The sequence below is a fragment of the Pantoea brenneri genome (genome assembly GCF_038594305.1).
GTDB classification, from domain to species: domain Bacteria; phylum Pseudomonadota; class Gammaproteobacteria; order Enterobacterales; family Enterobacteriaceae; genus Pantoea; species Pantoea brenneri.
In genome coordinates this window covers 2,125,884-2,240,207 of the sequence record NZ_JBCGBG010000001.1, presented here as the reverse complement: position 1 = coordinate 2,240,207, position 114,324 = coordinate 2,125,884, and the positions used below count along the sequence as shown (strand labels likewise).

The following is a 114,324-nucleotide window of genomic DNA, read 5'->3' as shown; positions in this document are numbered from 1 at the left end:
AAAGGCGATGAGCTGGCCGACCAGGCCCAGACGCTGGCTAACCGTGCCTACGAAGAGGCGACGCAGCGGCTGCCGGGTGAGCTGAAGCCGCTGACTTTCGCCATCAGCGGCGGCAGTCCGGTGAGCGGTTTCCTGCATATGCCGTCAGGCGTCGATGCCCCTTATCCGACCGTCCTGTTTTGTGGCGCACTCGACTCGTTACAAAGCGATCATTACCGGCTGTTCCATGACTATCTTGCGCCGCGCGGCATTGCGATGCTGACCATTGATGTACCGTCGGTCGGCAACTCGGTGAAGTGGACGCTGAATCAGGACACCAGCTTTTTACATCAGCAGGTGCTGCGTCAGCTGGAAACGGTGCCGTGGATCGATCACACCCGCGTGGCGGCGTTTGGCTATCGCTTTGGTGCCAACGTGGCGGTACGGCTGGCTTACCTTGAGTCGTCACGGCTGCGGGCGGTCGCCTGTCTCGGCCCGATTGTGCATGCGCTGCTGACCCAGACTGCGTTGCAGGATGAGATCCCGGATATGTACATGGATATGCTGGCAAGCCGGCTCGGCATGGCGTCCTCGTCTGACAGCGCGTTACGTACCGAGCTCAACCGCTATTCGCTGAAAACCCAGGGGCTGCTGGGCCGGCGTACCCCGACGCCGATGCTGTCAGGCTACTGGCAGAACGATCTGTTCAGCCCGGAAGAGGAGAGCAAACTGATCGCCAACTCCTCGGCGGAGGGCAAAGCGCTGCTGATTCCGGTGAAGCCGATGATGGCCAGTTTTGATCGGGCGCTAAATGAAATTTGCGACTGGCTGGAGAAGCGTTTAAAAAGGTAACTGGCAAAATTTACAGTATTTGCTACAACTACTACCTGAATTATTGCGGGCTGCTGCAGCGCGCTTCGCTGCCCCCTGGCGATTGATGCCAGTGACGTGGCGTGAAGCGGGCGCGACAGTCCGGATGATTGAGGATCGATATCGGTCAAAACCTATGGAGAATTAGCATGACGTTACCGAGTGGTCACCCCCGCAGTCGCCTGCTTAAGCGCTTCACTGAGCTGGGACCGTATATCCGCGATGGGAAATGTGGTGAAACCCGTTTCTTTTTCGACTGCCTGGCTGCCTGCGTCAATGTGAAACCGGCACCGGAACTGCGTGAATTCTGGGGCTGGTGGATGGAGCTGGAAGCACAGGCCGATCACTTTACCTATGTCTACCATATCGGTCTGTTCGATAAAGAGGGCGACTGGTCTGTGGCGACGGTTAAAGGCAAAGAAAATACGGCGCGGGTGGAAGAGACCTTACGTAACTTTCATACCCGTCTGAAAGCGATGCTGCACGAATTTGAGCTTGATCTGATTCCGGCCAGCGATTTCGATGAGAAACCGGTGAAACTGAGTGCCTGATGACAGCGTTCAGCAATAAGAAAGGGCGAGTTGAAAAACTCGCCCTTTTTTTATCAGACACACTTCACATTGAGGGTAACGCACTGCGGGCCCGCCGCCGCCACAGCAATCAACAGGGACGGAGCCGGCCCGACAGATATCAGAACTGGTAGATCATGCCCACGGCAACCACGTCATCATTGTTGATTGACAGCGCGTTATCGTCATCCAGCTGGTTAATTTTGTAATCAACAAAGGCGGACATGTTTTTGTTGAAGTAATAGGTGGCGCCCACGTCGATATATTTCACCAGATCCGCATCGCCGATACCGTTTTCGATATCTTTGCCTTTGGTCTGCACGTAACCGATAGAAGGACGCAGGCCGAAATCAAACTGATACTGCGCCACCAGCTCGATGTTCTGCGCTTTGTTGGCGGCACCGGCCACTGCGGCACCGGTGTTGCGGTTGGTACCACTGATTGGCGTCATGTTACGGGTGTCGGTATAGATAGCGGCCAGGTAAATGCTGTTTGCATCATATTTGACGCCTGCACCCCAGGAATCCGCACGGTCACCGCCGCCGTAAGCACGTGCCTGCTGCTGGTTGGTGCGGTCAGATGAGGTGATGGCACTCATCAGGCTCACGCCGCTATCGCCCAGCGTGTAACCGAGTGACGCACCGTAGCCATCGCCGTTCTGGCGGTTGATGTCGGTACGGCTGTTGGCGCTGCTGGCGTCATTTTTGCCCTGATACTGCAGCGCAAATTTCAGACCATCCACCAGGCCGAAGAAGTTATTGTTGCGGTAGGTTGCGACGCCGGTGGCGCGCTGAGTCATAAAGTTATCAGAACGCGCGGTGCCGTCACCGCCAAATTCCGGGAACACGTCGGTCCAGGACTCTACGTCATACAGTACGCCGTAGTTGCGACCGTAATCGACCGAGCCATACTGTGAAAATTTCAGGCCGGCAAAACCGAGGCGGGTTTTGTTGCCGTTGTTGGCATCGCTGCCTTCGGAGTTATTGACGTTGTACTGATATTCCCACTGACCGTAACCGGTCATCAGGTCGTTGATCTGCGTCTGGCCTTTGAAGCCGATACGCACGTAGGATTTGTCGCCATCTGAGCCGGCATTATCGCTGAAGTAGTGTTCAGCTTTAACTTTGCCGTAAAAGTCCAGTTTGTTGCCATCTTTGTTATAGACTTCGGCAGCCTGTGCGGTCGACGCCAGCGCCAGAGCGGAGATGATCATTGCCAGTGTGCTTTTCTTCATTTGCTATCAATCCCGATGTGTACGTCAAAAAGTTAAGAAAGTTTTTGTAAAACACCGACTTTTTACCGGGCGGTGATGAACTTTTTATGACACTTTTCGTGATTTCTTGTTAATCGTGAACTTTTGGTCTACGCCCTTGTCCGCGTAAAATCGTGCTTTTCCCCCGCTGGCTGTTGGCTTCCTTATCGACTCCTGTTAAAACGTCCTTTCGTAAAAATTTTTCACTACGGCAGGAAATATGAGTGGCAGTCAGACCTTAGTGGTCAAATTGGGTACCAGCGTTCTCACCGGCGGATCACGCCGGCTGAATCGGGCGCACATGGTGGAGCTGGTTCGCCAGTGTGCGCAGCAACATGCTGCAGGCCACCGCATTGTGATTGTGACCTCTGGCGCGATGGCGGCCGGACGCGAACATCTGGGCTACCCCGAACTGCCGCCGACCATCGCCTCAAAGCAGCTGCTGGCTGCGGTGGGGCAGAGCCGTCTGATCCAGCTGTGGGAACAGTTATTCTCTATCTACGGTATCCACATCGGCCAGATGTTGCTGACCCGCGCGGATATGGAAGATCGCGAGCGTTTCCTGAATGCCCGCGACACGCTGCGGGCGCTGCTGGATAACCACATCGTACCGGTGATCAATGAGAACGACGCCGTGGCGACCGCCGAGATTAAAGTGGGCGACAATGACAACCTCTCGGCGCTGGCCGCGATGCTTGGCGGGGCCGACAAGCTGCTGCTGCTGACCGATCAGCAGGGGCTGTTCACCGCCGATCCGCGCAATAATCCCGACGCTGAGCTGATCGGCGACGTGCATGTGATTGATGATGCGTTACGCTCATTAGCCGGCGGCAGCGTTTCCGGGCTGGGCACCGGCGGCATGTCAACCAAGCTTCAGGCGGCCGATGTCGCCTGCCGTGCCGGCATTGATGTGATCATCGCCTCAGGCAGCCGCAGCGGGGTGATCGGCGATGTGATTGACGGCAAACCCGTCGGCACGCTGTTTCATGCTCAGCAGTCGCCGCTGGAAAACCGTAAACGCTGGATATTCGGCGCACCGCCGGCGGGCGAACTGACGGTGGATGATGGCGCGCTGGCCGCGATTATTGAACGTGGCAGTTCACTGCTGCCGAAAGGGATCCGCGCCATTCAGGGCAATTTCTCCCGCGGTGAAGTCATCCGTATCCGCAGCCTGCAGGGACGCGATATCGCCCACGGCGTGTCACGCTATAACAGCGATGCGATGCGAATGATTGCCGGTCACCACAGCCAGCAGATCAGTGAGATCCTCGGCTATGAATATGGCCCGGTGGCGGTTCACCGCGACGACATGATCGTCAGTTAAGGAGCAGACAATGCTTGAAGAGATGGGTAAAGCGGCCCGCGCGGCAGCATATCGCGTGGCCGATCTGTCGACCGCAGAGAAAAATCAGGTCCTGATGACCATTGCCGATCGTCTGGAAGCCGAAAGCGCCGACATTCTGGCCGCCAATGAACAGGACTTAGCCGAGGCGCGTCAGAATGGCATGAGCGCGGCTCTGTTAGATCGACTGACGCTGAATCCGCAGCGGCTGAGCGGCATCGCCAGTGACGTTCGTCAGGTTTGTCAGCTGGCCGATCCGGTTGGGCAGTTGATCGATGGCGGTCAGCTCGACAGCGGACTGCGTATCGAACGTCGCCGTGTGCCGCTCGGCGTGGTGGCGGTGATTTATGAAGCGCGTCCCAATGTGACGGTGGATGTCGCCAGCCTGTGCCTGAAAACCGGTAATGCGGCGATTCTGCGCGGCGGTAAAGAGACGTGGCGCACCAATGCCGCCACGGTGCGGGTCATCCAGAACGCCTTGCAGCAGCACGGTCTGCCGACGGCTATCATCCAGGCGATCGAAAATCCCGATCGTGAACTGGTGAATCAGCTACTGAAGCTGGATCGCTACGTCGATATGCTGATTCCGCGCGGCGGCGCGGCGCTGCATAAACTGTGCCGCGAAAACTCCACCATTCCGGTGATCACCGGCGGAATCGGGGTATGCCATATCTACATCGACGACACCATGGAGATCGAACCGGCGCTTGAGGTGATCGTCAATGCCAAGAAGCAGCGCCCCAGCGCCTGCAATTCGCTGGAGACGCTGCTGGTGGATCAGGCGATTGCCGACCGTTTCCTGCCAGCGTTCAGCGCCCGGATGGCGCAGGAAAATATTGTGCTGCATGCTGACAGTAACGTGCTGACGCAGCTGCAGGCGGGTCCGGCGCAGGTGATGCCGGTCAGTCTGCCGCAATACGATGATGAATGGCTGTCGCTCGATCTTAACGTGAAGCTGGTGGCGGATATGGATCAGGCGATTGACCATATCCGGACGCACGGCACCCAGCATTCCGATGCCATTCTGACCCGCAGCACCCGCAATGCCACGCGCTTTGTTCGTCAGGTCGACTCCTCTGCGGTCTACGTTAACGCCAGCACCCGCTTTACCGACGGCGGACAGTTTGGTCTGGGGGCAGAAGTCGCTGTCAGTACCCAGAAGCTGCACGCACGGGGTCCGATGGGATTAGAGGCGCTAACTACCTACAAATGGATTGCCTGGGGCGACGACACGCTGCGGCCATAATCCCCCCTTTTTTTTAACAAAACGGGAGTCTTTTACAGACTCCCGTTTTTTTTTAGCTGCCACTTTCGGTCCAGTTATATCTGGAGTTTCTCGCCTGTAAGATAATTTTTCGTCGCTGCCGGGTCGTTTCAGCTAAAAAAGCTGGCTGAATTTCACGCAATTCCTTACGGAAGATTCCTGAAAGCCGGGGCTGCACGCGGCCTGAGGCAATATTTTTTGTTCAGCTGCAAACGGCAGGGGATAATGATAATTAGAAATGCTTGATAAAGCGGTTAGGTAGTAAACGGACGGTAATATAAAATGAACTGGTAGCAATAATGAAAATAACATCCAGTACCTCCTCTATGGCTGATTATTAACTAATGGTTAAAAAAGAAAGTACAAGACAAGCTTTCACCGCCAGGCTGATTGCGGCCTGTGAGAGTGCCGGCATTGTCGGACATGGACGAAACAAACAGGTTGCTAAGGCCCTGCAACAGCAAGGCTGCAAGATTTCAACGCCGGGAGTGTGGAAGTGGTTCAACGCCCAGTCAGTGCCCGATGGGGGCAATCTGCTGGCCCTGAGTCAGCTGCTGGGCGTCAGAGTGGAGTGGCTGCAGTACGGGATGGATCATCCGGCTGAACCGGTGACGTTAAGCGCGCTGACCGGCCATAAAAACGTCTTTCGCGTTGATAGCCTCGACATCGGCCAGAAAAGTGCGGCGGGTCTGCCTGCGCGCGATGAGTTTGTCGAAACCATCCAGGCCATTGAGTATGGTCAGGATGAGGCGCGGGTGCTTTTCAACGGCCGGCCGGCAGAAAATATCCGTCTGATCGCCATCAACAGCGATTCGATGGCCGACACCTTTGCTCCGCGCGATCAGCTGTTTGTCGACATCAGCGTGCGGATGTTTGACGGTGATGGCATCTACATTTTCACCCTCGACGAGCAGCTCTACCTGAAGCGCCTGCAGCTACAGCATAAGAAAATTGCAGTAATATCAGATAATAAGCGCTATGAAACCTGGTATCTCAACCATGATGATGTGGCCAGCCTGAAGGTACTGGCGAAAGTCATCATGAGCCAGGCACGACACTATCAGATCCTCGGTTAAGCGCGCTGTCAGCGGGCGAGACCGCCAGCCTGCAAAAAAATAATCGACATAAATTCAAAAATTTAACCAGCGGTAAATAAAAAATTAACCAACAGTGTTTGATAAAGCATAAGAACCTGTTAATAATTTGAACATGGATGAACGAAGCAGTTCTTTCAGGGACGACCCGCTCTTAAACAATTGAGGCGCTGCACAAGCGCGAATCAAACCACCCAAAAGTCAGTGAACTTTGGGATGGGGTGGATGCGCAAAATGCAGCGTCGTCAGATGCCGTTTATTCCCCTTCGCCTACTTTCCACCTGGCTGCTCACGCAGCCGGGCGGTGAGTGTGCGAGCGTGAATCGCGACATTCGGGCCCGTTCGGTTCGCCGAAAGCTCGCGCCTGCCACCCCATCGCCAAAGACTCATTCACAGGAGGAGTTATGGCGATAATTCACTATGGCAAAAGCGTTTTTATGGGCAACGCACGTACTCGTCGCCATCGGCGGCGCCAACCTCTCAGCAGCCTGAAACAGAGCATCGACCAGGCACTAAACTTCCCACCCGAAACACCCACCCTGCGGCGTGCAGAGCAAATCTGCCAGCGTCAGGTCACCCCGCGCGTTGATCGTGCAATAACGGCGCCTCGCGCCAAAAATCAGGAAACGCCCAGCTTCGACAATTGCTGTCTGCCGCATGTGCATCTCTACGCAGTGCGCTGATTAGCGTCAGAAATCTCCCGTTCTGTCTCCCTGTTCAATTCCTGTTACCTCCATTTTTCACTGGCCGCAATCCGGTTATTTACTGTTCAGTTTCGCTGGAGGGTCATCCCTGTCTGCGGCTGAAGGTGTGAGGGTCATTGATCAGCGGGCGTTATGTATTTTTTCACAGGGCTGAGTTGCTCTGACCCGTCATTGAGGAATCGTTATGAGCCAGATAATTGCAATGCTGAATTTTGAAGAGGGCTATGCCGACGTGCCTTATCTCGACACGCTGGGCTTCCCGACGGTCGCGGGAGGGATTCGTATCGGCCCGAAAGGCGCATCGCTAAGTAACTATGCGTTCCGCGTTCCGCGCCGCGTCGGGGATGTGTGGAAGCAATGCATTCTGGAAGGCAAGGTGCAGGACATGCAGAGCCGGGAGCTGCTGCGTAATGCGCTGGCGAAGTGCAATGACGCCCGCACTGATGTGCTGCTGAGCATGGCCTATCAGCTGGGGGTCGATGGCGTGATGCAGTTTAAAAACATGCTTACCGCCATTGCCAGTGAGAACTTCAACGAGGCCGCAGACGCGATGATGAACAGCCTGTGGGCGCGTCAGACACCAGGACGGGCCCGGCGCCATGCTGAAGTGATGCGTAGCGGCACCTATGCGGTGTACAGGGGGCTGCTATGAGATGGCTGATGTTCCTGATTGCCGTGCTGACCGCGATCATCATTCTGCTGCTGCTGCAGCGCTTTACCACTCTGCAGTTTGTCTCCCACGCCCGTCTGTTATTCAAAACCTGGTCGGTCTGGCTCGCCTCGCTGGGATCGATGCTCAGCGCCTGGGCGCAATCCTTTCCCTCCGCCGCCGTCGATGCCTGGAGCGTACTGCCGGAAGACGTCAAAGCGATTCTGCCGCACAACTACCTTGGGCTGGTCGGCGCTTTCATGGTGGCGATGGGGGTGATTGCCCAATTTGTTCGTCAGAAAAACCTGCTGAATGAGAAGCAGCGGGCGGAGGTAACCAAATCATGACGCTGTTAACCACGTTACTCGGCGGCGGCTGGCACTGGATCGCGGCGCTGGCCGGCATCATTGCCGCGCTGGGTGCCAGCTATTTCGGTGGGAAAAAAATCGGCAAAGTGCAGCAAAAAGCGCGTTCTGACGTCGAAAACGCACAACAACAGGCGTCCCGCGTCGAAGCGGTCGCGCAGCAGCAACAACATAACCGTGAGGAGGCCAACCGTGTGGCGACTGACAATCACAACCTTGATGACGCTGCTGCTCGCGACAAGCTGCAGCAGTCGAAATACCACCAACCCTGAACCGGTCGCGATAACCGATTCAGCCTGCGTTCTGTTTTCCCCTCTTTATACCTACGGCGATGACGCACAAAAGATGGACGTTCGCACCGTGCGCGCTATTAACACCCACAACGACATGTGGGACACCCTCTGCGGCCACCCGGCCTCTGCTAAGTAACCTGCTGATAATCAGCGACTTATCTAAGTTATCCTGAGGAGGATACTATGATCGAAGTTAACTCTTTTGCTGAACTGCGTACGACTCCCCCATCAAAATCAGGTGAAATTGCGATCCTGAAACGCTATTACGACAAAGACTCGAGCTTCCGTGGCGGCGCAGACTTTGTTGGTTTCCTCAGTACTACCCCACTGAAAGATGATGGCGGTACGGTCGCTATCGGCAACGGTTTTTACTGGAAACGCACCATCAACGATCCTACTGAAGTGAATATCCTGCACTTTGGCGCGAAAGGGGATGGCGTAACTGATGATACCGACGCGTTTAAGCGGATGCTGGCGTGGACGCAGACCTATAACACCTACGTGAAAGCGCTGCCGGTTCGTTTTCCCGGTGGCCGCTTCCTGATTTCGCCTTTCGATCTCAGCGATACCGAAATCCCGTTCTTCGGCCTGTTAGGGGACGATCTGGAACTCGGCTCACTGCCGCGCACCACGATTATTTCCGATAAAAGCGCCAATACGGTGTTTAAAGTAAAGGCGCGCCGGACTGCCATCAAAGGCATCGTCTGGAACGGGCAGGCCAGCGCCGATACCACCGCCAAAGTCACTATTTTACCCGAACAGTGCAGCAACAATCAGCCGTTCTTCGAAAACACCTGTATCGAAGGGCAAACCGTCAATATCAGCTGCTTCCGGGCGCAAAGCACTGGCGGCACGGTATTTAAGCTGCAGGATACGCTCGACAGTAAGTTCGATCAGATCTACACCACCAGCACCTTTTCACGGGTGTTTGACGTCGGCTGGTCGAACTCACCCAATGGCGTCTGGGACCACTCAACCGCGATTGAGTTAAGTAACGCGAACTTCCAGTCCGGCTACGGCGATGCCACGCTCTATATGCCGCGCATGACGCAGGGCATTCTGCGTAACGTCTGGATTGAGCATACCCGCAATCCGGGCGATCTGTCGGATGGTGGCTGGACCATTGATACGCTGAACATTGAAGATTGCGGTACGCCGCTCAACCTCAACAATGCCCGCGTCATCATGCGTCAGATTAACCTGCAGGCGGGCGCAAAAATCACTAACGACCTGGCCGCCGGGAAATGGCTATCGACCTTTGAATACGGTTATCGCCGTGACGAAAACCACGGCAGCTTCCTGACCGGTTCACTGCGGGTCGGCTATTTCAGCGGCTATAAGGTGGTGAACAACACCGATACCGATAACTGGTACCGGCTGGGGCAGCTCTATTTCCCGAACCCTAATCAGGCATGGGTGATGGAACTGATCGGGAAAGCGGATGCGACCACGCCTTCCGGCACGGCGGGGTCGCCGGTCAACCTGCCGGGGACCGGCAGAACGCTGATTAATCTGCAGCGACTGGAGACGGTGTGGGCGGATGCATATCACATGGGCCAGCCTTCGGTGATGGATATCCGTTACGGCCGGGTCGGCACCACCTATGCGGTGGTCTGGGTCAAGCTGCGGGCCAACAGTGGCGAAACCATGTTCAACCTGAAGACCACCGGTCCGACCCGTTTTGATACCGGTTCCTGCTCGCTGTTCCAGTCTGATATGTCGGTGGTGACTGACATTACCAAAGTAGGGACGCTGAAACCGGCCGCACGCTTTGGCATGCATAACGGACTGGCCGGCATTGGTGCCAATGAAAAAGGGGTGGTGACACTCGCAACGGCGGCGGGAACCCCGGCCAATAAAACCGCGCCGACCGGTTTTGTGCTGATCAATATCAACGGCGTTGACCGCAAGGTCCCTTACTACGATTGATGATCACCACTTTTGGGCGAGGCGGCGGCCTCGCCCTTTTTTGTCTGACGCCTGCGCCGCGGGCATCGGACTGTCAGGCGAGCTGCTGCGAAAATCCGCAGTTGAACGCCGCCTCTCTTGACGCATTTCCGCTTTTTTTCTAAGGTATTTCCCCGCTAATCCCGCCCGTTTGCCGGTATAGCTCAGTTGGTAGAGCAGCGCATTCGTAATGCGAAGGTCGGAGGTTCGACTCCTCTTACCGGCACCAGTTTTTCTCTTTATCAGATCCTCTTCTTCTATTACCTCCTTATTAGGTCTGTTTGGCCGGTTAACCTCAGGCAGGATCGCGCTCGCCGATTACCGCTCAGGGCGACATCGCTAGCGCGCGTGGCACCAATCTCTTTCCAGTTCAGCAGAGAAGGGCATGCGACTCGCACCAACCGGCTTCTGACGATTAATTTCAATTGCCGCTTGCGTCACTTAAAGAAGTGTGGCCTAATGAATCGTCGGTTTGATTAACAGACACTATCAAAGTAAGTATCCAAAGCAGTTCTCATCTCTAAGTTTGTCGCGAGACATCCCTTCTTTTTGAGTCTTCTCTTACGTTCTGATTAAAATCTGTTCTCAGGCCATTATGCCGGAAGGCTCGATATATTAAGGATTTAAGCATGTCTAACAAAATTCGCGGTACCGTTAAGTGGTTTAACGCAGAGAAAGGCTTCGGTTTCATCTCTCCTCAGGACGGCAGCAAAGATGTATTCGTACACTTCTCTGCAATCCAGGGCACTGATTTCCGTTCATTAGATGAAGGTCAACAAGTTGAGTTTACAGTAGAAAATGGCGCCAAAGGCCCAGCTGCTGCGAACGTTGTTGGTCTCTAAGGACTGAAAATTACATTTAAATGTCCTCACTGTAATGGCTCACAGTTTCGTACATCACACTTTGATGTTACAAGAGCCAATCCGCATGGAGCGAAATGCATTTTCTGCAAATCTGTCGTTGTTCAGGTGAACGCGGCGAGGATTGCACTTCAGAGCCAGCCTCGCGCTCTCTGATTAAAGGCTAACTGAGCTTTATAGCGTTGTTGCATTTACTGTAATGAAAGGCTGCCAATGGCAGCCTTTTTTGTTTCTGTCATTCTGCTTCTGCTTCTGCTTCTGCTTCTGCTTCTGCTTCTGCTTCTGCTTGCTTCTGCCTCTGCCTGAGTCTCAGCTTGCTTTGATGTTCCCGCTATTCTGTTGCTTATCCCTGGCTCCGCCTGTTGCTGGCGCACGGCCTGACGTCATCGCTTCCCTGTTCAACAGAAATTAATGCCAGGCGCAGACGCTGGTCTGGCTGTAACAGCGGCGGGGCAACAACGTTACGGCCCGCCGGAGCAGGCCGCTGAAACAAACAAACTTCGCTACTTCTCAGCAACGGTATCAGGCACTGTGTGCTGCGTTCAGCGAGAGCTGTCCTACCTTAAATACGCTCATCGCCTGCGCCATCCGCTCAGCCTGATCCTGCAGAGCTTGTGAAGCTGCGGACGCTTCCTGCACCAGCGCGGCGTTCTGCTGCGTCACCGCTTCCATCTGGGTAATCGCCATATTGATCTCACTGATGCCGCTGCTTTGTTCACTGCTGGCGATGGTGATTTCGCTCATGATGTTTGCCACGCTCTGCACGCTGTTGACTACTTCGCCAATGGTAGAACCGGCATGGGTAACCAGCTTGCTGCCTTCATCCACCTTAGCGACCGAATCTTCAATCAGCACTTTGATCTCTTTGGCAGCCGAGGCTGAACGCTGGGCCAGATTACGCACTTCAGAAGCGACCACTGCAAAGCCACGGCCCTGTTCACCGGCACGTGCGGCTTCAACGGCTGCGTTCAGTGACAGAATATTAGTCTGAAAGGCAATGGAATCGATCACGCTGATAATGTCGACAATTTTCTTCGATGACAGGGCGATTGCTTCCATCTTCTCAATCACCTGTTCCATCACCACACCGCCTTCACGCGCCACGCTGGAGGTGCTGGCTACCAGCTGGTTGGCTTCACGGGCGTTGTCAGCGTTGTGCTTCACGGTTGAGGTCATCTGTTCCATGGCAGACGCGGTCTCTTCCAGTGAGCTGGCCTGCTGCTCGGTGCGGGTAGAGAGATCAAGGTTGCCGCTGGAGATCTGGTTTGATGCCACCGCAATCGTATCGGAACCGGTACGTACTTCGGTGACGATAGAGAGCAAATTATCATTCATCCGTTGCAGCGCTTGCATCAACACGCCGGTCTCATCGCGTGACGCCACCTGAATTTTTGAGCTCAGATCGCCGGCGGCAACGCGCTCGGCAACATCAACCGCGGCCACCAGCGGGCGCACGATCGAACGCGTCAGGAAAAGGCCCAGCATAATTGAGGCCAGAATCGCCAGCGCAGAGAAAATCAACGTGATGTTAATTGCTGACTGACCATTGGCCACGATGCTCTGTCCTTCGCCACGCAGCTGGGCATCCTGTGAATTAGCAAATGCGACAGCATCATCAAGGAACTTGTTCTGGGTCGCGGTCATCGACTTCAGCACGTAGGCGCTGGCAGCGTCGAAGTTGCCGCTTTTCACCAGCGTAACCAACTCCGTTTTGACCTTCTCAAAGGCTTCGGCCGATGCCAGCAGACCGGCAATTTTTTTCTTACCGACTGCCGTAACCTGAATGTCGGCGATCTTTTTCATGGCGGCGTTAGTACGCTGGGTTGCTTCGTCCAGCTGGCCGTAACGTTTCACGTTCATTTCCGGCCGGTTAGTGTCGATCACGATGCCGCGCAGGTATTTGATCTGATCGTTGACACCATCGCGCACATCAAATGCCAGTCGCACTTTTACGTAACGATCGTCCACGATCGAGGCGATCGCGGTGTTGATGCTGTTAATTTTCGTTATGGATGTCACCCCAATGACTATCAGTAACGTCACAACAATACCGAAGGCTGCGGCGAGCCGCATACCCACCTTCATATTCTTGATACTGACCATGCTTTTTTCCCCGTTTTATTATTTATCACTGTGTTATCAGCAATCAGGTTCCTTGCTGCTGTGCGCGATTCACCTGCTGTGCCCGGCGTCGTGCCGCCGAAAAAAGGGTGATCTCGCGCACACTGTTATCGGAGCGTTAAGCTTTACCTTTAATGTTTTTGAAGTAACAGGCAGGGGAAAGCGCACCATTAACCGCATGGATTAATCGTGTTTAACAAAACTGCCTTGAGATAACAGAAAGGCCGGATGTGCTCGGTTGGGCTGACAGCCACAAAACTGGCAGCCTGGACCGTAAGGGATGAAAGAAATCAGAAAACTAACAAGTAGAGGCCAACCCAGAACAGGGCGCTAAGAGACAGGGCGCTAATCCAGGCAAGCTGGCGTAAACGGCCACGCAGCACGTTTTGACGAGAGGTAACAGGTAAGGTTTCGCTGTGCATGGGTAAAATTCCTGGCTAAGTAGTAAAGACGCAGTGCGAAACAGGCCAGAGCGGCAGACCGAACGGCAGCGCGTCGGTCTGCATTCGCTTAGCGGGCTGCTTCGAGAACGTTAAAAATTACGTCGGAGAGTTCGTTTAACTCGAACTTAGCGACATAACCGTCGGCACCCACTTTGCGGACGTGATCTTCATTGGCGCTGCCTGACAGTGAAGAGTGGATTACCACCGGCAGCCGTTTCAGAATTTCGTCACGCTTGATGTTGCGGGTCAGGGTAAAACCATCCATCTCCGGCATTTCCAGGTCGGTCAGCACAAAGGCAATTTTGTCGTGAATTGACTCGCCCGCCGCCTGCGCATCCTGGCTCATCAGCTTGAGTTTTTCCCACGCTTCCAGGCCGGTGTTAAACATCAGCGACGGAATTCCCATGCTCTTCAGACCCTGCTCCAGCAGCTGGCGCGCCACTTTCGAGTCTTCCGCCACAATGGCGACGGCGCCGGGACGATAGTTGAATTCACGCGCTTTGGTGGCTTCAGGTTCCACACCGCGCACCGAAGGAATGATGTCATACAGAATTTGCTCAACGTCCAGCACCATCGCCAGATCGTTGCTCTGCTTATCACTGTCCAGACAGGCGATGCTGGTAATGTTGCGGCCACCAATCCCGGCTTCAGCGGTATGCACCTGGCTCCAGTCGAGACGCACAATGTTTTCAACCGACTCCACGGCGAACGCCTGGGTGTTGCGCGCATATTCGGTCACCAGCAGCAGATTCAGGCCGGTTTCTGGCACACAGCCTGCCACCGCCGGCAGATCAATCACCGGGATGAACTGGCCACGAATGCTTGCCATACCCAGCAGCGGTGAGCGCATGCCCGCGGCTTTGGTGATGGTTGGCATCGGCACGATTTCACGCAGCTTGAACACGTTAATGCCAAACAGTTCTGACTTGCCTTTCAGCTGATCGGAACCTAAGCGAAACAGCAGCAGTTCGAATTTGTTCGATAACGCGAGATTCGCTCTCTCATCAATCTCTTTTTGAAAATTATCCATCGTTGCCTCTGCCTTAACGCAGCTGGTGAAATAGGGTGTGAACAGGTTATCGGCAGCAAATGGAAAAAGGTGAGAACAGAAGGGGGAAATAAAACAGACGCCAATTATTGTGCCAGGCTTAACGGTGAAGGTTCGACATGGACACCTTTCCAATACAGGAGTGTGAAATGAAAAAAGTAATTTTAGCGTCGCTGTTGGTGGTAATGAGTGCTGGCGTGTATGCCGATGAGGGTGGCTACAAGGGCGGTGAAGCGCCGCCGCCGCAGCACAAGGAGGATGCAGGCTATAAGGGATCGGAAGATACCGGGCAGACTCACATCGATCAGATTCGCGACTTCCGTCAGGGCGGATACGTGACGCTTGAAGGCTATATCGTGAAGAAAGAGCAGGGCGATACCTATCAGTTCCGCGATAACACCGGCACATTACCGATCATTGCGCCGAAGAAAACCTTTGATGGTAAAACCTATTCGGCTGAGGACAAAGTGCGCGTCAGCGGCAAGGTACATGGCAAAGGGCAGCAAACCACGCTGCATGTCACTCAGATTGACGAGCCGTAATAACCAGGGCGAGGCGTTGTCAGCCTCGCCCGTCCTGTTTTAATCCTTCAGCAGAATCGCCCGGCAGGCTTTGCCTTTGATTTTTCCCTGCTTCAGTTTTACCAGGGCACCTTTCGCCTGCGCGGCATCAATCGCGACGTAAGCGTGAGTCGGCGTCAGCACAATCTTGCCAATCTGGTCAGCGCGATAACCTGCTTCACCGGTCAGTGCGCCGAGAATATCGCCTGGACGGATCTTGGCTTTGCGGCCACCATCAATACACAAGGTCATCATTGCGGCAGGCAACGGTTTACTGCTGCCTTTTTTCAGCGTGCTAGCGGAAATCCACGGCAGTTTCTGCTGTAGAAAATCTTCCAGCGCATGGGCGCGAGCCATCTCATCAGCCGCAACCAGGCTGACCGCAACGCCGTGCTCACCGGCGCGGGCGGTGCGGCCAATGCGGTGCAGATGCACTTCCGGGTCCCAGGCCAGCTGATAGTTCACCACCATCGCCAGCGATTTGATGTCGAGTCCACGGGCCGCTACGTCGGTGGCGACCAGCACCCGGCCACTGCCGTTGGCGAAGCGTATCAGCACCCGTTCACGATCGCGCTGTTCAAGATCGCCATGCAGCGGCAGCGCACTGATATCACGCGCGTTAAGCGCCGCAGCAATCTCATCGCATTCACGACGGGTATTACAGAACACCACGCATGACGCAGGCTGGCGTTCGCTCAGCAGCGCTATCAGCAGCGACAGCTTTTCACCGTGGCTGGCTTCGATGAACTGCTGCTCAATCGACGGCAGTTCGCTGACTTCTTCCGTCACTACGCTCAGCGCATCGCGCTGGAAGCGGCTGCTGATGGCAGCGATGCCTTCTGGCCAGGTGGCGGAGAACAGCAGCGTCTGACGTGAAGCGGGCGTGGCCTCAATAATGGTTTCCATATCGTCGCGGAAGCCCATTTCCAGCATCCGGTCAGCTTCATCCAGCACCAGCGTACGCAGGTTTTCCAGCTTCAGGTTTTCGCGTTTGATGTGATCCAGAATACGGCCCGGGGTACCGACCACGATATGCGGTGGATGTACCAGCGAATCACGCTGGGCGCTCATCGGCTGTCCGCCACACAAGGTCAGAACTTTAATGTTGCGGGTGAAGCGTGCCAGCTGACGCAGCACGTTGCCGACCTGATCGGCCAGTTCACGAGTCGGGCAGAGAATCAGCGCCTGGGTCTGGAACCGGGCACTGTCGATATGTTGCAGTAAGCCAATACCAAAAGCGGCGGTTTTCCCGCTGCCGGTTTTTGCCTGCGCGCGCACGTCACGACCCTGCAGAATGGCGGGCAGCGTGGCGGCCTGAACTGGCGTCATGCTGGTATAGCCCATCTCGCGCAGGTTATCGAGCTGGCTATCGGGAAGCGTATTGAGGGTAGAAAAAGCGGTCACGGGCGCGGCCTCTGAGGCTGAAAGTGGAGGGCATTATTGCGCGCGCAAGTCTGGCAGAAAGCCGGCCTGACGGCAACGGGAACCTTGAGGTAAGCAGTATGAAACAATCTGGTGAAGATCGGATAAGAATTAACCGAAGTGACGCCGGAATTGGTGGTTTTTTTTAATCCTTTGGCGATGGTTAAAGAAAATACTACCGTTGCGTTTATCCAGCAAGGCCAGCCATTATTTTATAAGCTGCCGTTTTTAAAACTTTATTTCATTGTTAATCAGATAACTCCTTAAAAATAACTCCAGTAAAAGAACTAATCATTAAAAAATATCACCCTTAATGCCGATAAAAATCTGGCGCTAATTGCTTTATATTTAGCGCGCCATATTCCTGGTACAACGACCGGTAGAGGGTATTTTCATTGAGTAATAGCATCCAGGGACCACATGAGAATGTGCTTAAAATAGTAGGCCGCGCCGTACTGACACTGCACGTTCATGGAGAGAGCTTATCAGCCGATAAGATCGCTTCGATGATCGGCTGTTATGCGGAAGATGAGCCCTGTGATCAGGAAGATCGTCGCTTATATGCGCTGGCAATGGAACTGATGTCGAATGATAAATGGGCTAAAACCGCCTGACAGGCGGGTCCATTCAGGTAAATGCAGAGCCTCCGAACCGGAGGCTCTGTTATTTCAGGCGGAGGCCAGCGCAAATACCGCTTTACCGCGTGAAAAAGTCGCCACCACCGGTGAAATACGCGCCACCGCTTCTGCAGAACAGCTTGCCGCCACCAGCATCATACTGGCTTCATCGCCCGATTTCGGCCACTGACGCTCGCCCGTTGCCGACAGCGGCAGCTGGTTACCGGTAGCAATCGCCAGCGCCCGTGACAGCGAAAACTCATCCGATCCCCGATAGAGCTGCGCATACAAATTGGCTTTTTCCAGCATGCTGCCGGTGCCAAACGGCGACCAGTGATCGATAACGCTATCGGTGCCGGTCATTACGTTAATGCCGGCCGCCTGTAACTGCGGAATCGGCATGGTGAGTTTGCCGATCGGCAGAGTCGAGGCGATGCTGAACTGCTGCTCAGCCAGCCCTTCAATCATCCTTTCCAGCGTGCTGCCTTCCAGTGTTGCCAGCGCAAAGCCGTGGCTCAGGGTCACTTTGCCCTTCAGGGCTGGGTTACGGGCCACGGTATCGATCATGTACTGAATCGCCGCCACGCCTGTCGCTGAAGTTTCGTGCAGATGAATATCGACGCCACGCTGATAATCGAGCGCAATCCGGAACATCGCATCCAGCGATTTTTCCATCGCGCCATCAACGTTAGTGGGATCGAGTCCGCCAACGTACTGGACGCCGCGCTGCATTGCTTCGCGCATCAGGCCATCAACCTGAGAATGCAGCAGGCCGTGCTGCGGAAAGGCTACGATTTCACAGGAAAACGCGGGATGATTGGCCAGCGCTGCCTGCAGGTGATCAAGGCTTTGCAGGCCGCTGACCGGATCGATATTGCAATGGCTACGGGCGCGGGTGGTGCCTTTGGCGTTCAGCAGTGCAATCAATCCTTCGGCTCGCGCCTGAGAATGCGGCAGCAGCTGTGGGATCAGCACCTGCTCCCGGGCGATCATATCCATAATCGTTTTGCCCTGACGCGGACGTGGTGCCTGCCACGGGCCACCATAAAAGGTCTTATCAAGGTGGATATGCATATCCTGAGTGGCGGGCAGCAGCAGCGCGCCATGCGCATCCCACGCCGGCAGCGAAGCGTCGCCCTGGCCTGCCGGTTGCAGCCGATCAATTTTGCCGTCACGCACGCTGATGTCGTAAAGCGCGGTGCGGGTGGCAATAATCTCGTCGCCCTCGCGTTCAAATCCCTCTTCCAGCCGCACGTTGCGCAGCAGATAGCGATCCTGATGCGGCAGGGCGGTCGACTGCTCCGTGGCTGTGGATGGGCCACTGGCTGTCACGCTGGCCTGGCTAAAGCCGGCGGCCAGCAGACCGCCTGCCGCGGTCCAGCGCACGCTCTGGCTGAGAAAGTCACGGCGGCCTGGCGAAGGGGAAGTGGGCATCAGAGGCTCCTGCAATGTGGGTAAGCGGTTAATCTGACAAATGGCCGGCCGCTTTGCTGCGTTATTTTCCACTGCTGGCTAGTGAAAATTTCACTGCCAGCGTAACTGACCAAATGCCACCAGCGCTTCAGCCAGCTCACGCTGCAACGGTTCATGTGGCTGACGACAGAACAGCGCCAGCTCGAAGCTATCGATCACCGGCAGTCCCTGTTCGCTGCCAAGCACCCGATGTTGCGGCAGGCGGCAACTGGCGGGCAGCAAGGTCAGACCCAGCCCTTCGGCACTGGCGGCAGCAAGCGCCACCAGACTGGCGCTGCTGTAGCTGATACGCCAACTGCGCCCCAGCGCATCAAGCGTCTGGCAGACCTCATCGCGGTACAATCCCAGCTGCGGAAACAGCACCAGCGGCACTGGCGTCTGTTCAAAACAGGGTGACGCCGCGCTGTCGAGCCACAGCAGCGGTTCCGGACGCGACGCCAGCGGACGCTCGCCATAGGTCTGCTTGATCAGCATGATATCGAGTTCTTCACGCTGCCAGGCCCGGCGCAGCTCGACCTGCATACCGCTCATCACATCCAGTCGCAGCTGGGGATGATCGCGACTGAAATCGGCCAGCAGGCCCGCCGTCGGTGCGGCGAAATCTTCCGGTACGCCAAGACGCAGCACGCCATCGCGCCATTGATCGCTCAGCACGTCGTGCGCCTCACCGTTCAGGGCGATAATCCGGCGGGCATAGCCCAGCAATTTTTCGCCCTCTTCGGTGATCTGAACCTGATGTGACGAGCGCACCAGCAAATCTTTACCGACCATCTCTTCCAGCCGCCGTACCTGCTGACTGACGGTTGATTGCGACAGATGCACCCGATCAGCGGCGCGGGTAAAGCTGGCAGTTTCACACACCGCCACAAAGCTAAGCAGTTGCTGCGGCGTAAACATCGGCTGACGATTCATTTTCCCACTACCTGGCAGAGTAATATTTTATTTCCAAATAGTACCGTCTGCTGTCAGGCTGACAACTTTTAACGCTGCGGATGTGTGATGAACAGAGAAAATAAGCTGCTGCTGGCGGCGCTGGTGCTGGCCGGGCTGAATATGCGGCCCCTGATGACTTCGGTCAGTCCGCTGCTCGAACAGTTACGACAGAGTATTGGGCTGTCGCCGCTGGCGGCGTCGCTGCTGCCCGCCGTGCCGATGATGATGATGGGGATGATCGCCCTGACCAGCGCCCGGCTGATGCAGCGCTTTTCGGTGCGTAAGCTCCTGCTGGGCGGCCTGTTTCTGCTGCTGCTGGCGCTGGTGAGCCGGCTATTTATCAGCGATGGTCGCTGGCTGGTGCTGAGCACGATACCGGGCGGCGCGGGAATTGGCGTGGTGCAGATGGCGATGCCAGGGCTGATTCGTCAGCGCTTTAGCCGTCGCAGTGCGCCGGTGACTGGCCTGTGGGCCGGCGCGCTGATGGGCGGCGGTGGAATTGGCGCGGCGCTGACGCCGTGGCTGAATGCGCATGTCGGCTGGCAGGGCGCGCTGAGCAGCTGGACGCTGCCGGTGGTGCTGGCGCTGTTGCTGTGGCTGTTTATTCCGACCGCTGCGCCAGCAAAAGCGGCGGCGGTCGCGCTGCCCGCCTTGTGGCGCAAAACCCGCGCCTGGACGCTGGCGTTAAGTTTCGGGCTGGTAAACGGCGGTTATGCGATCTGCGTTGCCTGGCTGCCCGATTTCTATCATCAGCTGGGCTGGAGCGCCCAGGCCGGTGGCTCGCTGCTGGGCATGATGATTGGTTGTCAGGTGACAGGTGCGCTGCTGCTGCCGCTGCTGGCACGCGGTAACGATCGCCGGCCGCTGCTGCTGCTGACCCTGACGCTGCAGCTTTGCGGCATGCTCGGTTTTCTGCTGGCACCGCAGGCGGCGCCGTGGCTCTGGGCCGGGATCGCGGGTGTCGGGCTCGGCGGCGCGTTCCCGCTGGCGCTGGTTCTGGCGCTGGATCATCTGGAACAACCGCAGGCAGGTGCGCGGCTGGTGGCGTTTATACAGGGTTTCGGTTTTATAATCGCTGGCAGCATGCCGTTTATCGCCGGACAGCTGCGTACGCTGACCGATCATTTCACCAGCGTCTGGCTGCTACAGGCGACAGTCACGCTGGTGCTGATCGTGCTGAATCTGCGGTTTCATCCGCGCAGCTATCCGCAGGCCTTTCCCGAGCAGCATCATTGATTTTGGTCCTACCAATTTCGGAAAAATTTTTCTGTGGTTCACACATCGGGAAAATTTACGCCGCTTTTGTTGCCTTGCATTAACAATGCATTAACTATCTATTGCCATAAAGCCCGAGGATGTGATTTTTGGTCAGACCAAATATCGCATCGGGCTGATGGTGCGCGGCAGGCGGCTGTACGCGTACCACGTTTCCTCTTCCTCTGGAGATAGCGGCATGCAGCTGTGGCAACAAAACTACGATCCGTTGGACAATATCTGGCTTTCAAGCCTGGTGGCGCTGATTCCGATTCTGTTTTTCTTTTTTGCGCTGATCAAGCTCAGGCTGAAAGGTTATCTGGCGGCCAGCATCACTGTGGGACTGGCGCTGCTGGTGGCACTGTTTCTCTATCAGATGCCGGTGGCGCAGGCACTGGCGTCGGTGGTTTATGGCTTTCTCTATGGCCTGTGGCCAATCGCCTGGATCATTGTCGCGGCGGTCTTCGTCTACAAAATTTCGGTCAAAACCGGTCAGTTCGATATTATCCGCGCCTCAATCCTGTCGATTACGCCCGATCAGCGCCTGCAGATGCTGATTGTCGGCTTCTCGTTTGGTGCCTTCCTTGAAGGGGCCGCCGGCTTTGGCGCGCCAGTGGCGATCACCGCCGCGCTGCTGGTCGGGCTGGGTTTTAATCCGCTGTATGCTGCCGGGCTGTGCCTGATCGTGAATACCGCGCCGGTCGCCTTTGGCGCGATGGGCATTCCGATTATTGTGGCGGGGCAGGTGACCGGACTCGACAGCTTCGCCATCGGGCAGATGGCCGGGCGGCAGTTACCGCTGCTGACGCTGATCGTGCTGTTCTGGATTATGGCGATCATGGATGGCTGGCGCGGCGTCAAAGAGACCTGGCCGGCGGTGCTGGTGGCCGGCGGATCGTTTGCTATCGCCCAGTTCCTTAGCTCCAACTTTCTCGGGCCGGAACTGCCGGATATCATCTCGTCTCTGGCCTCGCTGATTTCGCTGACGCTGTTTCTGCGCGTCTGGAAGCCGGTGCGTATTTTCCGCTTTGAGAATGGCGGCGCAGCGCCAGGCGAGCAGCCCGCCGTTCAGCCGGTGGTACAGCAAAAATACCGGCTCGGGCAGGTGGTACGCGCCTGGATGCCGTTCCTGTTTCTGACTGCGACCGTCACATTGTGGAGCATCCCGCCGTTTAAAGCGCTGTTCGCCAAAGGCGGCGCGCTGGCTGACTGGGTGCTGAACGTACCGGTACCGCTGCTCAACGAAGGGGTAGCGCGTATGCCGCCGGTCGTAGGCAGCGCCACGCCTTATCCGGCTATCTTTAAGTTCGATCTCTTTTCCGCCACCGGCACCGCGATCCTGATTGCGGCGATCGTCGCGGTACTTTACCTGAAGATGAAACCCAGGGCTGCGCTGCAAACTTTTGGTGAAACGCTAAAAGAGCTGGCGCTGCCGATCTACTCGATTGGCATGGTGCTGGCCTTCGCCTTTATCTCTAACTACTCCGGCCTGTCAGCCACCCTGGCGTTAGCGCTGGCGCACACCGGCCACGCCTTTACCTTTTTCTCGCCGTTCCTCGGCTGGCTCGGAGTGTTCCTGACCGGCTCGGATACCTCGTCGAACGCCCTGTTCGCCGCGCTGCAGGCCACTACCGCGCAGCAGATTGGCGTATCGGACGTGCTGCTGGTGGCGGCCAACACCACCGGCGGCGTCACCGGCAAGATGATCTCGCCGCAGTCGATCGCCATCGCCTGTGCGGCGGTCGGACTGGTTGGCAAAGAGTCTGACCTGTTCCGCTTTACCGTTAAACACAGCCTGATTTTTACCTGTATGGTCGGCGTGATTACCACGCTGCAGGCATACGTCTTCCCCTGGATGATTCCATGAATACCGTTTCCGATCCGCTGGTGACGCGCCTCCGGGCGTATATCACTGAACATCAACTGACACCGGGCATGCGGCTGCCTGCTGAGCGGCAGCTCTCGGCCGAACTCGGGGTGTCGCGCTCGTCGCTGCGTGAAGCGTTACAGCAGCTGATCAGCGGCGGCATGCTGGTCAGCCGTCGCGGCGGCGGCACCTGGGTCCGGCAACAGCTGGAACCCTGGTCGGAACAGCGCATCGTTGAACCGATTCGCCAGTTGTTACGCGACGATCCTGACTATCGCTACGACATTCTCGAGGCACGACATGCGATTGAAGCCAGCACCGCCTGGCACGCAGCGCTGCGTGCCACCGAGGCGGATCGCGAGCGGCTGCAGTACGCCTTCGACGCTACGCTGAAGCTGAAAGAGAGTGACGATCCTGACCTTGCCGCTCAGGCTGACGTGCGCTTTCACCTGGCGATTGCCGAGGCCTCTCACAATCTGGTGCTGCTGCAAACCATGCGCGGTTTCTTCGAACTGCTGCAATCCTCGGTGATGCAAAGCCGCCAGCGGATGTATACCCAGCCGGCGATATTCGCCCGGCTGACGGAGCAACATCAGGCGCTGCTGGACGCCATTCTCGCCGGGGATGCCGAGGGCGCACGCCAGGCGGCGATGCAGCATCTCGGGTTTGTTCACACCACGATGAAAAATCTGCATGAGGATGAAGCGCGCCAGGCGCGCATCACCCGCTTACCGGACACTGAATCACGTAACCGTAAGGAATCTGATTGATGATTATCTCTGCTGCCAGTGACTATCGCGCCGCCGCGCAACGCATCCTGCCGCCTTTCCTGTTCCACTATCTCGATGGCGGGGCGTATGCCGAGCACACCCTGCGCCGTAATGTGGAGGATCTCTCTGACGTGGCGCTGCGCCAGCGCATTCTGAAGAACATGTCAGAGCTGAGCCTGGAAACGAAATTATTCAATGAGACGCTGTCAATGCCGGTGGCGCTGGCACCGGTCGGCCTGTGTGGCATGTATGCCCGTCGTGGTGAAGTGCAGGCGGCGCGGGCGGCGGCGCTGAAAGGGATTCCGTTTACTCTGTCGACGGTTTCCGTCTGCCCGATTGAAGAGGTCGCACCGCAGATTAATCGCCCGATGTGGTTCCAGCTCTACGTGCTGCGCGACCGCGGGTTTATGCGCAATGCGCTGGAGCGCGCCAAAGCCGCCGGCTGCTCGACGCTGGTGTTTACCGTCGATATGCCGACGCCAGGGGCGCGTTACCGTGACGCGCACTCCGGCATGAGCGGTAACCATGCGGCGCTGCGCCGCTACTGGCAGGCGGTCACCCATCCGCAGTGGGCGCTGGATGTCGGACTGCAGGGACGGCCACACGATCTGGGCAATATTTCAACCTATCTGGGTAAGCCGACCGGGCTGGAAGATTACATCGGCTGGCTGGCGAACAACTTTGATCCTTCGATCAGCTGGAAAGACCTGGAGTGGATCCGTGAATTCTGGGATGGCCCGATGGTGATCAAAGGGATCCTCGATCCGGAGGATGCGCGTGATGCGGTGCGTTTTGGCGCTGACGGTATCGTGGTCTCCAACCATGGCGGACGGCAGCTGGATGGCGTGCTGTCGTCCGCGCGTGCGCTGCCGGCTATTGCTGATGCGGTGAAAGGCGATATCACCATTCTGGCCGATAGCGGTATCCGCAACGGTCTGGATGTGGTGCGGATGATTGCGCTCGGCGCAGACAGCGTCCTGCTGGGACGGGCCTTTATCTATGCGCTGGCGACCCACGGCCAGCGTGGCGTCGAGAACCTGCTCAATCTGATCGAGAAAGAGATGCGGGTTGCGATGACCCTGACCGGGGCGAAGTCAATCAGCGAGATCACCCGTGAATCACTGGTGCAGGCCGAGGCGGTGCTGAACCCGCAGAGCACCCCGCCACGGCCGCGCGCAGTAAGTTAACCGGCGAAAACGCAGACGTTGTCTATACTTAGCTTCTTTACCAACAGGAGGAATAACATGACCATTCATAAGAAAGGTTCGGCGCACTGGGAAGGCGATATCAAGGGCAAAGGCACCGTCAGCACCGAAAGTGGCGTGCTGAGCCAGCAACCTTATGGTTTCAACACCCGCTTTGAAGGCGAGAAGGGCACCAACCCGGAAGAGCTGATTGGTGCGGCGCATGCAGCCTGTTTCTCCATGGCGTTATCGCTGATGCTGGGCCAGGCGGGTCATCCGCCAGAAAGTATCGACACCACTGCGGACGTCTCGCTGGATAAGAAAGGTGACGGCTTCGCCATTACCAAAATAGCGCTGACCAGCACCATTTCGCTGCCAGGCATTGATGAATCGACCTTCGATGAGATCATCAATAAAGCCAAAGCGGGTTGCCCGGTTTCTCAGGTGCTGAATGCGGAAATCACGCTGGACTACACCCTGAATAACTGATGCCGTCCACCGGTCGCCTTTTTGCGGCCGGGGCGTTATGCTACGCAGTACCGGTCCTGCAGCTGACCGAATCAGATGCGCCTTGTGGCGCATCTTCGCTTTCTGACAGGGAGGAAACCGATGTGACGAAGTATCGGGCGGCAAAAAAGCACTGGAAAATGGTGCTGGTTCTGTTTTGCATCTGTGGCGCGCTGCTGCTGATACGCTGGGCTGCGATGATTTGGGCCTGACCGGATGAACAGGATCTGCCGCCATAAGCTGGGCATATTATTGATGGTGATACTGGTACTTGAAGCGATTCACTTCCTGCTGACCGCCTCCTGGCTGCCGTGGCAATAGCGTCGCCCGGACGTCAACTTTTCACGCCGCCGTGACAATAATACCAGTCAGACGTACGCGTCTTCCCGCCGCCGGGCACGCACGTCGCTGCGCGCAATGCGATACGCCTTGCGTGGGTCACCGACCACAAACTCAAAGGTCGGCGTATAGTAAAACGGCAACCAGCCGCCGAAGCCGCTTTCCCATTCCCAGCGAACCGGGCAGGGCCACAGAATGCCATCATACAAAATGTAATAAACCCAGCGTCCGTTTGGACGACGGGGACGTGATGTTTTCATGGGATTCACAACGGTAGTAGTCAACAACAGCTCATATTTTGTACGCTAAAGCGTCAGCTTGCAACGTTACAGCCGGGTTTATTGTAGTTGGCCCTGTTTTAACGATGCACTTCACCGCACAGCAGGACCACATTGGGCCTGACTTTATGAATACGGTTCGCCATGGTTTCACAGGCGCTTTTGGTCGGAAAGATGTGCTCCGAAACCGGTAAAGCCTCACAGGCATCGTAGCCGCACGCGCTCACTAATAACACAAATCCAATTAACATAGATCGACTCCTTTGCACGGTCTGGTGGTCCGGACTGTGGTGCTTTTTATCCCTTTTTTTGATCCAGTATAGTCAAACGCGTCGGGGGCAGCATTACCCGCCCGAGCTATAGCCACCCGCAGACCGGAAGGCCGACAGCGATACGGGACTGCAGGCGAGAGAACCGGGCACCCTCAGCCCGCGAAATACCAGGCAGGCAGCAGGGCGATCAGGTTATTGAGGGTGTGGAGGAAAATCGGCAACGCCAGGCTATTACTGCGTAAGCGCGCGTAGCACAGCAGCAGCGAAAACAGCGTCAGTGCGATAATCGTCTGCCAGTGAACGTATTGGGTATGCATCACCGCGAACAGCAGCGAGGTGAGCAACATACAGGCGAAGCGGCTGCGGGGCGCCCACAACAGGAAAGCCTGCAACAGGAAACCGCGAAACAGCACCTCTTCAAACACCGGTGCCAGCAGCACCGCCGTCAGCAGCAGGATCAGCAACGAGTTACGTCCCTGCTGCGCCTGCATAACCAGCCAGCCTTCCGGCTGCATAAACTGCATCTGCGCCGCCATCAGCACAAACAGCGCGCCGGTAAACAGCAGCGTCTGCAGCGTACGCAGTTCACCCAGCGGTAAATCGGTGCGGCGCTGACAGTAAAAGCGATAGAGCGGATAGATCACCGCAAATTCAAACAAACAGAGCACCGGCACCAGCAGACCGTCATTACGCAGCACGCCGTAATTAGGGAACAGCGTGATCAGCATGGTGACAAGGTAATAGACCACAAAGCTGCCGACGTAGAACAGCGTCAGTGTCACTCTGTCGGAATTGGTATTCATAGGCGACCCAGCCAGCGAAGGTTAGCGCATAGTAGCAATGCGCCTGATCGCTGTCGAGTCAGCCAATGACACAATATTTAAGCGCTAAATTTTAACCGCAGACTAAACACCCGACGGCACGGGCCGATAACTGAGGAAACAAATCGGGTCAGCTCGGCGCTTCACCGGGCGGGCCTGTTATCCCAAACGGACTTTATGTCGTGTAGTGAGTACTTTTAATGACTTTTGACCCTCCGGCACCGCCGTCATCCTCTTTTGCGCATGCAGCGGAAGATCGCACTGTCCGCTTTACGCGGCGCAGTCTGCGCACGCTTTCGCTGCTGCTGTTCGGTGTGCTGATACTGTCGATGCTGATGGTGCTGACCATCGCTCAGCGACAGAATAGCGAGTCGATGGCGCACGACCAGTTGCTGATGCAGCAAACGTGGAAAAGTCGCCAGGACGCGATGGTCACCGATATCCGTGACTATGCCTTCTGGGGTGAGGCCTGGCGTAACCTGCACCTGACGGTGAATAAAGTCTGGGCCTACGACGAAGAGAACTTTGGACCGGGCCTGTATGAGGAGTATCACTACGAGGGCGTGTTCGTTGTCGACGGTCACGGACGCACCAGCTACGCGGTGATTAACGGCCAGCTCTCCGATACGCCGCTGGAAGCCTGGCTTGGCAGTCAGAGCCGCGAAATGATTGCGGCCGCGCGTCAGCTCAACAACGCTGCTCTGGTGCGTAACGCCATCATTAATCGTCAGGCAGCCATTGTGGTCGCCGCGCCGATCAGCCGCGGCAAAGTCGCTGCGCTGCCGCTGAAATCGGGGCCGCCGTCGATCATGGTGTTCGTGAATCTGTTTACCCCCGCCAAGCTGAAAGAGCTGGGTGCGGCGCTGGACGTGCGCGGACCGCGGCTGGCCAGCAGCGCGCTGGATGCTGAACGCGAACCGCGGATGCTGCAGCCGATTACCGGCAGTACGCCGATGGTGCTGCGCTGGACGCCGAAAATGCCGGGCATGGGGCTGATCTGGTTCCTGCTGCCGCTGCTGGTGATGATGGCGATTATTATCGGGATGATCACCCGCCGCGTCAGCCGTCACGCGCTGTACAACGCCATTCTCTCCGATCGACGCTTTGCCATGCTGGCGATCAGTCAGCAGGAGCTGGCAAACAGCGAGGCCCGTTTCCGCGATCTGGCTGAAGCCGCGTCGGACTGGATCTGGGAGACCGATGAAGAGGGCCGCCTGATCTACCTGTCGGCGCGTTTTCACACCGTAACCGGCCATGAAATCTCCCAGTGGCTGGGGCGTCATATCGATCACTTGCTGACTCACCCCAGCCATTCACTGGTCACCTGGCTACTGCGCCAGGAGCAGGAGCCGCAACAGATGCCGCTGCGCTGCCAGTTTATGTCGGCGCACGGAGACCGGCGGATTGGTCAGCTGGTGGCGAAAACCGTCTGGCACGATCGGCGCTGCATCGGTTTCCGCGGCACGGTGTCAGACATTACCCAGGGAATGGAGGCCGAAGCGCGTATTCAGTTCCTGTCGCGTCACGATGTATTAACCGGCTTGCCCAACCGCGTCCATTTGCAGGAGTTCCTGACGCACCATCTTGAGCTGGCCGACGAAAGCAATCCGCTGATGATTATCAGCCTCGATCTCGATCAATTCCGGCCGATCAACGAAACCTGGGGCCATGCGGCAGGCGATGGCGTACTGAATCAGATGGCCCAGCGCCTGAAAAGCGCTATCGGGCCGCATGAGCTGGCGGCGCGGCTGGGCGGCGATGAGTTTGTACTGGTGCTGCGTGAAGGCAGCCGTGACAAAGTCGATGAACGTTGCGCCCAACTGGTACACGACGTCCAGCAGCCGATCACCACTGGCCAGCACGTTCACTACCTCACCGCCAGCCTCGGCATCGCCTGTGCGCCACAGGATGCCAGCCACCCGGAAGCGCTACTGCGGATGTCCGACATTGCGCTGAATGAAGCGCGTGAAGCCGGACGTAATCAGTGGGTCTGGTACGCCAACGAGATGGCGAACCAGCGCAACAGTAAGCGCGACATGGCGCAGCGTATTGAGAAGGCGCTGAAGAACAACGAATTCCGGCTGCACTATCAGCCGCGCTATCAGCTGCTGAGCGGACAACTGGCCGGCGCAGAAGCATTGATCCGCTGGCAGATCGCGCCCGAACAGTGGATCACGCCGGATCGCTTTATACCGCTGGCGGAAGAGAGCGGGCTGATCGCTACCATCAGCGACTGGGTACTGATGCGCGCCTGTGAAGATGCGCTGGCCTGGGGAGGCGATCGTTACGTGTCGGTTAATATTTCCCCGATGGAGTTTCGCACCACCGACCTGGTTCAGCGGGTGGCGAATACGCTGGCGCGCAGCGGCCTGCTAGCGACGCGGCTGGAGCTGGAAATTACCGAAAATGTCACCTTTGAACATCCCCAGCACGCGCTGGAAGTGATGCAGGGTTTGCGCTCGCTGGGCGTGCGTCTGACGGTTGACGATTTTGGCACCGGCTATGCTGCGCTCGGCTACCTGAAAACTTTCCCGTTCAACGGTCTGAAGATCGATCGTTCATGGATGAAAGATTTTCCGGAGTCACAACAGGCGCAGTCGGTAGTGGCAGGGATTATTGCGCTGGCGCGCGCGTTTGCGTTGACCATTACCGCTGAGGGGATTGAGACAGAAGCGCAACTGAATCAGCTCAAGCTGCTATCGTGCGAAGAGGGGCAAGGCTACTTCCTCGGTCGACCGATGCCGCTGGCCGCATTCAGCACGCTTCTGGAAAGAACTACGCAAAGTCCGCCTGAGCAGAGTTAGCGGACTTTAACGGCCACGGCGGTCATCAGCATGGCACAGACGATAAAAATGATAAGTTCCATGATTTCACCTCTCTGGACCTCAGAATATTCTTAAGTATTTTAGCCGCTGACTGTCGTATTTTTAGGCAGCAAGTGCGATTAATCTTAAAAAATGACGCTGATAGCGCAGCGAATTGGCGGTCAGTGGGGATAACTTTACTTTTTTAGGGTTCAGCTCAGCGGGCGCGCTTTGCTACTCTTGGGGCAGGGTTTTACACGTCCAACAGGAGATCACACGTGAAACATTATGGAAAAGCGCTGCTGGTACTGGGTCTGTTTACATTAACGGCCTGTCAATCTGCCAGCAAACCCGACACCACCACCGCGCCGCAGGACCCGGAAGCGGACCGCTGCGGTGCCTCGCAGTATCAGCATTATGTCGGCAAACCATTAACCTCACTGCAGGGTCAGCATTTTGACCAGAAGGTGCGGGCTATCCCTTATAACTCCGCCGTCACCATGGACTTCAACCTCAGCCGGCTGAACTTCCTGGCTGACAAGAGCGGCAATATCAGCCAGGTTTATTGCGGTTAACCCTGAATCAGGCGATTTGTCATAGCATTGTCATAACGGCAGGCGAGGATAGAGCGGCGTTTAAGAGACTTCCTCGTCACTCTCCATAGACAATGCTCGTCTTGTTTATTCCCGCTCCGGCGGGAATTTTTTTATCGCCTTCAGTGCGATAAGGGAGCACAAATGCAGCGGATCATCGGGGCGTTCCTGCCCGTCCTACTTCTCAGTTCGTCACTGGCGTACGCCTCAACCGACACTGCCTGGCAGCAGAGCCGTCAGGTGATGACGCAGGCCTGTATCAACGCCAGCACCCTGAGCAAGGTCAGAGTCCTCGGCGAGATTATCGATTATGACGATAGCGTGGGTTACAGCGCGCTGCTGCTGGAAGGCCGCTATCCGCAGCCACAGATGCGGAATAAGCGTGGACGGGAGCTTTGTCTGTTTCAGCGCAGCAGCGGACGCGCCAGCGTCAGCGAAGCCGATCAGCTGCGCTGGGTGAAATAAGCGACTACTCTTCCGGCCGCGTTTCCATCAGCTGCGCCAGCAGGGTGCGGTAATTCTGTAGCCGCGTCTCATCGCCTTCGACCTCGAGTTTGTCGATCACCCGTGCGACGATGGTCTTATTGGTGGCGGGTTGTCCCGCCTCCATCAGTTCACGCAGTATGACCGCCAGCAGGTCAGACTCAGGCGGTATCCGCCAGTCCGGGCTATTGAAATAGTCGGTGATAGCTCGGCTGGCGCTGTTAGGTTGCACTCTCATTCCCTACCTCCGCTAAAACAACAACGCCCCTTACGCCGTGGCATAAGGGCTGGGTTTCTCTCCATTGAGTCAGCTCACCTCGCATCTTACTGACGGCGGGCACCGTCATTGTGAGGCTACTGCGTCTGTCAGAATGATCGACGCACCGCACGAGACTGGCGGTTTTTTAAACATAGAACCGGGGGGGATAATTGTCAGTAACAGGCTGAAATATTTTTTCATAGTGATAATTGCCCGATGCGCTACAGGCCGGTTTTGACACCGGAAGCTGCTGTAAACGTTGGCGTAAGGAAAATTTGTGCCAGGCCGTATGCTGAATCAAAGCGGAAAACAGCGTTTTACCGTCTGTGCCATGTTTTGTCAGTCGACAAAGTCAGGGGCGCGGTAAACTTAAGCTTCTCTTTCCTGCAAACCTTCTGCTGATGCCACGCGTAATTGAACCCTGGAAAATTAACCTGATTTCGGTCTGGTTTGGCTGCTTTTTTACCGGCCTGGCGATCAGCCAGATCATTCCGTTTCTGCCGCTCTACCTTGAACAGCTTGGCGTTAGCGGTGGCGAATCGCTCAGCCTGTGGTCTGGGCTGACCTTCAGCATCACCTTTGTCATTTCGGCGGCGGTCGCGCCGCTGTGGGGCAGCCTGGCGGATCGAAAAGGGCGCAAACTGATGTTGCTGCGTGCCGCTTTTGGCATGGGCGTGGTGATTCTGCTGCAGGCGTTTGTCACCGAGGCGTGGCAACTGCTACTGCTGCGCGCGCTGATGGGGCTGACCTCCGGCTATATTCCTAATGCCATGGCGCTGGTGGCGGCGCAGGTGCCGCGTGAACGCAGCGGCTGGGCGCTGAGCTGCGTCTCCACCGGTCAGATTGGCGGGGTGATCCTCGGGCCGATGCTGGGCGGCCTGCTGGCAGACTGGGTCGGATTACGCACCGTGTTTATTGTCACCGCGGTGCTGCTGATGGTCAGCTTCCTGGTCACCTTGTTTTTGATTAAAGAGACCGGATACACCCCGGTCAGCAAAAAAGATAAGCTCAGCGGGCGCGAGGTGTTCCGTTCGCTGGATAACCCGAAGCTGATGGTCTGTCTGTTTTTCACCACCATGGTGATTCAGATGTGCAACGGATCGGTGAACCCGATCCTGACGCTGTTTGTGCGCGAACTGGCACCTGCCGCAGAGAACATCGCCTTTCTCAGCGGCGTTATCGCTGCGTTACCGGGCGTGTCAGCACTGCTCGCCGCGCCCCGACTGGGGCGGTTAGGCGATCGCATCGGCACCCAGCGGATTCTGCTGGCCACTATGGTGATCTCGCTGCTGCTGTTTGTCGCCATGTCGTTTGTCACCAGCGCCACCCAGCTTGGGGTGCTGCGTTTCCTGCTGGGATTTGCCGATGGCGCCATGATGCCGGCGGTGCAGACGCTGCTGGTGCGCCATTCACGCGACAACATCACCGGTCGTATCTTTGGCTATAACCAGTCGTTCATGTATCTGGGCAACGTTGCCGGTCCGCTGCTCGGTGCAGCGGTGTCGGCGGTGGCGGGCTTCCGTTGGGTCTTCTTCGCCACCGCCGTGGTGGTGCTGATTAACGTGGTGTTTCTGAAGCGCTTCTATCGCCGTCCGAAAACCCCTTTGCCGGCGTCGGCTGGCAAATCGTCAGCTCCGCCTGCCAGCGCTGCTGAGTCAGCAAAAACTCAGGACTGACGCTCGGACTCCAGGAATCATCGCCGCCCACGCCCATATGATGCAGATCCAGATGCAGCCAGCAGCCCGCTTCGGGCTGTAGAAGATGGCGATGTGAAGTGTCGCGTAATTGCTCCAGACTGAAGCGGCTGAGCGAAAAGGCAAAATCGCCTCTGACCTGCCAGCTGCCGCTGTCGAGCTGGCGGGTGCCGCCACGCAACCCGTTTTCACTCGGGAAAACATAGGGTGTTGTCAGCTGCTGCAACGGCAGTTGCCAGCGCGAGAAGCGGGCAGCTAACTGGCGATCGGGATAGTTTTCATGCGGCCCCAGTCCGAGCCAGCTGACCTGCTGCGGCAGGGTGGCCAGCTGGCAGCGCAGACCGATTCGCGCTGGCGGCGGCAGGCCGGGTGACTGCTCAACGAACAGGTTTATCTGCATCTCGCCCTGGGCACTGATCTGGTAGCGTTTGCGGCTGATAAAGGCCAGCTGGTCATTGGCGTACCAGCCGTGCAGCGTGTCGATTTGTACCGTCTGCGGCAGGCTGCTGGCTTCGATGGATATCAGGCTGCGGATCATCTGGTCATAACCGGCGGCTTTCCAGCGCTCGGCCCAGGCATTGGGATCGACCCGTTCAGCTTCGCTGGTGCCGATGTCATTATCCAGCGGCGCCCGGATAAAGCAGTCACGCAACGGTGAGAGCAGCGTGGGTTGCTGATTAACGTACCACTGCGCCAGTTCGCCGCTGTGGCGTGAAAAGCACCAGCGCTGTTGCTGATGGGTGACGTGAATTTCGCCCTCCTCCTCATGCAGTACCGGCGCACTGCCCGACGCCGGCGGCGAGGGCAGCACCAGCGTCGACGGCAGCGGCCATTGATGCCAGGCAACGCACCAGTCTGCGGGACTCCACTCGGTGGCTTCAATCTGATGTACCGCCAGATTGAGCCAGCATTCTCCCTGCAGCCCGGCGGGCGGCGGCAGCGTAATGCGTTGCCGTCCCTGCGCAGCGAGGTCCAGCCGCACCTCACCTTCAGCCACCCGTTCCCCCGCCTGCTCGATACTCCAGCGCAGCACTTCATTGTCGCTACGCCGGAACAGGTATTCGCTGCTGACGGTCACGCTGAACGGATCGGCCGCATCGGCCTCGAACTGATAAAACTGCTGAGCGCGCTGCGCTTCAAACAGTGCCGGGTGCGGGCTGCGATCGGCAAACACCAGCCCGTTCATACAGAACTGGCGGTCGTTAGGCTTATCGCCGAAATCGCCGCCGTAAGCCTGCCACGGCTGGCCCTGCTGGTCATAGCGGGTCAGGCTTTGATCGACCCAGTCCCAGACAAAGCCGCCCTGTAAGCGGGGAAACTGACGAAAGGCCTGCCAGTATTTAGCGAAACCGCCAAAGCTGTTGCCCATCGCATGCGCGTATTCACACAGGATCAGCGGACGGGTTTCACCCGGCAGGCTAATCCACTTCTTCAGCGACCATTTCGGCACGGCGGGGAAGGGTTGATCCTGATCGACCCGGGCGTACATCGGACAAATTATGTCGGTGGCCGCGGTGTCGGCACCGCCGCCTTCATACTGGACCGGGCGGGTCGGATCGGCGCTTTTAACCCAGCGATAGAGCGCATCATGGGTGCTGCCGTGCCCCGACTCGTTGCCCAGCGACCAGATAATGATGCTGCAGTGGTTACGATCGCGCTGCACCATGCGGGTTACGCGTTCGCTGTAAGCAGCAAACCAGCGCGGATCGTCTGAAAGCCGGTTCATCGGCTGCATACCGTGGGTTTCAATATTGGCTTCATCCACCACATACAAACCGTAGCGATCGCACAGCCGGTACCACAACGGATGATTCGGGTAGTGCGAGCAGCGCACGGCATTAAAATTGTGCTGTTTCATCAGCGTAATATCGCGGCGCATCGTCTCCTCATCCATCACCTGACCGCGCTCAGGATGGTGCTCATGACGGTTGGTGCCGCGGATTGACAACGGTTTGCCGTTCAGGCACAGCAGGCCATTATCAATCGTGACCTGACGGAAGCCGACGTCATAAGCTTCCACTTCGATGACCTGCTGATTCTTATCCAGCAGCGCCAGCGTGGCGCGATAAAGATGCGGCGTTTCGGCGCTCCACAACTGGGGCTGTTCCACCCGCAGACGCAGCAGGGCGCGTTCCGGATAGTGGCCGCGCTCGTCAATAATCTCGCTGCCGGGCGTCTGCTGGCACTGCGCTATCTGCCGATCTCCCTGCCACAGCGTCAGGCGCAGCTGAACATCGGCGCAGGCCGCGGCGGGCCAGGCTACCTTCACCTCTGCCCGCAGCTCGGCACTGGAAAATTCCGGACTGAGCCGGGTTTCAAGCTGAACGTCGGCCAGCTGGACCGTCGGTTTATGCAGCAGGGTGACATCGCGGAAGATGCCGCTCATCCGCCACATATCCTGATCTTCCAGATAGCTGCCATCGCTCCAGCGCAGCACCATTACCGCCAGCCGGTTATTGCCGGGCCGCAGACAGGCGGTTAAATCGAATTCGGCCGGCAGACGGCTATCCTGCGAGTAGCCGATCCACTGGCCGTTACACCAAAGATGAAAGGCCGAGTTGACTCCGTCGAAGATGATGCGGGTCTGGCCGCTAGCCTGCCACTGCGCGTCGCTAGTGAATGTGAGCGAGTAACAGCCGGTCGGGTTTTCCTGCGGAACATAGGGTGGATTGACCGGAATCGGGTATTGCACGTTGGTATAGACCGGCGCGTCGTAGCCGTGCATCTGCCAGTTGGCCGGTACCGGAAGAGTGGCGGCATCGGGCAGATCCTGCAGCAGCCAGCTGGCCGGAACCGCTTCAGGCTGGGTGAAATAGCTAAAATTCCACTGACCGTTGAGGCTTTTTAGTGAGGGCGAGGGGCGATCGTCGCGCGCGGCGGTCTCGTCGCGCCAGCTGGCGAACGGCGGATGTGCATCCAGCCGGTGCAGTGCGGTGATCACCGGATTTTCCCAGTCACGTCGGGAAAGAATGTCATGAAAAGCAGCCTGGGACATGATGAGTTCCTTAAATTGTAATGCGCTCACAATGCGCAAAAATCTTCAGACTGTAAAGCGTCCGCCTTAACGTTTTGAACAAAATAAGCGGATCGCCGTGGGCCGGAATAGCCGACAGATGTTGAGATTGTGGCGTTTTACTGGCTGTAAAGTGTTAAGCCTGGTCAGCAAAGATGAATAGCCGCCCGATACGGAGGATTCTCACTTGTCGGCCTGCAGGCGTCTCCCTACACTCGGCCCGATTTCTTTATCCTGAGGTTGATATGGTACGACTGATTAAGCTGACTGCCGTTGTGGCATTGGTTACCGCGCTGAGCGGATGTATTTTCCCTCCTCCGGGCGGCGGCGGCGGTTGGGGTGGACATGGCGGCGGACATGGCGGCGGGCCGGGTCGCGGCTTTGTCGATCCTCGTTAACGCTTAACGGGCGGTTTCAGGCGGGCGAAACGTTACGCGGCGGCACTTTTCGCTGGCAAAACGTTTCGCCTGCATCAACAGCCCGCATCGGTGCAGGCGCACGCCAGGCGCCATAGGTTAACTGCCTGACAAAAGAGGGATTGCCCTCTGTTTTTTTTATTTCACCAGTGCTAATTTCTGCTTTTCTTCTCTGCTGAGATCACAGCATGAAAAACCTGATAGCTGAACTACTGGTTAAACTGGCTGAAAAAGAAGAGGCGTCAAAAGAACAGGTCGCCCAGATTGAGGCGCTGGAAATCGTGGTCACCGCGCTGGTGCGTAAGCTGGATCCGCAACAGCACCAGGCCATTACCTCCAGCATTGAAACGGCAATGGACAATGCGGCCGACGCCAGTGATGAAAACGCCGTGCTGCTGCGTAATTACATCGACAAGCTGCTCAGGCACCCGCGTGTCTGACCGTGCGCAGCGCGGGCCTGATTTGCGATCCTGGCAGCAGTTCCGCCTGAAATTCCCCCGCTTTGCTTAATCACTGCCAGAATCAGAATGGCTAACACACAATGGAGAAGATACGATGAAAATCGGTTTAACGGCGATGATGATGGCAGGGCTGCTGGTCAGCGGTATAGCCAGCGCGGCGGATAAAACGCCGCAGCAGGAGAAGATGTCGATGTGTAATCAGCATGCCAGCTCACAAAACCTCAAAGGCGATGCCCGTAAAAGCTTTATGAGTGACTGTCTGAAGAAGGACAGCAAGCTGTCGGGCATGTCGCCTCAGCAGATGAAAATGAAAACCTGCAACAGCGAAGCCGGAAATAAACAGCTCGCGGGCGATGCCCGTAAAACCTTTATGAGTCAGTGCCTGAAAAAAAGCTGACGCCTGCCGGCCACCCTGGTGGCCGCTTTTTCCTTCTCGCCTCCGCTGATTAAATTTCCTGATAAAACAGCCCGCTACCCGCCTCGTTAACATTCCGACATGAGCCGTGTGATTCCTTTGCCACACTTACTGTTTGTAGGGGTTTGCGCAGCAGCGGATATTTTGCTGCGCATCCGATAACCAGAACGCAAAAGGAGCCATGTCGTGAACTATCAATTTACCGTTGCCCTGAATGAGTTGCCGCAGCGTCAGCCGGTTAAAAAGAAGCTGGGTGAGGTGGAGGTATTGCTGATCCGGGACGGAGAGAGTGTGCGTGCTTACCAGGCGAAATGTCCCCATGCTGGCGCACCGCTTGAGCAGGGCGCTATCTGCGGCGATCGGCTGGTCTGCCCGTGGCATAAAGCGGCGTTTGATCTGGCGGATGGCAGAATGTGTGAACCACTGGCGCTGGCCGATCTGAAACAGTATCCACTGCGGATTGAAAACGGCAAGGTCCTGGTGAACCCTAAAGCGATGTCGCCTGCTGCGCCGATTGGCAGCGGGGCAAGTGCGCCGGTTTTCGTGGTGCTGGGCGGCGGGGCGGCCGGCAGTGCCGCGCTGTGGCGGCTGCGTCATGAGGGCTTTAAGGGCCGGCTGGTACTGGTCGAACGCGAGCAGGATGCCCCTTACGACCGTACGGCGCTGACCAAATTTGTGCCCTCCGGCAAGATGGATATCAGCGAAGTGCCACAGCTGCTGAAAGAGGATGTGATGGATCACGTTGAGCGCATCACGGCCACCGTTACCCGGCTCGACAGCCAGCAGCAGCGGCTGATTTTCGATAACGGTGAGTCACTGTCGTTCGACAAATTATTGATCGCCAGCGGGGCGACGCCGGTGCTTCCTGACCTGCCAGGCAGCGATCTGGCCGGCGTACATCTGCTGCGCAGTAAAGATCAGACCGACGCATTACTGAAAGCGGTGGATGCCAGCCAGCAAATTGTGATCATCGGCAACAGCTTCATCGGCACCGAAATGGCCTCGGCGCTGCGTAATCGTAACATTGACGTCACGGTGATTGCCCGCCAGCCGCTGCCGTTTGTGAAACAGTTCGGTGAACAGATTGGCCGCTATTTTTTGCAGCTACATCAGGAAAATGGCGTCAAATGGGTTCACGGCCAGATCGAGGCGTTGCAGGGCGACAAACATGTCACCGCGGTGCGGCTGAAAGGGGGACAACAACTGGCGGCTGATGTGGTGCTGTTTGCCACCGGGGTAAAACCGGCGACGCCGTTTATCCACGATTTACCGCTCGCCGGGGATGGCAGCCTGCAGGCAGATGCTCAGCTGCGGGTGGCAGAAAACATCTGGGTTGCCGGTGATATCGCCACCTGGCCAGCCGCGCAGGGACCGTTGCGCATTGAGCACTACCGCGTGGCGCACCAGCAGGGACAGACGGCGGCCCGCAATATGCTGGATCAGGCGGTGCACTACGATCGTGTGCCGTTTTTCTGGACCACCCAATATGGCACGCGCTATGAATATCTGGGCCATGCCGCTGAATGGGATGAGTACCAGCTGCTTGGCTCGCCGGCCGATAAAACGTTTATCGCGTTTTATGGACAGCAGGGGCAACTGGCTGCGGTCTGCTCATGCGGCCTCTACACCCTGACTGCGGAACTGATCGAACGTATGCAGCAGCCGATGACGGTGGCGCAGGCGGTGGCGCTTTATCAGGCGCGGCAGAGCTAATCTGACTGGCACAAAACAACAGAGCAGGTGCTGGCCTGCTCTGTTTCTGTGGCGTTAACGGGCGGCCTTAACGCGTGGTTTTAACTGCGGCTTAGCTTTTCCGATTTCGCCATGCACTGCTGCATCGCTTCGATAACCGCCGAGCGCAGTCCTTTCTCTTCCAGCACTTTGACCGCTTCAATCGTGGTCCCGCCAGGCGAGCAGACCATATCTTTCAGCTCAGCCGGATGCTTACCGGTGGTCAGCACCATCTGTGCGGCGCCTTTCACCGCCTGAGCCGCAAACTGGTACGCCTGGGCACGCGGCATCCCGCCAGCCACGGCGGCATCGGCCATCGCTTCAATAAACATAAACACGTAGGCAGGGGCAGAACCGCTGACGCCGACCACCGAATGGATCAGATATTCTTCCACCACCGCAGCTTTGCCGAAGCTTTCAAAAATGGCCACCACCTCATCGGTTTCACTCTGCTCAACCAGCGCGTTAGGCGTGACAGACGTCATGCCTTCACTCACCAGCGACGGGGTATTTGGCATCGCCCGGATAATTTTGCGATCGTAACCCAGCACCGATGAGAGCGAATCCAGCGTCACTCCGGCAGCAATGGAGACCACCAGCGCCTCTTTTTTCAGGCTGCCGGTCAGATCCTTGAGAATTTTGAGGATGACGTTGGGTTTAACCGCGCCAAACAGGATATCGACCTCGCGTGCCAGCGCCTCTGCGCTCTCTGCGGCGTTAATGCCGTACTGCTCAGCCAGCGCCTGGTTGGTCTCGGGTTTACGATCGAAAACCGAGATATCAGACGGCGCGATGTTACCACTGCTGATCAGTCCGCCAATAATGGCCTTTGCCATGTTGCCACCGCCGATAAATCCAATTTTCTTTGCCAGCATCGCCGTCTCCTTAATCATTGTTCGCTGTTCTGAGCGGGTTAGCTTACTTCAGCCAGCCTGAATAACAAGTCAGCCGCGCTCAGGCCGGTCACCGCACTGCAAATAAAATTTGCCATTGCGCAGGAGTCCGGCAAGATCGGGGCCTGTCTCTGATAAGAAGGAATCCTGATGGCTATCTGGGTCGATGCTGACGCCTGTCCGAATGTGATCAAAGAGGTGCTGTACCGTGCTGCGGACCGCACGGCGACCACCGTCACCTTTGTCGCTAACCAGTTTCTGCGCGTGCCGTCTTCGCCTTATCTGCGTACGCTGCAGGTGCCGGCGGGGTTTGACGTGGCGGATAATGAAATTGTCCGACGGGCGCAGCCGGGCGATCTGGTGATCACGGCGGATATCCCGCTGGCGGCGGAGGTGATTGAAAAGGGGGCGGCGGCGCTTAATCCACGCGGCGAACGCTACTCACCGGCCACCATTCGTGAACGGCTGACGATGCGCGATTTTATGGATACCCTGCGGGCAAGTGGGGTGCAGACTGGCGGCCCCGCGGCGATGAATCCGCGTGACCGCCAGCAATTTGCTAACGAGCTGGACAGCTGGCTCAGGCAGCAGAAACGCTGAACTCAGACGAAGCTGTCGTCGTCGAAATCGTTGCCACCAAAATCGTTGAGATCGCTGTTGTCGGCGAAGCCGTTATCCCAGCCGGCGTTCTGATCGAGGAAACTGCTCTCATCACCGCCGTTAAAGGTGTTGAGGTTGTCATTCACCTCCGGCAGCGGTGGCTCGTTAATGATGTTTACAATCTCTTCCGGCTGGGAATGATGAAACATGCTGGTCAGCATATCCGCCATCACCACGCCGCCTGCGACGCCCACTGCGGTTTGCAGCGCACCGCCAAGGAAGCCCGTGCCGCGTGGGGCCGGGGCATTGGCATACTGCGGCGGCTGGGCTGGTTGCTGTGGCGCACTGTTCCACACCGGCTGCTGCTGAGCAGGCGGCTGCTGGCGCGATCCGCTGCCAAATAAACCCGACAGAAATCCACCGCTGCTCTGCGCTGGCTGCTGTTGCTGTTGCGCCAGGCGGCTCTCCAGCTCGCTCACCCGCTCATTCAGTTTCTTCAGTGCGGCTTCCTGAATCAGAATCGCCTGCGCCATGTAATAGGGCGCGCCCGGCTGTGCCTGCAGGTGCTGGTTAATCAGTTGTTCGGCGGCGGCATCGCGTGCCGCAGTCTGGCTTTCAGCCTGTTTCAGACGGCTGAACAGCCCTTCAATCAGTTGTTGTTCTTCGCGTTGCATGATGACTCTCCTGTTGCGACTGTTATCAGTATATGGGGGCGGCAAGCTGCAAAGTAAAATTGGGGCGGTAAGCAAATGTTGCGACGGTAACCGGGTGCCCGCCATGCACAAAACGTGCATGGGTTTCACCTTGAAAATAAAAGAATTATCCGAAGTTGAGCGAGGGCGATGCGCAAATCATGCTTGATGGGTAGAGGCAAAAAAGATTTCCAGTTATCATGCGTCGCATTATTGAGCTAAACATGCAGCCGCAGCACGCGGCCAGGCGGAGGAACGGCCCTGATGTCTCTACCCATCTTTTTGATTGGCGCACGCGGTTGCGGCAAAACCACCGTCGGCAAAGCGTTGTCGCAGGCGTTGGGCTACGCCTTTTGCGATACCGATCACCACCTGCAACTGACAACGCAACGCAGCGTGGCGGAAATCGTTGCGACTGAAGGCTGGGAAGGCTTCCGCGCCCGTGAAACCGAATCGCTGCAGGCGGTCACTGCGCCGTTGACGGTGATTGCGACCGGCGGCGGCATGGTGCTGGCGGAACACAACTGCCGCTTTATGCAGGAGCAGGGCCGCGTCATCTGGCTCAGCGCCTCGCCTGAAGTGCTGGCGGAGCGGCTGGAGAGCCAGCCGGAAACAGCACAGCGGCCAACGCTAACCGGACGCCCGATCGCTGACGAGATGGAAGAGGTGCTGCGTGAGCGCGCCCATTTATACCGCGCGGCGGCTCATCATCAGGTTAACGCCATGCAGTCGCCCGACGGCGTGGTCGATGAAATCCTGCATTCTCTGTCACTGGCGCGCGCCAGCTAACCCTCAGATTTTTCCCGCTTTGATCCCGCTTCGGGCGGGGTTGTCTATACTTACTGTCTGGCAGGCATCAGCCTGTCTCACAGAGAGTTATTCAGCCCGGAGGGAGACCGTATGCCGACAAGACCACCCTATCCACGCGAAGCGCGCATTGTGCCGGTTGAAAAGGGCACCGAAGCCAACAAAGTGACGTCGTACGAATTACGTGCTGACCATCCTAAACCGAATTCGTTAATCAGCGAGCATGAAACGGAAGAGGAAGCGCGCGACGCCAAACTGCGTTATGAAGACGTCGAAAAAGAGTAAAACGTTGCCGCTGGCAGGGACGCCAGCCTGTAAGCCCGCCGACCCGATCTTCAATTCTGTGCAAATTTTCTGCTGAACCCGGTTTTGCACTGTTTTCTGTCCTGCCCGATCTCTCCGTCACCAGATAAAGCCCCGCTAATCATTTCTCTGCCCGTATTTTGTCCGTCTGCCAATCGACCGTGCTAAAAATTGTCACTTGACCGATTCAGCTCAACGCTTTATTTTCGACTTACCCGATTCAGGAACTCAGTTCCATATAGTGAAACTAGCAGCATGACCACACTCGAAAACGCCGCCGCGGTACTCAGATTGTTCCAGCATAAAGGCGTGACGCAGGGCCATGTCGGCCTGACGTTTAGCGAGGTGGTTGAGGCATTAACGCTGCCAAAGAGCACCGTTTCGCGTCTGCTTGCGACGATGGAGAGTCAGGGATTGCTGGAGCGGGATGCCGAAACGCGCGGCTATCACATTGGTCGCGTACTGCTGGCCGTCGCCGGGCATTATCTCTCGGCACCGCTGGTCGATAGCGTTTCCGCCGCGATGATCAGACTGGCTGAAAGCACCGGCTGCATGGGATACGTCTCTAAGCTGGCCGGACGCGAAATATTAGTCATGCGTATGTATCACGGTCGCCATTTTACCCAGATGGTGACACCGCCAGGCAGCCGGATGCCCGCTGCCGCAACCTCTACCGGCCGGGCGCTGTTAGCCCAGTTGAGCGATGAAGAGGTACAGGCGCGCTACCGTGATGACTGGCAGGTCGTTTCAGCTAATTCGCCGCAAACGCCCGACGCGCTGTGTGCCAGACTGGCTGAAGTGCGTCAGCACGGCTGGTCACTGGCACGCAATGAAACCTTGCCTGGCATCAGTTCGCTGTCAGTCATCGTGCACAACAAACATCATGGCGAAACGGTAGCGCTCTGCCTGTCGTTTCTGTCGCAGGAGACTGAGCCGGGCTACCCGCCAGCACTGCTTGACGCCTTACGCGCAACCGCCGCACAGATGGCTGAGAAGTTTGGCGCGTAACGTCACAACGATTTTATCGGCGTAATATTTCGCCACACCAGGGAAAAACAAAGGCCTTCGGGCCTTTTTCTTTTAATCTGACCGCCACTCTTTACGCAGCGCTTCGGTTGTCTGTGCGGGCCTTCCCACGTCTCAGGTGCGTCGCCGGGACGGTACGCACACGCGTCCTGCTGCCGCAACGATCAGCGTGTCAGATCAGTGAAATATAAAAACGACGTAAGCCAGCGGGCTGGCAAAACGTTATTTCATTTCGTCTGGGAAGGGAGAGGGGAATAGATGGAACGGGTAAATCCGATTAAGCACGTTGGCGTTGCGCTGGTTTTAATTTTTCTGTCGATTGCGGGTGCCATTATTGGTATTCAGTTAATCACCACCATTGGGGTGACGCCCAATACCTCAATTATCGGCGCGCTGTTTGCGATGTTACTGGCGCGCATTCCACTGCAGGCATTTCGCCGCTATCGCTCAATAGAGATTCAGAATCTGGCGCAGACCGCCATCTCCTCGGCTACTTTCGGTGCCGCTAACAGCTTGCTGATGCCAATTGCCGTCCCGTGGGCGCTGGGCGAGCCACAGCTGGTGCTGCCGCTGTTCTGTGGCGTCAGTGCCGCCATGCTGCTGGATGCCTGGCTGCTCTATCGGCTGTTTGATACCCGCGTCTTCCCGGCCAGCAATGCCTGGCCGCCGGGCGTCGCGGCCGCAGAAGCGATTAAGGCGGGCGATAGAGGCGGACGTCAGGCCTGGCTGCTGGTGATGGGCATTGTGGGCGGCATCGTCGGCGCGATGCTGAAGATTCCAATGTCCGCCTTTGGTACTGCGTTTATCGGCAACATCTGGGCGCTGTCGATGCTGGGCATTGGCTTCCTGCTGCGCGCCTATGCCCAGCCGGTGGCCGGCATTGATATTAACGCGCTCTATATTCCTCATGGCGTTATGGTCGGGGCCGGACTGGTGGCGCTGATTCAGGTGGTAATGGTGATCCGCAGCCGCAAAAATGACGCGCTGGTGGTCAGCCGTAACGGCAATGAAGTGCAGCGGGCGCTGGGACTGGGCAGTGCGGGCTATATCATTATTTCAGCGCTGCTGGCGCTGGCCGGCGGTTTGTGGAGTGAAATGGGGCTGGCCATGCTGCTGCTGTTTATTTTCTACGCCGCCTTTGCCGCCTTCGTTCACGAACTGATTGTCGGTATTGCCGCCATGCACTCTGGCTGGTTTCCGGCGTTTGCGGTGGCGCTGATCACCCTGATTATCGGTATTCTGATCGGCTTCCCGCCGCTGGCGCTTTGCCTGCTGTGCGGCTTTACCGCCGCGACCGGGCCAGCCTTTGCCGATATGGGTTACGACCTCAAGGCGGGCTTTATCCTGCGCGGTAACGGCGCGGATATGCAGCAGGAGCTGTGGGGCCGTCGTATTCAGCTGATCGCCGCAATGATCGCCTTTGTGGTCTCGATTCCGCTGGTCTGGTATGCCCACACGCTGTTCTTCACCGATAACCTGCTGCCGCCGGTCGCGCGGGTCTATGCCAAAACCATTCAGGCTGGCGCAGAGCCAGGCATCGCCGGCAACCTGCTGATCTGGGCCATCCCAGGCGCGATTATTCAGCTGATTGGTGGACCAAAACGCCAGCTGGGCGTGCTGTTAGCCACCGGTTTATTGATCAACAACGCCATGGCCGGTTGGGCGGTGGTGGTGGGTATTGCGCTGCGTATCGTGATCATTCGTGTCTGGGGTGAGCGCGGCCGATCGCCGATGGAAGTGATGGCGGCAGGCTTTATTGCTGGCGATGCCCTGTACAGCTTCTTTAATTCGTTGTTTGCCAGCAGCAGTAAGAAATAGCTAAGGATTAACCATGAGTTTACAGCAGACCTTACAGGTTTTTGAGTTACTGGATAGTGCTCTGATTGATGGGCAGCAGGTGGTGGATCTGTTCGCCGCGTATCCGCAGGTGGAAGCCAGTTTTACCCGGGTTACCGGCCCTAAAGGCCGTACCGATTTTATCCGCATCGATATTCCCGGCACCCAGGGCAAAGCCAGCGGCGGCGCTGCACCGACGCTGGGCATTATCGGGCGTCTTGGCGGTATTGGCGCACGTCCAGGCCGTATCGGCATGGTGTCAGATGCGGACGGTGCCGTGGCGGCGATCGCCAGTGCGCTGAAGCTGGCCCAGATGCAGCTCAAAGGCGATCGCCTGAGCGGAGATGTGATTGTCACCACCCACATCTGCCCGGATGCACCAACCCGTCCGCATCAGCCGGTCGACTTTATGGATTCGCCAATTGACGATGTCACCATGAATGATAATGAGGTGATGGCGGGAGTGGATGCGATTCTGTCAATCGACACCACCAAAGGTAACCGTATCATCAACCACAAGGGCTTTGCGCTGTCGCCCACGGTGAAAGAGGGTTACATCCTGCGGGTGTCTGAGGATCTGCTGCGCATCATGGAGATGACTACCGGTCGTCCGGCCGTCACTTTTCCGATTACCACTCAGGACATCACCCCCTACGGCAACGGCATCTACCATCTGAACAGCATTCTGCAACCGTCGACCGCCACCGATGTGCCGGTGGTCGGGGTCGCGATCACTGCGGAATCGGTGGTACCGGGCTGCGGTACCGGAGCCAGTCATGAGGTGGATATCGCCGCCGCGGCAAAATTTGCGGTTGAAGTGGCGAAAGAGTTTGGTCGCGAGACCTGCCACTTTTATGACGCTGAAGAATATGCGCGGCTGCTGGCGCTGTACGGCAGCCTGGGGCATTTGCGCCAGCGGAATCACTGATATGGCTAAATCTCTGGTCACCCTGACTATCGGTCAGTCACCGCGCAGCGATATTCTGCCGCTGCTGCGCCAGCATCTGCCGGACGCCGTTACCGACCATGCTGGCCTGCTGGATGGATTAAGCGCGGCCGACATCGCGGTGCAGTATGCTCCGGCGGCGGGCGAGGCGGTCCTGGTTTCCCGGCTGCAGAGCGGTGAGCAGGTACGGCTGGCGGCACCAAAGGTGGAGCAGGGATTACAGCGCAAAATCAGCGCGCTGGAGCAGGCCGGTTACGACACCATTCTGCTGCTGTGTACCGGCGAGTTCGGTACTTTAAGTACCCGGCGCGCACTGCTGCTGGAGCCGGATCGTATTATCCCGCCGCTGATCCGCGCGCTGGTGCAGCAGCAACGGGTGGGCATCGTGGTGCCGGTAGAGGAGCAGATCGTTGAACAGGCCGGTAAATGGCAGCAGTTACCGTCGCCGCCCTGTTTCGCCGTCGCCAGTCCTTATCTGGCTGATGAGCAGACGTTCGCAGCAGCAGCCCGCACTTTGCAGGCTGCTGATGTCGGGCTGGTGGTGCTGGACTGTATTGGCTATCACCAGCAGCATCGGGCCGCGTTGCAGTCGCGGCTTGGCGTACCGGTACTGCTCTCTAACCAGCTGGTGGCCAGACTGGCGGCGGAACTGCTGGGCTGACGTGAGAGATCACAAACGACCATCATTTCGCGTGACAGATCAGCGAGTTCCCTTCTACACTGCCAGACACCTTAATGTGCTGTGAGGAAGTATTATGCTCAACATTAGTGAGTATTTTGACGGAAAAGTTAAATCCATTGGTTTTGACAGTGCGAGCACCGGCCGTGCCAGCGTGGGCGTGATGGCTGAAGGCGAATATACCTTTGGTACCGCTCAGCCGGAAGAGATGACCGTGGTAAGCGGGTCGCTGAAGGTGCTGCTGCCGGGTGAAACCGAGTGGCAATGGTTTGAAGCGGGTTCGGTGTTCAACGTGCCGGGCCACAGCGAATTTCATTTGCAGGTTGGCGAACCCAGCTCCTATCTCTGTCGCTACCTGAAAGGATAAAAAAATGGCCGCAATGCGGCCATTTTCTTTCAGGGCAGCACCGGCTTAACGCTGGGCTTCGCCGCCTAATGCTTCCACCAGGTTGCTGGTCAGCGCAGCCAGTTCGCTGGTCATCAGAATAAAGTCGGCGTCAAAACGCTGAGCAAAATCTTCACGATCAATATCGTCATTCTGGTCACGCAGCGTGTCGCTGAACTTCAGGCGTTTGACTGAACCGTCGTCGGCCAGCATAAACTGAATGCGCTCCTGCCAGTCCAGCGCCAGTTTGGTCACCAGCTTGCCCGCTTCGATGTGATTAGCGATCTCATCGCACACCAGATCCTGCTTCTTGCAGCGGATCACGCCGCCATCCTCCAGAATTGCTTTCAGCTCCGCCTCATCCATCAGGGCGAAACCGGCCGGCACGTCGCCGGAGCGTACCCATTCGGTCAGGGTCAGTTCAATCGGGCTTTCCAGCGTCAGCGGCACCACCGGCAGTGAGCCGAGGCTTTTGCGCAGCAGCGCCAGAGTATCTTCCGCTTTTTTGGCACTGGCGCAGTCAACCATAATCAGGTTGTTCACCGTGTCGATCCACAGGTAAGTCTGGCTGAAGCGGCTGAAGGCACGCGGCAGCAGGCTGTGCAGTACTTCATCTTTCAGCGAATCTTTTTCGGTCTTCTTCAGCTTGCGGCTCTGCTCCGCTTCCAGCTTGTCGATTTTCGCTTCCAGCGCCTGTTTCACTACCGGAGACGGCAGGATTTTCTCTTCTTTACGGGCGCAGATGACAATCTGGCCGTTGTTTTCATGCGTCAGTGCATCGCTGCGGTTGCCCATCGGCGGTACCCAGCCGGTTTTGCTCATATCCTGACTGCCACACGGCGAAAAAGTGAAGGCGTCGAGCTGTTTTTCCATCTCGTCTGCGGACAACGGAATGTCACGATTCAGACGATAAACCATCATATTTTTAAACCACAACATCGGGATTCCTTACCGTGGCGCGATCGGGCGCACAAGTCTAACAGAGTCAGCGCGCATGATAGCGAAACATCGGAGTGGTTTCATTGCCTTTCCGGCTGGCGCCTTCTACTGTATCTTCCACCTGAACGAATAATGAGGAATAAACCGTGCGCATAGGCATTGATTTGGGTGGCACCAAGACAGAAGTGATTGCGTTATCGAACGCCGGACAGGAGCTGTTTCGTCACCGGGTCAACACCCCGCGTGATGACTATCAGGCAACGGTACAGGCGATTGTCGATCTGGTCCGCCTGGCGGAGCAGAAAACCGGGCAGACCGGCACCGTCGGCCTCGGTATTCCCGGCACGATTTCGCCCTACAGCAAGCGGGTAAAAAACGCCAACTCCACCTGGCTCAACGGCCAGCCGCTGGATAAAGATCTGGCGCAGGCGCTGAATCGTGACGTGCGCATCGCCAACGACGCGAATTGTCTCGCCGTTTCTGAGGCGGTCGACGGGGCAGGTGCCGGTCAGCCGCTGGTGTTTGCGGTGATTATTGGCACCGGCTCGGGTGCCGGGGTGGCGATCAATGGTCAGTCACGCATCGGCGGTAACGGCAATGCCGGCGAGTGGGGCCACAATCCACTGCCGTGGATGGATGAGGATGAGCTACGTTATCGGCAGGAAGTGCCCTGTTATTGTGGGCAGCAGGGCTGCATTGAAACCTTCGTCTCGGGCACCGGTTTCGCTATTGATTATCAGCGGCTGAGCGGGGTGTCACGTAAAGGCGCGGAGATCGTATCGCTGCTGGCGCAGCAGGATCCGATCGCCGAACTGGCGATGAGCCGTTACGAACTGCGGCTGGCAAAATCGCTGGCACAGGTGGTGAATCTGATCGATCCGGACGTGATCGTGCTGGGCGGCGGGATGAGCAATGTCGATCGTCTCTATCAGACCGTGCCGACGCTGATGAAAAAATGGGTATTTGGCGGCGAATGCGAAACGCCGGTGCTGAAGGCTCACCATGGCGATTCCAGCGGCGTGCGTGGAGCGGCCTGGCTCTGGCCGCTCAACGACTGATCAGCACCGAATAGCGGGGCGCGCCCTGCTATTCACCCACCAGCATGCTGTCCTGTGGCGCCCGATCGCGCTGGGCTTTGGTCGCAAGGAAGTAGAGATAGCCCACCAGCATAAAGGCGAAGAACAGCGCGCCAATGATCGGGTTAAACCACAGCATCGCCAGCAGACAGACCACCGATAACAGCAGGGCGATGCCCGGCACTATCGGGTAGCCTGGTGCACGGAAACTGCGAGCCAGCTGCGGCGCACTGCGGCGCAGCCGGAACAGGCTCAGCATACTCATGATATACATCACAATCGCCCCAAACACCGCCATGGTGATCATCGCTGCCGTCAGCGTCATTCCCTGCAAATTAATAATGCCATCGCTGTAAATCGCTGCGATCCCCAGTACGCCGCCGGTAATGATGGCGCGGTGCGGGGTCCGGAAGCGTGACAGTTTCGCCAGCCCGGGCGGCAGATAACCAGCGCGTGCCAGCGCAAAGAACTGACGTGAATAGCCGAGAATGATGCCGTGGAAGCTGGCTACCAGCCCAAACAGGCCGATCCACACCAGCATGTGCATCCAGTTAGAGTGTTCGCCGACAATCATTTTCATCGCCTGCGGCAGCGGATCGTTAATGTCTGACAGCTTGCGCCAGTCGCCCGCGCCGCCTGCCATCAGCATCACGCCGATCGCCAGCACCACCAGCGTCAGAATGCCGCTGATGTAGGCGCGAGGAATGGTGCGGGTCGGATCCTTTGCCTCTTCCGCCGCCATCGCAGCTCCCTCAATGGCAAGGAAAAACCAGATGGCGAACGGAATAGCGGCAAAAATACCGGAAAAGGCGGGCATGCCGAAGCTGTCGCTGCCGGCCCAGCCGTGCGCGGCAAAGTTGGCCAGGCTGAAACCCGGTGACACCACGCCCATAAACACCAGCAGCTCAATCACCGCCAGAACCGTGACCACCAGTTCGAACATCGCCGCCAGTTTCACGCCAAGAATGTTGAGCGTCATAAACAGCAGGTAAGCGCCGACCGCGGCGGTTTTCGGGTTAAGCGCCGGATACTGCACGTTGAGGTAGGCTCCAATTGCCATCGCAATCGCCGGCGGCGCAAAGACGAACTCAATCAGCGTGGCCAGACCGGCAATCAGCCCGCCGGTTTCACCAAAAGCGCGGCGGCTGTAGGCAAACGGCCCTCCGGCATGTGGAATCGCGGTGGTCAGCTCGGTGAAGCTGAAAATAAAGCAGGTGTAGAGCGTGGCAATCAACGCGGTGGTGACCAGAAAGCCCAGCGTGCCCGCCACCGCCCAGCCGTAACTCCAGCCAAAGTATTCACCTGAGATAACCAGGCCTACCGCGATCCCCCACAGATGCAGGGTGCCCAGAGTGGGCTTGAGTCTGTTTGTCATACTGTTATCCCCGTCGTTGTTGGTGCAGCGCGGCAGTGATACCGCACATCATGGTTTACGCTACAGTGAAGGGATAATGCCGTTGCCTTGCGGGCCGCGACTTGACGTCGGCGCGGTCAATGCTGTCCTCCACGGTCAACTCACAGGCAACAACCGGGCCAGATGCACGCTGCGGTCAACTTTGACTGCTCTGCGGTCAAGCAGCACAGGTTCTGGCAACGCATGCTGAGGTGACGCAAGTGACCAGGAGCCGGACTGATGAGCGCTAAACAATATGACAACCTGACTGATTCCCAACTCACCGCACTGGCGCAGCAGGCGCTAGGCCATTATCCCGCCGCGCTGCAGGGCACGCTGCGCCTGCTCTGTCGCTCAGAAAATGCCACCTTCCTGCTCCAGGCGGGCGGCAGACGCTATGCGCTGCGGCTGCATCGCGGCGACTACCATCAAAAAGCGGATATTCTCAGCGAACTGCTGTGGCTGGATGCGCTGCGTGAAACCGGCATTGTGGTGCCGCAGGCGGTAGCCGATAGCCAGGGCGAGCGCGTGCTGACGCTGCGTTTGCCCGACGGCGGCGAGCGTTATGTGGTGCTGTTCCACTGGATTGACGGCGAGATGCCGACCACCGAGGTGGACCCGCGCGCCTTTCAGCAGCTGGGGCAGATTACGGCCCGGCTGCATCAGCACAGCAAACAGTGGCAGCCGCCGGCAGGCTTCCAGCGCATCATCTGGGATCACCACACCATGACCAGCGCGCAGAGTCACTGGGGACGCTGGCAGGATGCGCCGCATCTGCATCCAGCCGATCACGCGATCGTCGAACAGGCGATCGCTCAGGCGGGCGAGGCGCTGGCGCAGTTTGGTAAAGGATCGGATCGTTATGGCCTGATCCACGCCGATCTGCGGCTGACCAATCTGCTGCTGCACAACGGCGAAACCCGGGTGATCGACTTTGATGACTGCGGGATGGGCTGGTATCTGCACGATCTGGCGGCCGCGATCAGTTTTGTTGAGCATCATCCGCGCGCGGCAGAATGGATCGATCACTGGATCCGCGGTTACGAGCAGGTCTCGCACATCAGCGATCGGGAGATGGCGCTGCTGCCGACGCTGCTGATCCAGCGCCGGATCCAGCTCACCGCCTGGGTGGGATCGCACGCTGAAACCGAGATGGCGCAGAGCCTGGGTACCGAATGGGCCAGCCACTCGGTACGTCTCTGTCGTCGTTATCTGGAGAGCGAGCAGTTGCCGGTGGGTGCCTGATGCACCAGAGGCGGGCGTCAGTGCGCTGCCGCAGTGCTGCCTGCCCGATGCCGGCTGGCTAACTGGCTGAAACCCGGAACAATTAAGCTGGTACGGAATTTGCTCAGTCTGACAGTGGGTGATCCCCCTGAATTCTGACTGAGGCGACCATGAATCCGATGATGATGAAACAGCCCGATGCGTTTGCTGCCTGCTCCGCTGCTGTGGGTGCCGGCAATCACGGCGTGCTGGCCGCTGCGGCCACTGGCCTGAGCGATTTTATTCATACCCGTGGCGGCGACGTTGACCGCATCTTTGGCATCAGCGGCATCGATCCGGAGCGGCTGACCAGCCCGACGCTTAGCCTCGGGCTGGTCAACTACTGTCGGGTGTTGGAAGAGGCGGCACGACACTCCGGTTTTGATAACTTCGGTTTGCACTACGGCAGGCAGTTTAAACCGCAGTCATTAGGCCTGATTGGCTATATCGGACTCTGCTCGGCCACGCTGGAGCAGGCGCTGCACAACGTAGTTAATGCCTTTCCGTGGCATCAGCACGACACGCTGACCCGGCTGGTGGACAAAGGCGAGTGCTGGCGGCTCGACTATCAGGTCCGTCACGGCGCTATTCTGTCGCGCCGTCAGGATGCGGAGCTGACGCTGGGCATGTTGATGAATCTGATTCGCCATGCGGCAGGCAAAAACTGGGCGCCGCGTGAAGTTCACTTTGAACATCCGCGCCCGGAACAGTGGCACGATCACGGTAAAGTGTTCGATGCCCCAATCTGGTTCGATCAACCGTTTAACTCGCTGGTGATCCCGAAGCGCGATCTGCTGCGCAGCATGCCGGACAGCGATCCGATGTTGCTGATGGTGATGCAGGATGCGATTCGCCGGCTTAACCGGGCCGCCTCGCAGCAGAGCCTGGCAGAGCAGGCGCGCTCACAGGTTAATCTGTCGCTGATGCAGGGCGAACCGGTGCTGGAAGAGGTGGCCGATAAACTGGGGCTATCGAGCTGGTCGCTGCAGCGGCGGCTGCGTGAAGAGGGCTGCAGCTTTACTGCGCTGGTGGATCAGGTTCGCTGCGAAATGGCCACTCACTATCTGCAGCAGAAGCAGCTGCCGATCTCTGAAATGGCGCTGCTGCTGGGTTATTCAGAAGTCAGCGCCTTCTCGCGCGCCTTTCGTCGCTGGTTTGGCATCAGCCCGCGTCAGTGGCGGCAGCATGGGCTGGCAAGCTAGTCTGGCGCGGCGCAAAGCCAAACCACGCCGGTTGGGTACGCACCGGTGGTGGCGGCAATCCCTGCGTCTGTGCTGCCAGCTGCCACGCCCGTAAGCACAACGCTTCATCTCCCTGAGTCTGCGTCACCGCATAGCGTCCACTCTGTTGCCACTCCAGCCGGACCAGGCATTGCTGGCCCGCATAGCGCGACGCATCGCTGAATTGCTGATTCAGTCGGTGCTGCATTTGATTAGTCCACTGACAGGATGCACTGTCGGGATCCTTCATCGGCTGACACAGGTTGGCGACGCTATCCCGTTGCTGTGGTTCAGAATGCTGACAGCCACTGAGCAGGGCGGCGATAATAACGCCCGGCAATATTTTCGAAATTACATTAATTAAATTCATTGAACTGACCAATTCTGATTAAAGTTCTGTTCTGCTGTTGCCGACAGTCTACAGACCGGACTGGCGAATGCTATGGCATTACTCCGACTGTCGGCAGAACCAGAATTTACCGCCCCGAGCGCGGTTTCTTATTATTTATTCATGGATTAGAAATGCAGAGAAAATATGCCGTTGCGGCACTCACCTTATTAAGTGCTTCACTGATCAGCGGTTGCGCCACCGAATCATCCCGAGCCATTGAGGCACCTCAGGTCCGCGCGGCCAGCCAGCCCGCTTACCAGGGCGTGCGCAGTCCGATTGCCGTCGGTCAGTTTGATAACCGCTCTTCGTATATGAACGGCATCTTCTCCGATGGCGTTGACCGGCTGGGCAATCAGTCAAAAACCATTCTGATCACCCACCTGCAGCAGACTAACCGCTTCAGCGTGCTCGACCGCAGCAACCTGAAAGAGTTAGAGCAGGAAGCGGACTTCAGGCGCAGCCAGCAAAATATCAAAGGCGCGAACTACATCATCACCGGTGATATCACTGAGTTTGGCCGCAAAGAAGTCGGCGATCAGCAGCTGTGGGGCATTCTCGGTCGGGGTAAGAGCCAGATCGCCTACGCCAAAGTTAATCTCAACGTGGTGGACGTCACCACCTCCGAGGTAGTGTTCAGCGCGCAGGGCGCAGGCGAATACCAGCTTTCTGCCCGGGAAATCATCGGCTTTGGCGGTACCAGCAGCTACGACTCGACGCTGAACGGCAAAGTCATGGATCTGGCGATTCGTGAAGCGGTCGATCATTTAGTGGATGGAATCAACAGCGGCGCCTGGCGTCCGGCTAAATAAGGAAGCAGTAAATGAAAATGATCACACTGGGCGGCCTGCTGATGGCGGCTGCGCTGCTGGCTGGCTGTGCGCCGAAAACGCCGAAAACCCTCTACTACTGGGGCGATTATCAGCAGCAGATTTACAGCTACTACCAGAAAGATAGCGATCCGCAGAAGCAGATCGACGCGCTGAATCTGGATGTTGAAAAAGCCCGTGCGGTAAACCAGCCGGTCGCGCCAGGGCTGCACGCTCAGCTCGGCCTGCTGTACGCCAAAACCGGTGATACCAATAAAGCCTTTAGCCAGTTCGCCATGGAAAAGCAGCTGTTTCCGGAAGCCGGCCCTTACATGGATTTTCTGATGAGTGACAAACAAGGAGTGACCCGGTGAAAAAACTGATTGCCCTGGGCGGCGCACTGGCCGTGCTGCTGCTGACCGGCTGTGCGCAGCACAAAAAACCGTATGACTACAGCGCGTTTCGCGCCAGCAAACCTGCGTCGATTCTGGTGTTACCGGCCGAAAACAAAGCTCCGGATATTAATGCCGCTCACAGCCTGACCTCGCTGGTGACCCAGCCGCTGGCCGAAGCGGGTTACTACGTGTTTCCGGTGGCGGTAGTGGAAGAGACTTTCCAGCAGAATGGCCTGACCAGCGGCAGTGAAATCCAGGCAGTCAGTCCGGCTCGCCTGAATAAGATCTTTCACGCCGACAGCGCGCTCTATATCTCGATCACCGATTACGGCAGCAGCTACCGGGTGATCGACAGCGTGACCACCGTGTCAGCAACCGCGCGGCTGGTTGATCTGCGTAGCGGCAAAGAGATCTGGCAGGGTTATGCCACCGCCAGCGACAGTGAACAGGGCAACAATAACAATGGCGGACTGGTCGGCATGCTGGTCAATGCGGCGATTAAACAGATCGCCAACAACGTCAGCGATAAAGCTCACTCGATTGCCGGCCTGACCAGCAATCGCCTGCTGGCGCAGAATGAGCAGGGCGGTTTGCTGACCGGTCCGCGCTACAGGCCGATCAGCGTCCGCTGATCGGCAACAAAGCGGGCGCTGCGGCGCCCGTTATCCCTGCGGCAACTCCAGCTGGCTGTAGCCCAGCCCGTTCATTTTCCGCACCTTGATCTGCACCGGAATCCGCTCTTTCATCGCTTCAACGTGACTGATCACACCGATGGTTTTTCCGCTGGCGTTGAGCGCATCCAGCGCGTCCAGCGCGGTATCGAGCGTTTGCGCATCCAGCGTGCCGAAGCCTTCGTCCAGAAACAGCGATTCGATACGGGTTTTGTGGCTGACCAGATCGGATAACGCCAGCGCCAGCGCCAGGCTGACGAGGAAGCTCTCGCCACCGGAGAGGGTGCGGGTATCGCGCGCCGTGTCAGCCTGCCAGGTATCCACCACGTCCAGCTCCAGCAGATCCTGCGCCCGACGCTGCAGCAGATAACGGCCATGCAGCCGGTCGAGCTGACGGTTGGCGAGCGCCACCAGGTGATCCAGCGTTAAGCCCTGGGCAAAGCGCCGGAACTTGTCGCCGCTGGCGGAGCCAATCAGATCGTTGAGCAGTCCCCACTGCGCCAGCACCGTTTCATCCTCTGCAATCTGTGTCATCAGGCTCTGCTGCTGCTGGCGCAGGCTGGCATCGCTCTGTAGCTGTTGCTGTATCTGGCCCTGCTGGCTGGCATTGTCACGAAGCGCCAGCCGCAACTGTTCCAGCTGCTGCGCCAGCGCCTCAGCCGAGGCTGGCATCGCAGCGGGCTGCGCCTGCTGGTGCGCCGCCTGCCGCTGATGCAGATCCGCCAGCCGCGTCTGTTGCTGCTGATGGTGCTGATCGATCTGCTGTAGCTGTTGACGCAGCTGCTGGGCGGTCTGCTCATCCAGCAGCGCGGCGCGCAACGTGGCTTCATCACGGAAACCGGCGGCCGTCAGCGCCTGCAGCAGTGTCTGTTCCGCCTCAGCCAGACGGGTGACGAGCTGCTGCTGCTGGCTCTCCAGCACCGCCAGCTGGCCCTGCAGGCTGCTGACTCCGCTTTGCGCCCGCTGTAACCCCTCCTGCTGCTGTGCGAGCTGCGCCTCATGCTGGCGGATGCTGGCCTGCATCTGCTGGCGGGCCACGGTGACCTCGCGATCGCCAAACAGGGCCTGACGCTGCTGGCGCATCTCGTCGAGCCGGGTTTGATGATGGTGAAGTTGCTGCTGCTGAGTAGTCAGCTGCTGCTGTTCACGTTCAGCCTGTTGTTGCAGCGCGGTCAGCTGAGTTTCGCCGCGCAGCAGCTGCGGCTGCAGGTTAGCGAGTAATTGCTCACTTTCCTGCCAGCGCTGCCAGCGGGACTGCTGAACAGCCAGCCAGGATTCTCGTTCAGCGGCGGCAGGCAGGCTCAGGCCATGCTGGCTGAACTGCTGCTGTACCGCGTCCTGCAACTGCTGCCAGCTCGCCTGTTCCTGCTGCTGGCGCTGTTGCAGCGCGCTCAGCGCCTGCTGCAGGTTATCCAGCGACTGCTGTGCCAGCTGTTCGGCCTGCAGATGCTGCTGCCAGGCCTGCGACTGCTGAAGATGGTGATCTTTTGCCGCCTGACGGGCCTGCTCAGCCGCCTCCAGCGCCTGCCGCTGCTGCTCAAGCTGCTGTTCGCGTTGATTTTGCTGCTGCTGCCACTGGGTCAGTGCGTCGCGATCTGACAGGGTGAAGGTAAGTGCCAGCTCACCGCTGAGCGCCTGCCATTGCTGCTCCAGACCAACAAGCTGCCGCTGGGTTTCGGCAATGTCGTCGCGCAGCGTCTGCTGCTGGATCGCCGACTGCTTTAACTGTTCGTTTTTGGCGGTACCCGCCTCGCGTAGCGCATCGACCTGCTGTTGCAGGGCAGCGCGTCGCTGTTGATTGGCGCTGATTTCCAGCGTGCTGTAGCTGGCGACTGCCGGATGCGTGCAGGAGCCGCACAGCGGACAGGGCTGGTCTGGTGTGAGCCGGGCGCGATACTGCGAAAAATCGGCAATCTGCTGCTCCAGCGCGCAGATTTTATCGACATCATCCAGCTGCTGTTTCTCGCGTTTCCATCTTTCGCGCAGGCTGTGTAATTCCGCCTCCGCCTGCTGGTGAGCTTTTTCCAGCCCGGCCAGCTGCTGCTGGCGCTGACCAAGCTGCTGATGCAGCGGGTGCCACTGGGTAGAAAGCAGTAACAGCTGCTGCCGCGCCGCGCGGCGACTGTGCAGCTGGCTCAGCGCCTCTCGCAGCGCGGCTGGCGGATGCTGCTTCTGCAGCGAAGTTAGTACTTGCTCCGCTTGCAGCAGCGCCTGAGCGGCGGCCTGCTCAGCCTGCTGGCGTGGTAATGCCTGCTTAGCCTGCTGTTCCCGTTCTGCTTGCTGCGCCGCGATTTTCTGCTGTTGTTGCTGCTGCTGTTGCGCCAGTCCGGCGAGGGTCGCCTCGCGCTGCGCCAGCTGGGCAAATCGTTCCTGCCACAGCGGCAGCGATGCGCCCCATTGCGCCATATCGGCTAACTGCTGACGCAGGGTTTGCTGCTCCGCGATCGCCTGTTGTAAGACGGTAAGCTGGTGAGTCTGATCGGTCAGCATACGTTGAGTCTGATCGCACTGCTGCTGCTGGCGATCTTTTTCCTGCTGCTGCTGCGTCAGCTGCTGTTGCAGCGCCTGCAGTGACTGATCCAGCGGCATCACCTGTTCGGTCAGCAGGCTCTCCTGTTGCTGCTGTTGCTGGCGTGCCTGTTCCGCCGCGGCCTGGGCGGTGGCATAGTGCTGCTGCTGGCGTTGCTGTTCAGCCAGCGCCTGCTGGTGTGCGTCGGACAGCTGCTGCTGCTGACTGCGTACCTCACGCAGCGCATTCGCCCGTTCGTCACGCTGCTGCAGGGTAGCCCGCAGCTTTTCAGCCGGTTCGCTGCGCGCCAGCCGCTGTCGGTCCGCTTCAGCGGCCTGCGCCGCCGCCTCCGCCTGTTGCAGCGCCTGGCGGGTCTGCGCGATATCCTGCTGGAGCTGCTGCGCCTGTTGCTGCCACTGCTGCTGCTGCTGGGCGTGCTGATAGTCACGGCTCAGCGTCTGTTCCGCCGCGCTCAGTTGCAGCATCTGCTGTTGCAGCGCGGTGCGCGTGTCGTCATCCAGCAGCGCCATGGCTCCCGCCCGGCTGCGCAGCAGGTCGAGCGCGGTTTTTGCCTCTTTGTGACGTTCATAGATTGCGGCGGAAATCTGGCCGTAAATTTCGGTGCCGGTCAGCTCTTCCAGCAGTTCGGCCCGTTCGCTGGCTTTGGCGTTGAGGAAGGCGGCAAACTGCCCCTGGGACAGCATCATTGAGCGGGTAAAACGCTCAAAGTCGAGGCCGGAAAGGGTCTCAATCAGCCTCAGTTTGTCACCGACCTTGTCGGCGACGATGGTATCGTCGGCACAGCGCGCCAGCTCAACCCGCGGCGCCTGCAGTTTGCCGTCGGCGGTGCCGCGTGCGCGGTTCTGGCTCCAGAAGGCGCGCCAGGCTTCGCCTTTGATCTCAAATTCCACTTCAGCCAGACACTCGGCGCAGTCGCGGGTCATCAGCGCATTCTGGCTTTGGGAGATGGCGCCGAGACGCGGCGTCTGGTGATAGAGCGCCAGGCAGATGGCATCCAGCAGCGTGGTTTTGCCTGCGCCAGTGGCACCGGTAATCGCGAACAGCCCGTTACTGGCGAAGGGTTCAGCGCGGAAATCGATAAACCATTCACCGCGCAGTGCATTAAGGTTTTTAAACCGTAGCGTGAGGATCTTCATTGTGGTTCCTCAATGTCGGCCAGCGTCTGGCGGAACAGGGTGGTCATCTGATCGATCTGCTGCGGTTGCAGTTCACTATCCAGCGCCAGGCGACGGGCAAACACCTCTTCCACTTTCAGTTCGCTCAGGGTTTCGTTATCGAGTCGCGCCAGGCTGTGCTGACGCTGCTCGCGGCTGCGGCGTAACAGCAAAACCTCAACCGGCAGTTCTGCGGTCAGGGTTTCCACCTGACGCTGCAGATCGCTGAGGTACTCCTGAGTGGTGACTTCAATATCCAGCCAGGTCGGTTTTTCCTGCTGCATGTCGCTGAAATCGCTGAGCTGCTGCGCGATCTGCGCCAGTGAACCTTTCAGCACCTGCATCGGCTGCACCTGCGGCACCACCAGCGGCGTCACCGCTTGCAAACCGCGCGGGGTGAAGTCCAGCAGGAAGACGCTTTTTTCACTGCCCAGTTCATCAAAACTGAGTGGAATCGGCGAGCCGCTGTAACGAATGTGCTCAGTGCCCGCCACCCGCTGAGCGCGGTGAATGTGGCCGAGCGCGATGTAATCCACGTCCGGGAACGCGGAGGCCGGGAAGGCGTCCAGCGTGCCGATATAGATGTCACGCACCGAGTCGCTCTGGCTGACGCCGACGGTGGTGAGGTGACCGGTAGCCACGATTGGCAGAGCCGGCTCCAGCGCCCGCGCAGCAGCCACGCGCTGCTGATAATGGTGAGCAATCGCCTCCAGCAGCGAGGTCTGCTTGTCGCGTCCGGACTGTCCGGCGCGGCTGCGCAGAATATCGCGCGGTCGCAGATAAGGAATGGCGCACAGCAGCACGCCCGGCTCGCCCTGACGGGTGGTGAGCAGCAGCACATCGCTGTTGGTCTGAGGCGTGGCGATCACCCGGGTATTCAGGCAGGCGAGCAGTTCGCGTGACTCATTGAGCGTCGCCACCGAGTCGTGATTGCCCGCCAGCACAATCAGCTGACAGCCGCTGGGCTGCAGCGCCACCACAAAGCGGTTGAACATTTCGCGCGCGTAGCTGGGCGGGGTGCCGGTATCGAACAGATCGCCCGCAACGATTAACGCATCCACCTGATGCTGTTCAATCTGGATCAACAACCAGTCAAGAAACGCCTGATGTTCCGCCGCCCGACTCTTGTTGTAAAAGAACTGCCCCAGATGCCAGTCCGCAGTATGAATGATGCGCATAAAACTCCCTGCCGTTGTAATTCGCCCGACGATTATACTGGCTCTGCGGCCAAAGCGAAAAATTGTCGCTGCGCTGTCATAATTGATTACCACTGGCCTGAATGAGCGGTTATGTTTTTCATAAAAGTGTCACAAATCTGACGCATAATGGCGCCGCGAATCTCAGTGACAGCCGTCATATCAGCAGGAGTAATAATGGCTAAGCGCATTTTGGTTGTGGAAGATGAAGCCCCAATCCGTGAAATGTTGTGCTTTGTTCTGGAGCAGAACGACTATCAGCCAATTGAGGCGGAAGATTATGACAGCGCAGTGGGTAAGCTGATTGAACCCTGGCCCGATCTGATTCTGCTGGACTGGATGTTACCCGGCGGCAGCGGCATTCAGTTTATTAAGCATCTGAAACGCGAAGCGATGACCCGCGATATTCCGGTGATGATGCTCACCGCACGTGGTGAAGAAGAGGACCGGGTGCGTGGGCTGGAAGTCGGCGCTGACGATTACATCACCAAGCCCTTCTCGCCAAAAGAGCTGATGGCGCGCATCAAAGCCGTCATGCGCCGTATTTCACCGATGGCGGTGGAAGAGGTGATTGAGATGCAGGGACTGAGTCTGGATCCCTCCTCGCATCGGGTGATGTCCGAAACCACGCCGCTGGAAATGGGCCCTACCGAATATAAACTACTGCACTTCTTTATGACGCACCCGGAGCGGGTTTACAGCCGCGAGCAGCTGCTGAACCATGTCTGGGGCACCAACGTGTATGTCGAAGATCGCACCGTCGATGTTCACATTCGCCGTTTACGTAAAGCGCTGGAAGTCTCCGGCCACGATCGCATGGTACAAACCGTCCGTGGAACAGGGTATCGTTTCTCTGCCCGCTACTAAACGGAGTTTTCACCGTGCTGGAACGCCTCTCCTGGAAGAGATTACTGTCAGAACTGCTGCTGGCGTGTCTGCCTGCGCTGCTGCTTGGCCTGCTGTTCGGTTATCTGCCGTGGCTGCTGTTGCTGAGCGTACTGGCGGTGCTGCTGTGGCATTTCCACAACCTGATGCGCCTGTCGCACTGGTTGTGGCTCGATCGCACTATGACGCCGCCGGCTGGGCGGGCCAGCTGGGAACCGCTGTTTTACGGGCTCTACCAGATGCAGTTACGCAACCGGCGGCGGCGGCGTGAACTCGGCAACCTGATTAAACGCTTTCGCAGCGGCGCTGAGTCGCTGCCAGATGCGGTGATCCTCACCACCGAAGAGGGCACCATTTTCTGGTGCAACGGGCTGGCGCAACAGCATCTCGGGCTACGCTGGCCGGAAGATAATGGCCAGAACATCCTCAACCTGCTGCGTTATCCGGAATTCTCGCGCTATATCCGCCAGCGTGACTTCGACAAACCCCTGACGCTGGTGCTGAATAACCAGTACCACATGGAATTTCGCGTCATGCCCTACAGTGAAGGGCAGTGGCTGCTGGTGGCGCGTGACGTCACCCAGATGCACCAGCTGGAAGGGGCGCGCCGTAACTTCTTTGCCAACGTCAGCCATGAACTGCGTACCCCGCTGACGGTGCTGCAGGGCTATCTGGAGATGATGAATGACTCGGTGATGAACGAGCGTTCACGCGGCAAGGCGCTGCATACCATGTCGGAGCAGACGCGCCGCATGGACAGCCTGGTCAAGCAGCTGCTGACGCTGTCGCGGATTGAAGCTGCGCCCGCGATCGATCTGAAAGAGAAGGTCGATGTGCCGGTGATGCTCCGGCTGCTGCAACACGAGGCCGCCACCCTGAGCGGCGGACGTCACGACATCCATTTCCATACCGATCCGCATCTGAAAGTCTTTGGCAACGATGAACAGCTGCGCAGCGCCATCTCCAACCTGGTCTACAACGCGGTAAACCACACGCCGGAGGGCACGCGCATTGATATCAGCTGGCTGCGCAGTAAGCAGGGCGCAACGTTTCGGGTGTGCGATAACGGACCGGGCATTGCGGCTGAACATATTCCCCGTCTCACCGAGCGTTTCTACCGGGTCGATAAGGCGCGATCGCGGGCGACCGGCGGCAGCGGACTGGGGCTGGCGATCGTGAAACATGCCCTGAGCCACCATAATGCGCGGCTGGATATCACCAGCGTGCCGCATCAGGAGACCTGTTTTACCTTTACCTTGCCGGCAAGGTTGATTGTCAGCAGTGGGATGCAGGAGAATGCCCTCCATTAATGGCTGACGGATCTGCTTGATGCGCGCACTTGTTTTGTTGATGGTCATTTTATTGCCGGGCATGGCGCTGGCACAGCCCGGCGCGCTGTCGGGCAACCTTAGCAGCGTCGGGTCTGATACCCTGGGCTACCTGATGACGCTGTGGGGCGAGGATTTCAGTCGGCAGGCTCCGGGCGTCAATGTGCAGGTGCAGGCATCCGGATCGTCGACCGCGCCGACTGCGCTGGCTGCCGGTGCGGCGCAGCTCGGACCGATGAGCCGCCCGATGCAGGCGGATGAACGGCAGGCGTTTGAAGCGCGCTATGGTTATCCTCCGCTGGCGGTACCGGTAGCGATGGATGCGCTGGTGGTGGTGGTCAATCAGCGCAATCCGCTGCAGCAGATAACGCCGCGTCAGCTTGACGCCATTTTCTCGATTACCCGCCTGTGCGGGGCCACCTCGGTGCCGCAACGCTGGGGCGATCTCGGCGCGCGGGCGGCTGAGTGGGCTCACCGGCCGATCCAGCGCTACGGACGCAACTCGGCGTCCGGTACCTGGGGATTCTTCAAGCAGCAGGCGCTCTGTCAGGGTGATTTTCGCAATGACGTAGCCGAATTTCCCGGTTCGGCAGCGGTGGTGCAGGCGGTGGCAGGCAATCCACGCAGCATCGGTTACGCCAGTTTTGGCTTCCACCTCAGCGGCGTAAAGATGCTGGCGGTGGTGAACGATCGGGGTGAGGCTGTGGCACCCGACGCGGACGCAATCCGCAGTGGTCGCTATCCGTGGGCCCGTCCGCTCTATCTGTATGTCAACAAGGCGCCGGGTAAGCCGTTGCCACCGCTGGTCGCAGCCTTCCTGCAGCAGGTGCTCTCGGTGCAGGGACAGCGACGGGTCAGCGAAGCGGGTTATCTGCCACTCTCTGATAGCCAGATGGCGCAGGCGCGCGCGGCGCTTAACTGATCCTCTTCAGACGCGCATTCTGCTCTGCTTGTGTGCTGCGCGCGATGTTTAAGCGAGGGTCTCCAGGCGCGTAGGGCTTTCGCTGTCCGGAACCTGGAAGGTTCACCTTCAGGCGCGCATTCTCTCCTTAACCGCTATGGATGTGCTCCTCTCCCGGCGCGCGCATGTCGCTGCTTATCTGCTGCAAAACCGCGCGGTAGCCCGTCTTATCTGCCAACATGAATTTTCTTCATGGCCTGTGAATTTTCTTCTATTGCAGCGGGCGGCGGCACATGTCATTCTGCGTTCAGACGTATAGCCATCCAGATGGCTATAAATAACAGAGCGCAATTATTTCCTGCTGAAACCATCGGCAGGCGAGACAGGAGTGATCATGCAAAGAAATACCGCCCCGTTCCGTGCTGATACCGTAGGCAGTTTTCTGCGTCCCGCCGCGATTAAGCAGGCGCGTGAGCAGTTCGCCGCTGGCGAAATTGATGCGGCAGCGCTGCGCCAGGTTGAAGATGACGCCATCCGCGATGTGGTCGCCAGACAGCGCGAAAATGGCCTGCAGGTGGTGACCGATGGCGAATTTCGTCGCGGCTGGTGGCACTTCGATTTTTTCTACGGCCTGGATGGTGTGGAAGCTTATGAAGCAGAGCAGGGGATCCAGTTCAACGGCGTGCAGACCAAAGCGCATGGCGTAAAAGTAGTGAGCAAGCTCGGCTTTTCCAGCCATCCGATGCTGGAACACTTTCGCTTCCTGCAAAGCATTGCCGGTGATGCGGTGGCAAAAATGACCATTCCCAGCCCCAGCGTGCTGCACTTCCGCGGCGGTCGCAAAGTGATCGACGCTGAGGTCTATCCGGACCTGGCAGATTATTTTGACGACCTGGCACAGACCTATAAAGACGCCATTAAGGCGTTTTACGCCGCGGGTTGCCGTTATCTACAGCTGGATGACACCGTCTGGGCCTACCTTTGCTCTGAGGATCAGAAACGCGATATCCGGGCACGCGGCGACGATCCGGAAGCGCTGGCGCGGACCTATGCTCAGGTGCTGAACAAGGCGCTGGAAGACAAGCCAGCCGATCTGACCGTTGGTCTGCATGTCTGCCGTGGCAATTTCCGCTCAACCTGGATTTCAGAAGGTGGTTACGAGCCGGTGGCGGAAATCCTGTTTGGCAGCGTCAATGTCGATGCCTTCTTCCTCGAATATGACAATGCCCGTTCAGGCGGTTTCGAGCCGCTGCGCTTCATCAAGCCAGGCCATCAGCAGGTGGTGCTGGGCCTGATCACCACCAAATCCGGTGAGCTGGAAGATCCGGCGCAGGTGAAAGCCCGACTGCAGGAAGCGGCGCAGTATGTCAGCCTCGACCAGATCTGTCTCAGCCCGCAGTGCGGCTTTGCCTCTACCGAAGAGGGCAACAGCCTGAGCGAAGAGCAGCAGTGGCAGAAGATTCGCCTGGTGGTCGATATCGCAAAACAGGTGTGGTAATGCTGTAAACTTGTGCAAACAGGCGCGTAAAACGCGCCTTTTGTGCATTTGTCAGCGGCGTTATGCGGGGAATTCTCGCGGTCTGTTTATTATTTAGGCACATCATCTTGTGTGCCTGGGTTAAAAATTAACGCTATCCACTGGTTGTTACGTAAATAACGGGATAACCTTCTGGTTTTCCGATCCCGTATTGCCTTTCCCCGCTATAAACGTTTTACTTAGCCCCGTTGTCGATCCATCCCTCCGTGAACAGAAAAAAAGCAGCTTAAATCACCTGCGCTTCACCTCACGACGAGCATAATGCGCTGACATTGGCTGGCTGGTCGTGGTTTTAACGCAGCGAGGGGACAACACAAACCCAACTTCCACCGCAACATCAGTGACAGGCCGTATGACACATCGTTTAACCTCGAAAGACATTCTCGCGCTGGGCTTCATGACATTTGCCCTGTTCGTTGGCGCGGGCAACATCATTTTCCCGCCGATGGTTGGCATTCAGTCTGGCGAACACGTCTGGACCGCCGCTATTGGCTTTCTGATCACTGCCGTGGGTCTGCCGGTGATGACCGTGGTAGCGCTGGCGCGCGTCGGCGGCGGCGTGGATGCACTCAGTACCCCAATCGGTAAGGTTGCCGGTCTGGTGCTGGCCACCGTCTGCTATCTGGCGGTCGGGCCACTCTTTGCGACGCCGCGGACGGCCACCGTCTCCTTTGAGATGGGGATTGCCCCGCTGACCGGTGATGGCGCGATGCCGCTGTTTATCTACAGCCTGGTCTATTTTGCGCTGGTGATTGGCGTGTCGCTCTATCCGGGCAAACTGCTCGATACCGTCGGCCATTTCCTTGCGCCGCTAAAAATTGTGGCGCTGACCGTGCTGGGCATTGCTGCGCTGGTGTGGCCAGCGGGCGGCACTATTCCGGCGACGGAAGATTATCAGCGTGCGGCGTTCTCCAGCGGTTTTGTGAACGGCTATCTGACCATGGATACGCTGGGCGCACTGGTGTTCGGCATCGTGATCGTGAACGCGGCCCGTTCACGCGGGGTTGATAATGCCGCGCTGCTGACGCGTTACACCGTTCTGGCCGGCCTGATTGCTGGCGTGGGCCTGACGCTGGTCTACCTGTGCCTGTTTAAACTGGGCTCCGGCAGCGGCGCGCTGGTCGATCAGAATGCGAACGGCGCAGCGATTCTGCACGCTTACGTTCAGCAGACATTTGGCGGTATGGGCAGCTTCTTCCTGGCGGCGCTGATCTTTGTTGCCTGTATGGTAACGGCGGTCGGTCTGACCTGTGCCTGTGCGGAATTTTTTGCGCAATACCTGCCATTGTCGTATAAAACGCTGGTGTTTATCCTTGGTCTGTTCTCGATGGTGGTGTCGAACCTCGGCCTGAGCCACCTGATTCAGATCTCCATCCCGGTCCTGACGGCGATTTATCCGCCTTGTATCGTGCTGGTGGTGCTGAGCTTCACCCTGAACTGGTGGAACAAGAGCAGCCGGATTATTGCGCCAGCAATGCTGATTAGCCTGCTGTTCGGCATTATTGATGCGATTAAAACTACCGGGTTTAAAGCGTTGCTGCCTGCATTCAGTCAGCACCTGCCGCTGGCCGATCAGGGACTTGCCTGGTTGCCGCCATCGCTGGTGATGCTGCTGATTGCCGCCGTGGTGGATCGGGTTAAAGGACGCGAACAGGTTTCCGTTCACTCGTAGCAGATGGCACTGATTTTTCTTTAACCACGGGCTTGCCCGTGGTTTTTTCATTTCACAGGTACAGGTTGTTATGCAAGAAACCAATAAGCTCAAACGCGGACTGAGCACGCGCCACATCCGCTTTATGGCGCTGGGATCGGCGATTGGCACCGGGCTGTTTTACGGTTCCGCCGATGCGATCAAAATGGCCGGACCCAGCGTGCTGCTCGCCTATATTATCGGCGGGGCCGTGGCCTACATCATCATGCGTGCGCTGGGTGAGATGTCCGTCAACAATCCCCAGGCCAGCTCATTCTCCCGTTACGCCCAGGATTATCTCGGTCCGATGGCTGGCTACATTACCGGCTGGACCTACTGCTTCGAAATCCTGATCGTGGCGATCGCCGATGTGACGGCGTTCGGCATCTATATGGGCGTCTGGTTTCCGGAGGTGCCGCACTGGATTTGGGTACTGAGCGTGGTGCTGATCATCGGCGCGGTCAACCTGATGAGCGTGAAGGTGTTTGGCGAAGTGGAGTTCTGGTTCTCTTTCTTCAAAGTCGCCACCATCATTGTGATGATTCTGGCCGGTTTCGGCATGATTATCTGGGGCATCGGCAACGGCGGCCAGCCGACCGGCATCCATAACCTGTGGACCAACGGCGGCTTCTTTGCCCACGGCGTGGTCGGAATGTTGCTGTCGCTGCAGATGGTGATGTTCGCCTACGGCGGTATCGAAATCATCGGTATCACGGCCGGTGAAGCGAAGGAACCGGAGAAGTCGATCCCGCGCGCCATTAACTCGGTACCCTGGCGTATTCTGGTGTTTTATGTCGGCACGCTGTTTGTGATTATGTCGATCTATCCGTGGAACCAGGTAGGCACCTCGGGCAGCCCGTTTGTGCTGACCTTCCAGCATCTGGGCATCGCGGCGGCCGCCTCGATTCTTAATTTTGTGGTCCTGACCGCCTCACTGTCAGCGATCAATAGCGACGTGTTTGGCGTAGGGCGCATGCTGCACGGTATGGCCCAGCAGGGACACGCGCCGAAGATGTTTATGAAAGTCTCTTCACGCGGTATTCCGTGGGTGACGGTGGTGGTGATGATGTTCGCCATGTTGATTGCGGTCTATCTCAACTACCTGATGCCGGAAAAAGTGTTCCTGGTCATCGCCTCGCTGGCCACCTTTGCGACGGTCTGGGTGTGGATCATGATTCTGCTGTCGCAGATCGCCTTCCGCCGCAAAATCGGCAAACAGGCTGCCAGCGAACTGAAGTTCGCGCTGCCAGGCGGTAGCTGGACCGCGGGTGTCGGTGTCGCATTCCTCTGCTTCATCATTGCGCTGATCGGCTATTTCCCGGATACCCGGGTATCGCTCTATGTCGGCGTGGTGTGGATAGTGGTGCTGCTGCTGGGCTATAAGCTGGTACGTAAACCGCGCTGATTGTCGGCTGCTCCCCCTGGCGGGGGAGCAGATGCGCTTTGCCATCTCTTCCATCTTCTCTCTTCCCCCGACTGACTTCTCTGACGCTGCGCTGGCTATTTATGTCAGTCACAACACCGTAACGAAATAACCCGGGCGGATGGCGCTTTCAGACGGTGGAATAACCTATCCGCCTGCGCGGTTAATTATCTGCGGTGAAGGGGATTGCCAGCTAAACATCGGCGTTAAGCGCATCAGGGCGGCTGTGGCGGGGCGAAGAGAACAGCAAATAAATAAAAAAACGGCGAAACCAGTCGCCGAAATATTCAAGAGAATCAGAGAAATAAAAAGGGATGATTGACCCGGTTATCGTAAAACAAAATTAACGCCGCTGATAGCTGGGTTATTTAAATAAGAAAAGTACCAGGCGACAGCAATACAACCAATTAAGCCTGATAAAGCATATTTACGCCGCGCAGCGAGCGCGGCATGGATTTGATTAGCGGCAGCTCAGGGCAGCCGGATGGAAACCGGCTGCGTGGCGCGCTTGTCCAGCCGTTGTTGCCAGCCGGTCAGGGTCGATTGATAAGGACACAGCAGCCCGACGTCGGTCATTCTGCAGTCTGGCTGATGCCACTCCTGACGCAATAAACCCTGTGCGTCTTCAATCGGCTGTAACTGACGCAGGCCATCAAGGCTCTGTGCCTGGAAGTAGAGCCGCAGAAAACGCTCGCCGCTCTGGCTGTCACGCCAGCGCTCCAGCACCAGACTGCCGCCGGGCGGAATATTGCCGCGCGCGTAGCCCGGCAGCTGCCAGTCAAACCCCATCAGGGTACGCACCATCGCAATATTGGTGTCATGCGCCACCAGGATCAGCCAGCGGGCAGTGGAGGCATTGCTGGCGATTTCGGTCAGCATCGCCTGCAGTAAAATCGATCCCCGCCGCTGTGCCTGATAGAGCAGATCATTACTCAAATCGTAATTAGCGGTCAGCAACGGCAGCAGGCGGGTAATTTGCGCCGCGGTGGTGATATGCCCCCACGCCAGCTGATCGACGGGCAGATTTTCGCTGTAACCCAGCCGCAGGGTCTCAACCATACTGGCCATCACGCTCAGTCCTTCGACGTAGGTGTGGCCGCTGCGGGTCTGTTTGAATTGCCATGGGCGATCAAAGAAATCACATTTCGCCGTGGGCGGGCAAACCGCGGCTTTAAGCTGCTGAATAGCCGGTTGCAGTTGCTGCTGTAACTGCGCCAGATCGCCCGCTTTCTGCTGCTTAGCCGCAAGTTCTTGCTGCGGATCGGTTTGTGCAAACGCCAGCTTATCGCTCTGAAACAGTGGATCAACCTCACCGGTCACCTGATGGATCGGTACGCCACAGCCCGGAAACGCACCGTCGGCTATCGCCTGGGCGGTGGCTCGGGTGCGCTGGAGCGGGCTGGCGCGCAGATAGACGTCGTCTGCTGTCGGGCAGCCAGCAGGCAGTAAACCAAGCTGGCGGTAATGTTCGCCCTGCCAGCGTCCTTTGTTGACCACTGCGCTGTAGCCGTGACCGGTCAGCTCGCCATCCGCCGTGGTCCATACCGTCCACGGCTGCTGGCTGGCGGCTTCGATCTCTTTACGGTTGCCGGGCGTCGGTGGCCGCACGCCGTGCCGGCTCAGTTCGACCACTTTTTCCAACTGATAATGGGGCAGCGGGGCCGCCTGCATCGGCAGGCTCAGTAGCCAGAGTGCACTCAGGGCTAACGTGCATTGGCACCATCGGGTAGCGCGCATTTATTCGTCCAGCGCGCGATTGCCGGTCAGCGCTTTTATCTTTGGATAGAGCGTGGCATTCGCCAGCAGCACCGGATTGCCATTTTTCAGTCCGTCGTTACTGAGGTAATCGTTAGTGACGCCACCGGCTTCTCGCATCAGCACAATGCCCGGCAGGCTATCCCACGGATGCATATGCGCTTCGTAGTAGCCGATTAACCGGCCCGCTGCCGCCCAGGCGCTGGTCAGCGCGCCGGAACCGATGCGGATAAACATGCCGCCCTGTTGAGTCAGTCCGGCAATCAGGCGGGTAACGCTCTCGCCCGGCGTGCGGCTGGAGTGACTGATGCCGAGCAGACCTTCGTTGAGATGTTGCGCTGCATGTACCTGCAACCGGGTCTCGTTGACCCACGCGCCCTGGCCCAGTCGGGCGTGGAACAGCTCCTGATGATTAGGATCGCACACCACGCCAATCACCGGTTCACCGTCGCACACCACTGCCAGCGAGACGCACCAGTTAGGCAGGCCGTTGACGAAGCAGGCGGTGCCATCAATTGGATCGACGACCCAGATAAAGCTGGCGTTGCCTGTTTCGCCGCCGCTCTCTTCACCGTAGACGGCATCGTCCGGGAAGCGCTCCTCAATCAACGTTTTGATTAATGCTTCGACGTTGCGATCGGCTTCGCTGACCACGTCCTGCAGATCCCTCTTGTGTTCCACCACCAGGTTTTGACGCTGCTGATACCACGAATAAGCCCGGCTGGCCGCCGCACGGGCGATGTCGCAGGCGTAACGGTAACGCGCGTCAATTTCAGAATGCGAAGCGGATGACATCTTTCCCTCTTATGTTTTTTTGCCATAGCGAACGGAAGGCGCGCCTGAACAGGCGGTCTGGCTGTGTGTTTTGCTTAACTATTGTTAAGAAAGGCTTCATTAAGCCGCAGATAAGACGCGATGGCAAGATGGGGAGGGGGCGGGCAGGCGGCTTTTTTGTGCGGTATTGGCCGGCATCTGCCAGCCAACAGAAGAGGATCGGGTTTTACAGCGTTCTGGCCGTCGCCTGCGCCATTAAACGCGGATAAAAAATGAAAAACAGGGCTTCAAGCTGCTCATAGTGTTCAGTGAAGTCGTGATAAGAATCGCGCAGTGCCGCCAGGCGTGGGCGGCGGCTGGCCATGCCGTGCAGCACCCGTTCCAGCCGGGCGGGCTGGGCGTAGTGCTCGAACCAGCGTTCATGCCACATCACTGCGTTCAGCCGCTGAAATTCCTCCGGGGTCGCCGCCAGCTGCGGCACGATTTCGCGCTCGGCAGCGGCAGAAAACTGCGCCAGCGTCAGATCAGAGGTGAAATGCGTCCAGTGACGGGCCAGAAAATGGTCCCAGATGACATCAAGGGTAATCGGGGCCACGCGATAGGTTTCCGGACGGAACAGCTGACGGGCGCGACGGACTTCCGGCAACGCATCGGTCATGACGTCGAGCCGACGATGCATCAGAATGCCGTCAGCCACCGGCGTGGGCCAGTGCTGGTGCGGGTTACCGCGCACAAAATCAGCCATTAAATTGCCGAGTAGCGAGCTGTCAGCCAGTTGGGCCAGATGGAGATGAGCAAGAAAGTTCATGGCTCATTATAGGCTGAACTGCCTTTGCGCAGCCAGTTGTTCAGAATTGGTCGTTTTTCCGCTAAACTGTGCCGCCTGTTTTTGCCTGAGAAAGAACTCTTTCATGCGTGTCGCCGATTTTGCTTTTGAATTGCCCGAATCCCTGATTGCCCACTATCCCCAGGCGCAGCGCAGCGGCTGTCGTCTGCTGTCGCTCGATGGTCCCAGCGGCGCACTGACGCACGGTGTATTCACCGACGTGCTGGATAAGCTCAATCCAGGCGATCTGCTGGTGTTCAACAACACCCGCGTGATCCCGGCGCGCGTCTATGGCCGTAAAGCCAGCGGCGGCAAAATCGAAATGCTGGTGGAGCGGATGCTCGACGACAAGCGCGTGCTGGCCCATGTGCGCGCCTCAAAAGCACCCAAGCCGGGTGCAGCCCTGTTGCTGGGTGAAGATGAGAGCGTTAAAGCGACGATGGTGGCGCGCCACGACGCCCTGTTCGAGATCGCCTTTGACGATGATCGGGCAGTACTCGACATCCTGAACAGCGTCGGCCATATGCCGCTGCCACCGTACATCGATCGCCCTGATGAAGAGGCCGACCGCGAACTCTATCAGACCGTTTACAGTGCCCGTCCCGGTGCCGTCGCTGCGCCTACCGCCGGATTGCACTTCGATGAGCCGCTGTTGCAGGCGCTGAAAGAGAAGGGCGTTGAGATGGCATTTGTCACGCTGCATGTCGGGGCGGGCACCTTCCAGCCGGTGCGCGTCGACAACATCGAAGAACATCACATGCATGCCGAATATGCGGAAGTGCCGCAGGAGGTCGTGGATGCGGTGCTGGCCTGTAAAGCGCGCGGCAACAAGGTGGTTGCGGTTGGCACCACCTCAGTACGCTCGCTGGAGAGCGCGGCCAAAGCGAGTCAGGATGCGCTGATTGCGCCGTTCTTCGACGATACCCAGATTTTTATCTATCCGGGCTACCACTATCAGGTGATCGATGCGCTGATCACCAATTTCCACCTGCCCGAATCTACCCTGATTATGCTGGTCTCGGCGTTTGCCGGTTACCAGCACACCATGGCGGCCTACCGCGCTGCCGTGGCTGAGCAATATCGTTTCTTCAGTTATGGTGACGCGATGTTTATCAGCAAAAATCCGCAGGCGCCGATGGAAAAGATTGGCGACTGATTTATTAACCCACGACCTGACGCGCCTTCTGGCGCAGGGTTGTAGACATCGGACTGTTTCTCCGGTGGAGGCTTTGTGAAATTTGAACTTGATACCACAGACGGGCGCGCGCGCCGTGGCCGTCTGATTTTTGATCGCGGCGTGGTCGAAACCCCGGCGTTTATGCCGGTCGGCACCTACGGCACGGTAAAAGGCATGACGCCGGAAGAAGTGCAGGAGACCGGGGCGCAGATTATTCTGGGCAACACCTTCCACCTCTGGCTGCGTCCGGGCCAGGAGATCATGAAACTGCACGGCGACCTGCATGATTTTATGCAGTGGAAAGGGCCGATCCTCACCGATTCCGGTGGTTTCCAGGTCTTCAGCCTGGGCGACATCCGCAAAATTACCGAAGCCGGGGTGCACTTCCGTAACCCCATCAATGGCGACGCGATTTTCCTCGATCCTGAAAAGTCGATGGAGATTCAGTATGACCTCGGCTCCGACATCGTAATGATCTTCGACGAATGTACGCCGTACCCGGCGGACTGGGACTATGCCAAACGCTCGATGGAGATGTCGCTGCGCTGGGCGAAACGCAGCCGTGACCGTTTTGACAGCCTCGGTAACAAAAATGCGCTGTTCGGCATCATCCAGGGCTCGGTTTACGAAGATTTACGAGATGTGTCGGTGAAAGGTCTGGTAGAGATTGGCTTTGATGGGTACGCTGTGGGCGGCCTGGCGGTGGGTGAGCCTAAACAGGACATGCACCGTATTCTTGAGCACGTCTGCCCACAGCTTCCGCAGGATAAACCGCGCTATCTGATGGGTGTCGGCAAACCTGAAGATCTGGTGGAAGGGGTCCGTCGCGGCGTCGATATGTTCGATTGCGTGATGCCAACCCGTAACGCGCGTAACGGCCATCTGTTTGTGACTGACGGTGTGGTTAAAATCCGCAACGCCAAATATAAAGATGACACTGCGCCACTGGATGCCGAATGTGATTGCTACACCTGTCGCAATTACAGCCGCGCCTACCTGTATCATCTGGACCGCTGTAACGAAATACTGGGCGCGCGTCTGAACACGATTCACAATCTGCGCTATTACCAGCGCCTGATGGCAGGTTTACGCCAGGCCATCGAAGAGGGTAAATTAGAGCGCTTTGTAAACGAGTTCTACCAACGGACGGGCAAAGAAGTTCCGCCTTTAACGTCTGATAATTCATCAATGAGGGAAATTTAATGAGCTTTTTCATTTCTGACGCCGTGGCCGCAGCAGGCGCACCGTCGCAGGGAAGTCCGTATTCTCTGGTGATCATGCTGGTGGTGTTTGGTCTGATTTTCTATTTCATGATCCTGCGTCCGCAGCAGAAACGTGCGAAAGAGCACAAGAAGCTGATGGATTCCATCTCAAAGGGCGATGAAGTGCTGACCAGCGGTGGCCTGGTAGGTCGCGTAACAAAAGTGTCTGACACTGGCTACGTTTCTATCGCGCTGAATGAGACCAATGAAGTGGTCATTAAACGTGATTTCGTCGCTGCCGTCCTGCCGAAAGGTACTATGAAGGCGCTGTAATTCTATCTTCCCTAAGGGAACTGCCGTGTTAAATCGTTATCCTTTGTGGAAGTATGTGATGCTGGTCGTCGTGATTCTCGTCGGCCTGCTGTATGCGCTTCCCAACCTGTATGGTGAGGATCCGGCCGTTCAAATCACTGGCGCGCGCGGAAGCGCCGCCAGTGAGCAGACGTTGGATCACATTCAGTCCGCATTAAAACAAGACAATATCCAGAGCAAATCCGTTGCGCTGGAAAATGGCGCCATTACCGCGCGCTTCGCTAACACCGATGTGCAGTTACGCGCCCGTGAAGCGATCATGAAGGCGCTGGGCGAAGACTACGTTGTAGCGCTGAACCTGGCCCCGGCCACGCCACGCTGGCTGACGATGCTGTCAGCGGAACCGATGAAACTCGGTCTCGATCTGCGTGGCGGCGTGCACTTCCTGATGGAAGTGGACATGGACACCGCCTTAGGCAAGCTGCAGGAGCAAAATGCCGATACGCTGCGTAGCGACCTGCGCACCAAAAATATTCCTTATACCAACGTCAACAAAATCGCGAACTACGGGGTGGAAATTCGTTTCCGTGACGCCGCCAGCCGCGATGCTGCTGTCTCCTGGCTGACCTCACGTCATCAGGATCTGGTGATCAAAAGCAGTGGCAATGATGCGCTGCGTGCCACCATGAGCGATGCGCGCCTGAGCGAAGCGCGTGAATATGCGGTCCAGCAGAACATCACGATTCTGCGTAACCGTGTGAACCAGCTGGGTGTGGCCGAACCACTGGTACAGCGTCAGGGTTCCGATCGCATTGTGGTTGAGCTGCCAGGTATTCAGGACACTGCACGTGCCAAAGAGATTCTGGGTGCGACCGCGACGCTGGAATTCCGTCTGGTTAATACCAGCGTTGATCCTACCGCGGCGGCCAGTGGCCGGGTGCCGGGCGACTCTGAAGTCAAAGATATGCGTGACGGCCAGCCGGTGGTGCTCTACAAGCGGGTGATCCTGACCGGTGACCACATCACCGACTCGACCTCCAGCATGGATGAGTACAACCAGCCACAGGTGAACATTTCACTGGATGGCGCGGGCGGTAACATCATGTCGAACTTCACCAAGGACAACATCGGCAAGCCGATGGCGACCCTGTTTGTGGAGTACAAAGACAGCGGTAAAAAAGATGCCAATGGCCGTTCAATTCTGGTGAAACAGGAAGAGGTGATTAACGTCGCCAACATCCAGTCTCGTCTGGGGAACAGCTTCCGCATCACCGGTATCAACAACCCGAACGAAGCACGTCAGCTGTCGCTGCTGCTGCGTGCCGGTGCGTTGATTGCGCCTATCCAGATTGTGGAAGAGCGCACTATCGGTCCGACCATGGGTCAGCAGAACATTACTCAGGGTCTGGAAGCCTGCCTGTGGGGCCTGCTTGCGTCGATCCTGTTTATGGTGGTGTTCTACAAGAAGTTTGGTCTGATTGCGACCAGTGCGCTGCTGGTGAACCTGGTGCTGATCGTCGGCGTCATGTCCCTGCTGCCTGGTGCAACCCTGACCATGCCGGGTATTGCCGGTATTGTGTTAACGCTGGCGGTAGCAGTTGATGCTAACGTACTGATTAACGAACGTATTAAAGAAGAACTGCGTAACGGGCGATCGGTTCAGCAGGCAATTCATGAGGGCTATAAAGGCGCCTTCTCCAGTATTGTCGATGCGAACGTGACCACCCTGATCAAAGTCATCATTCTTTATGCGGTCGGCACCGGTTCGATCAAAGGCTTTGCGATTACCACCGCAATTGGTATCGCGACCTCAATGTTCACCGCGATCGTAGGTACCCGTGCCATTGTTAACCTGGTTTACGGTGGCAAACGCATCAACAAGCTGTCTATCTGAGGAGTGCGTTGTGGCACAGGAATATAACATTGAGCAGTTGAACCACGGGCGTAAAGTCGTCGACTTTATGCGCTGGGATAAGCTGGCCTTCATCATTTCGGGGCTGCTGATCGTAGCCGCGATTGCGATTGTCGGCATTCGTGGCTTCAACTGGGGTCTCGATTTCACCGGCGGTACGGTGATTGAGATCGCGCTGGAAAAACCGGCCGACCTTGATACGCTGCGTGGCGATTTGGTGAAAGCGGGCTTCGACGAGCCGCTGGTGCAGAACTTCGGCAGCAGCCGTGACGTGATGGTGCGCATGGCGCCCGTCAGCGGCCCGGCAGGCACCGAGTTAGGCAACAAAGTGGTGTCGGTAATCAACCAGACCACCCAGCAGAACGCGACCGTTAAGCGCATTGAGTTCGTCGGCCCGAGCGTCGGCAGCGATCTGGCGCAGGCGGGGGCGATGGCACTGCTGTCAGCGCTGATTGCGATTCTGATCTATATCGGGTTCCGCTTTGAGTGGCGTCTGGCGCTGGGCACCGTGCTGGCGCTGGCGCACGACGTGATCATCACCTGCGGTCTGCTGGCGCTGTTCCGGATTGAGATCGACCTGACGATTGTCGCCTCGCTGATGTCGGTGATTGGTTACTCGCTTAACGATAAAATCGTGGTTTCCGACCGTATTCGTGAGAACTTCCGCAAGATTCGCCGCGGCAGCTCTTACGACATTACCAACGTGTCGCTGACCCAGACGTTAAGCCGTACCCTGATTACGTCACTGACCACGCTGGCGATGATCCTGATCCTGTTCATCTTTGGTGGCGCGTTGCTGAAAGGCTTCTCACTGACCATGTTGATTGGTGTGACCATCGGTACGATTTCATCAATTTATGTCTCTTCGGCGCTGGCGCTGAAGCTGGGCATGAAGCGTGAACATATGCTGGTGCAGAAAGTTGAGAAAGAGGGCGCCGATCAGCCTTCTATCCTGCCGTAAGCGCGGTGGGATGATAAAAACGGGCTGCCAGTGATGGCGGCCCGTTTTTTTTGCGCCAGTTAAGGCGCAGCAGGAACGGTTTGAGCCGGTGCGTCAGCGGTAATCTGGTGCACCCGGATAAAGCCGAGCTGATCCGGCGTCAGGCCACTCAGCCGCAGCGGAACCTCAACGGTATGTTGCGGTAACAGTGAGGCGGGCACGGCGATGTTCTGACTCAGACTATCGCTGTTGAGCGGTTTGCCGGTTGCCGGGTCCAGTTCGCCCCAGATTACCGTGGCATGCAGCGCAGGCAACGGTTGATCGCCCATTGCGCGGATCGACAATGTGGTCCGCGATCCACTGGCTTCGGCTACCACCGGCGACAATGTCAGTCGCAAGGTGCCGAGCTGAGTCTGCAGCGCGACCGGGGTATTCGCCTGCGGTACCAGCCATGCACCGTTGCTGGAATGGCTGTTGAGCTGCCCCTGTATCTCCAGCGCACTGGCCTGGGTGGTTAAGTGTTGCATCTGCTGATTGAGCTGGCTCACTTCCTGATGCAACTGCTTAACCTGCGGGTTGGTCGCGGGAGTACTGCAACCGCTCAGTAACGCCAGTGAAAGTGCTGCTGGCGCCCAAACCGTCCTGATCATAAGTTTATCCTTGTCGGTTATTTTGGAATGCGTAAAACCTGGCCAGGGTAGATCTTATCAGGATGCGACAGCATTGGCTTGTTAGCTTCGAAAATCTTGTTGTATTCGTTAGCATTTCCATAAACCTGCTTTGAAATAGCGCTCAGCGTGTCGCCTTTTTTCACGGTGTAAAGTTCAGACTCGGTAGCGCTGTCGCTGGTTGTCACCTTGTCTTCGACTTTGGTGATGCCGGCAACGTTACCGGCGGCGATCAGAATTTTCTCTTTCAGCTCCTGTGACAGGCCGTCACCGCTTACCGTGACGGTATCGCCATTCACTTTCACATCGACCTTGTCGCTGTCCGGCAAGCCCAGCTTGTTGATGTGGTCCTGCAGTTTTTTACTCTGATCGTCGCCACCGTTCACGGCATCCCAAAGCTTTTCACCCGCTTCTTTGACGAAATTAAACAGTCCCATACAACCTCCAGTGTGTTAGTGGATATACGCCGTCTTGCGGCTCTATAAGCGTAGACCCTTTTGCCGCAGCCGCGATTTAACACCGTTTATGCTGGGCGCTGGCCGACGGAATGGCACGGAAGAGATTTTGTTGACCGGCAGTTCGCGCTACACTGTCAGGCCCATCTATCTCGCGTCAGGAAACGTCATGCATTGCCCATTCTGCTCCGCTGTGGACACCAAAGTGATTGATTCTCGTCTGGTTAGTGAAGGATCGTCGGTGCGACGCCGGCGCCAGTGTCTGATGTGCCATGAACGCTTTACCACCTTTGAGGTGGCGGAACTGGTGATGCCGCGCGTGGTAAAAAGTAATGACGTGCGTGAGCCTTTCAATGAAGACAAAATGGCCAGCGGGATGATGAAAGCGCTTGAGAAACGTCCGGTCAGTGCTGATGCGGTCGAGAGCGCGGTGAACCACATTAAAACCCAGCTGCGCGCCACTGGCGAACGCGAAATTCCCAGTAAACTGATTGGTAATCTGGTGATGGACGAGCTGAAAAAGCTCGATAAAGTCGCCTATATTCGGTTTGCCTCGGTTTACCGCAGCTTCGAAGATATTCGTGATTTTGGCGAAGAGATCGCCCGGTTACAGGATTAAGCCATGACCGATGAAATCTATATGGCGCGCGCGCTGGAACTGGCGCGCCGCGGCCGCTTTACCACCATGCCCAATCCGAATGTGGGCTGTGTGATTGTCCGTGACGGTCAGGTGGTGGGCGAGGGCTGGCATCAGCGTGCCGGCGAGCCTCATGCAGAAGTGCATGCTCTGCGGATGGCCGGTGATAAAGCACGCGGTGCCACCGCCTATGTAACGCTGGAGCCGTGCAGCCATCATGGTCGCACGCCACCCTGCAGCGACGCGCTGATTGCCGCTGGCGTGAGCCGGGTGGTCGCCGCGATGCAGGACCCCAACCCGCAGGTTGCCGGTCGCGGATTGCACCGGCTGCATCAGGCCGGGATTGCGGTCAGCCACGGGCTAATGATGGAAGAGGCGGAAGCGCTGAATCGCGGTTTCCTGAAGCGGATGCGTACCGGTTTTCCGTGGATCCAGCTTAAGCTGGGTGCCTCGCTGGATGGCCGCACCGCGATGGCGAATGGCGAAAGCCAGTGGATCACCTCGGCGGCCGCCCGTCGCGATGTGCAGCGCTTGCGGGCGCAAAGTGCCGCGATCCTCAGCAGCAGCGCCACGGTGCTGGCTGACGATCCGTCGCTGACGGTGCGCTGGTCCGAACTCAACCCGGACACCCAGGCGTTACTTGATCAACAGCAACTGCGGCAGCCGCTGCGGGTGATTGTCGACAGCCAGAACCGCGTGACGCCGCAGCATCGGCTCATTGACCAGCCGGGTGAAACCTGGCTGATGCGCCATCAACCCGATCAGCAGCATTGGCCAGAGCGCGTCAGTCAGATCGCCGTGCCGCTGCGCGAACAGCAGCTGGATCTGGTGGCGATGATGATGCTGCTGGGTCAGCGTCAGGTGAACAGCGTCTGGGTCGAAGCGGGTGCCAGCCTGGCGGGCGCGCTGCTGCAGGCCGGACTGGTCGATGAACTGATTGTCTATCTGGCACCGAAATTACTCGGCGACCAGGGACGCGGCCTGTGCCAGTTACCGGGCCTTGATCGTCTGGCTGATGCGCCAGGCCTGATTTTCCGCGACGTTCGCCAGGTCGGTGAGGATTTACGCCTGACCCTGACGCCGCAATAACACGGACGGAAAAGCGAGAGCACGCCGCCGAAGAGTATGATAGAATCCGCCCCCCTGCGCGGGGCCAAACAAACCCCCTGAAAGGATAAGTATGAAAGTTATCGAAGCTGCTGTTGCAACGCCTGAGGCCAATGTTGCCATCGTTATTGCGCGTTTTAACAACTTCATTAATGACAGCCTGCTGGATGGTGCAGTTGATGCCCTGAAACGTATTGGCCAGGTCAAAGATGACAATATCACCGTAGTCTGGGTTCCGGGTGCGTATGAACTGCCGCTGGCAGCGCGCGCACTGGCAAACACCAGCAAATATGACGCCGTTATTGCTCTGGGCACGGTAATTCGTGGTGGCACTGCTCACTTCGAATATGTGGCCGGTGAAGCCAGCTCCGGTATCGCCAGCGTTGCCATGAACAGCGAGATTCCTGTCGCGTTCGGCGTGCTGACCACCGAAAATATCGAGCAGGCCATTGAGCGTGCTGGCACCAAAGCCGGTAATAAAGGTGCCGAAGCGGCCCTGACCGCGCTCGAAATGATCAACGTATTGAAAGCCATCAAAGCCTGATTTTTGTAAGGGGAATTTTGTGAAACCTGCTGCTCGTCGTCGCGCCCGTGAGTGCGCTGTTCAGGCGCTTTACTCCTGGCAGTTGTCCAACAACGACATTGCCGATGTGGAATACCAGTTTCTGGCGGAACAAGACGTCAAAGACGTCGATATTAGCTATTTCCGCGAACTGCTGTCCGGTGTGGCGACCAACAGTGCGTATCTGGATGGACTGATGAAGCCTTACCTGTCGCGTCAGCTCGAAGAGCTGGGCCAGGTCGAAAAAGCTATCCTGCGTATCTCGCTGTATGAGCTGAGCAAACGCGCTGATGTGCCCTATAAAGTGGCCATCAACGAAGGGATTGAGCTGGCGAAAGTGTTCGGCGCTGAAGACAGTCATAAATTTGTTAACGGCGTACTGGATAAAGCCGGTCCACAGATTCGACCCCATCGCAAATAAACAAAAAGGCCGGCTTGCCGGCCTTTTTTCATAAAGGGTTAAGCGGAACGTAATTATGTCTTGTGGTGAATTCGAACTCATCGCACGCTACTTCAACCGCAGAACGCGCAGCCGTCGTGATGTCGAACTCGGTATCGGCGACGATTGTGCGTTACTTAGCGTGCCGGAAAAACAGACGCTGGCGATCAGTACCGATACCCTGGTCGCGGGCGTGCATTTCTTACGGGATATTCATCCTGCCGACTTAGGCTACAAAGCGCTGGCGGTTAACCTCAGCGACCTTGCCGCTATGGGCGCCGATCCGGCGTGGCTGACGCTGGCCTTGACCCTGCCGCAGGTCGATGAGAGCTGGCTCGCTGCCTTCAGCGCCAGCCTGTTCGAGCTGCTGGAATATTACGATATGCAGCTGGTGGGCGGCGATACCACTCGCGGCCCTCTGAGCCTGACGCTGGCGATTCACGGCCTGGTGCCGCAGGGCCGTGCCCTGAAACGTTCGGGCGCAAAACCGGGTGACTGGATCTACGTCACCGGCACGCTGGGTGACAGTGCGGCCGGCCTGGCGCTGCTACAACATCACTGCCGCATCAGCGATCCGGCGGTTCATGAAGCGCTGATTAAACGTCATCTGCGGCCGATGCCGCGCATTCTGCAGGGGCAGGCGCTGCGTTCTCTGGCCACCTCAGCGGTCGATCTTTCGGACGGTTTGATCTCTGATCTCGGCCATGTGCTGAAAGCCAGCGGCTGTGGCGCGCGCCTTAATCTCGACGCGTTACCGCTTTCCGCCGCGCTACGCGATCACTTCGAACCCGAGCAGGTTTTACGCTGGGCGCTGAGCGGTGGCGAAGATTATGAACTCTGCTTCACCGTACCCGAGGTGAACCGCGGCGCGCTGGATGTGGCGCTCGGCCACCTTGGCGTGCCCTATACCTGCATTGGTCAGATGGCACCGGAGTCGGAAGGGCTGATGCTGCTGGAAAACGGCAAGCCAGCGACGTTCCGCCATAAAGGGTTTGATCACTTTGATACTAAATAACGACGTGGCAAAAGGCCGCCTGCGGATGAGCAATCCGTGGCATCTGCTGGCAACCGGTTTTGGCAGCGGACTCAGTCCGGTGGTACCGGGCACCATGGGTTCGCTGGCGGCGATCCCCTTCTGGTGGCTGATGACGCATCTGCCGCAGGATCTCTATTCGCTGGTGGTGCTGGTGGGGATCTGCGTCGGCGTCTACCTCTGCCATCGCACCGCCAAAGATATGGGCGTTCACGATCACGGCAGCATTGTCTGGGATGAGTTTATCGGCATGTGGATCACCCTGATGGCGATCCCGGTCAACAGCTGGCAGTGGGTGCTGGGCGGCTTTGTGCTGTTCCGCATTCTGGATATGTGGAAACCCTGGCCGATACGCTGGTTCGATCGCAACGTGCATGGCGGCATGGGCATCATGGTTGACGATATTATTGCCGGCGTGATTGCCGCCGCGATGCTGTACGGCATCGGTATCTGGCTGGCCGGCTAAAACGGTGGTCGGCATCCCGCATGGGATGCCGTTATCGCCGCGCACCTTAACTCCGCGAACTCTGCGGTCAGGTGCGGGCGTCAGCGTTTATTCGAATCCGACCGCCTGATGCGGTTGATAGACCTCTTCCAGCGTAGCAATCTCAGCCTCACTCAGCGTCACATCCACCGCCTTAACCAAATCATCGAACTGCTCAGCCCGCGAGGCACCGATAATCGGAGCCGTCACGGCGGGTTTACTCAGCAGCCACGCCAGTGCGACCTGCGCCCGGGTGACGCCTTTATCCTTAGCCACCTGCGCCAGCCGCTGCGCAATCGCCGCATCGTTCTCTTCGGTATTGGCATACAGCGAGGCCATCACCTTATCCGAGGTCGATCGCGCCGTGGTTTCGCCCCACGGACGGGTCAGCTTGCCGCGTGCCAGCGGGCTCCACGGCAACACCGCGATCTGTTCCTGCAGGCAGAGCGGGTGCATTTCGCGCTCCTCTTCACGCTGAATCAGGTTGTACTGATCCTGCATGCTGACGAAGCGATGCCAGCCCTGCTGCTTCTGCAGGCTTAGTGCCTGGGCAAACTGGCTGGCATGCATTGATGAGGCGCCGATATAGCGCGCTTTACCGGCCTGCACCACATCGTGCAGCGCTTCCAGCGTCTCTTCCAGCGGCGTGTCGTAATCCCAGCGGTGGATCTGCAGCAGGTCGACATATTCCATGCCAAGGCGTTGCAGGCTGTCATCAATCGATTGCAGGATATTCTGGCGTGACAGGCCCTGCGACAGATTAGTCAGCGGGAAGTAGACTTTGGTGGCGACCACGACCTCATCGCGGCGGGCAAAATCTTTCAGCGCCCGGCCGAGGATCTCTTCACTGCTGCCATCGGAGTAGCTGTTGGCGGTGTCAAAAAAGTTGATGCCGGCATTCAGCGCCTGCTGAATCAGCGGGCGACTGCTGGCTTCCGGCAGCGTCCAGGCGTGATTCCCGCGCGTCGGCTCACCATAGGTCATACAGCCGAGACAGAGACGTGAAACCTGCAGATCGGTATTACCCAGTTGAATGGTTTTCATAATGACTCCCGCGGCATAGCGCATGATTTTTAGCAGTGAATAAGCATAGCAGGGGCTGCGCTCCCCAAAGGGAAGCGCAGGGAAGGGAGGTTACTGTGCCAGCCAGGCGGCGATCTGTTGCTGAATGCCTTCGGCGTCCAGCAGATAGTCATGACGGATTTCGTCCTGCGTACCCTGCGGGATAAATTCGTCGGGCAGACCGATGTTCAGCACCGGAATGCGCAGACGTTTTGCCATCACCAGTTCGTTGACGCCGCTACCCGCGCCGCCTTTGATCGCGCCTTCTTCCAGCGTGATTAACGCCTCGTGACGGGTCGAAAGCTCAGCAATCAGCGCCTCATCCAGCGGCTTAACGAAGCGCATATCCACCAGCGTGGCATTGAGCGCTTCCGCCGCCGCAGCGGCCTCGGGTAACAGAGTACCGAAGTTAAGGATCGCCAGTTTTTCGCCCTGACGTTTCACCACGCCCTTACCCAGCGGCAGACTTTGCAGCGGTGCCAGCGGCGTGCCGATGCCGGTGCCGCGCGGATAACGTACCGCACTCGGGCCATCCTGATAGTGGTAGCCGGTGTAGAGCATCTGCCGGCATTCGTTCTCATCACTTGGCGTCATGATCACCATATCCGGCACGCAGCGCAGATACGCCAGATCAAACGCGCCCTGATGGGTCTGGCCATCCGCGCCAACAATGCCGCCGCGATCGATAGCAAACAGGACCGGCAGTTTCTGGATAGCCACGTCATGGATCAGCTGATCGTAGGCGCGCTGCAGGAACGTGGAGTAGATGGCGACGATCGGCTTGTAGCCGCCAATTGCCATCCCGGCCGCGAAGGTCACCGCATGCTGCTCGGCGATCGCCACATCAAAATACTGGTTGGGATATTCGCGAGAGAAGCCGACCATGCCGGAGCCTTCCCGCATCGCTGGGGTAATCGCCATCAGTTTCGGATCGTCGGCTGCCATCTCGCACAGCCAGTTGCCGAAGATTTTTGAGTAGCTCGGCAGGCCTTCTGCGCTTTTAGGCAGTTCACCGCTGGCGGGATCGAATTTTGGCACCGCATGCCAGGCGATCGGATCTTCTTCCGCCGGGGCGTAGCCTTTGCCTTTTTTGGTCATGATGTGCAGGAACTGCGGCCCTTTCAGGCTACGCATGTTGCTCAGGGTATTGACCAGCGTCAGCACGTCATGGCCGTCGACCGGGCCAATATAGTTGAAACCCAGCTCCTCAAACAGCGTACCCGGCACCACCATGCCTTTCAGATGCTCTTCGGTGCGGCGCACCAGCTCTTTAATCGGCGGCAGGCCAGTCAGCACCCGCTTACCGCCTTCGCGCAGGCGCGCATAGGTTTTGCCCGACAGGATCTGCGCCAGCCGGTTGTTTAACGCGCCGACGTTCTCTGAAATCGACATCTCGTTATCATTCAGGATCACCAGCATGTCAGGTTTGATATCGCCCGCGTGGTTCATCGCTTCAAACGCCATACCGGCGGTGATCGCGCCATCGCCGATAATACAGGCGGTGCGACGACCGAGGCCTTCACGCTCTGCCGCCGCCGCCATGCCGAGACCGGCGCTGATCGAGGTCGATGAGTGGCCAACGCTCAGTACGTCATATTCGCTTTCGCCGCGCCACGGAAACGGGTGCACGCCATTTTTCTGGCGAATGGTGCCGATGCGATCGCGACGACCGGTCAGAATTTTATGCGGATAAGCCTGATGGCCGACATCCCACACCAGATGATCGAACGGGGTGTTATAGACATAATGAAGCGCAACCGTCAGTTCGACCACGCCCAAACCCGATGCAAAGTGGCCACTTGAGCGACTCACACTGTCTAACAGGTACTGACGCAGTTCATCACAGAGCGCCGGCAGCTTCTCTTTCGGCAGGGCGCGCAGCTCCTGAACCGTATTTGCCAGCGCCAGTGTCGGGTATTTCGCAATATCAAAACTCATCAGAGACTCATTATGGAAGTTATTTGTCGCGTTCAATTATGAAGCTCGCCAGCGCCTGCAATGCTGTGGTGTTATAAGATTGCGCTGCGAGAATTTCTAATGCATCAAGGGCTTCCTGATACAAATCCCGCGCTTTGGCACGGGCCTGTTCTAATCCTAACAGTGAAGGATAGGTGCTTTTACCGAGATGCTGGTCGGCACCCTGACGTTTTCCGATAACCGCGGTATCGCCCACCACATCCAGAATATCGTCCTGCACCTGAAAGGCGAGCCCGATAGCATCAGCATAGCGGTCAAGTGCCGGTAATGCTGCACGACCTGCTTCGCCCGCCGCCAGCGCACCCAGCCGCACCGCAGCCCGAATCAGTGCGCCGGTTTTATGGCGATGAATCTGCTCCAGCTGCACCAGATCGACCGACTGACCTTCTGCCGCCAGATCCAGCGCCTGGCCGCCACACATGCCTGCCACGCCGCTGGCCCGCGCCAGTTCTGACAGCATCATCAGCCGATACTCCGCGTTGACGCCGGGCATCGGCTCATCCGTCAGAATCGAGAAGGCCAGCGTCTGTAATGCATCGCCAGCCAGTATCGCGATATCTTCGCCATATTTAATGTGGCAGGTCGGCTGCCCGCGACGCAGTGCGTCGTCGTCCATTGCAGGGAGATCGTCATGAATCAGGGAGTACGCGTGGATGCATTCAACCGCCGCAGCGGGCGCATCCAGACTCGCCGGGTCGGCATGGAGCATTTCGCCGGTGGCATAAACCAGAAAAGGGCGCAGACGTTTACCGCCTAATAATGCCCCATAATGCATGGCATTAACCAGAGGAGAACTCTGAAAAGGGAGTGGCTCTATAAAGCGCGTCAACGCGGCATTCACCTGCTGGTGATACCCGTTGAGCATCTGGGCAAAATCCATTAGTCGTTTTCCGGGGTAAAAGAGGTGAGGTCGGCATCTTTATCATCGCTCAGCAAAATGCGCACACGCTGTTCAGCCTGTTGCAACGTTTGCTGACCGGTACGCGCCAGCTGCACGCCCCGTTCAAACTCATTCAACGCCTCTTCCAACGGCAGTTCACCACTTTCCAGACGGCTGACTATCTGTTCCAGCTGCTGCAATGACGTTTCAAAGCTGGCTGGCTGTTCGGCTTTTTTCGGCATATTTCGGGTCGACTCACGGTTGGGACATTATCCTGCAATCGGTCATGGTAGCTGAGACCAAATGATTAGCAAAATAATCAATGCGGCGGCTGTTGAAGAAGCAGTCACCTGACAAAGGTGATATACTCCTGCGCCTCGGATGCGGTTGCGCCATGCAGCCCGCAATTTTGTGATTTTACCAGCTAAGTGCTGCCTGTTTTAGCACTTATTTGCCCAACGAAGCTGTGTCGCCATGAAGTTTATCATCAAGTTATTTCCTGAAATCACCATCAAGAGTCCGTCGGTGCGTTTGCGCTTTATTAAGATTCTTGCCAGCAATATCCGCAATGTCCTGAAGACGGTCAGTGATGAGATCGCGGTAGTGCGTTACTGGGATCACATTGAAGTGCGTTCGAAAAATCCGGCGCTCGGGGAAATTATTCCTGATGAGCTGACGCGCATTCCAGGGATCCATCACGTTCTGGCGGTTGAAGATCGTGAGTACACCGATATTCATCACATCTTTGAACAGACCTTAGCCCAGTATCGCGACAGCCTGGAAGGAAAAAGCTTCTGCGTCCGCGTTAAACGTCGTGGTAAGCATAGCTTCAGTTCGCAGGACGTGGAACGTTATGTCGGCGGCGGGCTGAACCAGCACATCGAGAGCGCCCGGGTACAGCTTAAAAATCCGGACGTGACGGTGAACCTTGAAGTGGAAGAGAACCGTCTGACGCTGGTGACAGCGCGTTACGAAGGGCTGGGCGGATTCCCGATCGGTACCCAGGAAGATGTGCTGTCGCTGATATCCGGCGGCTTCGACTCCGGCGTCTCCAGCTACATGCTGCTGCGTCGCGGTAGTCGTGTGCACTACTGCTTCTTTAATCTGGGTGGCGCAGCGCATGAAATTGGCGTCCGTCAGGTCGCGCACTATCTGTGGAATCGCTTCGGCCGTTCGCACCGCGTTCGCTTCGTGGCGATTAACTTCGAGCCGGTAGTAGGTGAAATCCTCGAAAAAGTGGATGACGGCCAGATGGGCGTGGTGCTGAAACGCATGATGGTGCGTGCCGCGTCGATGATTGCTGAGCGCTACGGCGTACAGGCGCTGGTGACCGGTGAAGCGGTCGGCCAGGTTTCCAGCCAGACGCTGACTAACCTGCGCCTGATCGATAACGCCTCGGACACCCTGATTCTGCGTCCGCTGATCTCGCATGATAAAGAACACATCATCAAGATAGCGCGTGAAATCGGCACCGAAGATTTTGCCAGCACTATGCCGGAATATTGCGGCGTGATCTCAAAAAGCCCGACGGTGAAAGCGGTTAAGGCGAAGATTGAGGCAGAAGAGCAGAATTTCGACTTCGATATCCTCAATCGGGTAGTGGAAGAAGCGACCAACGTCGATATCCGGACCATCGCCGAACAGACCGAAGAAGAGGTGGTGGAAGTCGAAACCGTGGCCTCGCTGGGCGATAATGATATCGTGCTGGATATCCGGGCGATCGACGAGCAGGAAGAGAATCCATTAAAGCTCAACGCCACCGAAGTGAAATCGCTGCCGTTTTATAAACTCAGCAGCCAGTTTGGCGATCTCGACCAGAACCGTACCTGGTTGCTTTACTGCGATCGCGGCGTGATGAGTCGTCTGCAGGCTCTTTACCTGCACGAGCAGGGCTATAAGAACGTCAAAGTTTACCGTCCATAGTCGATCTGTGCCGGTAACACGGCCAGTCGGGACCAGCACGGTCCTGACTGGCCGCCTTCAATCTTATCAGGCCTGATAATCGTAAATGCCCGGTGCCAGCACCAGCTGTGCGGCCACCTCGCGCGCTTTCTCTTTTCCCACCAGCAGATCGATCAGCTTCAGGGCAAAATCCATTGCCGTACCGGGACCCTGACTGGTCAGCAGTTTCACCCGCGGATCCCAGACCACCCGTCGTTCCATCCATTTCTCTTCAGGTATCGTCTGTTTCAATCCGGGAAAGCCCGTCATGTTGCCGACCGGGAACAGGTCGTGCGGCACCAGTACCGTACCGGCCGCGGCACAGATGGCCGCCACGATTTTGTCGTTGAGGTGATACTGGCGCACCGTTTCAACCAGCAGCGGACTGTCACGAAACGTCTCGGCACCTTTCAGTCCGCCGGGCAACACAATCGCGGCATAATCGTTGTCGGCTACTTCAACCAGCGGGGCATCGGCCAGCAAACGCACGCCGCGCGAGCAGCGGATTTCAAGGCTGCCATCACTCTCAACGCTGGCGGTAACCACCTTTAATCCACCCCGCACCAGCAGATCGATGGTGGTGACGGCTTCGGTCTCTTCACTGCCATGTGCCAGGCAAACCAGTACCGATGCGTTCGCGGACATAATAGGACTCCTTACGTTTAACAATGTCGTACAGCCGGCTGTTTTCCGTCAGCACCAGGCCGTGAGTTCGGGCGCGGCGCAGCAGAAAGCCGCTGATATAATCAATTTCGGTCAGGCGCTGGGCGCGAACGTCCTGCAGCATTGAAGAGGTATTGGCCGCGGTGCTTTCAATTACATCGAAAATAATATCCTGCAGGCTTTCGCTGGCGACGTTCTGACCTTCACGCTCCATCACCCAACTGATCTCATCGCACAGCCGCGCGATCTGATCGGCATAGGCGCGTAAGGCACCGTTCTGGCAATCATATTCCACCGTCATCGGGTTGATGACGCAGTTAACCGCCAGCTTACGCCAGCAGGCGGCGCGGATATTGTCGTGCCAGGCGACGTCGGGCAGGGCATGATGCAGGATGTCGGCGATATCGCTGTAAGCGGCGCTTTTACGGTTGCCCGGCCCGATGTGAGTGATACCGCTGGCGATGTGTTTGATTACCGTCCCGTCGCGCATTGCCGCATGGGTAGTAACACCGCGCAGCAGCGGCTGGGTCAGCCCTTTTAGCTCCTCCAGCGTACCCATACCGTTATGCAGCAGCAGCACCGGGCAGTTTTCCGCCAGCACGCTTTCCAGGTTTTTAACCGCAGGCGAGACCTGCGGCGCTTTCAGTGTCACTAGCAGTAACTGGCTCTCAGCCAGAAACAGCGGATCGTTAGCTATAAAGGTGCGGTTTGAAATGTTGCCTTGCGGATCGATGACATTGGCTGAGCAATAGGGCTGTGGTACCCGCAACCACCCCTGAACCTCGTGTCCCTGGCGAGCCAGCGCTGTGAGCCACACCTGACCCAGAGCACCGCAACCTAACACGGTAATTTTCATACTGCCTCCCGCTGGCGGGCTATCTATTTATTCTTCACTGTCACAGAACAAGTATAGCGTTGTGTGCAGCCTGATTTTATTTAGCACCGTAAGACGCGTATTATGCATGTCACTTTAGCGTCAGGAGAAGAAGAGATGCCATCTTTCGATATCGTTTCAGAAGTCGATCTGCAGGAAATTCGCAATGCGGTGGAAAATGCCAACCGTGAAGTGTCTACCCGCTTTGATTTCCGCAACGTGAGCGCCGAATTTGAGCTCAACGAAAAGAATGAAACCATCAAAATCACCAGCGAGTCCGATTTTCAGGTCAAACAGCTGGTCGATATTTTGCGTGAGAAACTGCTGAAGCGCGGAATTGAAGGCGGTGCCTTAGAGGTGCCGGAAGAGATTGAGCACAGCGGTAAAAGCTGGGCAGTCGATGCCAAACTGAAAAAAGGCATTGAAAGCGACGTGGCGAAAAAGCTGGTGAAGCTGATCAAAGACAGCAAGCTGAAAGTGCAGACCCAGATTCAGGGTGAAGCGTTACGCGTTACCGGCAAAGCGCGTGATGACTTGCAGGGTGCTATGGCGATTGTGCGCGGCAGCAACCTTGGACAGCCGTTCCAGTTTAAAAACTTCCGCGACTAAGCGGGGGGGGCAGGCTGGGTTTCCTCAGCCTGAATGCGGTGATAAAAACCCGGCAAAGGCCGGGTTTTTTGTTATCTGGCAGGAGCAGCCCTGCATCGATCTGAATTTGTTAGCCGTCTGAATAGCGGAGTCAGAGATCTCGGTGGGATCGCACGCTGGCTTGCATCTCTTTGAACAAGTCAAACGCCTGGAGCGGGTTGGGAGCTGTAGGGCGTCTGTGCGATCGCGCGCTTGCTCAGGGAACCTGTGCCTTTCGCAAAGACGCAATAGCGCCATCCATGACGGCTCAGCACGGGCGATTACGCACCTTATCCCTGAGGTGCGCCCGTAACCGGGCCAACGCGTTGCGTTGTTCAAAAACGCTCCCGGCGTTTTTGTCCCTGGCCCGCGATGCTTTGCTACAGGCACAGGCATCCATCGCCCTGGATTTATGAGTCGTCTGTAAGAAGGCTTGTGCCGGGTTTAAGATTAAGCACCAAATCAAATTCGGGGGGATTCAGCAGCAACGTAAAAGCTAAAGGGGCGCAGAGAACACGGGCAGAGGAGGAAAGCGTCCCGCACCAGGACGGCGCGGGACGAGCGTGCCATGGATGGCGGCTCTTGCGACTTTCCGATCTGACCGTGTTCCCTGAGCCAGCTCGATCCTGAAGCGAAACGAGCTGACGTTATCACTAAAAATTTTTAAGCTAGCAACTACCCAGCAGAGCTTCCAGCTCAGGGCGGCTGGTAACCTTGCTATCAATTTTGATGTAGGCGCTTTTCTCTTCCGGCACGATAAAGACCGAGTTAACGCCCGGCTGCGCTTTCAGACGCTGTTCCAGGTTGGGCGCTGCCAGTGCCGCATCGCTCAGCACCAGCCGCAGGCTGCTGACATACGGCGGCTCCTGCATCGTCATACTGACAAACAGCCAGGCGGCGGCGACTATAGCACCGACCAGGAATACCGTTTGCGCATCGAAGTGACCAAAAACCCAGCCACCCATGCTGCCGCCCACCGCCACGCCGAGGAACTGGCTGGTGGAGTAGAGGCCCATCGCCGTGCCTTTATAACCGGCAGGGGACTCTTTACTCACCAGCGACGGCAGAATCGCTTCCATCAGATTGAAGGCGAAGAAGAACAGCTGCACGCCGACGACCAGCGTCCAGAAGTGGCCCGCCGCGCCCCACAGCACAATTTCTGCCACCACGATCATCCCGACGCAGCCGACAAATACCCGCTTCATACGACGCTTCACTTCGGCGTAGATGATAAACGGCACCACGCCAGCAAACGCGATCAGCATCGTGGCGAGATAGACTTTCCAGTGCTCAGGTGCCGGGAAGCCCGCCTGTTCAAACTGGCCGGGCAGGGCGACAAAGCTCGACATCAACAGGACGTGCAGGCAGAAAATACCGATATTCAGCTTAACCAGTCGGGAGTTGGCCAGCACTTTACGGAAGCTGCCTTTCACCATCCCGGATTCGCGGTTCAGCACGTGGTGTGAGGCGGACGGCACCACCAGCAGGGTAATCACGATGCCGAGCGACGCCAGGATCGCAATCATCCAGAACAGCGCATGCAGACCCAGCGCGTGGGTGACGATGGGACCGACCACCATTGCAATCGCAAAGGTAATGCCGAAACTGATGCCGATAAAGGCCATCGCTTTGGTGCGGTTCTGTTCGCGCGTCAGATCCGACAGCAGCGCCATCACGGCGGCGGCAATGGCACCGGACCCCTGTAAGGCGCGGCCCAGAATAATTCCCCAGATCGATTCGGTGCAGGCCGCGATCACGCTGCCCAGCACAAACAGCAGCAGTCCGCCGACGATCAGCGGCTTACGACCAATACGATCGGAAAGCAGACCAAAAGGAATCTGAAATATGGCCTGAGCAAGGCCGTAAATACCAATGGCCAGGCCGATTAAGGTTTCACTCGCGCCCTGTAACGCCATGCCATACGTGGTCAATACCGGCAGGACCATGAACATTCCCAACATGCGCAGGGAAAAGACCGTACCGAGGCCCCATGTGGCGCGCAGCTCCACCGGAGTCATTTTATTATCGTTCATTCCAACCTCTGTTAATGTGCTGCGTTTATTCTAGGGGGCGGGGCAGGGCGGGTAAAATAATAGTTTTTAAGCAGTGGTAACAAAAAGAAAGGGCGCGAAAATCGCGCCCTTATCATGCTGTTGCGGTATCGGTTACCAGACGTAGGTCAGCAGGTCTTTCGAGGCCGGAGCCATCGAATCTACCGACATCATCACGCTGAGAGCGGTGATGGCGACGATGGAGAAGACGAACAGCTTACGTGCCCAGACCCGATCGTTAGCGGTCTTGTAGCCCGATAACGCCATGCCCAGCCACCAGACGCTGACGGCAGCAGCCACCACCAGATATTTGTAGCCGGCGTATCCGCCCAGCGTCAGCATCAGCGTGGCAATCATAAACGCCAGAATGTAGAGCGTAATATGATTCTTCGCTACCGAAATGCCTTTCACCACCGGCAGAACCGGGATGTTCGCTGCCTGGTAATCTTTAAAACGGAAGATGGCAATCGCGTACGAATGCGGCATCTGCCACAGGCTAAAGATCGCCAGCAGGATTAACGCGCCTGCATCAAACTCGTTGGAGACCGCACAGTAACCGATCACCGGTGGCGCGGCGCCAGACAGACTACCGATCAGCGTTCCGTAGACTGAATTACGCTTCATATAGAGGCTGTAAACGCCGACGTACACCACGAAGCCCATCACCGCCAGCCACATGGCCAGCGGGTTAGCGCCGAAATAGAGCAACGCAAAGCCAGCAATACCCAATACAGTGGCATAAACCAGGCTTACTTTCGCGGAGATGAGGCCTTTTACCAGCACCCGATTCCTGGTTCTCTCCATTTTGATGTCGATGTCGCGGTCAATCACGTTGTTGAAGACACAACCTGATGCGACTACCAGTGACACGCCAACCAGTGCGGTGAGAAACAGGGCGTAATCAATGCTGCCTTTAGAGGCCAGCAGAAATCCGCCGATCACAGAAATTAAATTCCCGAAAATAATTCCTGGTTTTGTAACTTGCAGGTATTGCTTAAACATTACGCGCGACTCTTTAGTGAGGCATCATGTTGTAGTTGAGGTTCCACATGATCCACAGTGAGCCTACTACGACAATCAGGATGATAATTGCCGAGAAGACAATGGCCACCATGTTCCAGCCACCCTCAGACTTGCTGTCTAAATGCAGGAAGTAGACCAGGTGCACCAGCACCTGAATCACTGCACAGACCAGCACAACACCGAGAATGGTACCGTGAGATGCACTGCCATCCATTACCATCCAGAACGGGATTGCCGTCAGGATGATAGAGAGGATGAAGCCGATCATGTAAGACTTCACGCTACCGTGAGAAGCGCCATGTTCGTTAACAGAATGACTCATTACATGGCTCCCATCAGGTAAACAACGGTGAAGACGCAAATCCAGACCACGTCCAGGAAGTGCCAGAACAGGCTCAGACACATGATACGAGTACGGTTAGTGGCATTCAGGCCGCGTTTAGACACCTGGAACATCAGTACCAGCATCCAAATCAGACCGGAGGTCACGTGCAGACCGTGGGTACCGACCAGCGTAAAGAAGCCAGACAGGAAGCCACTGCGATCCGGACCGAAGCCTTCAGCAATCAGGTGATGGAATTCATAGATTTCCATGCCGATGAAGCCCAGACCAAACAGGAAGGTCAGCGCCAGCCAGCCGATAACGGCACCTTTTTGCTCCTTGTTCATCGAGATAACAGCCATGCCGTAAGTGATCGAACTCAACAGCAGCAGGGCGGTTTCTACCAGAACAAACGGCAGTTCAAAGATATCTTTACCTGCCGGGCCACCGGCAGTGTTGTTGACCATAACTGCATAGGTCGCAAACAGGGTTGCGAAGATAATGCAGTCACTCATCAGGTAGATCCAGAAGCCAAAGACTTTATTGGCTCCTGCATCGTGATGCCCATGCTCCGCATGGGCGTCGTGGTGATGCTTAATCAGAGTTTCAGTTGACATTATTTCAGACCTGCTTTGCTGATTTCGTCAAAGTGCTGCTTCTCAATCTTCTCAACTTCGGCAACCGGTACGTAGTAATCCACGTCTTCGTCGAAGCTCTTCACAATCCAGGTAACGATCATGCCGAGGAATGAGAGGCCAGCCAGCCACCAGATATGCCAGATCAGCGCGAAGCCCATAACCGTGGCGAATGCACAGATGATCAGTGCAGCACCGCTGTTTTTCGGCATATGAATTTCTTCATATTTTTCCGGCTGTTTGTACGCTTCGCCTTTCTCTTTCATTTCCCAGAAAGCGTCACGCTCATGGACATGCGGGATGACAGCAAAGTTGTAGAACGGTGGTGGTGAAGAGGTTGCCCACTCCAGCGTACGGCCGCCCCACGGGTCACCGGTCACATCGCGGTTCTGGTCACGGTCACGTACCGAAACGTAGAACATGGTCAGCTGACACAGGATACCCATTGCAATCAGACCCGCACCGACCGCAGCAACCACCAGTAAGGAGTGGAACTGTGGATCGATATCCTGGCTCAGACGACGGGTCATACCCATGAAGCCCAGTGCGTACAGCGGCATAAAGGCAACGAAGAAGCCAATGATCCAGAACCAGAATGCGCGCTTACCCCAGGTTTCGTTCAGGGTGAAGCCAAAGGCTTTCGGGAACCAGTAGGTCACGCCCGCCATACAACCGAACACCACACCACCGATAATCACGTTATGGAAGTGTGCAATCAGGAACAGGCTGTTGTGCAGAATGAAGTCAGCGCCCGGAACGGCCAGCAGTACGCCGGTCATACCCCCTACGGAGAAGGTTACCAGGAAGCCAACGGTCCACAGCATGGCAGAGTGCATCTGAATGCGGCCCTGATACATGGTGAACAGCCAGTTAAAGATTTTAACCCCGGTCGGAATCGCGATGATCATCGTCATGATACCGAAGAAGGCGTTAACGTTGGCTCCCGCACCCATGGTGAAGAAGTGGTGCAGCCAGACGATGAACGACAGTACGGTAATGGCGATGGTCGCCCACACCAGCGAGGTGTAACCAAACAGACGTTTTTTGGAGAAGGTCGCCGTAATTTCTGCGAACACACCAAACACCGGCAGAACCAGAATGTAAACTTCCGGATGACCCCAGACCCAGATCAGGTTGACGTACATCATCATGTTCCCGCCCATTTCATTGGTGAAGAAATGGAAGCCGAGATAACGATCAAGGGTCAACAGTGCCAGCGTAACGGTAAGAACCGGGAACGCAGCGATGATCAGGACGTTGGTGCAGAGCGCGGTCCAGGTAAATACCGGCATTTTGAACAGGCTCATGCCCGGTGCGCGCATCTTCAGAATGGTCACGAAGAAGTTAATACCGGTTAAGGTCGTACCAATACCGGAAAGCTGGAGACTCCAGATCCAGTAATCGACCCCGACGCCGGGACTGTACTCCGCGCCGGAGAGCGGCGGATATGCCAGCCAGCCGGTCTGTGCGAACTCGCCCACACCCAGCGACAGGTTAACCAGGATCACACCGACCGCAGTAAACCAGAAGCTCAGGTTGTTCAGGAACGGGAACGCCACGTCGCGTGCGCCAATCTGCAGCGGTACGGCGATGTTCATCAGGCCAACCACGAACGGCATCGCCACGAAGAAGATCATAATCACGCCATGCGCGGTAAAGATCTGGTCGTAGTGGTGCGGTGGTAATATGCCCGCTTCCCCGGCCGAAGCCAGTACCTGTTGGGTACGCATCATGATCGCATCAGCAAAGCCACGCAGCAGCATGACAAAGGCCATGATGATATACATGATACCCAGTTTTTTGTGGTCAACAGACGTTAGCCATTCTGACCACAGATATTGCCATTTACCAAAATAGGTGATGGCAGCAACCAGCGCCAGACCACCTAAGATGATACCGGCGACCGTAACCATGATAATCGGCTCATGGTACGGCACTGCATCCAGTGTTAATTTTCCGAACATCGTATTATTCCTCGGCTCCCGCGGAAGCGGCGTGACTCATGTCCATACCTTCGTGCTCAGGCATGTCCATTTTCCCGTGGCTCATCTTGAACTTGTTAATGACTTGCAAGAACAGTTTCGGATCAGCTGAAGAGAAATATTCCACCGGATGATTTTCGCTTGGCACAGCCACTTTCTCGAAATCTTCCATAGTGTTCAGCGTGTTAGGGGCTGCTTTAACTTTAGCCACCCACTGCTGGAATTCCGCATCGTCTTTGGTTGCAATGGCTTTGAACTTCATGCCAGAGAAACCGCGACCACTGAAGTTCGCAGAGATACCGTCGAAAGTCCCTGGCTCATTCGCAATCAGATGCAGCTTGGTCTGCATACCAGCCATTGCATAAATCTGGCTGCCGAGTGTCGGGATGAAGAAAGAGTTCATGACGGAGTTGGACGTGATTTTGAAGTTCACTGGCGTATTTGCCGGGAAGGCAATCTGGTTGACGGTCGCAATACCCTGTTCCGGGTAAATGAACAACCATTTCCAGTCCAGTGCAACCACATCGATTTCAACCGGTTTCACATCGGATTGCAGCGGTTTGCTGGGCTCCAGTGCATGGGTTGATTTCCAGGTCAGCACGCTGAGGAAGAGAATGATCAGGATCGGAATGGTCCAGACCACGGCTTCCACTTTGTTAGAGTGTGACCAGTTCGGGCTGTACTTCGCATTCGTGTTGGACGCCCGATATTTCCAGGCAAACACCACGGCCATCAAGACTGCGGGAATCACGACGATCAACATCAGGCCAAAGGCAGTCAGTATCAGCGAACGTTGCTCCAGTGCAATCTGTCCTTTGGGATTTAACAATGCACTATCGCAGCCACTCATTAATAAAGTGCCTGCAATTAATGACAAAATCCCCAAACTTTTATTGTATTTACTGAGTCTCATTTAACGACCTCAATGACAAAGGGCTCTATTGTCGTTTAAGTGTGCGCGCATTTTACGGGAAGGTTTATGCAGTGTAAACCAGCTTAAGGATGTGTCAGAGGCGTGTTGACACCTTTTGCTAAGGGTGTCACAGATGTTGCTTCAGGTGACAAATTATTAACGCAGACAAGCAGTTGGGGCCAATATAACAAAAACCAATGGAAGTAACCGCTAAAAAATCAGGGAAAGGAATAACCCTTACTTTTATCTCCAGATTATTTAACAAATTCGCATCATTTGATCGATGAAATTTAACCAAACTAATTGCTCACCGGTTTTTAGTATTTCAGAGGATCCTATTTTCGCAAGAATGTTTTTTTTAAAAATAACACGCGATGATAAAACCAGCTGCCCGCCGCGCTTCGGTAAAACAATAAGCAATCAGCGGTGAAACATTGATTCTGCTAATGACTGGGGGCAGGCGATGCGCCGCTGTTTTTTAGCGCCCGGTAGTCCAGCACCACACCAGACAGCACCGCCAGCAAGGTCAGCGCCATCCCGATTTCAAACAGCCGCGGCAGCCACAGCGTCAGCGTCAGCACGCCGAGCGCGTCGATCGCCAGCGCCAGCAACCACAGTGCCAGCAGGCTGCATCCGGCAGCAAACAGACGACTGGTCCAGCGATAACCCTGCGGGTAGCAGCTGCGGACCAGGAAAGTGCCGCTTTGCTGTACCTGATCCAGCGTCTGGCGGCAGAACGCCAGCAGCAGCAAGCCCGGCAGACCGGCGACTACGGTAAAGGCATAGAACGTCGGCCATCCCCACAGCTCAACCAGCCAGCCAGCTGCCGGACCGACATAGACCCGGCCAACGGCGGAGAGCGCCGACAGCAGCGCAAACTGGGTGGCGGAAAAGGATTTGTTACACAGCGTCATGAGCAGCGCCACAAATGCCGCTGTCCCCATGCCGCCGCACAGATTTTCAACAAATACCGCGCTCGCCATGCTCCACAACTGCTTGTCGGTTACCGCCAGCAGCCAGTAGCCAAAATTCGATATCGCCTGCAGCAGGCCAAAAATCATCAACGCCCGGAACAGGCTCAGGCGCTGCATCAGCACCCCGCCATATAACGCACCGATAATCGTCGCCAGCAGGCCAAGCGTTTTGTTGACCAGTCCGACGTCACCGGCATTGAAGCCCACGCCACGAATCAGGAAGGTGGTCGTCAGCGAGGCAGCAAACGCATCGCCCAGCTTATAAAGGATGATCAGGGTGATCAGCAGCCAGGCATTGTTGCGCTGGAAAAAATCTTTTAACGGATCGACCACCGCCTGACGCAGCGTATGTGGCGTGGTGATGTGAGTGTCCGGTTCGCTGGCCAGCAGGGTGGCGATAATGCCGGGCACCAGCATCAGCGCCATCAGCCAGTAGGTCGCCTGCCAGCCCAGATAGCGATCGGCCAGCCACAGCGCGAGTCCGCCCGAAATCAACATCGCCAGCCGGTAGCCCAGCACGGTGATTGCCGCACCGCTACCGCGCTCTTCCGGCGGCAGGATGTCAGTTTTCCAGGCGTCAAAAACGATATCCTGCGAAGCAGAGCAGAAGGCGATCACGACCGCCAGTGCGGCCATCAGGGTCAGATCCCTGCTGGGTTGCAGAAAACCCATCGCCACAATGCCGCCAATCAGCGCCAGCTGACTGAGCAGTAACCAGCCACGACGCCGTCCGAGAAACGGCGGAGTATAGCGGTCCATCATGGGCGACCAGAGAAACTTAAACACGTAAGCCTGACCCACCAGCGAAAAAAAGCCGATGGTTTTCAGGTCAACATTTTCTACCGTCATCCACGCCTGCAGCGTCCCGGCAGTCAGCGCGAGCGGCAGCCCGGAAGCAAAACCGAGTAACAGTAATACGGCGGCGTTTTTTTGACTGAAGAGACGAAGATAGTGGTTCATGCTGACCCTGAATGTAGCGATGTGCCCGGCACAGAGCCGGGCAGGCGTGAAGCGGAATTAACGGGCGTTTTGCTTGATGAAGTCATTGACGCTGGTGTCCTGCGCCATATCAGCGATGACATCGCTCATGGTGGAGTTCACTGCGTTAGTAATCTTCTGGTTACTGGCGCTGAACGCACCTTCTACGCTGTAGGTCTGGCGGTAGTTTTTAACCTGCTTGTTGCCGTTTTTGGCGGTGGCGATGATCGAGATATCCGCTTTGGTGGTGATGCTGTAGCGCACATTGCCCTGCGTCACGTCGGCATACAGATTGTTCACCACAATCTGCAAATCAACTGCGCCATTCGGACCCACCATATAACCGCGTGCGGTCATTTGCTTCTCCAGCACTTCCTGCAGCAGGAAACGCAGATCGCGCGATGGCGTCAGGGTCACTAACTGACCATCACGGTTCACTTTCGCCAGCGCCTGATCGCTACGCTGATCGGCACCGTTAATGCTGACGGTAACGCCCATCAGGCCGGGATCCTGCTGCGGCAACTGAATTTTTGGCTGGATAGTGAGGGTATTATTGCTGGTTGCACAGCCGGCCAAAATGAACGCAGCCAGCAGCGGGAATAACAGTTTTTTCAACATACTTTTTCTCGTTGGTGTCGGGGGTTGGTTTGCAAAAACTGCCGCCATCATAGCATTGCCCGGCAGTGAAAAAAGCCCCGTCAAAGTGGAAAATGCGTATCAGGCGGATTTTAGATTGGATCGTTCAGCGCCGGGTTTGCTGATGCTTTCCTCTGCGTTATCATGCGCGCCGACGAAGCGCGGGCCGCAAATCGAATATTTACCGTCCGGCTACGGGAAAGCGCGATAAAAGCGACTAATATTGAAAGAGATGGGGCACAGCGCTCGCCATTGAGGAGTAATACCCATGATTCGCGAACAAATAGAAGAAAAGCTGCGCCTGGCTTTTGAGCCGGCTCATCTGGAAGTGCATGACGAAAGTTATCGACACAATGTTCCTGCCGGGTCTGAGAGCCATTTCAAAGTGGTCATTGTCAGTGATTGCTTTGCGGGCCAACGTTTCCTGGCGCGTCATCGCTCCATCTACGGTGAACTCGCGGCCGAATTAGCCGGCAGCGTGCACGCCTTAGCACTTCATACCTATACCCTGAAAGAGTGGGAAGGACTGCAGGATACGGTGCTGGCGTCGCCGAACTGTCGCGGTGCCGGAACGCTCGCCTGATCACCCCTCACGAAAACGGCCTGCGGGCCGTTTTTTTTTGCTTATTTAGCCAGAAACGCGATCTCCGGCTCAAAAAAGCAGCAAAGCTGCTGAAAAGTGGTGAGTTAGCGTCCTCGACTCATTCCGGCGATGTCGCTATAATGCTGCGTCTATTTTTCCGGAATGTCTTCGGGACGCTTCTGGTAACAGGGATCAGGTTCTCTTCACGGAAGCCGTCCCGGTTGTTGGATACGGCGCATTTCACTATGTGTGGTGTCTGAAGTTGACCGAGCACGTGATTTTTTGAGGTAACAAGATGCAAGTTTCTGTAGAAACCACTCAGGGCCTGGGCCGTCGCATTACGATTACTGTCGCTGCTGACAGCATCGAAAGCGCTGTAAAAAAAGAACTGGTTGACGTTGCCAGGAAAGTCCGTATCGATGGTTTCCGTAAAGGCAAAGTGCCGATGAACATCGTTGCGCAGCGTTACGGCGCTTCTGTCCGTCAGGACGTGCTGGGCGATCTGATGACGCGTAACTTCGTTGACGCCATCATCAAAGAGAAGATCAATCCGGCTGGCGCACCAAACTATGTGCCGGGCGAATATAAAGAAGGTCAGGATTTCACCTACTCGGTTGAATTCGAAGTTTATCCAGAAGTTGAGCTGAAAGGCCTGGAAAACATCGAAGTCGAAAAACCACTGGTTGAAGTGACTGATGCTGATGTTGACACCATGCTGGACACCCTGCGTAAGCAGCAGGCTAACTGGATCGAAAGCGATGCAGCAGCCGGTCCGGAAGATCGTGCCACTATCGATTTCAACGGTTCTGTTGACGGTGAAGAATTCGAAGGCGGAAAAGCCTCTGATTTCGTACTGGCAATGGGCCAGGGCCGCATGATCCCAGGCTTTGAAGAAGGCGTTGTGGGTCACAAAGCGGGCGAGACTTTCACTATCGACGTGAAATTCCCGGACGACTACCACGCGGAAAACCTGAAAGGCAAAGACGCGAAGTTCGAGATCGTGCTGAAGAAAGTTGAGACGCGCGAACTGCCAGAACTGACCGAAGAGTTCATCAAGCGTTTCGGCGTTGAAGATGGTTCCGTTGCCGGTCTGCGTGCTGAAGTGCGTAAGAACATGGATCGTGAGCTGAAAGGTGCAATCCGTAACCGCGTGAAAACGCAGGCGATTGATGGCCTGGTCGCGGCGAACGACATCGACGTGCCCGCCGCTCTGATCGACAGCGAAATCGACGTTCTGCGTCGCCAGGCTGCACAGCGTTTCGGTGGCAACGAGCAGCAAGCGCTGGAACTGCCACGCGAACTGTTTGAAGAGCAGGCGAAACGCCGTGTGGTAGTTGGCCTGCTGCTGGGCGAAGTGATTCGTACCCACGAGCTGAAAGCTGACGAAGCCCGCGTTAACGCGCTGATTGAAGAGATGGCGTCTGCGTATGAAGATCCGCAGGAAGTGATCGAGTTCTACAGCAAGAATAACGAGCTGATGAACAACATGCGCAACGTCGCACTGGAAGAGCAAGCGGTTGAAGCGGTTCTGGCGAAAGCCAAAGTGACCGAGAAAGAGACCAACTTCCAGGATCTGATGAATCAGACCGCACAGGCCTGATCACCGATTTAACCGTCTGTGCTAAGCCCGTGACTGAAAAGTCGCGGGCTTTTTTGTGTTTCGCGTTTGAGCGCACACTCTTTGACGCTATTTGCCTAATTATTCGGCAAATTATTCACGCATCGCTTTTTCCGGGTTAGCGATTGAAGAAAAGGTTGTTATGCTTGAAACAACTGGGCAGCATCCCCAGATACAGGGAGTATGCAAGAAAACAGTTATGCTGACTGATTAGCCGTCCTGAGGTGTCGGAAACAGGCTGAGCGTGGTTTTTTCCGCTCGTCTTACGTAGAATCGGTACAGAATGTTGCCAATGAAATTTATCCAGGAGACGGTAATGTCATACAGTGGCGATCGTGAATATACTGCACCGCACAATGCGCTGGTGCCAATGGTGGTCGAACAAACTTCGCGCGGTGAGCGTTCTTACGACATTTACTCCCGTCTGCTCAAAGAGCGCGTCATCTTTCTGACCGGCCAGGTTGAAGATCACATGGCCAATCTGATCGTGGCGCAGATGCTGTTTCTGGAAGCTGAGAACCCGGAAAAAGATATCTATCTCTACATCAACTCGCCAGGCGGGGTGATTACCGCCGGGATGTCGATCTACGACACCATGAAATTTATCAAACCAGATGTCAGCACCATCTGTATGGGACAGGCCTGCTCTATGGGCGCCTTCCTGCTGACTGCGGGCACCAAAGGTAAGCGTTTCTGCCTGCCAAATTCCCGCGTGATGATCCACCAGCCACTGGGTGGCTACCAGGGTCAGGCGTCAGACATTGAAATCCATGCGCGTGAAATCCTGAAAGTTAAGCAGCGTATGAACGAACTGATGGCTGAGCATACCGGTAAAACGCTGGAAGAAATTGAGCGTGATACCGAGCGTGACCGTTTCCTCTCGGCGAGTGAAGCGGTAGAGTATGGATTAGTCGATTCAATTCTGACGCATCGAGAATAAGACCCGACTTACCCTTGTCCTTACGCTATAGTTAACGGGATAAGGGTACCAGTTTGGGTTGAATGAATTTCGGCCGTCTCCGCACGGCCAGCGCCGTACGCCGGTATGGCCTGAGAACAAGAAGAGGTTAACTGATGACAGATAAGCGCAAAGACGGTTCAGGAAAGTTGCTGTACTGCTCTTTTTGCGGCAAAAGCCAGCATGAAGTGCGAAAGCTGATTGCCGGGCCGTCAGTGTATATCTGCGATGAGTGTGTTGATCTGTGTAACGACATCATTCGCGAAGAGATTAAAGAAGTTGCCCCGCATCGCGAACGTAGCGCGCTGCCTACACCGCATGAAATTCGCCATCACCTCGATGATTATGTAATCGGCCAGGAAAAGGCGAAGAAAGTGCTGGCTGTGGCGGTGTATAACCACTACAAACGCCTGCGTAACGGCGATACCAGCAATGGCATCGAACTGGGCAAAAGTAACATTCTGCTGATTGGCCCGACCGGTAGCGGTAAAACGCTGCTGGCAGAAACACTGGCACGCTTGCTGGATGTGCCGTTCACCATGGCTGACGCCACCACGCTGACCGAAGCGGGTTACGTGGGTGAAGATGTGGAAAACATCATTCAGAAACTGCTGCAGAAGTGCGACTACGACGTGCAGAAAGCGCAGCGCGGCATCGTTTATATTGATGAAATCGACAAAATCTCACGTAAGTCTGATAACCCGTCGATTACCCGTGACGTTTCAGGCGAAGGCGTGCAGCAGGCATTACTGAAGCTGATTGAAGGCACCGTGGCTGCCGTTCCACCGCAGGGTGGACGTAAGCATCCGCAGCAGGAATTCTTGCAGGTTGATACCTCTAAGATTCTGTTTATCTGCGGCGGCGCATTTGCCGGACTGGATAAAGTGATTGCCCAGCGTGTGGAGACCGGATCGGGTATCGGTTTCGGCGCCACCGTAAAAGGCAAATCGCAGAAAGCCACCGAAGGCGAACTGCTTTCACAGTGTGAACCGGAAGATTTGATCAAATTTGGTCTGATCCCCGAATTCATCGGTCGTCTGCCGGTAGTCGCTACCCTGAGCGAACTGAGTGAAGAAGCGCTGATACAGATTCTGCGTGAACCGAAAAACGCCCTGACCAAACAGTACCAGGCGCTGTTTAACCTGGAAGGCGTTGAGCTGGAATTCCGTGACGAGGCGTTAACCGCTATCGCGAAAAAAGCGATGTCACGCAAAACCGGCGCACGTGGTTTACGTTCAATCGTCGAAGGGGCGTTGCTGGAAACGATGTACGACCTGCCGTCGATGGACGATGTCGAAAAAGTGGTGATTGATGAATCAGTTATTGAAGGCCAGTCTGAGCCGATGCTGATTTACGGTAAGCACGAAGCGCAGGCTTCTGGCGAATAAATAAACAGATCATCCAGGTTGTCATCTTAAAAAAGGGGAAAATGTTTCCCCTTTTGCTTTTCTCGCCTCTGTGACGTTGAATGTCGGACGATCATCCCCATATACTCAGATACCTGTGGGTTTAACTGCATACCTGCCTGATGCGGTTCCCATCACCTGGCGGACATTAAACTAAGAGAGAGCTCTATGAATCCTGAGCGTTCTGAACGCATTGAAATCCCCGTGTTGCCGCTGCGCGACGTGGTGGTTTATCCGCACATGGTAATTCCGTTGTTTGTTGGCCGGGAAAAATCAATTCGGTGCCTCGAAGCCGCAATGGATCATGATAAGAAGATCATGCTGGTCGCACAGAAAGAGGCTTCAACGGATGAACCTGGCATTAACGATCTCTTCTCGGTAGGGACCGTTGCATCTGTATTGCAAATGCTGAAACTGCCGGACGGTACGGTTAAAGTGCTGGTCGAAGGTTTGCAGCGCGCCCACATCACCACGCTGGCGGATAACGGTGATCATTTTGTGGCCGAGGCTGAATATCTGGTGTCGCCAGAGATTGAAGAGCGCGAGCAGGAAGTGCTGGTGCGCACCGCAATCAATCAGTTTGAAGGCTACATCAAACTTAATAAAAAGATCCCGCCTGAGGTTTTAACCTCGCTGAACAACATTGACGATGCGGCCCGTCTGGCTGACACCGTCGCTGCACATATGCCGTTGAAACTGGCAGACAAACAGTCTGTGCTGGAGATGTCCGACGTTAACGAACGTCTGGAATATCTGATGGCGATGATGGAGTCTGAAATCGATCTGCTGCAGGTTGAGAAGCGTATTCGCAACCGCGTTAAAAAGCAGATGGAGAAGAGCCAGCGTGAGTACTATCTGAATGAGCAGATGAAGGCGATTCAGAAAGAGCTGGGCGAGATGGACGATGCGCCTGACGAGTACGAAGCGTTAAAACGCAAAATCGACGCGGCCAAAATGCCGGAAGAGGCGCGTGAAAAAGCCGAAGCTGAGCTGCAGAAGCTGAAAATGATGTCTCCGATGTCAGCGGAAGCGACCGTGGTACGTGGCTACATCGACTGGATGGTGCAGGTTCCATGGAACGCGCGCAGCAAAGTCAAAAAAGATCTGCGTAAAGCCCAGGAGACGCTGGATATCGACCATTACGGCCTTGAGCGCGTGAAGGATCGTATCCTTGAATATCTTGCGGTGCAGAGTCGCGTCAGCAAAATCAAAGGCCCGATCCTCTGCCTGGTCGGACCGCCAGGGGTAGGTAAAACCTCCCTCGGTCAGTCGATCGCGAAAGCGACCGGACGTAAATATGTACGTATGGCGCTGGGCGGCGTACGTGACGAAGCCGAGATCCGTGGTCACCGTCGTACCTATATCGGTTCGATGCCGGGCAAGCTGATCCAGAAAATGGCTAAAGTCGGGGTTAAAAACCCGCTGTTCCTGCTGGATGAGATTGACAAAATGTCGTCCGACATGCGCGGCGATCCGGCTTCAGCATTGCTGGAAGTGCTTGATCCAGAACAAAACATTGCGTTCAACGATCACTATCTGGAAGTCGATTATGACCTGTCAGATGTGATGTTCGTGGCGACCTCGAACTCCATGAACATTCCGGCACCGCTGCTGGACCGTATGGAAGTGATTCGTCTATCGGGTTACACCGAGGATGAAAAACTGAACATCGCCAAACAGCATCTGTTGCCGAAACAGATTGAGCGTAACGCGCTGAAAGCCAATGAGATCACGGTCGAAGACAGTGCGATTGTCGGCATTATCCGTTACTACACGCGTGAAGCCGGGGTGCGTAGCCTTGAGCGTGAGCTGTCGAAATTGTGCCGTAAAGCGGTCAAGTCGCTGCTGATGGACAAGACGAAAAAGCACATCACCATCAATGGTGAAAACCTGAAGGATTTCCTCGGGGTGCAACGCTTCGACTACGGTCGTGCTGACAGTGAAAACCGCGTGGGCCAGGTAACCGGTCTGGCGTGGACCGAAGTGGGTGGCGATCTGCTGACGATTGAAACCGCCTGCGTACCGGGTAAAGGCAAGCTGACCTATACCGGTTCACTGGGTGAGGTGATGCAGGAGTCAATTCAGGCCGCCTTAACCGTGGTGCGTGCGCGTGCCGAGAAGCTGGGCATCAACGGCGACTTCTACGAAAAACGTGATATCCACGTTCACGTTCCGGAAGGGGCAACGCCGAAAGATGGTCCAAGCGCCGGTATTGCGATGTGTACGGCGCTGGTCTCCTGCCTGACCGGTAACCCGGTCCGTGCTGATGTCGCCATGACCGGTGAAATCACCCTGCGCGGACAGGTACTGCCGATTGGCGGACTGAAAGAGAAGCTGCTGGCAGCCCACCGCGGTGGCATTAAAACGGTGCTGATCCCGGACGACAACAAACGCGATCTGGAAGAGATTCCACAGAACGTGATTGCCGATCTCGACATCCATCCGGTCAAACGCATCGAAGAAGTGCTGAATCTGGCACTGGAAAATGCGCCGTACGGTATGCAGGTTGCGACCGCAAAATAGTGATTAACGGCATAAACCGTTAAAAAGCGAAGCTGGCAAGGCAATTGGCGCTTGCCAGCTTTTTTTTGTGCCGCTAATTTAGGTGGCTGCCGACGCGGTGTTCTCAGAGAAATTCCGTTGTTTCGGCTCCACAGGCTTGATATAACTTGCTGCGCGTGCGTATCCGGCGGGAAGCGCGGGTACGATGTGAAATAATAAAAGAGGGGATGAAGAGAGTGAATAAGTCACAGTTGATCGACAAAATTGCTGCGGATGCTGATATTTCTAAAGCAGCAGCGGGACGTGTTTTAGATGCATTCATGGGTTCTGTTTCTGACGCGCTGAAAGGCGGCGACGAAGTGGCGCTGGTCGGTTTCGGCACTTTCTCCGTGCGCGAGCGTGCTGCACGCACTGGCCGCAACCCACAAACCGGCAAAGAGATTACAATTCCGGCCGGTAAAGTACCGGGCTTCCGTGCTGGTAAAGCATTGAAAGACGCAGTCAATTAATAACAACGAAAACGTTCATTGACGTATTTTCTTCAGTGGATCAGAGGACGGTTAACGCGTTCTCATGTAACATACGGGCACATCAATCAGATGTGCCTTTTTTGTTTTAACCGGCGATAATCAGGCCATAATATGGACCGGAGCCGGCTTGAGGCTGACAGCGAAGTCTGCAGCTGCGTGATGCGTCAGGATACGGCGTATTGCGCCCGAGCTTTACATTCACACTACAGCGGAGTGTTGTCATACCATGATGGACAATTTACGCGCGGCGTCGAACCATGTCGTGCTCAAGATTATTTTGGGGTTGATTATCCTCTCCTTTGTGCTGACCGGCGTTGGCAACTATCTGATTGGCGGCAACAACGATTATGCGGCCAAAGTTAACGGTCAGGAAATCAGCCGGGCACAGCTGGAACAGGCGTTCAACAGCGAGCGCAGCCGTCAGCAGCAGATGCTGGGCGATCAATTTTCTCAGCTGGCCAGTAACGATGGCTACATGCAGCAGATCCGCCAGCAGGCGCTGTCGCAGTTAATCGATCAGGCCCTGCTCGACAGCTACATCAAAGACTTACATCTCAGCATCAGTGACGATCAGGTTAAGCAGGCGATTTTTAATCAGCAGGCTTTCCAGACCAACGGCAAATTTGATAATGCCAAATATCTTGGTCTGATCGGCAACATGGGCTTTTCTGCCGACCAGTATGCTGAAGCGCTGCGTAAGCAGCTCTCTAATCAGCAACTGATCAATGCGGTGGCAAACACCGACTTCATGCTTAAGGGCGAAACCAGCAAACTGGTGGAGCTGGTTTCACAACAGCGTGTTATTCGTCAGGCGACCCTCGACGTCAATGCTCTGGCGGCTAAGCAGACCGTGTCTGATGACGAGATAAATCAGTATTACCAGCAGCATAAAACCAGCTTCATGGCGCCGGAGCAGTTCCGTGTCAGCTACATCCTGATGGATGCAGCCAGCATGCAACAGGATGCCAGCGAGGCCGATATTCAGGCCTGGTACGACCAGCATAAAGCTGATTACACCCAGCCGCAGCGTAATCGCTACAGTGTTATTCAGACCAAAACGGAAGCGGACGCCAATGCGTTGCTGACCCAGCTGAAAGGCGGCGCCAGCTTCACCGAACTGGCAAAAAGCAAATCCATCGACCCGATCTCTGCGCGTAAGGGCGGGGATATGGGCTGGCTGGAACCTGCGACCACGCCAGATGAGCTGAAAAATGCCGGTCTGACCGAAAAAGGCCAGATGTCCGGGGTGATTAAATCCTCGGTCGGTTTCCTGATTGTGCGTCTCGACGATATCCAGCCAGAGCAGGTTAAGCCGCTTGATGAAGTTCGTGATGCCATTGCGGCGAAAGTGAAGCAGGAGAAGGGCGTCGATGCCTTCTATAAACTGCAGCAGAAAGTCAGCGAAGCGGCCAGCAACGATAACGAATCGCTGGCGGGTGCCGAGCAGGCTTCCGGCCTGAAAGCCAAAGAAACCGGCTGGTTCAGCCAGGATGCGCTGCCGAAGGAACTCGACTTCGACGCGGTGAAACAGGCGATCTTTAACGGTGGACTGGTCGGGCAGAATGGTGCACCGGGCAATAACTCTGACATCATCAGCGTCGACGGTGACCGGGCCTTTGTGCTGCGCGTCAGCGAGCATAAGCCGGAAGCAGTGAAGCCGCTGGATCAGGTTAAAACTCAGATTGCTGACACCCTGAAACACGATAAAGCTACCCAACAGGCGAAATCGCAGGCTGACAAGCTGCTGGCCGACCTTAAAGCCGGTAAACAGGATGCGTTAACCGCCGCAGGTCTGACCCTGAGCGCCAGTAAAACGGTCGATCGTAATGCCCAGGACCCGGTTGCACAGGCGGCGTTCAATCTGCCACAGCCGGCGGAGAATAAACCGTCGTGGGGCGTGAGCGAAGATATGCAGGGTAATGTGGTGCTGGTGGCGGTGGATAAAGTCACTACCGGCAGCATGCCACAGGCGCAGATCGATGAAATGGTCAAAGGCGTGACGCAGAATAATGCCCAGCTGGCGTTTGAAGCCCTGCTGCAAAATCTGCGCAAAGAGGCAAAAATTAAGTACGGCGCAGCCGCACAAATGCAGTAAGCCTCGCAGAAACTGCGTAACAAATGAAATAATCAAAGGCCGCATTTGCGGCCTTTTCCATATCTGCAATCTGGCTTTTGAAGCCATCCGGCGGGGATGCCATCCTGTGGCTGCTGTTAACCACAAGGAGAAACACAGCATGGCTAAATCGACTTTATGTGCCCTCTATTTTTCACTCGCGCTGGGCGGCGCGTTCTATCAGACCTCACTGTCTGCCGCACCTGCGCCTGCTTCGGACAGCAGCGCAGCTGCGAAAAGTATTTTGCCGTCCACACCATCGGCGGTCGTCACGCCGCAGGAGCAGGTCAGTATTAATCAGGCCACAGCCGAGCAGCTCTCTGCCGCCATGCAAGGTGTCGGGCTGAAGAAGGCGCAATCAATCGTCAGCTACCGTGAGCAGTACGGACCGTTCAGCGCCATCCAGCAGTTAAATGAGGTGCCGGGTATTGGCAATTCGCTGCTGGAGCGTAATGCGGCCCGCCTGAAATTGTGAGGCGCCACGCATCTCTGATGCTTTGTCTGCTGTAGCAGAACGACTCTGCTAAAGTGAACAGGTCCAACCAGTTCACTCGCAGCAGCAGGAGAGCATAAACATGCAGACCACAATTAAAGTGCGCGGCTACCATCTTGATGTCTATCAGCACGTTAACAACGCGCGCTATCTCGAATTCCTCGAGGAGGCGCGCTGGCAATGGCTGGAAGAAGTTGAGGCATTTCACTGGCTGCTGGAACAGAAACTGGCATTTGTGGTGGTGAATATCAATATCAACTATCGTCGCCCGGCCGTGCTGGGCGACGTACTGGCAATCGACAGCCAGATTACCCAGTTGAACGGTAAAAGCGGAATTATTGCGCAGCGGGTGTTGCTGGCGGGAGAAGAGACGGTGGTCGCTGATGCCGCGCTGACCTTCGTTTGCATCGACCTGAGAACCCAGAAGGCGGTACCGCTGGAAGGAGAATTGCGTGAACGACTGACGCGCCTGATGGCCTGAGCACATTGTGGCGCATCCTGATGAAGCAGAGGCGGCAACGGTGGCGTGATTGCCGCCCCGATAGGCTTACTCCAGGCCGCTTTTGGCCTTCATGGCGGCCATGACACCGGCACGATCGTTAAGGTAGCCCTGCAGGCCATTGGCGCGTAAATGGCAGGCGGCACACTCACCGCATCCATCGCCTTTCACGCCGTTGTAGCAGGTCAGGGTCTGCTCGCGTACCAGTGGCAACTGTTGCCAGTAGTCCGCCAGCGCCCAGGTTTCAGCTTTATTCAGCCACATCAGCGGGGTTTCAAAACGGACCTCGCGCGCCATACCGAGGCTGACCGCATGATTCAGCGCTTTGACAAACTCATCGCGGCAGTCGGGATAGCCGGAAAAGTCCGTTTCACATACCCCGGTAATCACCGCTTCCGCTTCAACCTGATAGGCATAAACTGACGCCAGGGTCAGGAACAGGATATTGCGGCCCGGTACAAAGGTGCTCGGCAAGCCGCTGGCGTTGGGATCGTAGGTCGGAACCGGGATGTTATCTCGCGTCAGGCTGCTGACAGCCAGATCGTTCAGCATCGTAACATCCAGCACTTTATGGGCGCGTGCGCCCAGCCTGATGGCCAGGTCGCGTGCTACCTCAATCTCTTCACGATGACGCTGACCATAATCGAATGTGACACAGTGAACTTCATCGTATTGCTGTAACGCCTGAACAAGGCAGGTGGTGGAATCTTGTCCACCGCTAAAAACGACAACGGCGCGTTTCATGCTATTTTCCCGATGGTGAGTTATGCGCTTATGGTAATGCCTCACTCCGCCGCTGAACAGCTGTGCGGCCGATCAATCGGCGGTGGGATCCAGGCACGACTGAAATCGAACCAGCCCAGGGTGTTTAACTGAATGCCTTCAACGCCGGGCGGCGCGTAAATCTGATAGCGGTAATTGAATAGCGGCAGCAGGATACCGGCGCGCATTAGCTGATGATAGAGCTGATGCAGGGCCTGATCACGAGCCTCACTGTCGGCCAGTTGCTGCAGGGTCAGCAGTTGCGCTTGTACCGCTTCACCCTGAGCGGTGGCCATGAAAGGGCGCCATAATCTGTCGAGCTGTAACCAGCCTGCAAGAGTAAACACCGGCGCATCCCCGATCAGCCGATCCCCCATCACGATATCTGCTTCATCAAGCTGCGGCACGCTGTGCCAGCTCTTAACCTCATGAAATACCACCTGCAACGTGCAGCCGTGCTGTTGTAATAGCTGGCGCAGGGCCTCAGCGGTCTGGTGCAGTTCGACCGGCAGTTGATAATACAGCGTCAGGCTGGCTGGCAGTGACAGTGGTTCGGCATCAATCGGCGGCACCGGCCAGCCTGGCAGTAACTCCTGGCTGGGGGTAATCAATCCTTCATCAAGCGGCAAGCGCGCGATAATGCCGCTTTGCTGGATCAGCTGGAACAGCCGTCGCGCCTTGGCAGGCGTAAAACCGGCGCGTGGACGACAGACCAGATAGCAAAAGCCAAGGCTGATACTGCTGCTGACCGGTTGCAGGGCTTTCAGATCGCCGGCGTCGCCAATCGCAATCTGCACCGGATGACGGCAACTGCTGCCGAGCATCGGATCAAACAGCTGCGGAGTAATCCAGTACTCCACCGCCTGCAGCAAGGGCAGACGCAGATGCCAGCGGGCATGACTTTCAATTCTCACCAGTTCCGGGGTGAAGTGCATTAGCTTCCAGGGGCCACTGCCGATACTGGCATCGTCGGGATGGGGCAGCAGGCACAGCAGGTGAGCGAGACGATGGGGCAGCCAGAAATCGCTGCGCCGCAGGGTAAACCGCACCGCGAGCGGATGAGGCGCATCGACTTCGATCACCTCAGCCAGCAGCGTGCTGACCCGCGGGTCCTGTAACAGCTGCTGCAACTGCGTGACCAGCTGAGCGGCCCGAATTGGCTCCTCGTTATGCCACACCAGCTGCGGGCGTAACCAGAACAGCCAGCGGCAGGCGGACTCATCGTGTTGCCAGTGGTGGGCCAGATCCCCGACCGGCTCGTCCTGCTCAAAACGGGTCAGCCCGGAATAGAGTTGACGCACCAGATGCTGCTCGGCCCGGCCGGTGATGTGTCGCGGCTCGGTACTTTCCAGCGGGCGATAGTACGGAATGCGCAGAACCGGTGAATCGTTCTGCCATTGCCCGCCCATCAGCGGCCGCAGCATATTAATCAGCCGTTCCGGCGGGACATCCAGCAATTGCAGCGCGTCGGCGGTATCCCCGGCATCCAGCTGGCTTTGCAGCAGCTGCTGACGTAGTTGCTCAGGCGAGCGCAGAAACTGCAGCTGTCCCTGTTTGCCGCGACCCGGTTCGCCGTGCCACTGCAACCAGCCGGCATGCTGCCATTGTGACAACAGGGTACGCAGATGGCGCTCACTACAAATGCAGTGGCGGGCCATCTCGGCAACGCAGGTTTGCTGGGCTGCGCCCTGGCTTTGCTGCCACAGGCGCTGAAACTGATTAAGACGGTTGAGCTGACGCATAGTAAACCCGGAACAGTTTTTTCAAAGTATTCACTATTAGTTCCGTAATTAACAGGCAATAGTAAGGCTCACCTTTACAGCAGAGGATTGATTATGGTGCGCTTAGCCGCCTTCGATATGGATGGCACCCTGTTACTGCCCGATCATCAGTTGGGCCAGCAAACGCTGGCGAGCCTGCATGCCCTGCATCAGCGCGGTATTCATCTGGCGCTGGCCACCGGTCGTCACCTGCTGGAGATGCAGATCCTGCGGCAACAGATGATCCTGCCGGCGTGGCTGATCACGGGTAACGGCACCCGGATACACGATCAGCTGGGTAATCTGCTGTTTGCCCAGGATCTGCCGCCTCAGGTGGCGGAAGAGGTGATCCACAGCCACTGGCAGACCCGCGCCAGCATCCATATTTTCAACGATCAGGGCTGGTTTACCGATCGTCCGCAGCCGGATCTGCTGGCGGCCCATCAGATGAGCGGGTTCCACTATCAGCTGCGCGATTTAAAAACCATGCCGGCACATCAGGTCACTAAAATCTGTTTTGTCGATCATCATCAGTCGCTCTGCCAGTTAAAAACGCAGCTGGATGCCGCGCTGGGCGAGCAGGCCAATATCTGTTTCTCTGCCGCCGATTGTCTCGAAGTATTGCCGAAAAACTGCAACAAAGGCAGCGCCCTGGCACGGTTATGCGATGGTCTTTCATTGACCCTGGCAGAGTGCATGGCGTTTGGCGATGCGATGAACGATCGGGAAATGCTGGCGCAGGCGGGGCACGGTTTCATCATGGGCAATGCGATGGCGCAGTTAAAGGCGGCGTTACCGCATCTGCCGGTCTTAGGACATTGCGAGACACAGGCGGTGTCTCACTATTTAAATCACTGGCTGGCGACACCCCACCTCGCGTATTCCCCCGAATGCTGAGGATTGCCGTGTACCGGACAGGATGTCCGGTTTTTTATTCCAGCTCGCGCTGCCACGGCGTGATATCACCGATGTGTTTCGCTACCCACTCCGGCTGATAATAACTATCCGGATAACGCTCGCCGCTGTCACACAGCAGCGTCACCAGCGCGCCCTGCTGGTTAGCCGCCCGTAAACGTTTTGCGACCTGCATCATGCCCCAGAAATTGGTACCGGTGGAGGCACCCGGTTTGCGTCCCAGAATTTTTTCCAGCTTCAGCATGGCGGCCAGCGTCGCGCCATCGGGGACTTTGATCATTTCATCTATTACGTCTGGCATAAACGAAGGCTCCACCCGCGGACGACCAATGCCTTCAATCAGGCTGCCACGCGTGCTGGTCAGGCTGGCATCGCGCTGATGCCAGTAATCAAAAAATACCGAGTGCTGCGGATCGACCACCAGTAACTTCGT

General features: G+C 56.9%; 111 protein-coding genes and 1 tRNA gene (2 of these 112 running past the window's edge). 72 read left to right on the top strand and 40 right to left on the bottom strand.

The genetic code is table 11. From position 1 onward, the window contains the following. On the top strand, positions 1–831 hold the 3' portion of the coding sequence (gene frsA / locus AABB92_RS10640) for an esterase FrsA (protein WP_046288500.1). 417 nt of this gene lie to the left of the window's left edge; the window shows 831 of its 1,248 coding nt (coding positions 418–1,248); its start codon lies off the left edge, out of view; the stop codon is at positions 829–831. A gap of 167 nt (positions 832–998) precedes the next feature. Further along, complete coding sequence (gene crl, locus AABB92_RS10635) at positions 999–1,400, top strand: sigma factor-binding protein Crl (RefSeq protein WP_031374988.1); 402 nt, start codon at positions 999–1,001, stop codon at positions 1,398–1,400. A gap of 139 nt (positions 1,401–1,539) precedes the next feature. Here the strand turns inward: crl and ompC are convergent, their stop codons facing one another. After that, positions 1,540–2,652, bottom strand: a complete 1,113-nt coding sequence (gene ompC, locus AABB92_RS10630) for a porin OmpC (RefSeq protein WP_031374989.1) — start codon at positions 2,650–2,652, stop codon at positions 1,540–1,542. A gap of 238 nt (positions 2,653–2,890) precedes the next feature. Here ompC and proB point away from each other — a divergent pair, with 238 nt between their 5' ends. The 11 genes from proB (at position 2,891) to ymcF (ending at position 11,344) form a co-directional block, all read left to right on the top strand. Next, complete coding sequence (proB, locus tag AABB92_RS10625; protein ID WP_046288499.1) at positions 2,891–3,994, top strand: glutamate 5-kinase; 1,104 nt, start codon at positions 2,891–2,893, stop codon at positions 3,992–3,994. A gap of 10 nt (positions 3,995–4,004) precedes the next feature. Next, positions 4,005–5,258, top strand: a complete 1,254-nt coding sequence (gene proA, locus AABB92_RS10620) for a glutamate-5-semialdehyde dehydrogenase (protein WP_031374990.1) — start codon at positions 4,005–4,007, stop codon at positions 5,256–5,258. A 362-nt stretch (positions 5,259–5,620) separates the two neighbouring features. Further along, positions 5,621–6,352 carry a S24 family peptidase gene (locus AABB92_RS10615; protein WP_031374991.1) on the top strand — a complete coding sequence of 244 codons (732 nt, stop codon included), beginning with the start codon at positions 5,621–5,623 and terminating at the stop codon, positions 6,350–6,352. Between the two features lie 422 nt (positions 6,353–6,774). After that, positions 6,775–7,053, top strand: a complete 279-nt coding sequence (locus tag AABB92_RS10610) for a transcriptional antitermination N peptide (protein ID WP_031374992.1) — start codon at positions 6,775–6,777, stop codon at positions 7,051–7,053. Between the two features lie 205 nt (positions 7,054–7,258). After that, positions 7,259–7,726, top strand: coding sequence for a lysozyme family protein (locus AABB92_RS10605; RefSeq protein ID WP_031374993.1), 468 nt, complete (start codon positions 7,259–7,261; stop codon positions 7,724–7,726). After that, positions 7,723–8,070, top strand: a complete 348-nt coding sequence (locus AABB92_RS10600; protein ID WP_031374994.1) for a DUF7940 domain-containing protein — start codon at positions 7,723–7,725, stop codon at positions 8,068–8,070. Before AABB92_RS10605 ends, AABB92_RS10600 begins: the two co-directional genes overlap by 4 nt. Next, entirely contained in the window at positions 8,067–8,360 is a 294-nt protein-coding gene (locus AABB92_RS10595; protein ID WP_031374995.1) for a hypothetical protein, read from the top strand. Before AABB92_RS10600 ends, AABB92_RS10595 begins: the two co-directional genes overlap by 4 nt. 204 nt (positions 8,361–8,564) lie before the next feature. After that, a complete protein-coding gene (locus AABB92_RS10590) occupies positions 8,565–10,310 on the top strand; it encodes a glycosyl hydrolase family 28-related protein (protein WP_031374996.1) in 1,746 nt (581 codons plus the stop codon). Positions 10,311–10,481: 171 nt separating this feature from the next. Then, positions 10,482–10,557: transfer RNA gene (locus tag AABB92_RS10585), tRNA-Thr, on the top strand. Positions 10,558–10,957: 400 nt separating this feature from the next. Beyond that, positions 10,958–11,170 carry a transcription antiterminator/RNA stability regulator CspE gene (cspE, locus tag AABB92_RS10580; RefSeq protein ID WP_009091867.1) on the top strand — a complete coding sequence of 71 codons (213 nt, stop codon included), beginning with the start codon at positions 10,958–10,960 and terminating at the stop codon, positions 11,168–11,170. A 3-nt stretch (positions 11,171–11,173) separates the two neighbouring features. Continuing rightward, positions 11,174–11,344 (top strand): cold shock small protein YmcF, encoded by a 171-nt coding sequence (gene ymcF / locus AABB92_RS10575; protein WP_122983606.1) that lies wholly within the window; start codon positions 11,174–11,176, stop codon positions 11,342–11,344. Positions 11,345–11,710: 366 nt separating this feature from the next. Here the strand turns inward: ymcF and AABB92_RS10570 are convergent, their stop codons facing one another. Both AABB92_RS10570 and AABB92_RS10565 read right to left on the bottom strand, forming a co-directional pair. Continuing rightward, positions 11,711–13,291, bottom strand: a complete 1,581-nt coding sequence (locus AABB92_RS10570; RefSeq protein WP_031374997.1) for a methyl-accepting chemotaxis protein — start codon at positions 13,289–13,291, stop codon at positions 11,711–11,713. A 528-nt stretch (positions 13,292–13,819) separates the two neighbouring features. Continuing rightward, the gene (locus AABB92_RS10565) at positions 13,820–14,782 is read right to left on the bottom strand and encodes a chemotaxis protein (RefSeq protein WP_031374998.1); all 963 of its coding nucleotides are present in this window, start codon (positions 14,780–14,782) and stop codon (positions 13,820–13,822) included. Positions 14,783–14,949: 167 nt separating this feature from the next. Here AABB92_RS10565 and AABB92_RS10560 point away from each other — a divergent pair, with 167 nt between their 5' ends. Continuing rightward, positions 14,950–15,342 carry a YgiW/YdeI family stress tolerance OB fold protein gene (locus AABB92_RS10560; protein ID WP_031374999.1) on the top strand — a complete coding sequence of 131 codons (393 nt, stop codon included), beginning with the start codon at positions 14,950–14,952 and terminating at the stop codon, positions 15,340–15,342. Between the two features lie 39 nt (positions 15,343–15,381). On the opposite strand, the gene dbpA is transcribed toward AABB92_RS10560, so the two are convergent. Further along, positions 15,382–16,764 (bottom strand): ATP-dependent RNA helicase DbpA, encoded by a 1,383-nt coding sequence (gene dbpA, locus AABB92_RS10555; RefSeq protein ID WP_031375000.1) that lies wholly within the window; start codon positions 16,762–16,764, stop codon positions 15,382–15,384. A gap of 413 nt (positions 16,765–17,177) precedes the next feature. Here dbpA and AABB92_RS10550 point away from each other — a divergent pair, with 413 nt between their 5' ends. Then, a complete protein-coding gene (locus tag AABB92_RS10550; RefSeq protein ID WP_031375001.1) occupies positions 17,178–17,396 on the top strand; it encodes a hypothetical protein in 219 nt (72 codons plus the stop codon). A 54-nt stretch (positions 17,397–17,450) separates the two neighbouring features. On the opposite strand, the gene AABB92_RS10545 is transcribed toward AABB92_RS10550, so the two are convergent. Both AABB92_RS10545 and AABB92_RS10540 read right to left on the bottom strand, forming a co-directional pair. Then, positions 17,451–18,833, bottom strand: a complete 1,383-nt coding sequence (locus AABB92_RS10545) for an amidohydrolase family protein (RefSeq protein ID WP_031375002.1) — start codon at positions 18,831–18,833, stop codon at positions 17,451–17,453. A 90-nt stretch (positions 18,834–18,923) separates the two neighbouring features. Continuing rightward, on the bottom strand, positions 18,924–19,784 hold the full coding sequence (locus AABB92_RS10540) for a LysR family transcriptional regulator (protein ID WP_031375003.1): 861 nt from the start codon (positions 19,782–19,784) through the stop codon (positions 18,924–18,926). An 87-nt stretch (positions 19,785–19,871) separates the two neighbouring features. Between AABB92_RS10540 and AABB92_RS10535 the strand changes: the two genes are divergently transcribed. From AABB92_RS10535 to yniD, 6 genes are all read left to right on the top strand, one after another. Further along, positions 19,872–21,041, top strand: a complete 1,170-nt coding sequence (locus AABB92_RS10535; protein ID WP_046288497.1) for a cyanate transporter — start codon at positions 19,872–19,874, stop codon at positions 21,039–21,041. A gap of 217 nt (positions 21,042–21,258) precedes the next feature. Beyond that, positions 21,259–22,926 carry an L-lactate permease gene (gene lldP / locus AABB92_RS10530; RefSeq protein WP_031377845.1) on the top strand — a complete coding sequence of 556 codons (1,668 nt, stop codon included), beginning with the start codon at positions 21,259–21,261 and terminating at the stop codon, positions 22,924–22,926. After that, positions 22,923–23,696, top strand: coding sequence for a transcriptional regulator LldR (gene lldR, locus AABB92_RS10525; RefSeq protein WP_031377844.1), 774 nt, complete (start codon positions 22,923–22,925; stop codon positions 23,694–23,696). The genes lldP and lldR overlap by 4 nt, the downstream gene beginning before the upstream one ends. Further along, the gene (gene lldD / locus AABB92_RS10520) at positions 23,696–24,883 is read left to right on the top strand and encodes an FMN-dependent L-lactate dehydrogenase LldD (protein WP_046288496.1); all 1,188 of its coding nucleotides are present in this window, start codon (positions 23,696–23,698) and stop codon (positions 24,881–24,883) included. The genes lldR and lldD overlap by 1 nt, the downstream gene beginning before the upstream one ends. A gap of 57 nt (positions 24,884–24,940) precedes the next feature. Continuing rightward, entirely contained in the window at positions 24,941–25,369 is a 429-nt protein-coding gene (locus AABB92_RS10515) for an OsmC family protein (protein WP_031377843.1), read from the top strand. Positions 25,370–25,491: 122 nt separating this feature from the next. Continuing rightward, positions 25,492–25,599: a small membrane protein YniD gene (gene yniD, locus AABB92_RS23455; protein ID WP_236566394.1), complete on the top strand. Its 108-nt coding sequence runs from the start codon at positions 25,492–25,494 to the stop codon at positions 25,597–25,599. Between the two features lie 156 nt (positions 25,600–25,755). Here the strand turns inward: yniD and AABB92_RS10505 are convergent, their stop codons facing one another. The 3 genes from AABB92_RS10505 to AABB92_RS10495 all read right to left on the bottom strand — a co-directional run bounded on the left by AABB92_RS10505 (position 25,756) and on the right by AABB92_RS10495 (position 27,079). Then, positions 25,756–25,986, bottom strand: a complete 231-nt coding sequence (locus AABB92_RS10505; protein ID WP_031377842.1) for a hypothetical protein — start codon at positions 25,984–25,986, stop codon at positions 25,756–25,758. Positions 25,987–26,084: 98 nt separating this feature from the next. Continuing rightward, positions 26,085–26,255, bottom strand: a complete 171-nt coding sequence (locus tag AABB92_RS10500; RefSeq protein ID WP_089562355.1) for a hypothetical protein — start codon at positions 26,253–26,255, stop codon at positions 26,085–26,087. 173 nt (positions 26,256–26,428) lie between these two features. Further along, positions 26,429–27,079 (bottom strand): CPBP family intramembrane glutamic endopeptidase, encoded by a 651-nt coding sequence (locus tag AABB92_RS10495; RefSeq protein ID WP_031377841.1) that lies wholly within the window; start codon positions 27,077–27,079, stop codon positions 26,429–26,431. A 218-nt stretch (positions 27,080–27,297) separates the two neighbouring features. On the opposite strand from AABB92_RS10495, the gene AABB92_RS10490 reads away from it, so the two are divergent. From AABB92_RS10490 to AABB92_RS10480, 3 genes are all read left to right on the top strand, one after another. Continuing rightward, the gene (locus AABB92_RS10490) at positions 27,298–29,901 is read left to right on the top strand and encodes a bifunctional diguanylate cyclase/phosphodiesterase (protein ID WP_031377840.1); all 2,604 of its coding nucleotides are present in this window, start codon (positions 27,298–27,300) and stop codon (positions 29,899–29,901) included. Between the two features lie 278 nt (positions 29,902–30,179). Further along, positions 30,180–30,476: an I78 family peptidase inhibitor gene (locus AABB92_RS10485; RefSeq protein ID WP_031377839.1), complete on the top strand. Its 297-nt coding sequence runs from the start codon at positions 30,180–30,182 to the stop codon at positions 30,474–30,476. 162 nt (positions 30,477–30,638) lie between these two features. Then, positions 30,639–30,959, top strand: coding sequence for a hypothetical protein (locus tag AABB92_RS10480; protein ID WP_031377838.1), 321 nt, complete (start codon positions 30,639–30,641; stop codon positions 30,957–30,959). Positions 30,960–30,963: 4 nt separating this feature from the next. Here the strand turns inward: AABB92_RS10480 and AABB92_RS10475 are convergent, their stop codons facing one another. Continuing rightward, a complete protein-coding gene (locus AABB92_RS10475; protein ID WP_031377837.1) occupies positions 30,964–31,215 on the bottom strand; it encodes a biofilm development regulator YmgB/AriR family protein in 252 nt (83 codons plus the stop codon). Between the two features lie 422 nt (positions 31,216–31,637). On the opposite strand from AABB92_RS10475, the gene AABB92_RS10470 reads away from it, so the two are divergent. Then, positions 31,638–32,912, top strand: coding sequence for a multidrug efflux MFS transporter (locus AABB92_RS10470; RefSeq protein ID WP_072050998.1), 1,275 nt, complete (start codon positions 31,638–31,640; stop codon positions 32,910–32,912). On the opposite strand, the gene AABB92_RS10465 is transcribed toward AABB92_RS10470, so the two are convergent. Next, positions 32,794–35,925 carry a beta-galactosidase gene (locus AABB92_RS10465; RefSeq protein WP_031377834.1) on the bottom strand — a complete coding sequence of 1,044 codons (3,132 nt, stop codon included), beginning with the start codon at positions 35,923–35,925 and terminating at the stop codon, positions 32,794–32,796. The genes AABB92_RS10470 and AABB92_RS10465 overlap by 119 nt on opposite strands. Positions 35,926–36,188: 263 nt before the next feature. On the opposite strand from AABB92_RS10465, the gene AABB92_RS10460 reads away from it, so the two are divergent. From AABB92_RS10460 to AABB92_RS10445, 4 genes are all read left to right on the top strand, one after another. Next, complete coding sequence (locus AABB92_RS10460; RefSeq protein ID WP_162836820.1) at positions 36,189–36,341, top strand: hypothetical protein; 153 nt, start codon at positions 36,189–36,191, stop codon at positions 36,339–36,341. A 206-nt stretch (positions 36,342–36,547) separates the two neighbouring features. Next, a complete protein-coding gene (gene iraP / locus AABB92_RS10455; protein WP_031377833.1) occupies positions 36,548–36,799 on the top strand; it encodes an anti-adapter protein IraP in 252 nt (83 codons plus the stop codon). Between the two features lie 115 nt (positions 36,800–36,914). Then, on the top strand, positions 36,915–37,217 hold the full coding sequence (locus tag AABB92_RS10450) for a PsiF family protein (RefSeq protein WP_031377832.1): 303 nt from the start codon (positions 36,915–36,917) through the stop codon (positions 37,215–37,217). 204 nt (positions 37,218–37,421) lie between these two features. After that, positions 37,422–38,948 (top strand): FAD-dependent oxidoreductase, encoded by a 1,527-nt coding sequence (locus tag AABB92_RS10445; protein WP_046288494.1) that lies wholly within the window; start codon positions 37,422–37,424, stop codon positions 38,946–38,948. Positions 38,949–39,028: 80 nt separating this feature from the next. Here the strand turns inward: AABB92_RS10445 and proC are convergent, their stop codons facing one another. Then, the gene (gene proC, locus AABB92_RS10440) at positions 39,029–39,841 is read right to left on the bottom strand and encodes a pyrroline-5-carboxylate reductase (RefSeq protein ID WP_031377592.1); all 813 of its coding nucleotides are present in this window, start codon (positions 39,839–39,841) and stop codon (positions 39,029–39,031) included. 168 nt (positions 39,842–40,009) lie between these two features. On the opposite strand from proC, the gene AABB92_RS10435 reads away from it, so the two are divergent. Next, positions 40,010–40,459, top strand: coding sequence for a YaiI/YqxD family protein (locus AABB92_RS10435; protein ID WP_031377593.1), 450 nt, complete (start codon positions 40,010–40,012; stop codon positions 40,457–40,459). Between the two features lie 2 nt (positions 40,460–40,461). Here AABB92_RS10435 and AABB92_RS10430 read toward each other — a convergent pair whose 3' ends face one another. Next, entirely contained in the window at positions 40,462–41,133 is a 672-nt protein-coding gene (locus tag AABB92_RS10430) for a DUF2076 domain-containing protein (protein ID WP_031377594.1), read from the bottom strand. Positions 41,134–41,415: 282 nt separating this feature from the next. Between AABB92_RS10430 and aroL the strand changes: the two genes are divergently transcribed. From aroL to ppnP, 7 genes are all read left to right on the top strand, one after another. After that, positions 41,416–41,940: a shikimate kinase AroL gene (gene aroL, locus AABB92_RS10425; RefSeq protein WP_031377595.1), complete on the top strand. Its 525-nt coding sequence runs from the start codon at positions 41,416–41,418 to the stop codon at positions 41,938–41,940. A gap of 111 nt (positions 41,941–42,051) precedes the next feature. Next, a complete protein-coding gene (locus tag AABB92_RS10420) occupies positions 42,052–42,243 on the top strand; it encodes a YaiA family protein (protein ID WP_031377596.1) in 192 nt (63 codons plus the stop codon). A 273-nt stretch (positions 42,244–42,516) separates the two neighbouring features. Further along, positions 42,517–43,269, top strand: coding sequence for an IclR family transcriptional regulator (locus tag AABB92_RS10415; protein ID WP_031377597.1), 753 nt, complete (start codon positions 42,517–42,519; stop codon positions 43,267–43,269). A gap of 276 nt (positions 43,270–43,545) precedes the next feature. Further along, positions 43,546–45,105 (top strand): OPT/YSL family transporter, encoded by a 1,560-nt coding sequence (locus tag AABB92_RS10410; RefSeq protein ID WP_031377598.1) that lies wholly within the window; start codon positions 43,546–43,548, stop codon positions 45,103–45,105. 13 nt (positions 45,106–45,118) lie between these two features. After that, positions 45,119–46,051, top strand: coding sequence for a DUF1177 domain-containing protein (locus AABB92_RS10405; protein WP_031377599.1), 933 nt, complete (start codon positions 45,119–45,121; stop codon positions 46,049–46,051). A 1-nt stretch (position 46,052) separates the two neighbouring features. Further along, positions 46,053–46,730: an AroM family protein gene (locus tag AABB92_RS10400; RefSeq protein ID WP_031377600.1), complete on the top strand. Its 678-nt coding sequence runs from the start codon at positions 46,053–46,055 to the stop codon at positions 46,728–46,730. Positions 46,731–46,824: 94 nt separating this feature from the next. Further along, on the top strand, positions 46,825–47,115 hold the full coding sequence (ppnP, locus tag AABB92_RS10395; protein ID WP_031377601.1) for a pyrimidine/purine nucleoside phosphorylase: 291 nt from the start codon (positions 46,825–46,827) through the stop codon (positions 47,113–47,115). 45 nt (positions 47,116–47,160) lie between these two features. Here ppnP and rdgC read toward each other — a convergent pair whose 3' ends face one another. After that, positions 47,161–48,072 (bottom strand): recombination-associated protein RdgC, encoded by a 912-nt coding sequence (rdgC, locus tag AABB92_RS10390; protein ID WP_031377602.1) that lies wholly within the window; start codon positions 48,070–48,072, stop codon positions 47,161–47,163. A gap of 146 nt (positions 48,073–48,218) precedes the next feature. Between rdgC and mak the strand changes: the two genes are divergently transcribed. Then, complete coding sequence (gene mak / locus AABB92_RS10385) at positions 48,219–49,130, top strand: fructokinase (protein ID WP_031377603.1); 912 nt, start codon at positions 48,219–48,221, stop codon at positions 49,128–49,130. Between the two features lie 28 nt (positions 49,131–49,158). Here the strand turns inward: mak and eat are convergent, their stop codons facing one another. After that, on the bottom strand, positions 49,159–50,523 hold the full coding sequence (gene eat, locus AABB92_RS10380) for an ethanolamine permease (protein ID WP_031377604.1): 1,365 nt from the start codon (positions 50,521–50,523) through the stop codon (positions 49,159–49,161). A gap of 258 nt (positions 50,524–50,781) precedes the next feature. Between eat and AABB92_RS10375 the strand changes: the two genes are divergently transcribed. Both AABB92_RS10375 and qhpR read left to right on the top strand, forming a co-directional pair. Then, positions 50,782–51,786 (top strand): phosphotransferase enzyme family protein, encoded by a 1,005-nt coding sequence (locus AABB92_RS10375; RefSeq protein ID WP_031377605.1) that lies wholly within the window; start codon positions 50,782–50,784, stop codon positions 51,784–51,786. Between the two features lie 149 nt (positions 51,787–51,935). Beyond that, the gene (gene qhpR / locus AABB92_RS10370) at positions 51,936–53,006 is read left to right on the top strand and encodes an AraC-like transcriptional regulator QhpR (protein WP_082097592.1); all 1,071 of its coding nucleotides are present in this window, start codon (positions 51,936–51,938) and stop codon (positions 53,004–53,006) included. On the opposite strand, the gene AABB92_RS10365 is transcribed toward qhpR, so the two are convergent. Then, the gene (locus tag AABB92_RS10365; RefSeq protein ID WP_031377607.1) at positions 52,966–53,394 is read right to left on the bottom strand and encodes a cell envelope integrity TolA C-terminal domain-containing protein; all 429 of its coding nucleotides are present in this window, start codon (positions 53,392–53,394) and stop codon (positions 52,966–52,968) included. The genes qhpR and AABB92_RS10365 overlap by 41 nt on opposite strands. A gap of 152 nt (positions 53,395–53,546) precedes the next feature. Between AABB92_RS10365 and AABB92_RS10360 the strand changes: the two genes are divergently transcribed. The 3 genes from AABB92_RS10360 to AABB92_RS10350 are packed head-to-tail and all read left to right on the top strand — an operon-like array spanning position 53,547 to position 55,248. Continuing rightward, positions 53,547–54,224, top strand: a complete 678-nt coding sequence (locus AABB92_RS10360; protein ID WP_046288493.1) for a CsgG/HfaB family protein — start codon at positions 53,547–53,549, stop codon at positions 54,222–54,224. Between the two features lie 11 nt (positions 54,225–54,235). Beyond that, the gene (locus AABB92_RS10355; protein WP_031377608.1) at positions 54,236–54,595 is read left to right on the top strand and encodes a DUF4810 domain-containing protein; all 360 of its coding nucleotides are present in this window, start codon (positions 54,236–54,238) and stop codon (positions 54,593–54,595) included. After that, positions 54,592–55,248: a DUF799 domain-containing protein gene (locus AABB92_RS10350; protein ID WP_031377609.1), complete on the top strand. Its 657-nt coding sequence runs from the start codon at positions 54,592–54,594 to the stop codon at positions 55,246–55,248. Before AABB92_RS10355 ends, AABB92_RS10350 begins: the two co-directional genes overlap by 4 nt. Before the next feature lie 30 nt (positions 55,249–55,278). Here the strand turns inward: AABB92_RS10350 and AABB92_RS10345 are convergent, their stop codons facing one another. After that, the gene (locus tag AABB92_RS10345) at positions 55,279–58,953 is read right to left on the bottom strand and encodes an AAA family ATPase (protein ID WP_046288492.1); all 3,675 of its coding nucleotides are present in this window, start codon (positions 58,951–58,953) and stop codon (positions 55,279–55,281) included. Further along, positions 58,950–60,149 carry an exonuclease subunit SbcD gene (gene sbcD / locus AABB92_RS10340; RefSeq protein ID WP_031374704.1) on the bottom strand — a complete coding sequence of 400 codons (1,200 nt, stop codon included), beginning with the start codon at positions 60,147–60,149 and terminating at the stop codon, positions 58,950–58,952. The genes AABB92_RS10345 and sbcD overlap by 4 nt, the downstream gene beginning before the upstream one ends. Before the next feature lie 195 nt (positions 60,150–60,344). On the opposite strand from sbcD, the gene phoB reads away from it, so the two are divergent. From phoB to proY, 6 genes are all read left to right on the top strand, one after another. Further along, the gene (gene phoB / locus AABB92_RS10335; protein ID WP_003852491.1) at positions 60,345–61,034 is read left to right on the top strand and encodes a phosphate response regulator transcription factor PhoB; all 690 of its coding nucleotides are present in this window, start codon (positions 60,345–60,347) and stop codon (positions 61,032–61,034) included. Positions 61,035–61,048: 14 nt separating this feature from the next. Then, complete coding sequence (phoR, locus tag AABB92_RS10330) at positions 61,049–62,362, top strand: phosphate regulon sensor histidine kinase PhoR (RefSeq protein ID WP_031374703.1); 1,314 nt, start codon at positions 61,049–61,051, stop codon at positions 62,360–62,362. A gap of 19 nt (positions 62,363–62,381) precedes the next feature. Then, positions 62,382–63,302, top strand: coding sequence for a PstS family phosphate ABC transporter substrate-binding protein (locus AABB92_RS10325; RefSeq protein ID WP_031374702.1), 921 nt, complete (start codon positions 62,382–62,384; stop codon positions 63,300–63,302). Positions 63,303–63,675: 373 nt separating this feature from the next. Beyond that, on the top strand, positions 63,676–64,779 hold the full coding sequence (locus AABB92_RS10320; protein WP_031374701.1) for a cobalamin-independent methionine synthase II family protein: 1,104 nt from the start codon (positions 63,676–63,678) through the stop codon (positions 64,777–64,779). Between the two features lie 391 nt (positions 64,780–65,170). Next, positions 65,171–66,490, top strand: a complete 1,320-nt coding sequence (gene brnQ / locus AABB92_RS10315) for a branched-chain amino acid transporter carrier protein BrnQ (RefSeq protein ID WP_031374700.1) — start codon at positions 65,171–65,173, stop codon at positions 66,488–66,490. A 70-nt stretch (positions 66,491–66,560) separates the two neighbouring features. Then, positions 66,561–67,913: a proline-specific permease ProY gene (gene proY, locus AABB92_RS10310; protein ID WP_046288491.1), complete on the top strand. Its 1,353-nt coding sequence runs from the start codon at positions 66,561–66,563 to the stop codon at positions 67,911–67,913. Positions 67,914–68,402: 489 nt separating this feature from the next. Here proY and AABB92_RS10305 read toward each other — a convergent pair whose 3' ends face one another. From AABB92_RS10305 to AABB92_RS10295, 3 genes are all read right to left on the bottom strand, one after another. Further along, positions 68,403–69,668, bottom strand: a complete 1,266-nt coding sequence (locus AABB92_RS10305) for a histidine-type phosphatase (RefSeq protein ID WP_046288490.1) — start codon at positions 69,666–69,668, stop codon at positions 68,403–68,405. Next, positions 69,669–70,481 carry an inositol monophosphatase family protein gene (locus AABB92_RS10300; RefSeq protein WP_031374699.1) on the bottom strand — a complete coding sequence of 271 codons (813 nt, stop codon included), beginning with the start codon at positions 70,479–70,481 and terminating at the stop codon, positions 69,669–69,671. Positions 70,482–70,686: 205 nt separating this feature from the next. Continuing rightward, a complete protein-coding gene (locus tag AABB92_RS10295; RefSeq protein ID WP_031374698.1) occupies positions 70,687–71,268 on the bottom strand; it encodes an acyl carrier protein phosphodiesterase in 582 nt (193 codons plus the stop codon). A gap of 103 nt (positions 71,269–71,371) precedes the next feature. Here AABB92_RS10295 and queA point away from each other — a divergent pair, with 103 nt between their 5' ends. The 5 genes from queA to secF all read left to right on the top strand — a co-directional run bounded on the left by queA (position 71,372) and on the right by secF (position 76,850). Beyond that, on the top strand, positions 71,372–72,442 hold the full coding sequence (queA, locus tag AABB92_RS10290) for a tRNA preQ1(34) S-adenosylmethionine ribosyltransferase-isomerase QueA (protein WP_031374697.1): 1,071 nt from the start codon (positions 71,372–71,374) through the stop codon (positions 72,440–72,442). A gap of 75 nt (positions 72,443–72,517) precedes the next feature. Continuing rightward, positions 72,518–73,666 carry a tRNA guanosine(34) transglycosylase Tgt gene (gene tgt / locus AABB92_RS10285; RefSeq protein ID WP_031374696.1) on the top strand — a complete coding sequence of 383 codons (1,149 nt, stop codon included), beginning with the start codon at positions 72,518–72,520 and terminating at the stop codon, positions 73,664–73,666. Next, a complete protein-coding gene (gene yajC, locus AABB92_RS10280) occupies positions 73,666–73,998 on the top strand; it encodes a preprotein translocase subunit YajC (protein ID WP_031374695.1) in 333 nt (110 codons plus the stop codon). Before tgt ends, yajC begins: the two co-directional genes overlap by 1 nt. A gap of 25 nt (positions 73,999–74,023) precedes the next feature. Then, on the top strand, positions 74,024–75,871 hold the full coding sequence (gene secD / locus AABB92_RS10275; protein ID WP_072050997.1) for a protein translocase subunit SecD: 1,848 nt from the start codon (positions 74,024–74,026) through the stop codon (positions 75,869–75,871). A gap of 10 nt (positions 75,872–75,881) precedes the next feature. Then, a complete protein-coding gene (secF, locus tag AABB92_RS10270; RefSeq protein ID WP_031374694.1) occupies positions 75,882–76,850 on the top strand; it encodes a protein translocase subunit SecF in 969 nt (322 codons plus the stop codon). 59 nt (positions 76,851–76,909) lie between these two features. On the opposite strand, the gene AABB92_RS10265 is transcribed toward secF, so the two are convergent. Further along, entirely contained in the window at positions 76,910–77,479 is a 570-nt protein-coding gene (locus tag AABB92_RS10265; RefSeq protein ID WP_031374693.1) for a DUF3251 domain-containing protein, read from the bottom strand. A gap of 17 nt (positions 77,480–77,496) precedes the next feature. Next, on the bottom strand, positions 77,497–77,934 hold the full coding sequence (lysM, locus tag AABB92_RS10260; protein WP_031374692.1) for a peptidoglycan-binding protein LysM: 438 nt from the start codon (positions 77,932–77,934) through the stop codon (positions 77,497–77,499). Positions 77,935–78,121: 187 nt separating this feature from the next. Between lysM and nrdR the strand changes: the two genes are divergently transcribed. The 6 genes from nrdR to pgpA all read left to right on the top strand — a co-directional run bounded on the left by nrdR (position 78,122) and on the right by pgpA (position 82,196). Next, complete coding sequence (nrdR, locus tag AABB92_RS10255; RefSeq protein WP_009091750.1) at positions 78,122–78,571, top strand: transcriptional regulator NrdR; 450 nt, start codon at positions 78,122–78,124, stop codon at positions 78,569–78,571. Positions 78,572–78,574: 3 nt separating this feature from the next. After that, complete coding sequence (gene ribD, locus AABB92_RS10250) at positions 78,575–79,678, top strand: bifunctional diaminohydroxyphosphoribosylaminopyrimidine deaminase/5-amino-6-(5-phosphoribosylamino)uracil reductase RibD (protein ID WP_046288488.1); 1,104 nt, start codon at positions 78,575–78,577, stop codon at positions 79,676–79,678. A 91-nt stretch (positions 79,679–79,769) separates the two neighbouring features. Further along, on the top strand, positions 79,770–80,240 hold the full coding sequence (gene ribH / locus AABB92_RS10245; RefSeq protein ID WP_031374691.1) for a 6,7-dimethyl-8-ribityllumazine synthase: 471 nt from the start codon (positions 79,770–79,772) through the stop codon (positions 80,238–80,240). Positions 80,241–80,259: 19 nt separating this feature from the next. Continuing rightward, on the top strand, positions 80,260–80,679 hold the full coding sequence (gene nusB / locus AABB92_RS10240) for a transcription antitermination factor NusB (protein WP_031374690.1): 420 nt from the start codon (positions 80,260–80,262) through the stop codon (positions 80,677–80,679). Positions 80,680–80,734: 55 nt separating this feature from the next. Then, positions 80,735–81,712 carry a thiamine-phosphate kinase gene (thiL, locus tag AABB92_RS10235; RefSeq protein WP_031374689.1) on the top strand — a complete coding sequence of 326 codons (978 nt, stop codon included), beginning with the start codon at positions 80,735–80,737 and terminating at the stop codon, positions 81,710–81,712. Next, the gene (gene pgpA / locus AABB92_RS10230; RefSeq protein WP_072051005.1) at positions 81,702–82,196 is read left to right on the top strand and encodes a phosphatidylglycerophosphatase A; all 495 of its coding nucleotides are present in this window, start codon (positions 81,702–81,704) and stop codon (positions 82,194–82,196) included. The genes thiL and pgpA overlap by 11 nt, the downstream gene beginning before the upstream one ends. 87 nt (positions 82,197–82,283) lie before the next feature. On the opposite strand, the gene AABB92_RS10225 is transcribed toward pgpA, so the two are convergent. From AABB92_RS10225 to xseB, 4 genes are all read right to left on the bottom strand, one after another. After that, positions 82,284–83,258 (bottom strand): aldo/keto reductase, encoded by a 975-nt coding sequence (locus tag AABB92_RS10225; protein ID WP_031374687.1) that lies wholly within the window; start codon positions 83,256–83,258, stop codon positions 82,284–82,286. 90 nt (positions 83,259–83,348) lie between these two features. Further along, positions 83,349–85,214 (bottom strand): 1-deoxy-D-xylulose-5-phosphate synthase, encoded by a 1,866-nt coding sequence (gene dxs / locus AABB92_RS10220; RefSeq protein WP_046288486.1) that lies wholly within the window; start codon positions 85,212–85,214, stop codon positions 83,349–83,351. A 19-nt stretch (positions 85,215–85,233) separates the two neighbouring features. After that, positions 85,234–86,133 carry a (2E,6E)-farnesyl diphosphate synthase gene (ispA, locus tag AABB92_RS10215; protein WP_031374686.1) on the bottom strand — a complete coding sequence of 300 codons (900 nt, stop codon included), beginning with the start codon at positions 86,131–86,133 and terminating at the stop codon, positions 85,234–85,236. Then, entirely contained in the window at positions 86,133–86,375 is a 243-nt protein-coding gene (xseB, locus tag AABB92_RS10210; protein ID WP_031374685.1) for an exodeoxyribonuclease VII small subunit, read from the bottom strand. Before xseB ends, ispA begins: the two co-directional genes overlap by 1 nt. A gap of 232 nt (positions 86,376–86,607) precedes the next feature. Between xseB and thiI the strand changes: the two genes are divergently transcribed. Then, a complete protein-coding gene (gene thiI / locus AABB92_RS10205) occupies positions 86,608–88,056 on the top strand; it encodes a tRNA uracil 4-sulfurtransferase ThiI (RefSeq protein ID WP_031374684.1) in 1,449 nt (482 codons plus the stop codon). A gap of 66 nt (positions 88,057–88,122) precedes the next feature. Here thiI and yajL read toward each other — a convergent pair whose 3' ends face one another. Both yajL and panE read right to left on the bottom strand, forming a co-directional pair. Continuing rightward, entirely contained in the window at positions 88,123–88,719 is a 597-nt protein-coding gene (yajL, locus tag AABB92_RS10200; RefSeq protein WP_031374683.1) for a protein deglycase YajL, read from the bottom strand. Continuing rightward, complete coding sequence (gene panE, locus AABB92_RS10195) at positions 88,673–89,593, bottom strand: 2-dehydropantoate 2-reductase (protein WP_031374682.1); 921 nt, start codon at positions 89,591–89,593, stop codon at positions 88,673–88,675. The genes yajL and panE overlap by 47 nt, the downstream gene beginning before the upstream one ends. Before the next feature lie 135 nt (positions 89,594–89,728). Here panE and AABB92_RS10190 point away from each other — a divergent pair, with 135 nt between their 5' ends. Further along, the gene (locus tag AABB92_RS10190) at positions 89,729–90,220 is read left to right on the top strand and encodes a YajQ family cyclic di-GMP-binding protein (protein WP_003852530.1); all 492 of its coding nucleotides are present in this window, start codon (positions 89,729–89,731) and stop codon (positions 90,218–90,220) included. A 686-nt stretch (positions 90,221–90,906) separates the two neighbouring features. Here AABB92_RS10190 and AABB92_RS10185 read toward each other — a convergent pair. The 8 genes from AABB92_RS10185 to AABB92_RS10150 form a co-directional block, all read right to left on the bottom strand. Next, complete coding sequence (locus AABB92_RS10185; RefSeq protein ID WP_031374681.1) at positions 90,907–92,271, bottom strand: MFS transporter; 1,365 nt, start codon at positions 92,269–92,271, stop codon at positions 90,907–90,909. A gap of 132 nt (positions 92,272–92,403) precedes the next feature. Further along, positions 92,404–93,291: a heme o synthase gene (cyoE, locus tag AABB92_RS10180; protein ID WP_046288485.1), complete on the bottom strand. Its 888-nt coding sequence runs from the start codon at positions 93,289–93,291 to the stop codon at positions 92,404–92,406. A gap of 13 nt (positions 93,292–93,304) precedes the next feature. Next, positions 93,305–93,634, bottom strand: a complete 330-nt coding sequence (locus AABB92_RS10175) for a cytochrome o ubiquinol oxidase subunit IV (protein WP_008924889.1) — start codon at positions 93,632–93,634, stop codon at positions 93,305–93,307. Continuing rightward, positions 93,634–94,251 (bottom strand): cytochrome o ubiquinol oxidase subunit III, encoded by a 618-nt coding sequence (locus AABB92_RS10170; RefSeq protein ID WP_013356987.1) that lies wholly within the window; start codon positions 94,249–94,251, stop codon positions 93,634–93,636. The genes AABB92_RS10175 and AABB92_RS10170 overlap by 1 nt, the downstream gene beginning before the upstream one ends. Further along, positions 94,251–96,233 (bottom strand): cytochrome o ubiquinol oxidase subunit I, encoded by a 1,983-nt coding sequence (gene cyoB / locus AABB92_RS10165; RefSeq protein WP_031374680.1) that lies wholly within the window; start codon positions 96,231–96,233, stop codon positions 94,251–94,253. The genes AABB92_RS10170 and cyoB overlap by 1 nt, the downstream gene beginning before the upstream one ends. A 4-nt stretch (positions 96,234–96,237) precedes the next feature. After that, entirely contained in the window at positions 96,238–97,164 is a 927-nt protein-coding gene (gene cyoA / locus AABB92_RS10160) for a cytochrome o ubiquinol oxidase subunit II (protein WP_031374679.1), read from the bottom strand. A gap of 443 nt (positions 97,165–97,607) precedes the next feature. Beyond that, a complete protein-coding gene (ampG, locus tag AABB92_RS10155; protein ID WP_031374678.1) occupies positions 97,608–99,098 on the bottom strand; it encodes a muropeptide MFS transporter AmpG in 1,491 nt (496 codons plus the stop codon). 57 nt (positions 99,099–99,155) lie between these two features. Next, the gene (locus AABB92_RS10150) at positions 99,156–99,734 is read right to left on the bottom strand and encodes a lipoprotein (RefSeq protein WP_031374677.1); all 579 of its coding nucleotides are present in this window, start codon (positions 99,732–99,734) and stop codon (positions 99,156–99,158) included. 286 nt (positions 99,735–100,020) lie between these two features. Here AABB92_RS10150 and bolA point away from each other — a divergent pair, with 286 nt between their 5' ends. From bolA to AABB92_RS10105, 9 genes are all read left to right on the top strand, one after another. Then, complete coding sequence (gene bolA / locus AABB92_RS10145) at positions 100,021–100,335, top strand: transcriptional regulator BolA (RefSeq protein WP_031374676.1); 315 nt, start codon at positions 100,021–100,023, stop codon at positions 100,333–100,335. A 295-nt stretch (positions 100,336–100,630) separates the two neighbouring features. Next, a complete protein-coding gene (gene tig / locus AABB92_RS10140; RefSeq protein WP_046288484.1) occupies positions 100,631–101,935 on the top strand; it encodes a trigger factor in 1,305 nt (434 codons plus the stop codon). A gap of 334 nt (positions 101,936–102,269) precedes the next feature. Continuing rightward, positions 102,270–102,893, top strand: coding sequence for an ATP-dependent Clp endopeptidase proteolytic subunit ClpP (clpP, locus tag AABB92_RS10135; protein ID WP_031374675.1), 624 nt, complete (start codon positions 102,270–102,272; stop codon positions 102,891–102,893). Between the two features lie 134 nt (positions 102,894–103,027). After that, positions 103,028–104,299, top strand: coding sequence for an ATP-dependent protease ATP-binding subunit ClpX (gene clpX, locus AABB92_RS10130; protein ID WP_031374674.1), 1,272 nt, complete (start codon positions 103,028–103,030; stop codon positions 104,297–104,299). A 186-nt stretch (positions 104,300–104,485) separates the two neighbouring features. Then, complete coding sequence (gene lon, locus AABB92_RS10125; protein ID WP_031374673.1) at positions 104,486–106,840, top strand: endopeptidase La; 2,355 nt, start codon at positions 104,486–104,488, stop codon at positions 106,838–106,840. A 215-nt stretch (positions 106,841–107,055) separates the two neighbouring features. Continuing rightward, positions 107,056–107,328, top strand: a complete 273-nt coding sequence (gene hupB / locus AABB92_RS10120; protein ID WP_014606441.1) for a nucleoid-associated protein HU-beta — start codon at positions 107,056–107,058, stop codon at positions 107,326–107,328. Between the two features lie 247 nt (positions 107,329–107,575). Further along, positions 107,576–109,444: a peptidylprolyl isomerase gene (gene ppiD / locus AABB92_RS10115; RefSeq protein ID WP_031374672.1), complete on the top strand. Its 1,869-nt coding sequence runs from the start codon at positions 107,576–107,578 to the stop codon at positions 109,442–109,444. A gap of 139 nt (positions 109,445–109,583) precedes the next feature. Then, entirely contained in the window at positions 109,584–109,937 is a 354-nt protein-coding gene (locus AABB92_RS10110) for a helix-hairpin-helix domain-containing protein (protein WP_031374671.1), read from the top strand. A gap of 100 nt (positions 109,938–110,037) precedes the next feature. Then, the gene (locus AABB92_RS10105; protein WP_031374670.1) at positions 110,038–110,436 is read left to right on the top strand and encodes an acyl-CoA thioesterase; all 399 of its coding nucleotides are present in this window, start codon (positions 110,038–110,040) and stop codon (positions 110,434–110,436) included. Between the two features lie 66 nt (positions 110,437–110,502). On the opposite strand, the gene queC is transcribed toward AABB92_RS10105, so the two are convergent. Beyond that, entirely contained in the window at positions 110,503–111,198 is a 696-nt protein-coding gene (queC, locus tag AABB92_RS10100; RefSeq protein WP_031374669.1) for a 7-cyano-7-deazaguanine synthase QueC, read from the bottom strand. 41 nt (positions 111,199–111,239) lie between these two features. Beyond that, complete coding sequence (locus tag AABB92_RS10095) at positions 111,240–112,958, bottom strand: SgrR family transcriptional regulator (protein ID WP_046288483.1); 1,719 nt, start codon at positions 112,956–112,958, stop codon at positions 111,240–111,242. Positions 112,959–113,051: 93 nt separating this feature from the next. Between AABB92_RS10095 and cof the strand changes: the two genes are divergently transcribed. Continuing rightward, complete coding sequence (gene cof, locus AABB92_RS10090; RefSeq protein ID WP_031374668.1) at positions 113,052–113,873, top strand: HMP-PP phosphatase; 822 nt, start codon at positions 113,052–113,054, stop codon at positions 113,871–113,873. A gap of 34 nt (positions 113,874–113,907) precedes the next feature. On the opposite strand, the gene AABB92_RS10085 is transcribed toward cof, so the two are convergent. After that, positions 113,908–114,324: the 3' portion of a PLP-dependent cysteine synthase family protein gene (locus AABB92_RS10085; protein WP_031374667.1), read on the bottom strand. It continues 618 nt past the right edge of the window; the window shows 417 of its 1,035 coding nt (coding positions 619–1,035); its start codon lies beyond the right edge, outside the window; it ends in the stop codon at positions 113,908–113,910.

Bases quoted from the DNA above. Each gene is read 5' to 3' on its own strand.
- crl (WP_031374988.1), top strand. From the start codon at position 999: ATGACGTTACCGAGTGGTCACCCCCGCAGTCGCCTGCTTAAGCGCTTC.
- ompC (WP_031374989.1), bottom strand. From the start codon at position 2,652: ATGAAGAAAAGCACACTGGCAATGATCATCTCCGCTCTGGCGCTGGCG.
- proB (WP_046288499.1), top strand. From the start codon at position 2,891: ATGAGTGGCAGTCAGACCTTAGTGGTCAAATTGGGTACCAGCGTTCTC.
- proA (WP_031374990.1), top strand. From the start codon at position 4,005: ATGCTTGAAGAGATGGGTAAAGCGGCCCGCGCGGCAGCATATCGCGTG.
- AABB92_RS10615 (WP_031374991.1), top strand. From the start codon at position 5,621: ATGGTTAAAAAAGAAAGTACAAGACAAGCTTTCACCGCCAGGCTGATT.
- AABB92_RS10610 (WP_031374992.1), top strand. From the start codon at position 6,775: ATGGCGATAATTCACTATGGCAAAAGCGTTTTTATGGGCAACGCACGT.
- AABB92_RS10605 (WP_031374993.1), top strand. From the start codon at position 7,259: ATGAGCCAGATAATTGCAATGCTGAATTTTGAAGAGGGCTATGCCGAC.
- AABB92_RS10600 (WP_031374994.1), top strand. From the start codon at position 7,723: ATGAGATGGCTGATGTTCCTGATTGCCGTGCTGACCGCGATCATCATT.
- AABB92_RS10595 (WP_031374995.1), top strand. From the start codon at position 8,067: ATGACGCTGTTAACCACGTTACTCGGCGGCGGCTGGCACTGGATCGCG.
- AABB92_RS10590 (WP_031374996.1), top strand. From the start codon at position 8,565: ATGATCGAAGTTAACTCTTTTGCTGAACTGCGTACGACTCCCCCATCA.
- cspE (WP_009091867.1), top strand. From the start codon at position 10,958: ATGTCTAACAAAATTCGCGGTACCGTTAAGTGGTTTAACGCAGAGAAA.
- AABB92_RS10570 (WP_031374997.1), bottom strand. From the start codon at position 13,291: ATGGTCAGTATCAAGAATATGAAGGTGGGTATGCGGCTCGCCGCAGCC.
- AABB92_RS10565 (WP_031374998.1), bottom strand. From the start codon at position 14,782: ATGGATAATTTTCAAAAAGAGATTGATGAGAGAGCGAATCTCGCGTTA.
- AABB92_RS10560 (WP_031374999.1), top strand. From the start codon at position 14,950: ATGAAAAAAGTAATTTTAGCGTCGCTGTTGGTGGTAATGAGTGCTGGC.
- AABB92_RS10545 (WP_031375002.1), bottom strand. From the start codon at position 18,833: ATGCCCACTTCCCCTTCGCCAGGCCGCCGTGACTTTCTCAGCCAGAGC.
- AABB92_RS10540 (WP_031375003.1), bottom strand. From the start codon at position 19,784: ATGAATCGTCAGCCGATGTTTACGCCGCAGCAACTGCTTAGCTTTGTG.
- AABB92_RS10535 (WP_046288497.1), top strand. From the start codon at position 19,872: ATGAACAGAGAAAATAAGCTGCTGCTGGCGGCGCTGGTGCTGGCCGGG.
- lldP (WP_031377845.1), top strand. From the start codon at position 21,259: ATGCAGCTGTGGCAACAAAACTACGATCCGTTGGACAATATCTGGCTT.
- lldR (WP_031377844.1), top strand. From the start codon at position 22,923: ATGAATACCGTTTCCGATCCGCTGGTGACGCGCCTCCGGGCGTATATC.
- lldD (WP_046288496.1), top strand. From the start codon at position 23,696: ATGATTATCTCTGCTGCCAGTGACTATCGCGCCGCCGCGCAACGCATC.
- AABB92_RS10515 (WP_031377843.1), top strand. From the start codon at position 24,941: ATGACCATTCATAAGAAAGGTTCGGCGCACTGGGAAGGCGATATCAAG.
- AABB92_RS10505 (WP_031377842.1), bottom strand. From the start codon at position 25,986: ATGAAAACATCACGTCCCCGTCGTCCAAACGGACGCTGGGTTTATTAC.
- AABB92_RS10500 (WP_089562355.1), bottom strand. From the start codon at position 26,255: ATGTTAATTGGATTTGTGTTATTAGTGAGCGCGTGCGGCTACGATGCC.
- AABB92_RS10495 (WP_031377841.1), bottom strand. From the start codon at position 27,079: ATGAATACCAATTCCGACAGAGTGACACTGACGCTGTTCTACGTCGGC.
- AABB92_RS10490 (WP_031377840.1), top strand. From the start codon at position 27,298: ATGACTTTTGACCCTCCGGCACCGCCGTCATCCTCTTTTGCGCATGCA.
- AABB92_RS10480 (WP_031377838.1), top strand. From the start codon at position 30,639: ATGCAGCGGATCATCGGGGCGTTCCTGCCCGTCCTACTTCTCAGTTCG.
- AABB92_RS10475 (WP_031377837.1), bottom strand. From the start codon at position 31,215: ATGAGAGTGCAACCTAACAGCGCCAGCCGAGCTATCACCGACTATTTC.
- AABB92_RS10470 (WP_072050998.1), top strand. From the start codon at position 31,638: ATGCCACGCGTAATTGAACCCTGGAAAATTAACCTGATTTCGGTCTGG.
- AABB92_RS10465 (WP_031377834.1), bottom strand. From the start codon at position 35,925: ATGTCCCAGGCTGCTTTTCATGACATTCTTTCCCGACGTGACTGGGAA.
- AABB92_RS10460 (WP_162836820.1), top strand. From the start codon at position 36,189: ATGGTACGACTGATTAAGCTGACTGCCGTTGTGGCATTGGTTACCGCG.
- iraP (WP_031377833.1), top strand. From the start codon at position 36,548: ATGAAAAACCTGATAGCTGAACTACTGGTTAAACTGGCTGAAAAAGAA.
- AABB92_RS10450 (WP_031377832.1), top strand. From the start codon at position 36,915: ATGAAAATCGGTTTAACGGCGATGATGATGGCAGGGCTGCTGGTCAGC.
- proC (WP_031377592.1), bottom strand. From the start codon at position 39,841: ATGCTGGCAAAGAAAATTGGATTTATCGGCGGTGGCAACATGGCAAAG.
- AABB92_RS10435 (WP_031377593.1), top strand. From the start codon at position 40,010: ATGGCTATCTGGGTCGATGCTGACGCCTGTCCGAATGTGATCAAAGAG.
- AABB92_RS10430 (WP_031377594.1), bottom strand. From the start codon at position 41,133: ATGCAACGCGAAGAACAACAACTGATTGAAGGGCTGTTCAGCCGTCTG.
- aroL (WP_031377595.1), top strand. From the start codon at position 41,416: ATGTCTCTACCCATCTTTTTGATTGGCGCACGCGGTTGCGGCAAAACC.
- AABB92_RS10420 (WP_031377596.1), top strand. From the start codon at position 42,052: ATGCCGACAAGACCACCCTATCCACGCGAAGCGCGCATTGTGCCGGTT.
- AABB92_RS10415 (WP_031377597.1), top strand. From the start codon at position 42,517: ATGACCACACTCGAAAACGCCGCCGCGGTACTCAGATTGTTCCAGCAT.
- AABB92_RS10410 (WP_031377598.1), top strand. From the start codon at position 43,546: ATGGAACGGGTAAATCCGATTAAGCACGTTGGCGTTGCGCTGGTTTTA.
- AABB92_RS10405 (WP_031377599.1), top strand. From the start codon at position 45,119: ATGAGTTTACAGCAGACCTTACAGGTTTTTGAGTTACTGGATAGTGCT.
- AABB92_RS10400 (WP_031377600.1), top strand. From the start codon at position 46,053: ATGGCTAAATCTCTGGTCACCCTGACTATCGGTCAGTCACCGCGCAGC.
- ppnP (WP_031377601.1), top strand. From the start codon at position 46,825: ATGCTCAACATTAGTGAGTATTTTGACGGAAAAGTTAAATCCATTGGT.
- rdgC (WP_031377602.1), bottom strand. From the start codon at position 48,072: ATGTTGTGGTTTAAAAATATGATGGTTTATCGTCTGAATCGTGACATT.
- eat (WP_031377604.1), bottom strand. From the start codon at position 50,523: ATGACAAACAGACTCAAGCCCACTCTGGGCACCCTGCATCTGTGGGGG.
- AABB92_RS10375 (WP_031377605.1), top strand. From the start codon at position 50,782: ATGAGCGCTAAACAATATGACAACCTGACTGATTCCCAACTCACCGCA.
- qhpR (WP_082097592.1), top strand. From the start codon at position 51,936: ATGAATCCGATGATGATGAAACAGCCCGATGCGTTTGCTGCCTGCTCC.
- AABB92_RS10365 (WP_031377607.1), bottom strand. From the start codon at position 53,394: ATGAATTTAATTAATGTAATTTCGAAAATATTGCCGGGCGTTATTATC.
- AABB92_RS10360 (WP_046288493.1), top strand. From the start codon at position 53,547: ATGCAGAGAAAATATGCCGTTGCGGCACTCACCTTATTAAGTGCTTCA.
- AABB92_RS10355 (WP_031377608.1), top strand. From the start codon at position 54,236: ATGAAAATGATCACACTGGGCGGCCTGCTGATGGCGGCTGCGCTGCTG.
- AABB92_RS10345 (WP_046288492.1), bottom strand. From the start codon at position 58,953: ATGAAGATCCTCACGCTACGGTTTAAAAACCTTAATGCACTGCGCGGT.
- sbcD (WP_031374704.1), bottom strand. From the start codon at position 60,149: ATGCGCATCATTCATACTGCGGACTGGCATCTGGGGCAGTTCTTTTAC.
- phoB (WP_003852491.1), top strand. From the start codon at position 60,345: ATGGCTAAGCGCATTTTGGTTGTGGAAGATGAAGCCCCAATCCGTGAA.
- AABB92_RS10325 (WP_031374702.1), top strand. From the start codon at position 62,382: ATGCGCGCACTTGTTTTGTTGATGGTCATTTTATTGCCGGGCATGGCG.
- AABB92_RS10320 (WP_031374701.1), top strand. From the start codon at position 63,676: ATGCAAAGAAATACCGCCCCGTTCCGTGCTGATACCGTAGGCAGTTTT.
- brnQ (WP_031374700.1), top strand. From the start codon at position 65,171: ATGACACATCGTTTAACCTCGAAAGACATTCTCGCGCTGGGCTTCATG.
- proY (WP_046288491.1), top strand. From the start codon at position 66,561: ATGCAAGAAACCAATAAGCTCAAACGCGGACTGAGCACGCGCCACATC.
- AABB92_RS10305 (WP_046288490.1), bottom strand. From the start codon at position 69,668: ATGCGCGCTACCCGATGGTGCCAATGCACGTTAGCCCTGAGTGCACTC.
- AABB92_RS10300 (WP_031374699.1), bottom strand. From the start codon at position 70,481: ATGTCATCCGCTTCGCATTCTGAAATTGACGCGCGTTACCGTTACGCC.
- AABB92_RS10295 (WP_031374698.1), bottom strand. From the start codon at position 71,268: ATGAACTTTCTTGCTCATCTCCATCTGGCCCAACTGGCTGACAGCTCG.
- queA (WP_031374697.1), top strand. From the start codon at position 71,372: ATGCGTGTCGCCGATTTTGCTTTTGAATTGCCCGAATCCCTGATTGCC.
- yajC (WP_031374695.1), top strand. From the start codon at position 73,666: ATGAGCTTTTTCATTTCTGACGCCGTGGCCGCAGCAGGCGCACCGTCG.
- AABB92_RS10265 (WP_031374693.1), bottom strand. From the start codon at position 77,479: ATGATCAGGACGGTTTGGGCGCCAGCAGCACTTTCACTGGCGTTACTG.
- lysM (WP_031374692.1), bottom strand. From the start codon at position 77,934: ATGGGACTGTTTAATTTCGTCAAAGAAGCGGGTGAAAAGCTTTGGGAT.
- nrdR (WP_009091750.1), top strand. From the start codon at position 78,122: ATGCATTGCCCATTCTGCTCCGCTGTGGACACCAAAGTGATTGATTCT.
- ribD (WP_046288488.1), top strand. From the start codon at position 78,575: ATGACCGATGAAATCTATATGGCGCGCGCGCTGGAACTGGCGCGCCGC.
- ribH (WP_031374691.1), top strand. From the start codon at position 79,770: ATGAAAGTTATCGAAGCTGCTGTTGCAACGCCTGAGGCCAATGTTGCC.
- thiL (WP_031374689.1), top strand. From the start codon at position 80,735: ATGTCTTGTGGTGAATTCGAACTCATCGCACGCTACTTCAACCGCAGA.
- AABB92_RS10225 (WP_031374687.1), bottom strand. From the start codon at position 83,258: ATGAAAACCATTCAACTGGGTAATACCGATCTGCAGGTTTCACGTCTC.
- dxs (WP_046288486.1), bottom strand. From the start codon at position 85,214: ATGAGTTTTGATATTGCGAAATACCCGACACTGGCGCTGGCAAATACG.
- ispA (WP_031374686.1), bottom strand. From the start codon at position 86,133: ATGGATTTTGCCCAGATGCTCAACGGGTATCACCAGCAGGTGAATGCC.
- xseB (WP_031374685.1), bottom strand. From the start codon at position 86,375: ATGCCGAAAAAAGCCGAACAGCCAGCCAGCTTTGAAACGTCATTGCAG.
- thiI (WP_031374684.1), top strand. From the start codon at position 86,608: ATGAAGTTTATCATCAAGTTATTTCCTGAAATCACCATCAAGAGTCCG.
- yajL (WP_031374683.1), bottom strand. From the start codon at position 88,719: ATGTCCGCGAACGCATCGGTACTGGTTTGCCTGGCACATGGCAGTGAA.
- panE (WP_031374682.1), bottom strand. From the start codon at position 89,593: ATGAAAATTACCGTGTTAGGTTGCGGTGCTCTGGGTCAGGTGTGGCTC.
- AABB92_RS10190 (WP_003852530.1), top strand. From the start codon at position 89,729: ATGCCATCTTTCGATATCGTTTCAGAAGTCGATCTGCAGGAAATTCGC.
- AABB92_RS10185 (WP_031374681.1), bottom strand. From the start codon at position 92,271: ATGAACGATAATAAAATGACTCCGGTGGAGCTGCGCGCCACATGGGGC.
- cyoE (WP_046288485.1), bottom strand. From the start codon at position 93,291: ATGTTTAAGCAATACCTGCAAGTTACAAAACCAGGAATTATTTTCGGG.
- AABB92_RS10175 (WP_008924889.1), bottom strand. From the start codon at position 93,634: ATGAGTCATTCTGTTAACGAACATGGCGCTTCTCACGGTAGCGTGAAG.
- AABB92_RS10170 (WP_013356987.1), bottom strand. From the start codon at position 94,251: ATGTCAACTGAAACTCTGATTAAGCATCACCACGACGCCCATGCGGAG.
- cyoB (WP_031374680.1), bottom strand. From the start codon at position 96,233: ATGTTCGGAAAATTAACACTGGATGCAGTGCCGTACCATGAGCCGATT.
- cyoA (WP_031374679.1), bottom strand. From the start codon at position 97,164: ATGAGACTCAGTAAATACAATAAAAGTTTGGGGATTTTGTCATTAATT.
- ampG (WP_031374678.1), bottom strand. From the start codon at position 99,098: ATGAACCACTATCTTCGTCTCTTCAGTCAAAAAAACGCCGCCGTATTA.
- AABB92_RS10150 (WP_031374677.1), bottom strand. From the start codon at position 99,734: ATGTTGAAAAAACTGTTATTCCCGCTGCTGGCTGCGTTCATTTTGGCC.
- bolA (WP_031374676.1), top strand. From the start codon at position 100,021: ATGATTCGCGAACAAATAGAAGAAAAGCTGCGCCTGGCTTTTGAGCCG.
- tig (WP_046288484.1), top strand. From the start codon at position 100,631: ATGCAAGTTTCTGTAGAAACCACTCAGGGCCTGGGCCGTCGCATTACG.
- clpP (WP_031374675.1), top strand. From the start codon at position 102,270: ATGTCATACAGTGGCGATCGTGAATATACTGCACCGCACAATGCGCTG.
- clpX (WP_031374674.1), top strand. From the start codon at position 103,028: ATGACAGATAAGCGCAAAGACGGTTCAGGAAAGTTGCTGTACTGCTCT.
- lon (WP_031374673.1), top strand. From the start codon at position 104,486: ATGAATCCTGAGCGTTCTGAACGCATTGAAATCCCCGTGTTGCCGCTG.
- ppiD (WP_031374672.1), top strand. From the start codon at position 107,576: ATGATGGACAATTTACGCGCGGCGTCGAACCATGTCGTGCTCAAGATT.
- AABB92_RS10110 (WP_031374671.1), top strand. From the start codon at position 109,584: ATGGCTAAATCGACTTTATGTGCCCTCTATTTTTCACTCGCGCTGGGC.
- AABB92_RS10105 (WP_031374670.1), top strand. From the start codon at position 110,038: ATGCAGACCACAATTAAAGTGCGCGGCTACCATCTTGATGTCTATCAG.
- queC (WP_031374669.1), bottom strand. From the start codon at position 111,198: ATGAAACGCGCCGTTGTCGTTTTTAGCGGTGGACAAGATTCCACCACC.
- AABB92_RS10095 (WP_046288483.1), bottom strand. From the start codon at position 112,958: ATGCGTCAGCTCAACCGTCTTAATCAGTTTCAGCGCCTGTGGCAGCAA.
- cof (WP_031374668.1), top strand. From the start codon at position 113,052: ATGGTGCGCTTAGCCGCCTTCGATATGGATGGCACCCTGTTACTGCCC.